A 115343-nucleotide genomic window follows, 5' to 3' on the forward strand; every position below is an offset into this window, starting at 1 on the left:
TGGACCGTGTCTCAGTTCCAGTGTGGCTGGTCATCCTCTCAGACCAGCTAGAGATCGTCGGCTTGGTAGGCCTTTACCCCACCAACTACCTAATCCCACTTGGGCTCATCTTATGGCATATGGTCTTGCGATCCCATACTTTAATCCGAAGATATTACGCGGTATTAGCTACAGTTTCCCGTAGTTATCCCCCTCCATAAGCCAGATTCCCAAGCATTACTCACCCGTCCGCCACTCTCACGAAAAGTACAAGTACTCTCCGCTACCGTTCGACTTGCATGTGTTAAGCCTGCCGCCAGCGTTCAATCTGAGCCATGATCAAACTCTTCAATTCAAGTTTTTTTTAAACTTAATCAAGTTCAATCGCTCAATAAATACTGACTTTTGCAAGGGCGTATGCAATACGCCCCCAATGAATTTCTAAGTTAAGCACCTATCAAGACTTCAAGTTTTAAAATTTTTAAACCGAAATCAATCAACAAGTGCCCACACAGATTGTCTGATAAATTGTTAAAGAACGATTGCATTTGTGCAAGATTTAGAATGATATTAATTTCTCCCATTTCTGTCAAGTGATCTTCTAAATTTTTTTCAGAATTTTAACTTAATCTATTCATTTCGTTACATTCACTTGACAACCTTGCGGTGCGGTGGTGCATTATAGGGATATTTCTCTTGTTCGCAAGATCTTTCTGATAAAAAAAATTTAACTGCACTTTTATTAAACAATAATAAAAGAAATGCTGTAAAAAAATGCAATATTTGAATATTAATCCAACATATCAAACTCCAAAGCAAATTCAGCTACTTTATCCCAGTTTGTATATTCAATTTCTTTGCTGGTATCCGTTTCACCGCCAGTGATCTGCATAATAAATTTAATCATAGTACGATCAAACCAAGTATATCTTGGATATAACAATGCACCAGCAAATACTGCTGAACATCTGGGTTGCCAATAAATACGCTGTAAAAATTTACGAACATAAACATTCGTTTCTGGCGTGTTTTTATCTTCTTTTCTTGCGGTCAAATTTACCCCAAAGAAAGCACTCGGCTTATCATTTAAAAGTGCGGTATTTTTTTTGATAAATTTATATAATTGTTTATTAAAATATCCATAACGTATTGATGCACCAATAATAATCTTATCCACATTATCGCAAGAAAAAGTTTCAGAAATAGACCGCACTTCTACATTGCCAGATAATTTAGATGCGATAAATTCGGCAATTTTCTTGGTTTGACCATCATGGCTTGAATATACAATAAGTGTTTTCATTAAGTTTTCCAAAAAGAAGGACTAAACAAAATTAACAAAGAAAAAATCTCAAGTCGCCCAGCAATCATTGCAAAAGATAAAACATATTTTGCACCGTTAGACGCTTCTGCAAATCCAACATTAGCCGATCCAAGTCCCGGTCCGACATTGGTTAAGGTCGAAAATATAGCGACTAATGCATCAAGAGGAGCCATGCCACATAAAATTACCCCAAATACGCACAGCCAATAGGTTAAAAAGAAAGCAATTAAAAACGCCCATATACCTTCAATGACCCGAGAGGATAATAACGTACCACCTAATTTTATCGGCACTACTAAATTCGGATGTACTAAAAATTTAATTTCTCGCTTAAGTTGTAACCAAATCACTAAAACACGAATCATCTTCAATCCGCCTGAAGTAGAGCCAGCACAACCGCCTAAAATAGCCGCGAAGACTAATAGCATAGCTAAAAATGTCGGTAGTTCATTAAAATTAAATAAAGTAAATCCAGCCGTCATAGACATGGATGACATCTGTGCGGAACCCTGTGAAAATGCATCGAAAAGTGACATATTCTGGAATGAAATATATAACCCAATAGACATAATGGCGATCAACACAATTTGCACTACACAAAAAAAACGGAATTCGGGATCTCTAGCGTAGGTTTTCCAAACCGATTGATATTTTCGATTCATTAATGCTCGAACATGCAAACCGAAGTTACAACCGGTAAATAGCATAAAAAAACTAGATAATAAATAAATAGTAGAATTCTGAAAATAACCTAAGTTTGCATCATGGGTTGATAATCCGCCATTTGATACAGTTGAGAAACTGTGACAAATGGCATCAAAAAAGGTCATGCCAGCTAACCAGTAAGTTAATGTACATAATATGGTTAAGCCGCCATAAATCATCCAAAGTAATTTTGCCATTTCACCAATACGTGGTAAGGTTTTCTGATCTTTCAACGGGCTAGCCGACTCAGCACGATACAACTGCCCGCCTCCAATACCTAATAAAGGGGTAACAGCAACCACTAAAACGATTAATCCGATCCCGCCAATCCACTGCAAAAATTGTCGATAAAATAAAATGGATTTGGGTAAATTATCCAATCCTGAAATTGCAGTTGCACCAGTGGTTGTTACGGCAGAAATTGCTTCAAAAATTGCCTGTGCAAAATCAATATTCAGTTCATCAAAAAATAAAAATGGAATCACTGACAGTCCACATAATAGAAACCAAAACATGACAACTATCAAGAAACCCTCACGCGAACGTAATTCTTCTTTATGATAATAGCATGAACGCCATAACAATGCCCCTAACAATAAGCTAAACACAAAGGTTTCAATAAAGGCTTTACCACCTCCATCACCATAAATTAACGCCACAAAAGCCGGTACAAACATAGATAATGAAAAACACATTATCAAAATGCCGACAATTCTAATAATTGATAAAATATGCACGATATACCTGCTCTTGTTATGCCAAAAGATTGATTACATAATGACGATCTGATTTTATCATATACACCCTAACTTTTGACCAAATACTTGCTTCACGCTATTATACGTTAATAATAGAATAAATTGAAAATTATGATAATGAATGATATTGCTATAAACTATACCCTAGACGCTCAAGGATTACGCTGTCCCGAACCCGTCATGTTAGTGCGTAAACAAATCCGATATATGTCAAATGGCGATGTATTACTGGTCATTGCCGATGATCCTGCAACAACACGAGATATTCCAAGTTTTTGTCAATTTATGGATCATCAATTATTACATTCACAAACCAGTAATAACCCTTATAAATATTGGATAAAAAAAGGAATTGAGAAAAAAAGCTAAATAACAACATGTTATTTAGCTCTTAAATGACTTAGTACAACTTCAACGATGGACGAATAAACCGATTCAGGCGTCCAATCAGAATAATTAATCCTACTTTAAAACAGCCATGTAAGCGTTGCTGATGTACTCGATATAACGAAATATAAGCTAAACGTGCCAAGTTTCCTTCAATGGTTAATGAGCTTTTTTTGCCAGTAGTTATATTACCAAGTGTGGTGAATTTTGATAGCGAAACTAAGGAGCCTTTATCACGAAAAACAAAAGGTTTAAGTTCCACTTTACCTTCAAATAACGCCACAATATTTTGCCCGCAGACTGTTGCCATTTGCGTGGCAGCTTGCCCGCGTGGTGGGACTGGCGTGCCATCTTTTTGTAATAAAAAGGCACAATCGCCAATCGCAAATACACTATCGTCTAGGGTTGTTTGTAAAGTATCTTTAACACACAACTGATTGATTCGATTAACTGCTAAACCATCAAATTGTTGGGTAACCGTGGAAATACGCACACCCGCCGCCCATACCATTAAGTCGGCTTTAATTTCTCCACCGTCTTTAGTTAACAAACTATTTGTACTCGCTTCTGTAATCATAGTGCTAGTTTTGACTCGCACACCTAATTCTTCTAATTCCATTCGCACTGCATTAGAAATACGCTCTGGTAATGCTGGCAACAAACGATCACCGGCTTCAATGAGAGTAACTTGCAAACAATCACTTCGAATTTTACCGTAACCATAAGAAGACAAATGCTTGGCTGCATTAAATAATTCTGCGGAAAGTTCAACACCCGTTGCGCCACCACCGACAATAGCAATATTGACTTTATCTTCTTGCACTAAGGTTTGTTTACTTTCATCTTCACCAATCTCAGCTAATGCATTATTTTCAGAGAATTTTAAAAATAGCTCTAACATTTTATGCTGAAAACGTAAGGCTTGCTCGGGCGAATCTAGGAAAATACAGTTTTCTGCCACACCTTTGGTATTAAAATCATTTGATTTACTGCCAATAGAAAGCACCAAGTAATCATAAGGAATACGGCGAGCGACTACAATAACATCCCCTTCCGAACCATATACCGGTTCAAGTTCAACATATTTGTTGGCGCGATCAATACGAACAATGGATCCTTGTTCAAAATTAAAACCGTGGTTATAAGCATGCGCTCGAAAACTGACGGCATCCGTTTCCGAATCTAATACCCCCGTGGCGACTTCATGTAATAACGGTTTCCAAAGATGAGTTTGATTACGATCGATTAAAACAACATTCGCTTTTTGCTTTTTACCCAGTTTATGTCCTAAGAAAGTAGCGAGTTCTAAACCGCCCGCACCACCACCGACAATCACAATGTTTTTCATAGCTTCACATTCCTAAAAATAAAAAATTTTACAAATTATCAACAATTTTAATCTGTACGCTATAGAAAGTCTATTTATAAAGCAAAAATGGTGTAAAAAGGGTATAATATTTCACTGATATAGACTCAAGGAAAATCCCATCACGTGAAAAAAACCTTATTCATTTTAACCGCACTATTGTTGCTCAATGGTCTAACTGGCTGCGGGACAATCGTACAATTAATTGATCCGACAGAAAAATACCAAGCCTACGATGGTACCAAGTTTGACTGGCAACAAGCGCAAAAATGGGGCTTGCCAATTTTGGATTTACCCCTGTCTTTTCTGTTAGATACGGCGTTATTGCCCTATGTTTGGTCACAAGAAGAATAATGAAACTTAACACACAACAACAACAAGCTGTCGAATTTAGCACCGGTCCTTGCCTTGTGTTGGCGGGGGCTGGTTCAGGTAAAACGCGCGTCATTATTAATAAGATCGCCTATTTAATCGGTCAATGCGGTTATTTACCAAAGCATATTGCTGCCGTCACTTTCACCAATAAAGCGGCACGAGAAATGAAAGAACGCGTTGCTCATTCTATTGGTAAAGATAAAACCAAGGGATTAACCGTTTCAACCTTTCATACTCTAGGCTTTGATATTATTAAACGAGAATATAAACAACTTGGCTTTAAAGCCAATATGACGTTGTTTGATGAGCACGACCAACTCGCATTATTAAAAGACTTAACTGCCGACGAATTACAACAAGATAAGGATTTATTACGAGAGTTAATCTCCGCTATTTCCAACTGGAAAAACGATTTGATTATGCCTGATACGGCGTTAGCGCTCGCTCGTGATCAAAAATATCAAACCTTTGCGCAATGTTATGAACGTTATGCTAAACAAATTCGAGCCTACAATGCGTTGGATTTTGATGATTTGATTATGTTGCCAACGTTGCTATTCCGACAGAACGAAGAAGTGCGGTCAAAATGGCAACAAAAAATTCGTTATTTACTGGTGGACGAATATCAAGACACCAACACTAGCCAATATGAATTCATAAAGCTCTTGGTGGGTAGTCGAGCCAATTTTACCGTGGTAGGGGATGATGATCAGTCTATTTATTCATGGCGTGGTGCAAAACCACAAAATATGATGCGGTTACGTCATGATTTTCCGACACTTAATGTGATTAAATTAGAACAGAATTATCGTTCTACCCAACGAATTCTACATTGTGCCAATATTTTAATTGATAACAATGATCATGTATTTGACAAAAAATTGTTTTCTAATTTAGGTCAAGGGGAAACATTACAAGTTATTGAAGCCAAAAATGAAGAACATGAAGCAGAACGTGTCGTAGCTGAATTGATCGCTCACCGATTTACCTATAAAACCAAATATAAAGATTATGCTGTGTTATATCGAGGCAATCACCAATCTCGTTTGCTCGAAAAAGTATTAATGCAAAACCGAATTCCCTATAAAATCTCCGGTGGGACATCCTTTTTTAGCCGTGCGGAAATTAAAGATATGATGGCATATTTACGCGTGTTGGTTAATCAAGATGATGATGCCGCATTTTTACGTATTGTGAACACCCCCAAACGTGAAATCGGTACCGCTACCCTCGAAAAATTGGGATTATTAGCTCACGAAAAGCATATTAGCTTATTCGCCGCAATCTTTGAATTTGAGTTAATTCATCGAATTACAGCAAAGGCTTATCATGCGTTACAACACTTCGGGCAGTGGATGATGGAACTCAATGATGCGCTATTACGTTCTGATCCTGAACGAGTCGTAAAACGGATGCTAGCACAAATTCAATATGAAGAATATTTATATGAAACTGCAAATAGCCCAAAAGTGGCAGAGATGCAAAGTAAAAATGTCGCCACGCTATTTGACTGGGTAGCAAACATGTTACAAGGAGATGACGTAAATGAGCCGATGACCTTAAATCAGGTCATCACCAGCTTAACCTTGCGAGATATGCTAGAACGTAGTGAAGATGATGATAGCAGTGATCAAGTACAATTAATGACCCTACATGCATCCAAAGGGTTGGAATTTCCCCATGTTTTTTTAATCGGCATGGAAGAAGGATTGTTACCGCATCAAACTAGTATAGATGAAGATAATGTAGATGAAGAACGCCGTTTGGCTTATGTAGGCATCACCAGAGCGCAACAGACATTACGCTTTACCTTGTGTAAAGAACGTCGTCAATATGGTGAGTTAATTACGCCAGAACCCAGCCGTTTTTTATTGGAGTTACCGCAAGACGATGTACAATGGGAACGAGATAAGCCACCTTTAACGGAGCAACAACAAGCACAGAAAACGACGGCACATCTTGCTAATTTACGAGAAATCTTAGCCACTGCACAGCGTAAACCCTAAATAAATTGTAGATGATTTAGACAAATAAACGGTTTTTAACAAAAAGCGTTTGACTTGTTTATATAAAACCGTATCATATCGTCCACAAACCAGTTGCGGTGAGATGGCCGAGCAGGCTGAAGGCGCTCCCCTGCTAAGGGAGTATGGGGTTAAAAGCTCCATCGAGGGTTCGAATCCCTCTTTCACCGCCATTTTATGGTTTTGACAAATTGTTTTATTATAATCTGCACCCGTAGCTCAGCTGGATAGAGTACTCGGCTACGAACCGAGCGGTCAAAGGTTCGAATCCTTTCGGGTGCGCCATTTCATTTTTACTCTAGGTGGATTGGTATAGATTAAATAAAACTCCCTACGCACCCGTAGCTCAGCTGGATAGAGTACTCGGCTACGAACCGAGCGGTCAAAGGTTCGAATCCTTTCGGGTGCGCCATTCTACTTTTTATTTTATTAAAAATACCTAGCACTTACGTACTAGGTTAAGCATAGTGACGCTACTCCGTAGCTTAAAAAATATCTATTTTTCAACCGCACTTTTATTTACGCTCGATCAAAACTTGGGGCCCCGTCTGAACCGCCTGAGCGTTTTGGTATTTTTAGCTAAATTTTGCATGTCTGAGCGAAGCGAGTTCAAAATTTAGCGTGAAGAAAATGCCAAATAAGCGAAGAAAAGTGGTGAAATCGGGGTGTGCTTTTCTTTGCCTACTTTCTTTTGCACAAGCAAAAGAAAGTACGGCCGCCCATCGGGCGAAACCCGCTCCTAAAAAACTAAAATTTGCAATAAAAACAAAAAAACTAATTACATCTCCCCCATTTTATAGCAAAATACCCCACATGCTCCCAAACAGGAAACAAACATGATTGAGCACGAAACATTACAAAATTACACCGCACTTATCTTCGACATGGACGGCACCATCATCGACACCATGCCAAGCCATGCTCTTGCTTGGCAAAAAGTAGGCGAAATCTTAGGCTACCCCATTACCGGCGATATTATGTACGAACTTGGAGGCGCAACCGTTTCTATTATTGCGCGTGAAACCATGAAGCGTCATAATATCCCTGAACAGCATTTTGATGAAATGGTTCGTTTAAAACGTCAACTCGGATTTGAAATGGTAGAGAAAAATGCCAAATTACTCCCCGCCTTTGACATTATCAAAGCAAATTTCGGTAAGTTTCCCATGGCATTAGGCACTGGCTCGCATGGTTTTATGGTAGATTTATTACTGGATAAATTCAATTTACGCCAATATTTTAATGCGGTCGTCAATGCCGATCAAGTGACCTATCATAAACCGAATCCTGAAACGTTCTTGCGTTGTGCGACATTATTAAATACTGATCCACAACATTGCCTTGTGTTTGAAGATGCCGATCTCGGTGTACAAGCTGGATTAGCTGGGGGAATGGATGTGTTTGATGTACGAATTAATCAAGTTATCAAAGCCAAATAACAAGAAAAATGTTTGATTTTTACCGTACTGTTAGGCAATTTTATTGTTATTCAGTTGGCTACCCATTTTAGGTGATTTGATGTGTGCTGTTGCAGATTGGCTACGCCTGAATTTCTGGTAAACCTTAATTTATATGCGGATCGGTAAAAACTTACGCTATTTATTTTTATTGAGTATGGTGATCGGTTATACTTTTTGGGCGTAAATGTGTAGAATATTCAGCAACCAATTTTTTATTTCTAATACGTAAAAAAAGCCCATCACGAAGATGGGCAAATATAACCTAAGGAACCAATTTTTTATTATACAACTGCAAGTTGCTTATAATATAAGACTTGCACAATTCCATAAAGTTCAAACTTTTTTTAAAAAAAGGAAAAAATATGCCATTACTTGATAGTTTCAAAGTCGATCATACTATTATGCACGCTCCCGCAGTACGAATTGCGAAAACCATGACCACGCCCAAAGGTGATATTATCAGTGTTTTTGACCTACGTTTTTGTCAACCGAACAAAGAAATTATTTCGCCGCGTGGAATTCATACCCTTGAACATTTATTCGCTGGCTTTATGCGTGATCATTTAAATAGCGATGATGTGGAAATTATTGATATTTCACCAATGGGGTGTCGCACGGGATTTTATATGTCGTTAATTGGAACACCTGATGAGAAGCTGGTAGCGGATGCGTGGTTAAAAGCAATGCACGATGCATTAGCAGTCAAAGATCAAAATACCATTCCTGAAATTAATGAATACCAATGCGGTTCATTCAAGGAACATTCACTTGAAGACGCTCACAAAGCGGTACAACACGTGATTGATAAAGGCATTGGCATTAATAAAAATGAAGATTTAATGTTAGACGAGAAACTGCTTTATCCACAAGCATAAAGGAAAAAACAAGATGACAACTATCGGTACTCCCTTAACGGCAAAAGCCACCAAAGTGATGATGCTGGGTTCAGGCGAGCTTGGCAAAGAAGTGGTGATTGAATTAATGCGACTTGGCGTAGAAGTGATTGCCGTAGATCGCTATGCAAACGCCCCTGCTCAACAAGTCGCTCACCGAGCTTATACCATTTCTATGTTAGACGGTAACGCCTTGTGTGAACTCGTGGAAAAAGAACAGCCTGATTATATCGTTCCCGAAGTCGAAGCCATCGCCACCGATACGCTGGTAGAATTGGAACAGCAAGGTTTTAATGTGATCCCAACCGCCAAGGCCACCAAACTCACTATGAACCGTGAAGGTATTCGCCGTTTAGCTTCGGAACAATTAGGCTTGCCAACTTCACCCTACCAATTTGTGGATAACCTTGCCGACTTTGAAAGTGCGGTGCAAAAAATCGGCGTGCCTTGCGTGGTGAAACCGATTATGTCTTCATCTGGTCATGGTCAATCGGTGGTGAAATCCTTTGATGACGTGCAAAAAGCATGGGATTATGCTCAACAAGGAGGGCGTGCCGGAGCCGGACGTGTAATCGTAGAGGGGTTTGTTAAATTTGATTATGAAATCACCTTGCTGACTGTTCGTCATATCGGCGGTACCTCTTTCTTAGCCCCGATCGGACACCGCCAAGAAGATGGCGACTACCGTGAAAGTTGGCAACCACAAGCCATGTCAGACATTGCCTTGCAAAAAGCCCAAGACATTGCAGAAAAAATTACCGGAGCTTTAGGAGGCCGTGGCATTTTCGGGGTGGAAATGTTTGTGTGTGGTGATGAAGTGATTTTCAACGAAGTATCGCCACGTCCACACGATACGGGAATGGTCACCTTAATTTCGCAAGAATTGTCTGAATTTGCCTTACATGCTCGTGCAATTCTCGGTTTGCCTATTCCACAAATCAACCTCATCAGTCCGTCTGCATCAAAAGCCATTGTAGTGGAGGGAAAATCCAATCAAGTACAATTTGGCAATCTGGCGGAAGTATTATGCGAACCGAATACCGATTTACGTATTTTCGGCAAAGCCGAAGTGAACGGACACCGCCGTTTAGGTGTGATTTTAGCTCGTGATGAAAACGTGGAAAAAGCCTTAGCTAAAGCGGTTAGAGCGTATGAGAAGTTAGACGTAACACTTTAGTTTTTCAAATTATGTAAGCCTGTAAATTAACAGGCTTTTTTGCCACATTTTCAATCTCCACCACTTCCACTACCCCATTCTCTCTAATCCAAAACCGCACATTATAGTTCCACAAATTCACGCCATAAATCCGATCGGAAATCTGTCCTTGTTGATACGCCGGTCTAGGATCTTGCTGTAACACTTCGATAATAAATCGCTGAAAGTGCGGTTGAAATTTTTCAATTTTTTGTACCGCAGTTTGCGCGATTGGACTAAATCTAACTTGCAATAATGCAGTTGGTTTTTCCTGAGCAAAGCCTGACATCGCATTGGGTTCACTGTCGGCATAGGCAATATAAGGTTTGATGTCGAAAATCGGCGTGCCATTGACAAGATCGACAGAACCTAAATGGAGCAACACTTTGCCATGACCACATTCAATTTTACGTAATTCTACTTTAGATAAACCTAAAGGATTAGGACGGTGCGTAGAACGTGATGCAAATACGCCCACTCGTTGATTCCCACCTAAACGGGGTGGACGAACGGTCGGTTGCCATTTGCCTTGAGGAATTTTATCAAATTGGAAAATCAGCCATAAATGGCTAAATTGCTCCAACCCCCGAACCGTTTCAGGGACGTTGTAAGGAAAAATCAATTCCACCATCCCTGTACCATCTTGCACTAAATTCGGCTGGCGTGGCACGGAGAATTTTTCTTGATAGGGCGTATGAATCCTCCCTATAGGTTGTAAAGTTAAGCTCAAATCAGACATCTTTTTTAATCTATGTTAAAATATTCGCCTTTATCTTACCTTATCCGACATAAAGTGCGGTGTATTTTTTTAGAAATTTATTATGGCAACAATGAAAGCATGGTTCGATACGATTCGACCAAAAACTTTACCCCTCGCGGTGGCAATTATTTTAACCGGTTCTGCATTAGCGCAGTGGCATGGAACATTGAATTGGTCAGTAACATTACTCTGTTTACTGACCGCCACCTTATTACAAATCGTCTCTAACTTTGCCAATGATTATGGGGATTACCAAAAAGGTTCGGATACCGCTGAACGTATCGGACCATTACGCGGTATTCAGCAAGGACAAATGACGGCAACCCAATTGCGAAATGGCTTAATGGCAGTTTGTGTGGCGAGTTTTATTTCCGGTGCCAGTTTAATTGCACTTGCCTATGAAACCACACAAGATCTAATTGCCTTTGCTATTTTAGGTGTCTTAGCGATTTTAGCCGCTATTACTTACACGGTGGGTAAAAAACCCTATGGTTACTTGGGATTGGGCGATATTTCCGTCTTCCTGTTTTTTGGTTTGTTAGCAGTCTGTGGTACTTATTATTTACAAGCGCACAGTCTAGACTGGTCAATTTTCTTACCCGCGGCAGCTTGTGGTTTTCTTTCTACTGCGGTATTAAATATCAATAATTTACGTGATATTGAACAAGATCGAAAAGCCGGTAAAAACACCTTAATTGTGCGAATCGGTGCGGAAAATGGACGCATTTATCATTGCATTTTATTATCCAGTGCGGTGCTTTGTTATGCGATTTTTGCTATTGTACATAAACCGTTACTGCTGATTATTATTGCCATTATTGCGGTATTATTAGCTAAACATGCTCGTTTTGTTTATCAACAAAAAGATCCGATGGCACTCCGTCCGATGTTGGGAAAAATGTCAATGTTGGCTTTAGTTAGCACGGTTTTATTCAGTTTAGGCTTGCTAATTTTATAAGATCGAGCATATACTACAGTAAAATTTTGATATAAGGAAAATGCTATGCAAATTGATACTTCTGAACTCTGCGATATTTATCTGGATCAAGTGGATGTAGTGGATCCGATTTTTTCTAGCTTTGGCGGTATAACGAATTTTTATGGTAAAGTCACCACGGTAAAATGTTTTGAAAAAAACGGTTTAATTGCAGAATTATTAGAAGAAGACGGTGCGGGTCGTGTATTAGTGATTGATGGTGGAGGTGCTGTTCGTCGTGCATTAATTGATGCCGAATTAGCTCAGCTCGCCGCAGATAATCGTTGGGAAGGCATTATTGTATATGGTGCAGTTCGCCAATTAGCCGAATTAGAAAATATTGATATTGGTATTCACGCCCTTGCACCGATTCCGGTGGGCGCGGATGTGGAAACCCAAGGTGAAAGTGATGTACCCGTAAATTTTGCCGGTGTAACGTTCTTTCCTGAAGATCATGTGTATGCCGATTTAACCGGGATTATCCTTTCTCAAGAACCTTTAGAGCTAGATGATCTCAATAATGAATAAAGACAAATTTCAGCAAAGTGCGGTTAAATTTTAAAAAATTTTAACCGCACTTTTTTATTTTATGATCGCCATCACAAATCCATAAAAAAAGTGTTGCTTTTTCTTAACAAGTTGCTAATTTGACATTATTGAGTTATTCAATACAAGGAGATTAATGATGGAGTTCACCCCTGAGAAAAAAAGTAGTTTAAATCCGAAAGGCATTATTCTACTGTTAGATATTGTTTTATTTTTTGTTTTACTAAATGTGCTACCCTTTGATCCTAAAGCGAACAAAGGGTTAGCGTTGCTCGCTTTTGTGGCTATTTTATGGTTAACCGAAGCATTACACGTAACGATTACCGCTATCATCGTGCCGATACTAGCTATCGGGTTAGGGCTAGTCACCACTAAAAATGCCTTAGTTGCCTTTGCGGATCCCACCATCTTCTTATTCTTTGGTGGATTTGCGTTATCAACCGCTCTTCATATTCAAAAATTAGATCGCTTGATTGCAAACCGCATCATGGCGCTAGCTGGTGGTAATTTATTTGTCGCTACGCTATATTTATTTAGTGTGACAGCGTTTCTTTCCATGTGGATTAGTAATACCGCTACGGCAGCGATGATGTTGCCACTTGCCATGGGGGTATTAAGTCAGTTAGATCGCGAAAGAGAACATGGCACCTATATTTTTGTGTTATTAGGTATTGCATACAGTGCCAGTATCGGTGGGATGGGAACGTTAGTAGGGAGTCCTCCAAATGCTATCGTAGCATCGCAATTGCATTTAACCTTTGCGGATTGGTTATGGTATGGTTTACCGATCATGATTATTTTAATGCCATTGATGATTGGTACGCTTTATATCGTATTTAAACCCAATCTAAACATAAAATTTGAGCAACATTTTGAACAGATTAAAATGAATAACGATCGCATTATTACCTTGATCATCTTCATTTTTGTTGCCCTTTGCTGGATTTTCAGTGGTTATATTAATCCGATATTATCATCATTATTCGGTTTAGAGAAAAACATTGCCAGTTTTGATAGTGTCATTGCGCTATTAGCCGCAGTTTTAATCGTGGTATTTAATGTGGCATCTTGGAAGCAAATTCAGAATAACACCGAATGGGGTGTCCTCATGTTATTCGGGGGGGGGTTAACCTTGAGTGCGGTGTTAAAAGATTCGGGTGCAAGTAAAATTATGGCGGATGGTATTGTATTTATGATTGAAGGTGGTCATTATTACATTATTGGCTTAGTAGTTGCGGCATTTATTATTTTCTTAACCGAATTTACGTCTAATACCGCCAGTGCTGCCTTACTCGTTCCAATCTTTATTTCTATTGCTGAAGCGTTAGGCATGGCACCTATTGGTTTAGCCTTAATTATTGGTCTCGGTGCGTCTTGTGCCTTTATGTTGCCAGTGGCAACACCACCAAATGCCATCGTATTTGGTACAGGAGAAGTGAAACAAAGTGAAATGGTAAAAGTAGGATTTATTTTAAATCTGACTTCTGTCTTTGCTATCGCTACTATCGGTTATTTACTTTGGTTGAACTAATTTTGAGCTAAACCCAAAGAATTGGACGCTTATTTTAAGGACTGACCACGATATTATATCGGACTCAGTCCTTTTAATGTTAATGAAGTACGTTTTTTTATTTAATGGCAAACCTATTGATTCATTAGTGCACCTGATATAATATTGATATTTATTCGCATTAAGTCTAGAATAACTAAAAATGCTTGATTAGCCTGTTCGTTGCTAATGTCATACTTATATCATAAAGGATTGGTTATGTTTCTCTCCGTACTTAAAGATCAGCACTTGCCCTTTTGTTTGAGTGTTTTGCTTGCGGCGAGTGCCAGCTTGCTGTTATTGTGCGGTTTTTGGCTGATTGCACAATTTGTGGCAGATGCCGAGTTTAGCCATTTAGGGTGGACAGCGCTGGTGTGGAGCGTGGCGGCGTTGTGTAGCGGTTTATCCGCTTATCTTGCACACCGTGTAGAAGGGCGTTTAGCCGAGCATTTACGCACCCAAACCGCACAACATTTAAGCTATCTGCCCCATAGCACCCTTTCTCGTTATAGCAACAGTGATTTACAAGCCTTGCTGACCAGCGATATTGCACGTATCCATCATCTTTTTGCTCACTTACCCAGTGAAATTGCGGTATTTATTGTTGTGCCGCTGACGGCGTTTAGCCTGTTATGGCTGTTATTGGGGGCAAAAACCCTGCTCATTCTCACCCCGGCACTACTTGCATCGCTGTATTATGTGTGGATTTTACCCAAAACCAGTGCCAAAGATAGCGAAGCGAGAATGCAAGTAGTCAAACGCATTATTGAGCTGGTAGGAGATTATTTTAAGGGGATAAAAATTCAGCGTGTGTTTGGCGGTGAGCAAGATTTCTTGGCTCAATATCAACAACAAACCGCCAAATTTACCAGCGAAATGTTGCAATGGGTGAAAAAAGTTGCCACGCTGTCCGCCTTTGCGGTGGCGTTGTTACAAGCGGTGAGTACGTTTGCGATTACTTATGCCCTGACCTATCAACAACCGCTTGACATCATTGCGGCAGCGCTGTTTTTTAGCCTATCTTTTGTTACCCCTGTGTTGCGACTTGGACACGGCATTGATTATTTACGCATCGGCAAAGGAGCATTGACCCGCATTAAGCAATTTTTGAGCGAAGAAAAAATTCAATGGGGAACGCTTACCGCAACAGCAACGCCAGATTTAACCCTTGAAGTGGATAATGCCTGTGTGCAATTTGATAAAACGGTATCAGCACATCAGCCCTTTAATCTACGTATTGAACCGCATAAACTGACCGTGATTACAGGGCGAAGTGGCTGTGGTAAAAGCACACTTTTACGCGCCATTGCAGGTTTAGAACGGCTTAGTTCAGGGGAAATTCGTCTCAATAACACGCCTATTTTTGCCTTTGATGAACATTATTTTCATCAACTATTGCGTTATATTCCGCAACAAATTCAACTGCCACCCTGTACCATTGAGCAAATTATAAGCATTGAACAGCCTGATATTGACTCCTTGCGAATGCAACAAACCTTAAGCCAACTTGGTTTGGATTATCCTTTCAACCAAGCGGCAGATTTGTTATCAGGTGGCGAACGCCAACGGCTACAACTTGCGGCGGCATTTATCAGCAAGGCACAAATTTTCCTGCTTGATGAACCGACTAGCCATTTAGATGAACACAGCAGTCAGTTAGTGATTCAAGCCTTACGTACCTTGCAACAACAAGGCAAAACCCTTGTGCTCGTCAGCCATAGCCAAACGCTGATTCAACAAGCCGATTGTGTCATTCATTTATCTTCAATTTAACAGGTTTTTTATGCAACATTCCACACTCAAAAAAATCATCTATCAACGCTTTAGTTTGCCTGTTTTGTTATGGGCGGGAGTGGCATTATTAGAAACCCTGTTTTATTTTGCCTTGATAAATGCCCTTGCCCAGCAGTCAGGTTTCGCCACGGTGTTATGTTTGGCGGTGATTTGCGTACTGTTTACCACCCTTGCAGGACGCTTCGGCTATTTATCAGGGGTAAAACTCGCAGGCGATTTATATCAAGGACTTGAACAAGTGTTACGCAATGCCAAATTATCGTGGTTTAGTCTTGCCAATCAAGCCAAAGCCAGCAGTATGGCAGCCGAAAAAATCCTATTTTTAATGAGTTTACCTGCTCACCAAATGCAAACTTTTGTCTATGCTTCGCTTTTCCCAATATTGATTAGCGGCGGCGTGATTTATGCTTTTGGTTGGCAAATCGGCTTGTTAGTTATTGTCAGTTTAATTATCGCTTTTGCCTTGCAATTAGTCGGACAACGCACCTTGCAAGGACTTGAACAACAACGCCAACAACTGCAACAACAGCTTGATGAACAGAGTTTGCAATTTGTGGATAATTTAGCCTTTTGGCGGAGTGTGCGTGGTATGCAACACGCCGGCGCAGGCTTAAACGCCTTATGGTACAACAACGCCACATTGTTAGCCAAACTCAACCGTTTAGCGAGTGTAATGATAAGTCTTGCTACCCTAAGTAGCTTATTGCCAATGCTGATCGTCGCCATCGGTTTGGCAACCAATGGGGCAACGCCGCTACAAATTTTACTGCTTGTGCTGTTAGTCGCGCGGGCTGCTGCTCCCTTTGAAACCCTTGCTATTGCCCTGCTTTCGCTTCCCAGCATAAAAACCGCATTCGCCCAATATCAAGAATTGCTGAATGCTCCCCATCTTAAGCAAAAGGATGTTGACGGAAACAATATTTCCCAACACAATGTTACCCCAAACAACGATAAAACTGCGGTGAAAAATAACGCTGTTTTAAGCATTTGCAAGCTACATTATGGCGTATTGAAAAATATCAATTTTCAGATAAATCAAGGCGAACGCGTCCAAATTGCAGGGGCAAGCGGTTGTGGCAAAAGCACTTTATTAGAATTACTACTGCGTTTTGATGACCCCGAACAAGGGCAAATTTTACTCAACAATACCGACATCAAAACCCTGCCTTACCGCAACTTTATGCAACAATTTGCCTATGTGCCACAAGAACCTGTGTTATTTGCCGGCACACTTGCCGAAAACTTACGCTTAGGCAACCAAGCCAGCGATGAGCAATTAACCGAGATATTACAGAGCCTTAATTTAGGTTATTTATTAAACCGTGAGCAAGGGCTAAATCAACAAATCGGCAGAAACGGCGAAAAACTCTCCGGTGGCGAACGCCAACGCCTATGTTTAGCCCGCGCCTTGCTGAAAAACGCTCCAATTTTGCTATTAGACGAAGTAACCGCCCCCTTAGACGACAGCAGCGAAACCGCCGTATTAGATTACATCAAAGCCCAACACCGCACGGTGATTTTCACTACGCATAAAAATGACAGTAAATGGGAGAGTGATAAGGTGGTGGGGTTGTAGCTAAACATAATTAAACTATTATGCTAAAAAATATCGGTATAGATAAAGTAGATGTCTTTTAGTAGATAAAAAGAGTGAAGCATAAGGGACATGTTTTCGTCATTTACAAAGTAAAAACCTACCACTTATGGTTTAAAGTTTGGTGGTATTTAGTCATAAAAATCTGCACCTTAATGGGTTGGTTATTCGTCCAACTTTTGGGGTACAGATCATTTAACAAAAGTGCGGTTAAAAACGTTTAAGTTTTTACTAGAACGAATACTTCACATTGGCAAAATAAACTCGTCCTTCTTCTACATAACCCTCAGTCAAATAATAATTTTTATCAAAAATATTGGATACCCCCACATCAATACTTAACCCTTGTTTAAAGGCGTAAGTGATTTTGGCATCGGTGGTACCAAAGCCTGATAGGGTTTCGTATTTTTTATTCACCAACGCATAACGCCCAGATTCTGCGGTTTGGCTTAAATAAACAGATAATTCTGGAGTAATTTTCCAATCTGTATAAGCAAAGAATTTATGACGGGGTAAATTGGTGACTTTAATGCTTGAATCACCATTCTTTGCATGAATATAAGTATAATTGGCACCCAAAGTGATGTCTTTAGTGATAAACGTCGTTACGCCTAACTCAACACCTTTGTATATGGCTTTATCCACATTTTGGTTTTGCACATCAGCACTGGCATCATTGATCGCCACTTCATTGATCGCATCTTTGACATGACTATAGAATAATGCCCCCTCTACCTTAAACATATCACTGAAAGTACGGAAATAACCAATTTCAAAATGATCCGCAATTTCTGGTTTTAAGAATGGGTTTGGTAAACGATTTCGATCAATCCTACGCGAATAACGCTCTTTCATAGTTGGTAAATGACTTTTATGCGCATAACTTAGGCTTAATTCGTCATTTTGACTAAAATTATGCGCTAATTTTGCCTGATAATTGAATGCGTGTTGTGAACCAGTTTCAAAATTATAAAGTCCATACTCTCCACTTGCCGTTGAAAGAAGTTGATAACTTTGTGCTTTGATAGCATCTTTATAATCATAGCTTATCCCCATGATCACTTTGGTTGTATCGGTAACACGATAAGTATCTTCTAAACCAACACTATAGGTACGATCTTCATCTCGAGCCACTGGATTATCATCATCGTGATCGCGATGCACATCAAATTTGTAAAGTGCGGATAATTTTAAAATATTCTTTTCACTGGTATTTGCCCCGAACTCTAAACCCGCTCCATAGGAATAATCACGGTAATAACTGGTACTTTTACCCTGTGAGCTAAAGGTTTCATTGTTATAAATTTCTAAATCATTTTTGAACGTATCGTGGAATAATTTAGTATTTAAATAATATTGACCGTCTGCAAATTCGGTATGTGATAAGAAATAAATGCTTTCTTTATCCCACGCTGGCCAACGCCAAAATCTTGGTTTACCATTGCCCGTATAAAATGGTTGTTGTTTTCTGCCATCTTGATTGGAATAGGAAATCGCATATTCATCGGTGGCATTTGGGGTGTAACCCACACGCAAACTTAATTTGCGATCGCGGCTGGATGAATTTTCCGCCCGTCCACCATTTTCATAACTGGTCGGTTGAAAATCACGCGAAAGCTGTAAGCCTTGGCGTTCAGCAAAACTACCACTCACTTGTGCATAGAATTTTTCTTGTTTGGTACCTAAATTAAAATAAGTTTGATTCACCGCAGTGTGGCTATTACGTCCTGTTTGATAACCATAGCCGATCGTACCTTCAAGCGCTTTAGTTGGTTTGCGAGTTACCAAATTGACGGCACCCCCCATGGTATTTGCCCCATATAAGACTGAGCTTGCCCCTTTAGAAATATTAATTTCCGCTAAATCAAAGGTAGTAAAACGCCCTAAATCCATTGTACCATCATAAGGCACATAAACCGGAATACCATCAATAAATACAGGTACTCTGAGTGCATCAAAACCTCGCACACGGATATTTTGTTCACCACGAGCACCACCACGTTCAAAAGACACGCCGGGGGACATTTTAGCCACTTGAGCCACATTGGAAATTTGATTTTGACGAAGTTGATCTTGATTGACAGAAACTGTACTAATATCAGTATCATTTTCCACTACATCAATTTGACCAAGAGTAAAGACTTCAGCGTAGCTGGTTGCGGAGCAACAAGCTACGGCTATAGCCGTGCAAATTAACGATTTTTTCATTAATAATTTCCTTATTGGTTAGGGTTGAAACGTAATTTTAAAGCAATGGTGATCGCCGAAAATAAGCGTTCATCATTATCTTTCAAATTTTCTCTAAAGGTTTTATTGGGGTCCGTAATGTTAACTCGACCTTGATGTAATTCAGTGAGTAAAAACGTTAAAGGAAGACACAATTTTTCTGCTAATTCTTTGACGGTAACATGCTCAAAAGTCATTAATAATCTATCCAAATTACAATAGGACGGATATTTTTGTTTAAAACAAACATCGGTTAATTGAGCAATCTGTTTCAACGCTTTGCGACGGCGGTGAATAAAATGAATAATCAATAAAACCATAAAACATGTACCGACTATTTGATGAAGTCGAGCAAAAAATAGCACATTTCCTATGCCAAAAGATAAACAAATTGCAGAAATCACCATGGATATTAGGCTAAATAACAATAAAAGAATTAACATGCTTTTGGCTATAATCTGTAATTTTTGCATTAATTTTCTCACAAACAAGCAAAGTATAAATGATTATATAATGATAAATAAAAAAATTGAATATTTTTTACGCTATTTTTACAAAAATGTTACTAAAAATATCTATTGCTAACTAATTAGCATAGCAATTACCCACCGGATCATCATTTATAAGGAAAACTTATTGTTCATCACGGATTTTTAAATAAAAAAGGTTGCTAAAGAAATAAAAAATAATCATTAGCAACACTTTTGTTTACTATGTCTTTTTTAAGCCATCAACACCCTAACAATCCTGCCCGCCATATTTCTCATCACGCAACATGGCACGCACGGCGTGATCAAAATCATTTAACACCTGATCGGCATTTTCTGCATTTACGCCTTTGGCATCTAAATAGAATTTGATTTTTGGTTCGGTACCAGATGGACGAACAATTAAGCGGCTGCCGTTATCTTGCATAAAGACCAAAATATCATTTTGGCGTTCGGTTTTTAAATGATCGATAAATTGGACAACCGCATGTCCGCCAATTTCACTCGGTGGATTATGGCGAAGTGCGGTCATTAATTCACCGATTTTGCTTAAATCGCTGACACGAATAGAAATTTGACCACTGACATAGGCACCAAATTCTTGGGTGAATTCTGCGATATAATCGGCAAGGGTTTTGCCTTGTTGTTTTAAATAGCAAATGAGATCAAGGAACACAATAGCAGCAGAAATACCGTCTTTATCACGCACTTTATCGGGGTCAACTAAATAGCCTATAGCTTCTTCAAAACCGAATAATAAGCCTTGTACTTTGCCAATATATTTGAACCCTGTTAAGGTTTCTTCCGATTGGAAACCGTATTTTTTCGCAATTTCTGCTAACGCTGGCGATGATACTAAAGAACAAGCTAGAACGCCTTGTTTTCCTTGATTTTGCTGGGCTAAATACCAACCCAACAAACAACCGATCACATTACCATGCAAGGCTTTCCAGTTGCCTTGCGCATCAGGCATTGCCACGGCTAAACGGTCTGCGTCTGGGTCGTTAGCTAAAATAAATTCAGCATTTTTCGCTTTGGCTAATTTAAAAGCTAAATCTAATGCCCCTTTTTCTTCGGGATTAGGGAAATTCACCGTTGGGAAGGTGCCATCGGGTTGAATTTGTTCAGTGACTAAATGGGGTTGTGGTAAGCCTGCTTTGGTCAAGGTTTTGCTTAACACTTCATAGCCCACACCGTGCATCGCCGTATAAACATAGTTAATCTCGGCTTTTGGCTGTTTGGCTAGGCTTGCGGTTTTTTCAATATAAGCGTTGACGACGTCATCATCTAACACAATGTAATCTTGGCTGCGTGGTAAATCCTGAATATTGCCAAGGGCGACTTCATCAATTAACGCCGCAATTTGTTTATCAGCGGGCGAAACGATTTGACCGCCACCATTGGCTTTGCCTAAATACACTTTATAACCATTATCTTCCGGTGGGTTATGACTGGCAGTCACCATCACGCCTGCGGTGGTGTCAAAATGTTGGATAGCGTAGGCTAACACTGGGGTTGGCAATTTACGGGGTAATAAATAAGTTTTAATCCCGGCTCCCGCCATGATTTCAGCGGTATCTTTAGCAAAGACATCAGAATTTTTTCGACCATCATAACCTAAAACAATGGAGGGTTTTTCATCATAACCTTGAATAAATTTGGCTAAACCGCCAGCAGCTTGAGCCACGAGAACACGGTTCATCCCCATTGAGCCAGCTTGTAAACGTCCACGTAAGCCAGCGGTACCAAATTGCAAACGTCCGTCAAAACGGGCTTTTAGTTCATCTGTGGCAGTATGATCACCTGCTTGAGCTTGTTCAATTAATTGACGTAATTCTGCTTTGGTTTCTGCATCGGGATCTTGTGCTAACCAGTTTTGTGCAATATTAAAAATTGTTGTCATAGTATCTCCTTATTTTTATTAAAATAATCATTAACAGGATTGTTAATGATTTAGCCTATCTTTTTCAAGGCTAAAATACAACCTAAAATCACGATTATTCCGCCTAATCCTTGATATAGGTTAATTTTTTCACCGAGTGTGAAATAGCCAATAACGGCGGTGGAAAGAGGAATGATTAATTGAATAATATTAAACACCACCACCCCTTGTTTTTGTACGATATAAAATGCCATTAACATGCCTGTGAGTAATCCATAAATACCGGCTAATCCGAGTCCAATTAACATTACCTGACTGACATTTTGCAATTGTTCAATGGTATGAGTGTGAATGGCGAGTATTAAATAAAGTATGCCTGATAATGTGGCGGTGGAGGCACTAATCACAATCGCGTGTAGTCTTTTTGATACCTGTTTTACCACCAAATTCATGATAGACTGAATAAATATGGCGGTAGCTAAAAATACGGAACCGAGTATAAAATCACTGTTTTCACTACTTTTATCACTAAAAAGCACAAACAATAATGACCCAATGACAGCCACGACACTTCCCAAATAAAACCGTTTTTGTTTTGCTCGTTGTCGTTCATCTTTAAAGAAAATGGCAGCCATAATAATGGCCAATGGCATAGCGAGAATGCCAAAAATACTGCCTGCTACGGCAGAAGTATATTTTAATCCATTAATAAAAAAATACATGTTGCTTGTCATTAACACAGCGAGCAGTAACAGGCTAAAAATAATGGTCGGTTCAGCGAATATTTTTTTCAGCTCTTGGCAGAATTTAACTAGGCAGATTAATATAAAAAATAATCCTCCCGCTAAACAGCGCACCGCATTATTATTTAGCGTGTCAAAATGTAGGCTGGTAAATCGCATAATGGGAAAACCGAAGCCCATTAAAATAATATAAGAAATGCGCGTGAGTTGTTCGTTGTTCATTGATCATCAAAAAGTAACATTACTTACCTAAATGGTGGCGTAAAATCCGTAAAAAATAAAGCAAGAAATATTCAAAATGAGAGATACTTCACAAAATTTCGAGCTAGATAATGCAGCTTGAAGAATAGAACAACTATTTATGTATTTATGGTAATATAATGAAATCTAAACAATAGTTTATTTATCGCTAATATATGAATATCCGTTACTTTTTACACAAAAAATTACGCCAAACGCACCGCATTTCTCGAAAAACCATTGAATTTTCTTGCTTATTGATTGGAGCGAGTTTAGTTGCTTTATTTTCTCTTGGTTTTGCGAAATTAGCAGAATTAGGGCTGGAATGGAACGCACTTTGGACGGCTAAATATCCCCTTGCAGTTTGGCTAGTATTACCTTTGGGTATGGCGTTGTTAGCTTGGTTTACACCGAGATATACGCCTTATGTGGGCGGTAGTGGCATTCCGCAAGTGATTGCTGCATTGAGCTTGCCACATGGTGCGAGAAAGTCCTATTTAGTACAATTTGTGCAAACTTTGTGGAAAATCCCATTAACCTTTTTAGCCATGTTATTTGGTGCATCGGTGGGGCGTGAAGGTCCTTCGGTGCAAGTGGGGGCAGCGGTGATGTTGGCTTGGGGAAATTGGTGTCATCATCATAATATTGCGTTTCGTGGTTTGAATGCCAATGAATTAATGGCAGCTGGTGCAGGTGGTGGTTTAGCGGCTGCCTTTAATGCACCCTTAGCTGGGGTTATTTTTGCCCTTGAAGAATTGGGGCGTGGGGTAATTTTGCGTTGGGAACGTCGTGTGTTATTAGGCGTTCTTGCAGCGGGTTTTATTTTAGTGGCGATTGACGGTAACAACCCTTATTTTCCATTATACAAAGGTGCTACAAATACAAAAGATATTTTGCTTTGGGTGCTAATGTGTGGTGTTATTTGTGGAATTTTAGGGGGGATTTTTGCTCGTTTATTGGCAAAAGGTGTAGTTGGCGTGGTGCCTGCTCTGATTCGTGGTTGGGTTCGCCATCACCCCGTTACTATGGCATTAATTTTAGGGCTAATTCTTGCGGGATTAGGCACTTATACTAACGGACAAACCTATGGCACGGGTTATGAAGTGGTCACGCAAGCCTTAGATGGGCAACTGATTCAACCAGAAACGACTGGCATTGCCAAATTATTTGCCACGGTGGCGACCTATTGGACGGGGATTGCTGGCGGTATTTTTACCCCTGCATTGACAGTGGGAGCTGGAATCGGCTCACAGATTTCTGGTTTCACTGGTGAACTCGTAGATGGTCGTTTATTGGTGTTATTATGTATGGCAGCCTTTTTAGCAGGTGCCACGCAATCACCCGTGACAGCTGCTGTCGTAGTGATGGAAATGACGGGTAGTCAACCCGTGTTAATCTGGTTATTAATTGGTGGGATTGTATCGACTATTGTGTCACGTCAAATTATGCCAAAACCGTTTTACCATTTTGCCGCAGGACGTTTTCGTCAACGTATTCAAGAACAAGGATAATTCAAAAACTTATGCAAAATCAACCGCACTTTCCTACGCCTTATTACCGTGGACGTTTTTCCGTGGCACCAATGTTAGATTGGACGACACGTCATTGCCGTTATTTTCATCGTCAATTTAGCAAGCAGGCTTTGCTTTATACGGAAATGGTAACGGCTCAAGCGATTATTCACGCCAAATATGATCATTTAGCGTTTGATTTAGCGGAAAATCCAGTTGCCTTACAATTAGGTGGTAGCGACCCTGAACAGCTCAAACAATGTGCGATTTTAGCCGAACAACGGGGCTATCAGGAAATCAACTTAAATGTGGGTTGTCCGTCTGATCGTGTACAGAACGGCATGTTTGGCGCGTGTTTAATGGCAAAAGCCGATTTAGTGGCAGACTGTGTGCAAGCTATGCAGAGTGCGGTGCAAATTCCTGTCACAGTGAAAACCAGAATTGGCATTGATGAGTTAGATAGCTATGATTTTCTGTGTGATTTTGTGCAAAAAGTGCAAGCTGTGGGCTGTCAGGATTTTATCGTCCATGCTCGCAAAGCATGGCTTTCTGGCTTAAGCCCAAAACAAAATCGTGAAATTCCACCTTTAGATTACGAGCGAGTGTATCAGCTCAAACGAGATTTCCCGCACCTTTGGATTAGCATTAACGGTGGCATTAAAACCATTGCAGAAATACAAACCCATTTGCAATACGTTGATGGGGTAATGGTGGGCCGTGAAGCCTATCAAAATCCATCTTTATTAGGCGAAATTGATCAAGCCTTATTTGACCCTAATGCACCGATCATCACCGCTCATCAAGCGGTACGCAATATGTTCCCTTATATTGAAAGCCAACTCAGTCAGGGTGTGTATTTAAATCATATTGTTCGCCATATATTGGGTGCATTCCAAAATTGCAAAGGGGCAAGACAATGGCGACGACATTTAAGTGAAAATGCGTGCAAGCCGAATGCGGGGGTGGACGTGGTGGAAACGGCGTTAGGGTTTGTGGAGCAAGACTAAATGATTAAAGCATGTTAGACTGAAAAGTGAATAGATACCTGATAATTTAAAAGGAGGCAGTATGAAACAACATCAATATCAAGTCAATGTCAAATACCTCAGTGATCATGAGGGGAACGAAGTGAATCAAGAAATCACCTTTTCCGCTCCCAATCATGATAATATTTTTGCAATTATTGAAAGAACACAACAGCGTGACGGTTTTACTTTAGAAATGGCACAACGTTTTGCGGTGGGATTGAAGTTAATGACCGAGGTGGTCATGGAACATCGTAATAATCCATTGTTCAAGGAACTGAAGCCCCAAATTGCAGAAATGATGAAGATTATTAAGGGAAAATCAAGAAAGGTTGAAGATTAAGACGTGTAAATGAATGGTGAAGTGCGGTGAAAAAATAAACTTTTTTCACCGCACTTTTGGGTTTGCTGTTATGAAGTTTTTATGATTATGACCATAAAAATACTATCTTTAAATAAAACTAAAAGCGTTTTTCTACTTGAACATAGTAATTACGTCCCGGTCCCCCGGTTGCTGTGGTATCCAATGTTCCTGCAGGTTTGTATTTTTTATTCAATAGGTTGTTAACCCCAAACATTACCTTGAGATCTTGGTCGATAAAGCCAAATCCAGTACTTTTGGGTTGCCATATGCCGTTAAAATCCACTTGGGTAAAGGTACCATTTACATAGGAATAATGCTTGTCTCTTGAATAATAATCAAAGGTATCGGCTTTTGGTTTAAACCAATGTTTTACTTTAAACCCTGCGGTTAAATCCCAAGGATGATAGCTATAAGCGATACCTGCGGTGATACGATCGGCAAAAGTGGATACGCGTTTGCCAGTGGCGGTATTTTTTAATTTCAAATGACCATAACTACTACTTAATAGTAAATCGCCGATGGCATATTTAAGTTCCGCTTCCACCCCAGTACGTTTCACATTGGATACGTTGAGATATTGCGCATATTGTGCTGGGTAGTTTGGATACATTCTTTCAGGCGGCTCCCCCAATTCTGGTCTGGCTTGGAGCGAAATCATATCTTTAATTTTGCCATTAAAGTATGTGGCTTTAAAATAAATAGCATGCCCTAGATTAAACAAATTATTTTTAGACACAGAAAAACCGGTTTCATATTCTTTGGCGGTTTCAGGTTTTAAGTCTGGATTTGGAAGATAGTAATAATGTGGATTTAATAATCCTTGTGATGAGGTTTCATCTGGTGTCGGTGCGCGAAATGTTTCTGAATAGCCAGCGAGTAAATTAATGCCGTCTAACACTTCATAGCTCAATGCCACACGAGGAGAAAAGCGTTTTTCTTTATAAGATTGTCCGCCTGCTTTTTCTACCTTACGTTTAAAAATATCATAACGTCCGCCAAGGGTGAGAATGAGACGATTAAATTGAATATTATCTTGGAAATACAAGCCAATATCGTGGCTGGTATTCGGGAATGCGCCGGTATCGTTTTTTCCTGCTAAGGTTATAAAAGTGGCATCCATTTTTTTGTTTTTATAATCTGCACCAAGCACTAATTCATGATCTAAATGACCTGTCTGAAACTTGGCAATGTTTTTAGCAGAAAAACCGTAACGTTTATCTGAGTTGGTGTAATCGCTTAGAGATGTTGTACTTTTCGCAATACGATGATATTCCGCTTCGGAATAAAATGCTCGCAAAGTAAGATTAATCCAAGGATTGCTAGGGTTATATTGATGGGTTAATACATAGTCTTTTTGACTAAGTTTACCGCGTACAGGATTATCTTCATCATAATCATGATAAAGGGTCTGCCAACCAGTGTTGAGTTTATCGGTATAATTAAAAGCAGAAAGAGTTAAGCGATGATTGGTATTCATATCCCAACCAAATTTAGCAAAATAGCTATTAATATGTTCATCATTTTTATTATGGGTTATACCATCTTGCCCGCCATCTGCAATTTTCACATTGCCATGTAACGCTCGCTTAGCGTGGAATAAAATATCTACTGGGGCAGCATTGGGGCGAGCATAAAGCTGTACCATGCCACTTTTCATATTATTAGATTCTAAACGTCCTCCAATACTTGCACCATATTGTTGTCCTGGGCGAAGATAATCAGAGGCATCTTTTGTCGTCATGCTGATAATCCCTCCAATGGCACCCGAACCATGTAATATTGAGGACGCTCCTTTTACAGTTTCGATATTTTTAAGAATGTCGCTATCGCTTCTAAAACTAGAAATATGATTGGAATAAAGCGTTGGATCTCGTGGTACATCATCTTGTTGAATAATCACGCGATCAATATCGCCATAACCAAAGCCACGAACTTTGAAATTTTGTCCAATTTGGCGGCTCATATCTCGACCAAAGTCCACATTTGGACTTTCACCCAAAACATCAATTAAGCGACTTTGACTTAATAATGAGTCCGATTCAAATTTAGAGGCTTGTCCTACAAATTTGGCACTGTCAGTTGCACTTCGATTTGCACTGACAATAATCGTATCAAGGGTGTTTTTACATTGTTTTAGGCTGCGATCTTGCTGGCATTCTTCATTTTGGGCGTAAGCCAAACTACAAGGAAGTACAGCAAAGGAAAGGCTCATTGAGAGTGTGGAAAGGGTAAATTTTTTTTTCATATTTAAGCTCCATTTAAGATGTGATTAAAAAAATAAACAGCTAAAACGCGAGCTAATATTAATCGTAATGATAATTATAATCAATAACATTTGTTGTTTTTTTGTTAAAAATGCGGTGAAACAATAAATTTTTTCACCGCACTTCGAACCGTTTAAATAAAGAAACCCTTATTCCGCCAAAAATCCCCCACTCTGGTGTTGCCATAATTTGGCATATAAGCCATTTAGTGCCAATAATTCAGCGTGGGTACCTTGTTCTACAATTTGTCCTTGATCTAACACAATTAAACGATCCATCGCGGCAATGGTGGATAAACGATGGGCGATGGCGATCACGGTTTTGTTTTCCATCATTTTATCAAGACTTTGCTGAATGGCTGCTTCCACTTCACTGTCTAACGCACTCGTCGCTTCGTCAAGTAACAAAATTGGGGCATTTTTTAACATCACTCGGGCAATGGCAATACGTTGGCGTTGTCCGCCGGAGAGTTTTACGCCACGTTCTCCAACGTGAGCATCATAGCCTCGGCGACCATTTGCATCAGTTAATAGCGGAATGAAATCAGCGGCTTCTGCTCGTTGAGCTGCATTGAGCATATCTTGTTCAGTGGCATTAGGACAACCATAAATGATATTTTCACGTACAGAACGGTGTAACAATGAAGTATCTTGTGTGACTAATCCAATTTGGCTACGTAGGCTTTCTTGTTGTACATCTAATATGTTTTGCCCGTCAATCGTAATGGCGCCTTGTTGGGTTTCATAGAAACGTAATAATAAATTGACAATGGTGGATTTACCCGCACCAGAACGACCAATTAACCCTACTTTTTCACCTGCCTTAATGGTTAAGTTAAACTGTTGTAACAGTGGTTTTTCGGGCGTATAAGCAAAACTGACATTATCAAAACGAATTTCCCCTTGGGTAATTCGTAATGTCGTGGCATTTGGTTTATCTACAATGGTATGTGGTTTTGATAAGGTCTGCATACCGTCATTTACCGTACCAATATTTTCAAATAAGCGAGCGGATTCCCACATAATCCAATGTGCCAAACCGTTCACTCGTAGTGCCATGGCAGTAGATGTCGCGATGGCTCCCACGCCAACTGCTCCCCGTTGCCAAAGTATCACGCCTAAAATGGCAGAGCTTAAAGTTAAGAAGATATTGCTCGCATAAGTTAATACATCTAAGCTTGTGCCTAAGCGCATTTGTGCATGCACAGTCCGCATAAATTCTTCCATCGATCTTTTCGCATAGGAAGCTTCACGCTCGCCATGTGAGAACAATTTGACGGTAGCAATATTTGAATAGGCATCCGTTACTCGCCCTGTCATAAGCGAACGAGCATCAGCTTGATGTTCAGCAGTTTTGGCTAATTTAGGAATAAGATAGTATAAAATACAGCCAAACATAATGGCCCATAGAATAAAGGGCACCAGAAACCAACTATCAAAGGCGACTAATACTGCTCCTGACGTGATAAAATAAACCCCAACATAAATCACCATGTTGGCTACAGTGAGAACGGTGTCTCGTACCGCAAGAGCGGTTTGCATCACTTTAGCAGAGACACGACCGGCAAATTCATCTTGGTAAAAACTTAAACTTTGTCCCAGCATTAAACGGTGGAAATTCCAACGTAACCGCATCGGAAAAACCCCTTGTAGGGTTTGCAAACGGACCATAGATGTGAGAAATGTCCAACCGATACTTAACACCAAAATAGCGAACATTCCGATTAAATAATGTCCTTTTTCAGCCCATAAGGTTTCTGGTGTATAAGCACTGAGCCAATCGACCAACTTCCCCATAAATTGAAACATGAGGGCTTCCATAACCCCTACACCAATGGTTAAAAAAGCGAAAAACGCAATCCAGGCTTTCGTGCCTTCTAGATTTGACCATAAAAACCGCCATAACCCTTTTTCTGGGGTTTTAGGGGGCGTATCTGGGTAGGCATTAATTCGATTCTCAAACCAAGAAAATATTTTATTTAGCATGTTGTTATACCTATAAGAAAACAAAAGGCAACGGGAACGTTGCCTTAAACTGATGGTATTATAACGCAAAATCTCGCAAAAAAGCACCGCACTTTTATATTTTGAATTAAAGTGAGGTGAAAATAAGGGTTATTCTAATGCTTTGCCTTTGAGTTCTGGTATTAAGAAAAATGTCGCTAGCATATCAAGCACATAGATCGTGGCAAGAAATGCGATAGCAATTGGGAACGAATAAGCTGAAACCACCGCCCCAACCACAATGGGTCCAAAGCCACCCACCGCACGTCCGATATTAAATAAGACATTTTGCGCAGTAGCACGTGCTTCGGTTGGATAAGCTTCTGACATTAACGCCCCATAACCTCCCATCATACCGTTCACAAAGGCACCTAATAACGCACCGGCAAACAACATAGCCGTTGGGTCAGTTAATTGGGAATAGGTCACAATACTGAGCACGGCACCCAATTGGAAGATGAGGAAACTTGGTTTACGTCCGATAGCATCTGCTAACCGACCAAAAATCCAAATGCCAGCCATCATGCCACAAATTGTCACTGCCGTCCAAAGCCCAGATTTAGTTAAACTAAAGCCGAGTTGTTTAGATAAAAAGTTAGGTAACCAAATCATAATACCGTAATAGCCAAAGTTTTGTACTGATGTCAGGACAACAATTCCAAGGCTGACTTTTGTGGTGTTCTTATCTTTGATTAATAATTTGAAAGGTGATTTTTTCGGTTTATTGCTACTCGCTTGTTTTCTAACAAACACCTCAGGTTCATGTAACTTAGCGCGCAAATACCAAGCCACAAAAGCAGGGAAAATTCCCACTAAGAACATACCTCGCCAACCGATAATCGGTAATAATAATGGGGTCAATAATGCTGCAGCGAGGACCCCAATTTGCCAACCTAATGCGACATAAGATGACGCTTTAGCTCGATGACGAGCCGGCCATGCTTCCGCTGCCAATGCCATACCGATACCAAATTCGCCACCTAAACCTATACCCGCAATGGTGCGATAAATCAGTAAATCCCAATAACCTTGAGCGAAAGCACAAAGTCCCGTGAACACCGCAAATAATACAATTGTCCAAGTCAGTACTCGCACTCGACCATATTTGTCGCTTAATGCACCAAAAATTAGCCCACCGGCTACCGCACCAATCAGAGTCCAAGTGACTAATGAACCGCCTTGCGCTGGGGTTAACGCTAAATCCGCTGAAATCGCGCTGAGCATAAAGCCGAGAATCAATAAGTCAAAACCGTCCATGGCATAGCCAACGGCGGATCCTAATAAGGCTTTCCAGCTATATTTATCAACATGATGAGTTGTCATGATTTGATCCTTTTGTTGCTCACAGGCAACGTTTAAAGTTAAAAGAAAGGTATTTTTTCATTTCCTGAAGGGAAATCGGCGGTATTTTAGAGAGTCTTGCCTAATTTGGCAACTGAATTTTTTACCTTGCCTATGTTCTATTTTTCTTTAATCGCCATAAATTGAGCGCCTTTAGCAATCATCCGCAGTTGTAAAATTACCCGTTCTTTTAATGCCGTCCGATCTTTTTCATCCATATCTAAGGCTTTCGACATGGCACTAAAAGTTAATGTGACACTGGCTTCTGCTTGCATATAGCCAACATATCTGGAGTAATTAAAACGATAAGTAATAAATTCGCCTAATTCTTCGATAAAATGCTTAATTTCTCGCGAAACTGCGGTGCGAAACAGTAAAGAAATACCGGTACTTTCACGTAATAGCAAACGAAATACATTCGGGTTGTTTTCAATAAACTCAAAGAACGTATCAATGGATACCTCGATCACACTACCGCCATTACGCAAGCGTTTCTGGGCTTGTCGCATTAATTGACGTAAGGTTAGCCCCGCTTCATCCACCATGGTTAACCCTAATTCTTCCATATCTTTAAAATGACGATAAAAGGAAGTGGGAGCAATACCCGCTTCTCGTGAAACTTCACGTAAACTCAAGTTAGCAAAACTTTTTTCCGCGGTTAATTGATTAAACGCCGCATTAATTAATGCTTGGCGTGTTTTTTCTTTTTGTAAAGCACGAATTCCAGCCATATTATTTATCTTCTAAAATCGGTTTAACCGCACCGGCAATAGCCTGTGCAATACGTTCATAACGTTGGCGTAATGGCGAGCCGGGGCGATAAATTAACATAATAGAACGTTTCGGTTCGAGATCTACACAAGGAATATATTTCACCCCTTGACGATTACCTTCATTATATACTGCTAATTCGGGCATTAACGTTATACCAGCATTGGCGGCGACCATATTACGTAAGGTTTCTAAGCTCGTGGCTTGAAAATGGGAATTTTCTTTTGCCCCAGCAGAAAAACAATATCCAAGCGCTTGTTCTCTCAAACAATGTCCATCATCTAACATTAAAATTTCTTTATTTTTCAATGCGGAAAGGGGAATTTGTGGTTCATTAGCCCAAGGATGTTTTTCCGATACCGCAATCAGCATTTTTTCATAAAAAAGTGGCACTTCAATAAAAGATTGGGTTTCTTCTACTGATGCCACAATGGCACAGTCTAAATGTCCGGTTTCTAATTGATCAATTAAATGTGCTGTTTGTTGTTCATATAAAAATAACTCTAATTCAGGGAATTTTTGCGTTAACAGGGGCATAATATGCGGGAGTAAGTATGGACCGACGGTCGGAATTACCCCAATATGCAACGGTCCCGTCATATCTTTCCCCTGATTGCTTGCCATTTCTTTGAGTAATTTAACTTCACGTAACACCGTTTTCGCTTGATCTACTAACAACAAACCAGATTGTGTAAACAACACTTTGCGACTGGTACGTTCTAATAAAATAATACCGAGTTCGTCTTCTAATTTGCGAATTTGTCCGCTTAATGTCGGTTGACTTACATGGCAAGCATCCGCTGCACGGCGAAAATGTTTATATTCGGCAAGTGCGACCAAATATTCTAAATCACGAATATTCATAAAAAAGTTCCTTATAGGTATAAACAATTAAAAGGATAGAATTAATTGATTGTAACTATACCACAAAATTACCTATAATCCACTCAGTAAAAACAACTAACCACTTAAATTGGAGAAAATTATGTCAAATATGGAAGGAAAAAAAGTTCCTCAAGTTACATTCCATACTCGCCAAGGTGATGCATGGGTTGATGTAACATCAGCTGAATTATTCGACAACAAAACTGTTGTATTATTTTCATTACCGGGTGCATTTACCCCAACTTGTTCATCAACACACTTACCACGTTACAACGAATTAGCCTGTGAATTTCAAGCATTGGGTGTTGACGACATTATCTGTATGTCTGTCAATGATACATTCGTGATGAACGCCTGGAAAGCAGACCAAGAATCAGAAAATATTACCGTTATTCCAGATGGTAACGGTGAATTTACCGAAGGTATGGGTATGCTTGTTGGTAAGGAAGATTTAGGTTTTGGCAAACGTTCATGGCGTTATTCTGCATTAGTACGCAATGGCGTAGTAGAAAAAATGTTCATTGAACCACAAGAGCCGGGCGACCCGTTCAAAGTTTCTGATGCCGATACCATGATCAAATATTTAAATCCAAAATGGGAAGCTAAACCATCAGTTTCTATCATCACTAAACCAGGTTGTCCATTCTGTGCGAAAGCCAAAGGGTTATTAAAAGTGAAAGGCTATACCTTTGAAGAAATCGTATTAGGTCGTGATGCTTCAACTATCTCTGTACGTGCTATTACAGGCAAAACATCTGTTCCACAAGTCTTTATTGGTGGTCAGTACATCGGTGGTAGCGAAGATTTAGAAAAATATTTAGCTTAATTTAAGCTGAAAGCTTAGGAAGTTTGAACCGCACTTTTGGTAAAGTGCGGTTTTTTATACTAGCTTTTTTCTAATATTGCCTTATGTTCTTGAATAATCGCCATAAACGGTTGAGCGAATCGTTCCCATTTAATTGCCCCTACGCCATTAATTTGTAGCATTTCCACTTTGTTGGTTGGTAGGTAGAGGGACATTTCTTGTAAGGTCGCATCACTAAATACAATATATGGCGGAATATTTTCTCGGTCGGCAATTTGTTTGCGTAGAAAACGTAAGCGAGCAAATAAATCTTTATCGTAATTGGTCACTGCACTACGTTGTGGGGCAGAAACCGTTGCAATAGCGGATAAGCGTGGCGTTGCCAGCTCTAAAGGGATTTCACCACGTAAAATGGGTCTGGCACTTTCGGTGAGTTGTAATTGTACGCCAACCTCATTCATGACTTGATGAATAAAACCGAGATGAATTAATTGGCGAATCACGGATTGCCAATATTCTTTGCTTTTGTCTTTGCCAATGCCATAGACGCTTAGTTTATCATGTTGGTAATCACGAATACGTTGATTATTCATGCCACGCATAACGCCTATCACGTATTGCATACCAAAGCGTTGACCCGTGCGATAAATAGTAGAAAGGATTTTTTGTGCATCCATTAAGCCATCATACTTTTTCGGTGGATCTAAGCAAATATCACAGTTATTACAAGGCGTTTGGCGATTTTCGCCGAAATAATTGAGTAATACTAAACGGCGACAAGTTTGGCTTTCGGCAAATTCACCGATGGCTTCTAGTTTGTGTTGTTTAATCTCTCGTTGTGGCGATTCAGGTTCTTCCAGTAGCATTTTGTGTAACCAGCCGTAATCGGCGGGTTCATAAAATAATACCGCTTCGGCAGGTAAATCATCACGCCCTGCTCGCCCCGTTTCTTGATAATAGGCTTCGATACTGCGAGATAAATCAAAGTGAGCAACAAATCGCACGTTAGATTTATTAATTCCCATACCAAAAGCAATGGTGGCAACCACCACTTGAATATTATCTCGCTGAAAGGCTCGTTGCACACGTTCACGTTCGGCAAAATCCATGCCTGCATGATAGAAATCTGCGGATACCCCACGTTTTTTTAAGGCTTCAGCGACTTTTTCCGATTTATTGCGACTGTTGCAATATACAATACCACTTTTGCCTTTTTGTGCCGCCACGAAATTACAGAGCTGTTCCATTGGCTTGAATTTTTCCACTAAGGTGTAACGAATATTCGGGCGATCAAAGCTGCCTACATATAAGTGCGGTTGATTTAAACGAAGATTTTGCCAAATATCCTGTCTGGTGGTGTTATCTGCTGTGGCGGTTAATGCCATAATTGGCACATTTGGAAAAGTAGCCTTTAATCCGCCGAGTTGAGCATATTCAGGACGGAAATCATGCCCCCATTGGGAGATGCAATGGGCTTCATCAATAGCAATAAAGCTGACTAAACAATGGGAAATAAAAGAGAAAAAGTGATTCGTCATCACCTTCTCAGGGGAAAGATAAAGTAATTTGAGTTGACCAGAAATGGCTTTATTTTGCACCTGTTGCTGCTGTTCAAAGGTTTGTGTGGAATTGAGATAATCCGCAGCGATGCCGTTTGCCAGCAGTTGATCGACTTGATCTTTCATCAAGGAAATTAATGGCGAAATAACTAAGGTTAGACCTGAAAAACACAAGGCTGGAATTTGATAACACAGGGATTTCCCGTTCCCTGTCGCCATCACGACAAGGCTATCTTGTCCATGTAATGCAGATTGAATGACTTCTTGTTGCCCTTTGCGGAAAGATTGATAGCCGAATACATCCTTTAATACTTGTAAAGGATCAGCAAGTGCGGTGGAAAAATCGTGTTTTTTTGGCACCGTACTATTGTCGTTCAAATCAAAGGAAGACAGCGATTCCATTAGCCAAATGTCACTTCTTCACCGTGAGCCGCACAGGCTTCAGCTAAACAATCGTAAAAGCGTTTACCATCGTGGTTAATCCAGTCGTTATCTTTCCAAGCAAAATGTAAACCACCTAAACGGCTAGCCAGCCAAAGTTCTAACATGGATTCTTGTTTATTAATGACAATTTGTGTACGGTTGCCAAAAGTCATGGTGAAGACGGATCCTTGCCGTTCAAAATCGACGTCCACATCTTGCTCATCACATTGTTCTTCAATGTGATCCCACACTTGTTCAATATTTTGATGAAATTCAGCTAGGTTCATTTTTGTTCTCTTAATAGATCTATTATTTTAAAGATGAATTATAGATATTTTCTGTGATTAAGGATAGGGGGAATTTCTACCAAAGTCACGATTAAATAAGAATAATCATCAAATTTTGGAATGCAGATCACAAATTTAGTTTTGAATGAGGGGTTATTTTAAGGCATACTTATCTCTTGAAATAGGAAAAATGGTGAGTCATTTTTTACTTTTACGAACATCAGATAGGAGGGGGTATGAAATTAACCAAAACTCAAGAACAATATCTTACTGAGCTATGGCAAAATGGGATGGATAATGATTTATTTGAAGAAATTAGCCTAGATAAAATTAAAGCAAAACGAGCAGAGAGATTAGAATATCTAGAGAATAAAAAACTCTCTCGATCCAATTACTAAAAGAGAAATATTTTTCTAGTAATCAGTTTATTCACCTTCCTGTCAAGCAAAAAAGACGATTAAATAAATTGCTTAAAAAATAATAGATACTACCATTTATTCAAACAAAATAGTGTAAAATAACTAAAATACTTAACACGGAAAATCATGATGAAAAAACTCACTTTTTTAACCGCACTTTTAGTGCTAGTAACCTTTATAACAGGCTGTGGCGTGAAAGGACCTTTATATTACCCACAACAGAATACCCAACAAACCCAACAAAAATAGGATTTCTAAATGGATTTCTTTCAATATCAGAACAATAAACTTTTTGCTGAAGCATTGCCAGTAAGTCAGTTAGCACAGCAATTTGGTACGCCGCTTTATGTCTATTCTAAAGCCACTTTGGAGCGTCATTGGTATGCTTTTGATAAGGCTTTTGGAGATCATCCGCATCTGATTTGCTTTGCGGTAAAAGCAAATTCAAACATTGCTGTATTGCAAACCATGGCAAGATTGGGGTCGGGGTTTGATATTGTGTCGCAAGGGGAATTGGAGCGTGTGCTGAAAGCGGGCGGTGATCCTGCGAAAGTGGTATTTTCTGGTGTTGCGAAAACAGAAAGAGAAATTGCTCGTGCGTTGGAAGTCGGGATTCGTTGTTTTAATGTAGAAAGCCTGCCTGAACTCTATCGGATTAATGACGTTGCAGGTAAAATGGCGAAAATTGCACCGATTTCGTTACGTGTTAATCCTGATGTAGATGCACATACGCACCCTTATATTTCTACTGGATTGAAAGAAAATAAATTTGGTGTGAGCGTGGAACAGGCTCGAGATGTCTATTGCCAAGCGAGTCAATTAGCCCATATTCAAATTGTTGGAATGGATTGTCATATCGGTTCACAACTCACTGAATTACAACCATTTTTAGATGCTGCCGATCGTTTAATTCATTTAATGAAACAATTAAATGCAGACGGTATTCAGCTTAAACACTTAGATTTAGGTGGTGGTCTAGGTGTGCCTTATACTAACGAAACACCGCCACATCCGACTGAATATGCCAAAGCATTACTTGAAAAATTGCAACAATTTGATTTAGAAATTATCCTTGAACCAGGGCGTGCAATCACAGCGAATGCGGGGATTTTAGTGACTAAAGTAGAATATATTAAAACCAACGAAAGCCGAAACTTTGCGATTGTTGATGCAGGTATGAACGATATGATTCGCCCTGCTTTGTATCAGGCTTATATGAATATTATTGAAGCGGATCGCAGTTTGGCACGTGAAAAAGCCGTTTATGATGTTGTTGGTCCCGTGTGTGAAACCTCAGATTTTCTTGGAAAACAACGTGAATTGGCGATAGCACAAGGCGACTATTTGGTGCAACGTTCCGCTGGTGCTTATGGGGCGACCATGAGTTCAAATTATAATTCTCGACCACGTACCGCAGAAATCATAGTAGATGGTGATCAGGCTCATTTGATTCGGCAGCGTGAGAGCTATGAGAATTTATGGCAATTAGAACGTTTATTGCCGTAAATAATGATAAAAAAGTAGAGATAAAAAGGAGAAATTGATATGAAATTATATTATTTAAAAGGCTCTTGTTCTACCGTGCCACATATTGCGTTAGAGTGGATTGGACAGCCTTACGAAGCGGTCGAAATGAGTCGGGAAGCTATTAAACAGGCGGATTATTTAGCGTTAAATCCACAGGGTTCAGTGCCGTTATTAGTGGATGGCGATTTTGCCTTATCACAAAATGTTGCCATTCTAACTTATTTAGATAATTTATATCCAGATGCTAAAATATTTGGCAGTAAAACGGTGCAAGATAAAGCGAAAGCAACTAAATGGCTGGCTTTTTGTAATGCGGATATTCACCCGATCTTTGGACGTATTTTTAATGTACCTACCTATTTGCAAGGCAATGAAGAATTAATTAAACAATATCGCCAAGAATTGGCAGAGAGATTATTGCGTCTATATGCGATTGCCGATGAGTATTTAAGTCAACACCAATTTTTCGGCGAGCAAATTTCTGTTGCTGATGTGTATCTTTATATCACATTGCGTTGGAGCCAAGCCATTGGTTTGGATTATAGTCATTTACACCATTTAACAGCTCATTATCAACGAGTAGGACAAAATGCTGGTGTGCAATCGGTGCTAAAACAACAAGGATTACCTGCCTAATGCAAAGTTTACGTCATTATCATACCTTTGCCATTGATGTTCAGGCAAAAAATATTGTAGAAATCACCGCGGTTGAGCAATTTACGCAAGTTTGGTCAACGGCAAAAGCGGATAATCAGCTTGTATTGTTGTTAGGTGAGGGGAGTAACGTCTTATTTGTGCAAGATTTTAACGGTACCGTATTAATCAATCGGTTAAACGGCATTGAACATAGACAGGATAATGACTTTCACTATTTGCACGTTGCAGGGGGCGAAAATTGGCATCATTTAGTGCAATGGTCGCTATCACAAGGCATTCAGGGCTTAGAGAATTTAGCCTTAATTCCAGGCTGTGCGGGTTCTGCACCGATACAAAATATCGGAGCCTATGGTGTTGAATTTAAAGATATTTGCGATTATGTTGAGGTGTTAGATTTAAACCAAGGCGAAGTATTTCGTTTAAGTCATGAAGACTGTGGTTTTGCTTATCGCCATTCAGTATTTAAACATCAATATGCAGAGGGTTTTGTGATCGTCGCTGTCGGGCTAAAATTAGCCAAAAACTGGCAACCTGTGTTGAAATATGGATCACTCGCCAATCTTGATGCGAATACGGTGACAGCTCAACAAGTTTTTGCTGAAGTCTGTACGATTCGCCAAGCGAAGTTACCTGATCCAAAGCAAATCGGGAATGCGGGGAGTTTCTTTAAAAATCCTGTGGTGACTGCTCGTCAATTCCACGATTTACAAGCAGAATATCCCACTATTCCAAATTATCCACAAGCAGATGGCTTTGTTAAGCTGGCAGCAGGCTGGTTAATTGATCAATGCGGTTTAAAAGGCTATCAAATTGGTGGTGCGATGGTGCATCAACAACAGGCATTAGTGTTAGTGAATACGGGCAATGCGACCAGTTCTGATGTCATAGAATTAGCTCATCATGTGCGTCAAGCGGTAGCAGCGAAGTTTGATGTTTATCTTTCACCTGAAGTGCGTTTTATCGGTGAACATGGCGAGATAAATGCGGAAAATGTGATTAGTTGATAGACTCCAAAACCCTGCCGTATAGCAGGGTTTTGGAGAAAGCATGCAATATCAATTATGCGTTTACTTCGTCTTTTAACGCTTTACCTGCAACGAATGCAGGTACTTTTGATGCTTTAATTTGGATTTCTTCACCTGTTTGTGGGTTGCGACCTGTACGTGCTTTACGTTCGTTTACTTTAAATGTACCAAAACCAATTAATTGTACTGGATCGCCCGCTTTTAAACTGCCAGAAATTGCATTTAAAGTGGCTTCTAACGCTGCTTTTGCATCTTTTTTAGTTAAATTCGCTTCTGCTGCAATTGCATCGATTAAATCTGTTTTGTTCATAATTGAATACCTTATAATGTTTTATTAAATGTTGCGGTAAAGTTTCTGTTTACCAGATTTCAATAACTGTAAGCACAGTGCCGTATAGACTAAACAAAATTCGTTTGAAAGCAAGCACTATTTTGTAAATTTGCGGTAAAGATCACATTATTGGGTAATTTCTATACCAATATTTGAGATTCCCGCACTACGAATCTCATTTTTTAGGTCTAAAATTAGATCCACATTGCGTTTCTCACATTCATTTAAGATACGGTAAATTTGCCATTGCACATCTAATTCCTGCTCAATTTCCACCGCACTTTTCAGATCATTTTCCAATAATTCACGTTCTTGTTCGGTTTCTAACAAGGTTGCGACCGTTTGTAAGGAAAGCTGACTTATTTTAATGGCCTGCTCTAAGGTTGAGCCAGCAATGATAGAATGCAATAATTCCCCCAAACTTTCCGCTGCATCCAACGCGGGTACCACACCGAAAAAGTCGTAATCATTGACATCGGGAATAATGTCTTCTAATTTTTGCAACTGATGATCAAAATTAATTTTAGCATCTTTCACGGTTAAATATTCCCACACCAGATTTAAGATATTTTGGTAGGTTTTGGCTTGTTCTGGTTGTTCCGTCATTTGGCAGAACAACTTAAAGTTCGGATACATCCGTTCACATAAGCAAGCCATAAAGGTTAAATGTTGCCAACTTGCAAAATGTTCAAGGCGTTTATGAATAGGGTTTCGCATAGCCGTTCCTTTTATTGATGATAAGGTTTGGAATAGTGGTGAATGGCATCCACCAACACTTTTGGGCTTTCCACTGGCACATCTTGATGAATGCCATGCCCGAGATTAAATACATGTCCAGAGCCTGTGCCAAAGTCCGCCAAAATTGACCGCACTTCTTGTATGATGCGTTCAGGTGAAGCATATAACACTGATGGATCAATATTGCCTTGTAAGGCAACTTTATGCCCCACTAGAGCTTTCGCTTTAGCAATATCTACGGTCCAATCTGAACCAATAGCATCACAGCCTGTGTTCGCAATCTGTTCCAACCATAAGCCACCACCTTTAGTGAATAAGGTCACCGGCACTTTACGTCCATCGTTTTCACGAATTAAACCATCAACAATTTTGTGCATATATTGCAAGGAAAAATCGACATAATCACGATGTGCCAACACGCCTCCCCAAGTATCAAATATCATCACAGATTGAGCCCCTGCTTTGATTTGAGCATTGAGATATAAAATCACCGCATCAGCCACTTTATCCAACAGTTGATGTAATAATTGCGGTTCGGAATACAGCATTTTTTTGATTTTAGTGAATGTTTTGCTTGAGCCACCTTCTACCATATAGGTCGCCAACGTCCACGGACTGCCTGAAAAACCAATTAATGGCACCTCGCCGTTGAGTTCCCGGCGAATGGTACGCACCGCATTCATCACATATTGTAATTCGACTTCAGGATCAGGAATCGGCAAATTTTGCACCGCACTTTTGCTTTCTACTGGACGAGCAAATTTTGGTCCTTCACCCACACCAAAACTTAGCCCTAAGCCCATCGCATCAGGAATGGTTAAAATATCAGAAAATAAAATAGCGGCATCTAACGCATAACGGCGCAGCGGTTGTAACGTGACTTCACAAGCTAAATCCGCATGACGACAAAGCGACATAAAATCGCCCGCTTTCGCTCGAGTCGCTTTATATTCTGGCAAATATCGCCCAGCTTGTCGCATTAGCCAAACAGGGGTGTAATCGACAGGTTCACGCAATAAGGCTTTTAAATAGCGATCGTTTTTTAATGGTGGCATAAAATTTTGTTGATAAATAAAAATAAAGTGTAGGAAGTGTATATGAGATAGATAGTGATTGCAAGATTCCAGTGAGTATATATCCATTGGCTTTTTTTGTGAGTTGAGTTCCAAAAATGAAATTTTATCATTTACCTTTTCTCCTGATGGTTTAAGATAACTTTTAATATCATCACTGAGGAAAAAATATGTCAATTTTATCTAACTTAAATTTGTTTAAAGTGCCGATTGAGCAAGACACGCTAGATGCTTGGGCTAAGATGGCTGAAGATATTGCGAAAGTTGCCATATTGGCTTTACCTGTGGTAGTATTGGGGCAAGGCGAAGCATCATTGAAAGTTTGGAGTAGTGTGGCTTTGCTTGTTGTTATTTATAGTTTTTTGTTGGGCGGAAGGCTCTTTCGGCAAAACAAATCTCGTTCATCAACAATACAGGAGAATTAATCTATGTGGTTAAGTATCGGTCTGACAATTCTTGCTTTTATGGGGATTGGTGTGTGTATTTTTGCTTATAGTTTGCTCAATAATGCTGAGCAACATAATAATACTCACCAACCCAAATAAAAACCATTTTGTGGGTAACAACCTATTCTGTTTTAGTTCTCACCCATAAATCTGCATACTTCACAAAAGTGGAATGAGCGGATAACACCGCCAATAAAAATCCCTGTTTACCATCTAAAAATCCCGCTTTCAGTAAATACATTTTCACAAAGCAACCTACAGCATGCGTAACACCGTCCAAAAGACTGGCTGTTTTGCCCTGTGCCTGCCGTTGTTCCGCCCAGGCTTTGGCATAAGCAGCGGATTTTACTAAATAATGATGAATATTTTTATAGGTAAAATGAGCCAAATCGCCTGTTAATTTTTCGACCTTAGCACTACTTGGATAATGCACTCGTTCATGCACTAATTCATCACCATATTTTGCATAATCGGTTTTATACAAACGTACTACATAATCAGGATACCAACCCGAATGACGGATTTCACGCCCGAAAACCGTGCTTAAACGGTTGAGTTGATACACTGTATTTTCGGTATTTTTTTGCACCGCAGTTTGAATAGATTGTGCTAATTCGGTAGTAACACGTTCATCGGCATCCAGCCATAATACATAATCACTGGTAACATATTGTTGAGCGAGCTGACGTTGTTTGCCAAAGCCTTGCCAATCCGTATGTTGATAAAATTTTGCCCCATAAGATTGAGCAATTTGTGCAGTATTATCAGTGCTACCGCTGTCTAAAATCACGATTTCATTTACCCAATCTTTGACGGTGTCTAAGCATTCCGCCAAATCTTGGCTTTCATTTTTCACAATCATTGCAACGGTGATGGTTGGCATAGTGTTTCTCATTTTGTAGGATAAAATTTTTCATTATTCTAACCGCACTTTGTAGCAAAACCAACTAAATATCGCTATAATCAAATTGTTTATTCACATTAATTGACAAAAGGAAGATTAACATGGGCTTAGAAAGTGTACCAGCAGGCAAAGAATTACCAGATGATATTTATGTCGTGATTGAAATCCCTGCTAATTCAGATCCAATTAAATACGAAGTTGATAAAGAAACCGGCACATTATTTGTTGACCGTTTTATGGCAACCGCAATGTTCTATCCAGCTAACTATGGTTATGTTAATAATACATTATCTTCTGACGGCGACCCTGTTGATGTATTAGTGCCAACCCCATATCCATTACAACCGGGTTCGGTGATTCGTTGCCGTCCAGTAGGTGTATTAAAAATGACTGATGAAGCGGGTGGTGATGCGAAAGTGGTCGCAGTTCCGCATACTAAATTAAGCAAAGAATACGATCACATTAAAGATGTAGGCGATTTACCAGCCTTATTAAAAGCGCAAATTCAGCATTTCTTTGAAAGCTATAAAGCACTAGAAGCGGGTAAATGGGTAAAAGTGGAAGGCTGGGGCGATGTAAACGAAGCTCGTCAAGAAATTTTAGACTCATTTGAGCGTGCGAAAAAATAATTAGCTTATTATGCCGTCTTATCTTGTTAAGGCGGTATTTTTTTGCCAAATTAGGGAAAATCACATGTTGAAACGCCAAAAGAAAATCGTTGCGACCTGTTGTGCGGTTGCGGTTTTAGTGAGCTGTGCAACCAGTACGGAAATAAACCAACAATCTGAAAGTCAGTATGCTCAAGTTTTAGCACAAGCTAGACAGAAAGGCATATTAGATACCAGTTCTACTACATCAAAACGGGTACACAAAATCTTTCACGTAATGCAGCCTTATGCTGAACAAGAAAATAATACGGGTACAAAATTTAACTGGCAAATTGCGGTGGTTAGAAGTAATGATCTGAATGCTTGGGCTATGCCCGGTGGTAAAATGATGTTCTATACTGGGTTGGTGGATAAATTATCCTTAAGCGACGATGAAATTGCCACGGTAATGGGGCATGAAATGGCTCATGCATTAAAAGAACACGGCAAATCTTCACGTAATTTGGGTGTGTTCACCTCAGTACTCGGTGCCGCAGTAGAAATTGGCGCAGGGGCTGCTCTAGGAGTAGATTTACAGGGGCTAGGTAGCGAAACAGTAGATTTGATTACGAATAAACCCTATTCTCGCAGCAATGAAACGGAAGCAGATGAAATCGGCTTAATGTTAATGGCAAAATCGGGTTATAACCCACAAGCCGCCCCAAAACTTTGGCAAAAAATGCAGGCACAAGGTGGCTCAAGTAAAGTCGCCAGTTTATTCTCAACTCACCCGAGTGATGCGGCTCGTCAAGCAAATTTACAACGTTTATTGCCTGAAGCAATGAAAGTTTATAATGCGAGAAAATAACCAAATGCCACTAAGTGCGGTAGAAATTACCGCACTTTTTGCTTAAAATAATAAATATTTTTATCTGGAAAAATCCAATCAATGAATTTCTTGAATTTAGCGTTAGTATTGCGTTGTTTCTTACCTAAAGGTAATGCATTCCAGTCTTTTTCTGCTAATAATGCAATACAATCTTGTAGCGATAAGTTTTTTAATTGCGCATTCACAAAAAAATCTGCAATCATATTATTCCATTCGGTTTTATTGCCCCAATAATGTCCGATAATGGTATTACAAGGCTGTAAAGGTTGATGCTGATTTAACGCTATAGAAAAAGAAAATTGTTCCACTAATTTACGTTCACAATTTGTAGCACACATTTCATCACAGAGTTGAATAGCAAGTGCGAGGATGGCTTGAGCCTTTTCTGCGGGTAAAGCAATCACGCCAGCATTCCACATCGCACTATCAGGTTTAATGTCAATATTGGCAAAGGTTTTTCCTACTAAAGTGCGGTACATTTTTTGCCAAGTTCGATTGGATTGTTCGCTTAATGCCCCTTCTTTTAAGTGCATAAAGGTTTGCCCTTGATTAAGCTGGTGTTGCATTTCCGTTAATGGCATGGCTAAAAAAGTATCGCTATCCACATAGAGCAAATGTTGAGCGGGATACCGGTCTTGGACGGTTTGCAACGCCTTAATTTTTACTCGCCAAAAGAACTGATATTTTCCTTGCCATTGCTGTAAGATGGTTTGGTCAATTGTAACAAATTCAATACGATCGCCAAAAACACGGTAAAAATCCGGGCGATCGGTGATGACAATCACTTTTTCAATTTGCGGATCTCGCAAAAAAGTTAAAATGGCAAAACAGGCTTGATAATGGTTTTCAAGCTGTTCGCCGAAAGTGAGTAAGGTTAAATTCATGTTTATATTATCCATTCTGGACTAATCTGTTCTGGTGAAATTTCATTGATATTATGTTGGTAGCGTACAATTTCAGTTCGATTTTGATTATTAGGGTGCCAATTTAGCCAATTTTGTTGACCTTGACTGTAAAAACCAATAATCGGTTTTTTTAGACCTGCTGCAATATGAATGGTGGCAGTATCAGGTGAAATTAACAAATCAGAATAGCGAATAAGTTCAATGGTATGAAATATACTTTTCGTGTTTTCATTAATAAAAATTTTTGCAAAAAAGGTATTATTCTCCATTGACCATTGACCATTGACCATTGCTATCAATTTTTTTAATTTTTCTGTTACTGTGGGATAGGTGAGTACGACTATTGGCAAGCTACTTTTTTTGGCTAAATATTCAAGTATTGCAACGATATGTTTGTCATCAAATTGGCGAGCCGACCCATTACCAAAAAAATTCAAGGTAATAAATCTTTCTAATTTATTTTTCTGGATAAAATCAATGGTTTCAGTATTAGCTAACGGATTAAAGGGAATATCATATTGCGTATTAATATCAGTAAATCCTATTTTTTCTAACACTGTTTTATAAACGTCAGCAAAATGTAATTTAGGATCATCAATATTGATATTAAAAAGTTGATAATTTTGTTTTAAATAACCGACATTGATTGAGGCTTTAATTAGGCGAATAAACAGTAAATCTCGGTTACGTAATAGTACCGTAGGATCAATTAACACATCATAGTGAAATTTCCGCAAATTTAGACCGCACTTTATTCGATCCCAGATACTGCGTTTTTGCACAAAATGGAGTTGATCAATATAAGGATTATTCTCAAATAAATAGGCGTTATTTTTCGTACAGGTTACGCCAATATATAGCTCAGGATCCTGTTTTTTCAGTTCACGAAATACAAAAGAACTGACAATATAATCACCAATTTTTCCGTCTTGGCGGAGAAAGAGGATTTTTTTAATGGGTAAATTGGTTTGTGTATAATTTTTCTTATCTAACAGTAATTTACCGAGCGAAAGGCGAACTCTTTGTAACAATTTTTTTAGTTTCATTGGGCATATCAAACGTCTATTGGCTTGCTAGTCTGCCATATTATCATTAATATAGGCATTTGAGAATTTATTCAGTAGATAAATGATTTTTTGGGGTGCTATGTTAATAAAAAAACTCATGGTGATCTTTTGGGGTTCTCGTAAACCGACGAAATGCCGTGATTTATCTCAGGTTAAGTCAGTGTTACTCAATCCTATCGGTGATGCCATTGGCGATGCAATCGTGCATGGGTTACATTTAAGACAATTGAAATCTCGTTATCCTAATTTGAAAATTGGTGTATTGGTTACGGATCGTAATAAAGTAGTTTTTGAAGCAAGTGGTCTGGTGGATGAATTTATTCAGATGACATTCATCAATTACTGCCGGCAAAGAAAGAAATGGGATCTCTATCTTGATTTTACGCCACAATTTACCTCTCGAGCATTAATGTTAGATAAAATATTAGCGCCGCAGCGAGTGATGATTTTTAGTAAGGCGGCTAAAAAATATTATTCCTTAGACAATATTCATAATTATGATTTTTATCAACCAATTTCACCGAATACGCATCTGAAAGATTATTTAATGCACAGTGATTTTGCTCCTGAGTTGTCGGGGCAGGCGCCAGAAGTTTATCAGTTAAATTTGGCGGAGGAGGTCAAGCAAAAAGCAGAAAAATTATGGGAAAGCGATAAAGTTCGAATCTTGATTTGTCCACAAGGGAGTTCGGTAAAACGTTTATCACCTGAAGAATGTGGGCGTATTTTACAACACATTCACGTACAATCTTGGGGGCAAATTGATATTCAATTAGGTTATAGTGCGATGAATGAGGAATATTTGGTTGGGTTAAAGCAATTTTCTTCTCTCCCGAACGTTCGTGCCTCTGAACGTACTACGGTCGAGCAATATTTAGCACTAGTTAATTCAAGTGATATTGTACTTGCGGTGGATAGTGGCGGTGTACATGTGGCTTGTGCATTGCGCAAACCATTGTTGGCATTTTATGCGAATTTCCCGAGTAATATTGGGAAATGGGGGCCTTATAGTCAGAATATGAACCAGGTAGAAATGTTAGTGGGGCAATCTGTGGCATCAAGCGCTGATGATACCTATGGATTTGATATAGAAAAAGCAGGCAAATGGTTAAATCAACAGATTGAACAGAAATTAGCTTTGATGTAGAAAAAACTAACCCCTGCCTAGCAGGGGTTCATTCCATACAAAGGGACTCAAATATTAGCAATAATTTTTGCGTAATATTGCTTAAACCAAATGCCCTAACTGGCGATAAACTTCCGCATCATTGCGTTTACCAATACGCAAAACAAGGATTTCTAATATATCGTTATTAATTTGATAAATAATACGATATTCTCCTGATTTAATCCGTCTAAGCGTTGGATAGCCTGTAAGTTGTTTAGATTGAAGTATCAGTGGGTTTTCTACTAATAGATCAATCTTAGCCATATTAGCCAATAGCGTCAAATTTTTGTTCATTTTGGAATCAAGATCACGAAAATAGCCTGAAATTTACATTTTACTGATGTTAAGATCTTATTGAAATTACTGGCTACAAGCTAAGGAAAAACAATGAAAACGCCTTCTCGCTATATTGATTTAACCACCGATTATGGATTCAAAAGAGTTTTTGGCACAGATGTAAATAAAGATTTACTTATAGACTTTCTTAATGAACTTTTTCAAGGTAAAAAAGTGATCAAAGATCTCACTTACAATAAGAATGAACAACAGGGCGACATTGCCGAACAAGGGTTGGTGATTTTTGACCTAACTTGTACAAGTGAGGACGACTCGCAATTTATTATTGAAGTACAACGTAGTAAGCAAAATCATTTTAAAGAACGCACCATTTATTACGGCAGTAAACTCATCAGCGATCAAGCCCCTAAAGGCGGTGTAAATGGTTGGAATTATGCTATTACTGAAGTTTATGTCATCGCCATTATGGACGGTTTTTACTTTTCTGACAGTAAAGAATATCTACACGATATTTGCCTTTTCAATCAAAAGACAGGGCAAAAGTTTTATCTGATCGTGCCGTAAAACACTGCCCTTTAGGGCGGTGTTTTACGGCACAAATAAAAATAGAAAATTACTCAAAATTTGAGTACAATCAATTCGTGTTAACAGAGATATGCTTAGGCTTTCTCAATGACGACATATTCAGGGTAGGACATACCCGTAGAGCTTGTGAAGTGAATATCGTTAGATGTCAGCAACAAGAACCCACCGAGAGTAGCCCCCGAAAGGGGGAGCTAGTAGGAATCCCCGTCCTTTAGGGTGGGGAGGATGTCAAGATAGACTAGCTCTTATCTATATTGAATTACTAAATTTCAATAAGCCGGAGACAGTACTGGAAAGTGATTTGGACAAATGGTTATTTGTATTGAAAAATATGGCAAGACTGGATAAATTGCCTACGTTTTTGAAAAAGCCTGTTTTCCAGAAACTATTTCAAATTGCCGAGTACAGCAACTTAAACAAAGGGGAAAAACAGATGTACGATGTCAGTTTAAAACGCAAATGGGATGAGTATGCCGTACGTGAATATTGGGAAACCGAAGGTATGCAAAAAGGTATAGAGAAAGGCATAGAGAAAGGTATGCAAAAAGGTATAGAGAAAGGCATAGAGAAAGGTATGCAAAAAGGAATACAAGAAACGCAAAGAAAAAATGCGTTAAATATGCTTAGTCTTGGATTGAGTTTAGAGATTATTTCAAAATCAGTTGATTTACCCATTGATGAAATTAAAAAACTTTGTAGCCTATAAAACAAAACCCCAGTTCTCACTGGGGTTAGTTTTATCAAATAGAATCCAAAAACAGATTATTTTGAACTTGGAATACTAAAACGTTTGTTGAAACGTTCTACACGACCACCCGTGTCAACCACACGTTGTTTACCTGTGTAAAATGGATGACAGTTGCCACAAACGTCTAAGTTTAAATCTTTGCCTACGGTTGAGCGAGTTTTGATGACATTACCGCAAGAACAAGTTGCCGTAATTTCTTTATATTCTGGATGAATACCTTGTTTCATAGAAAACCTCAAATTGAAGCCATGCCGCTATAAGATCGATTCTAAAAGAACATCAAACACCGCATGTGATTAATAATACACTATCGAAAATCCCAACAAATTTAAATAGGGTTTTCTGATAGCACGCTAAAAAGAGCCGAAATTATACAATAATTTGAAAATTATGCAAGATTCTGGGCTTGAATAAATTGTTTAAGCCATGCAATGGCTTTTGCGGTATCAAAATTATAGGTTTCATCAACGCCAGTGTGAATCCTTAATGGATTTCGTGCCACTAAATAACATTGTGGTATATTTGCTGGCAATAATGGTTTCCAAGCGCTGAGTGTGGGTTCACTATTGGCATGAAAACTTAACAAAGGTTTATCAAAAGCACAAGCTAAATGTAACGAACCACCATTAACGGCAAACACTAAATCAGCTTTTTTCATTAATGAGAAATATTCAGCAGCACTCGTTTTGGGCGATAAGTGAATGGTTAAATCAGGGCAGAGTGCTTGCAATTCTTGTTGATAGCGTTCTGCTGCACTTGTAAAACTGACAACAATTTGGAAAAATTGTGGTTGAGTAATACTTTTATTTAAAATTTCAGCTATCTCAACCGCTGGCACTTCTCTTGAGCTACCTTGCAAACAAAGCAAAATATTGATTGATTTAGCAACAATATTGTTGGCTACACAAGATTGCCAATATTTTTGCATTTTTTCATCATTACTAGGTGACGTGTGTACGACTGAATGAGCGGGATTAAGTGTCGCCATTTTAGCTAGTATAGATTGATTGACATATTTACTAAATAGTACTTTTTCACCTAAATTAGCATTAAAATCAAAATGTTTTACATTGTTAAAATGGTAATGTTTTTTCTCGTATTTACGGAAAATCATCAGATATTTAGGTGCCGAAATAAGATCCATAATCAGGCTACTCGTATTGAAATTATTTTCAAAGTCTAATAATAAATCCCATTTTTTACGTTGCTTAAAGCAATTTCCAATCTTTATCTCAATCAATTCGTCAACTACTCCACAAGCCTCAAAAATAGCTCGATTGGAGGGGCCAACCCAGACTGCAATTTTTGCCTTAGGATAAATTTGGCGGATTTGTTGCAAATGAGCAGTATGCACACAAGCATCACCAAAAGCGCGACCTAATGGGCGAAATAAAATAGATTTTACTTCATGCAAAACGGATTCATGTATTGGATTTTTTCGTCTATTAGGTAAACAAGCCAATAACAAATTTTTAAATAGGCTCATAAAATCATTCTCAAAAAATCGTTCTAAAAATAAAAATTGGGCTGATTATATCTTAAATTTTTCCGCTATAATACTGCTCAATTTTATTCCACAGAGAAAAATAAATGCAAATTGTTCGTGCCGCTTTAAATGTTCCGCTCATGCGTTGTTTCGATTACCTCTTACCGCAAAGGGTAAAGGCTCAAATCGGCGTACGTGTGCTGGTGCCTTTTGGAACAAGAAAATTGGTGGGAGTGGTGACAGAATTGCCCGAACAATCGGATTTTCCACTAGAACAGCTTAAGCAAGTGATTGAGGTGCTTGATAAACAATCTATTTTTAGCGAACCGTCTTGGAAATTATTGAATTGGGCATCAAACTATTATCATGCTTCTTTAGGTGAAGTGTTAATTTCTGCTTTGCCCGTTAAATTGCGAAATGGCGAAAGTGCGGTGCAAAAATCGAAAATTTTGTGGAAAATCACCGCACTTGGTGAGCAAGCACTTTTATCTGGTGCATTGAAACAAGCAAAGAAACAGATTGCAGCCTTGCAAGCATTAAGTCAATCTTCGTTAGAAAAAAGCAATAATGAATTTAATTCCGCCATTTGGTCTGCCTTAAAAGAAAAACAATTTGTCGAAGAAATTGAGCAAGTTGTTGAGATAAAAAGTTGGCAACATAGCTTGGGTGATTTGCCGGTGGCGAAAGCGGAAAATCGCTTAACGTTAAATAAACAACAGGCGTTAGCGTTTACTCAGGTGCTGTTTCAACAAGGGTTTGCGGCATTTTTGTTAGATGGCGTAACAGGTTCGGGCAAGACTGAAATTTATTTACAACTGATCGAAGAAACCCTGAAAAAAGATAAGCAAGTTTTAGTGTTAGTGCCTGAAATTGGCTTAACGCCACAAACGGTGCAACGGTTTCAATCTCGTTTTAATGCGCAAATAGATGTATTGCATTCAAATTTAAACGATACGCAACGTTTAAATGTGTGGCAACGAGCGAAAACGGGACAAAGTGCGGTGGTCATTGGTACAAGATCGGCGTTGTTCACGCAATTTGCTGATTTAGGGCTGATTATTTTAGATGAAGAACATGATAGTTCTTTCAAACAGCAAGACGGCTGGCGTTACCATGCTCGAGATTTGGCGGTGGTGTATGCGAAACAGTTGGATATTCCCGTGTTAATGGGATCCGCAACGCCAAGTTTAGAAAGTTTAAATAATGTTAATTTAGGTAAATATCAGCATATTTTATTATCTAAACGAGCGGGTAATGCGCTCATGGTTGAATGTCAATTAATTGATTTAAAAAAGCAAAATGTCATCAATGGATTGTCGGTGGCATTATTAAAGAAAATAGAAGATCATTTGCAAAAAGGCAATCAGGTACTGTTATTTTTAAATCGGCGGGGTTTTGCACCCGTATTATTATGCCATGAATGTGGTTGGATAGCGGATTGTCAGCATTGTGATAAACCATTAACTTATCATCAACATCAACGTGTTATGCGATGCCATCATTGTGCTTCACAACGTCCGATTCCACGTCAATGTGCGAAATGTGGTTCAACTAATTTAGTCACTACGGGGCAAGGAACGGAACAGCTAGAACAGACGCTACAACAGCGTTTCCCCCAATATGGCATTACTCGAATTGACCGAGATAGCACCGCTCGCAAAGGTAAATTAGAAAGTCATTTAAATGATATTCAGCAAGGTAAAAGCCAGATTCTAATTGGTACACAAATGTTAGCCAAGGGGCATCATTTTCCGAATGTAACATTGGTCGCATTGATTAATGTGGATAGCGGTTTGTTTTCCTTAGATTTTCGTGCAGAAGAACGGTTAGCTCAGCTTTATGTGCAAGTAGCAGGGCGTGCAGGACGGGCGGAAAAACAAGGTGAAGTGGTGTTACAAACCCATTATCCAGAACATCCTTTATTGCAACGTTTATTGCAAGAGGGGTATAACGCCTTTGCGGTAGATGCTTTACACATGCGGCAGGTTATGGGCTTGCCACCGTTTAGTTCACAAGCCTTATTTAAGGCACAAAGTCGTAACAGTATCGAAGCAGAGCAATGTTTACAGCAAATTGCCGATTATTTCCAACAATGGAAACTGGCTCAAAATCAACCGCACTTGCAGATTTTAGGGGCGATGCCCGCTCCATTTGCCAAAAAAGCCGATCAATTTCGTTGGCAATTATTGTTACAACATGAAAACCGAGCGATATTACAACAAGCATTACGAGATTTTGACCAGCAAGAAATAGAAAAATCGTGGCAAGTGAGGTTAAATTTGGATGTGGATCCGCAAGATCTGTCTTAATTTCCTCGCCAAATGAACAATAATTGAGTAGAATTAGCGACTATTTAGTCATTTCACTTATCTATCAACATATTATTTATCGGAATATTATATAGTGGCACAGCGTGATTACGCCGCACGTAGCGGTTCAAAAAAGAAGAAATCAGCCAACAAATCTCGGTTATTAGCTATTGCAATTGGTGTTGTTGTTGCTTTTGTTCTTGCTCTTTATTTATTAAAAGAAAAAGCACCTGAGCCGGTCAAGCAAAATACGCCGTCCGTAGTATCTGAAGCAAAAGACAAGCATAAGAGTCAATTGCCAAGTAAACTTGAAGAAACCTTTTCTTATATTAAGGAATTAGAAAGCCGTTCTATTACGAATAGCCAACCAGCGCAATTAAGTGAAGCCCAGAAAGCGGAGTTGAAACGTTTGCAAGAAGAAGAACAGGCGAGACAAGCGGCTTTAGAAAAACTAAAACAGACAGAATCGACAAATATGACCATGACCCCAAACGCTGGTGTTCAAGTGGTCGATGCTAAGTTAACGGACAGCGCGACTGAGTCAGCAGTGAGTGATGAAGCCAAATTAACGGCAGAACAAGAACGAAAAGTCGCAGAACAGAAAAAACTGGCAGATCAACGTAAAAAAGAAGAAGAACGTAAACTTGCTGAACAGAAAAAAGCAGAAAGCAAAAAAGTGGATTCAGCAAAATCGGCGGGAAAATTTGGCTTACAATGTGGCGCTTTTAATGATCGTGCGAAAGCAGAAAGTTTACAAGCTCGTTTGGCAATGGCGGGATTAAATGCACGTATTACCGAAAGCGGTAAATGGAACCGGGTTTTAATTGGACCGATTGGTGATCGCCCCGCAGCAGCATCTGCTCAACAACAAGCAAGTGCTATTGCTGGCTGTGTGATAATTGGAATGTAGGTCAGAAGACTGAGGTCAGGGGACAGAATAAAAAGACAGAAAAAATTTCTGTCTTTTTTATTGCTTAATTTTTGAAAATCATTAAAATGAACGAACGTTCATTCACTGGAGAGGAGAGTGGATTTGGCAAATCAGTAGAAGTTACTGATTTATTTGTTTTTTAGCTAAACAAAGTGATTTTTATGCAAAATTCTGAACTAGATATGGTAGAGCAAATTTTTATCGCAACAGAAAAGTTAATGGCGGAATATGGTTTGCCTTACTTATCTATGCATAAAATTGCTAAAGAAGCCAAAATATCTGCTGGCACAATTTATATTTATTTTAAAAGTAAAGAAGAATTGTTAGAGCAATTTGCGAGGCGAGTGTTTTCCAATTTTCAACGGGAAATCGCACGAAATTTTGATGAAACCAAGCCTTTTTTTGAGCAGTATCGACAAATGTGGAAAAATATTTGGTCCCATTTGTTAAAAAATCAAATGATGGTGGCGAATATACATCAATATAGAGCCTTACCTAAATTTAATGAAATTTGTCAGGAATTGGATAAACAAAATCTATGGACGAATTTTTGTACTAAAGCAAAACAGGCTGGTGAAGTATGTGATTTACCCACCGATGTATTGTTTTCTATCAGTTTAGAAAGTGCGATGAAATTGTCATTTAGAGCGTTAGACTCTGCTGTCAAAGAGCCCCTTTCTGATGATACCTTAGAAATGATTATTGAAAGAACTTGGCGTTCTATTCAAAAATAAATTTAGTTAATTATTTTACGGAGTTTTTTTATGACCCAAATTGAAAAGAAAAAACCAAAACGTTCCCATGTTTTCTTATTGAAAGTGGGGCTTACTGTGGCGGTGATTGTTTTTGCTGGCGTAATTGGTATGAATATGCTGAAACAGCATAATATTGCGAGAGCTATGGCAAATGCACCAGAAAATTCAAGTCCAGTAAAAGCGATGGATATTACCGGCACAGAATGGACACCCGTGATTAAATCCACCGGCCTTGTTCGTCCTAATCAAGGGGCAATGTTAAGTGCGGAAGCTTCTGGCACGGTAAAACGTATTCTGGTGAAATCTGGTCAAACTGTTAATAAAGGTGATGTCCTTGTTGAATTAGATAACGATGTAGAAATGGCGACCTTACGTGCTACAGAAGCACAATTGCCCGCTCTTCGTTTGACCTATCAACGTTATGCTAACTTGTTGAAATCTCAATCTGTTTCGCAAACTGAATTTGACAATGCGAAAGCCAATTATGATCAAGTGGTGGCAACTATTAATTCATTAAAAGCGGCGGTAGAACGTCGTAAAATTGTTGCTCCTTTTGCCGGTAAATTAGGTATCGTTAAAGTAAATGAAGGACAATATATTACCGTCGGTACTGAAATTGTACGTGTTGAAGATAACTCGTCGATGAAAGTTGACTTTGCTATTACACAAAAACGCCTAGAGCAACTTGAAATCGGTCAAAAAGTGACGGCAACTGCGGATGCCCGTGAAGGTCAAACCTTTGCAGCCCGTATTACTGCCATTGATCCTGCGGTTGATACCTCTACTGGTTTAATTGATTTACAAGCAACTTTTGAGCCGTCAGATGGTAAAAAATTATTAAGCGGTATGTTTACCCGTTTAAATATTGCCTTACCAACGCAATACGGTCAGATTGTCGTGCCCCAAGTCGCTATTAGTTACAATATGTACGGTGAATTTATCTATGTACTAGAAGATTTAAACGATGAAGATAAAGAGAAATTAGCGGGTAGTCCAACCTTAGACAAAACCTATCGTGCTAAACAAATCACCGTTATGACGGAAGATCGCCAAGGTATTTATGCTAAGTTAAAAGCAGGTGATTTAAAACCGGGTGATAAAATTATTACTGCGGGTACACAACGTATCAGTAACGGTAGTTTAGTGGTCGTTTCTGATGAAAAAGCGGTAGGTACAGAACAACCAGCCGAAAAAACTAATATGTAATTAAGGATTTAGGTTAATGAAATTCACCGATATTTTTATTAAACGTCCTGTGTTGGCAATTTCGATTAGTTTGCTGATCGTGATTCTCGGTCTGCAGGCTATTTCAAAATTAGCAGTGCGTGAATATCCGAAGATGACTACTACGGTTTTGACGGTGCAAACCAATTATCCGGGGGCGGATGCGAGCTTGGTGCAAGCATTGATTACATCTAAACTGGAAGAAGCCATAGCTCAGGCCGATAACATCGACTATTTATCATCTCAAAGTGCACAAAGTTCATCAACGATTACGGTTAAAATGAAACTCAACACTGACCCAAGTGCGGCGCTTGCGGATGTGCTGGGGAAAATAAATTCTGTACGTTCCGAATTACCAACGGATATTGAAGACCCGACTTTAACATCTTCAACGGGTGGTACGGCGTTAATGTATTTGAGTTTCTCATCTGAACGTTTAGATGCGAGCCAAGTTACCGACTATTTACAACGTATTGTTAAACCACAACTTTTCACTGTTCAGGGGATTGCCAAACTTGAAATTTACGGTGCGGGCGAATACGCAATGCGTATTTGGTTAGACCCAGAAAAAATGGCCGCCCAAAAACTATCAGCAGGTCAGGTTGCTAATGCTTTAGCCAACAACAATATTCAAACCGCAGCAGGTAGTTCAAAAGGGTATTTCAATATTTATAAAAACAAAGTGGAAACCACCACGACGACAGTAGAAGAGCTCAGTAATCTCATTGTTTCGTCAGATGGTGATAACCTTGTACGTTTACGTGATATTGCAACCGTTGAATTAAACTCGGAAGCCGATGACAGCCGTACCAGTGCGAATGGTAAAGATGCGGTAGTATTAGCGGTAGAAACCACTTCTGATGCCAACCCATTAGATGTAGCCAATGCCATTTATCCAGTATATGACCAGATTAAAGCGGAGATCCCTGATAGTATTCAAACCAATATTCTTTATGATACCACCACAGCGATTAATAGCTCAATCCACGATGTAATCCATACTATCGTGGAAGCCATGGTGATTGTATTAGTGGTCATTCTTCTGTTTTTGGGGTCATTCCGAGCGATTATTATTCCAATTATTACTATTCCAATTTCAATCATTGGGGTATTATTCATCCTACAAGGCTTAGGATACTCTATTAACCTGATGACTTTGTTAGCTATGATTTTAGCTATCGGTTTAGTGGTAGATGATGCTATCGTGGTATTGGAAAACGTGGATCGTCATATTAAAGAAGGGGAAACCCCATTCCGTGCGGCGATTATTGGTACCCGTGAAATTGCTACCCCGGTAATTTCAATGACCATTGCCTTGGTGGCGGTATATTCTCCAATGGCATTAATGGACGGTATTACAGGTTCATTATTTAAAGAGTTCGCCCTGACCCTTGCAGGTTCGGTATTTATTTCTGGTATCGTAGCATTAACGCTTTCACCAATGATGTCAGGGGCGTTATTGCGTCATTCTCACAGTAAGTTTGAAGAGAGAGTGAATAATACCCTAAATAAAGTGACTGAAAGTTATGGACGTTGGTTAAATGTAATAATGGCTTCGCGTAGATCAGTGCTATTATTCGCTGTCATTATTTTTGCTACAATCCCTGTATTGTTAAATTCACTTTCAAGCGAATTAACGCCAGCGGAAGATAAAGGCGGTTTCTTAGGGGTGGCATCTGCTCCGTCTCACGTAAACTTAGATTATATGCAAGGGGCAGTGGCTGAGTATGACGCAATTTTACAGGCGTTACCAGAATCAAAATTTTCATTGATTATCTCTGGTGTACCGACCACGAACCAAGCGATTATTATTTCTACCTTGAAAGATTGGAAAGAACGTAGCCGTAAACAGCCTGCTATTATGAATGAATTAAACCAAAAGGCAGCAGCTATTCCTGAAATTTCTATTTCAAACTTTGCTTTCCCGGAAATTAATACCGGTGAGCAAGGGGCAAGTGTTGGCTTCGTATTAATGTCACCCGCTGACAATAAGCAGCTTGCTGAAGAGGCTGAGCGTTTCCTTGCGAAAATTCGTGCTTCAGGTAAATTTGTATATGCGGATACGGACTTAAAATATGAAACCGCTCAGGCGACATTCGCGGTAGATAAAGAGAAAGCCGGTACTTATGGTATCACTATGGCGGATATTTCTGCTACCCTAGGTTACTATTTAGCAGAAGCAACTATCACCCGTGTGGATATTGAAGGTCGTGGTTATAAAATGATTTCCCAAGTTAAACGTGATAATCGTTTATCACCCGAATCAATGGATAAATACTATGTCAGTGCATCGAATGGGGAAAGTGTACCGTTAAGTAGCTTGGTAACTATGACGCTTGAACCGCAGCCAATGTCATTGAACCATTTCAGCCAGTTAAATGCGGCAACCTTTCAATTAGTTCCGTCGCCAACGTCAACAACAGGGGATGCGGTTGCTTGGTTAAAAGAAGCGGCTAAAGATTTACCGGCAGGTTATCGTTATGACTTCAAAAGTGAAGCCCGTCAGTTAGAACAAGAAGGTAATTCATTAGTTATTACGTTCGCTCTTGCGGTGGCAATTATTTTCTTAGTATTAGCTATCCAATTTGAGAGCTGGCGTGATCCTACGGTGATTCTTGTATCGGTACCTTTAGCATTAAGTGGTGCGTTATTAACCTTAAATGTTCTTTCATTATTTGGTGTCGAAGGAGTAACCTTAAATATTTACTCAGAAGTTGGTCTGATTACTTTAGTTGGTCTGATTACCAAACACGGTATCTTAATGTGTGAAGTGGCAATGGAAGAACAATTACATCGTGGCGCTAGCAGAATTGATGCGATTAAACTTGCGGCTCGCCAACGTTTACGCCCAATCTTAATGACAACCGCAGCGATGATCGCAGGTCTGGTTCCGCTACTCTACGCAAGCGGTGCAGGTGCAGTAATGCGTTTCAGTATGGGGGTGGTAATCGTAGCAGGTCTTGCTATCGGTACATTATTTACTTTGTTCGTGTTACCTGTAATCTATTCATACCTTGCAAGTGAACACAAACCATTACCAGAATTTGATGAAAATGCACCACGTGTGAGCGGAGCAAGTCATCATTAAAACTCGCTAAAAAAATACCGCACTTTTGTGAAATGCAAAAGTGCGGTTATTTTTTCTAAAATATTGTTTATTGTTCAGTTTGAAATAAGTTAGCCAGAGTTTCTGCAGTATGGTTATCCACATCACCACTCGCCCCACTCACGCCAACTGCTCCAATAATTTTATTTTCTATTAACAAAGGTATTCCGCCCTGTAATGGTAAAATATTAGGTGTCGCCAGCATGGCAGGTGCACCATTATTCACAAAATCTTCAAATAATTTTGACGGGGCTTTTAAATAAGCGGCGGTACGCGCTTTGCCGATAGCCACATCAATGGTCACTAAGGATGCGTTATCCATACGCGCAAAAGCAAGCAAATGCCCAGATCGATCCACCACAGCAATCGATAAATTTAAGCCTTGTTGAGTAGCAATCTGGATACCTTGTGCAATTAAATGATTAGCTTGTGTAAGGCTAATATCAGATTGAATTGATAAAGTCGTCATAATCATTCCTTTTTGAAATAAAACATAAATTTGCTCAATTGTACACAATGAAAAAAAATAATGTCAGCAAAATATTGCAAGAAAAAAGGAATAACTTCAATAGGTAAGATAAATTGTATAATTCAATTCTGCTTACTTATAATATTTTATATTGAATTATTAGGAGATTAAACCATGAATATTTTACTTTTAGACGGCGGAAAAGCCTTTGCACATAGTCAAGGTGAATTAAATCATACCTTGCATCACATTGCAGTTGAAACCTTGCAACAGCTCGGACATAAAATTGATGAAACTATCATTGATAACGGCTATGATACAGAAAAAGAAGTCGCTAAATTTTTATGGGCGGATGTGGTGATTTGGCAGATGCCCGGTTGGTGGATGGGTGAGCCGTGGACCGTGAAAAAATATATTGATGAAGTGTTCACCGCGGGTTATGGCAAACTTAATGCCAGCGACGGCAGACACCGCGTGAATCCGACCGAAGGTTATGGTACGGGAGGCTTGTTACATGGTAAAAAATATATGCTTTCTTTAACATGGAATGCACCAATTGAAGCCTTTACTCGTCCAAATGATTTTTTTGAAGGTAAAGGGGTAGATACTGTCTATTTTCATTTTCATAAAGCCAATCAATTTTTGGCCATGCTACCCTTACCTACTTTTATTTGTAATGATGTGATGAAAAATCCGAATGTAGAGAAGTTTATTGCAGATTATAAAAGACATTTAACTAACATTTTTGGTTAAATAGACATAACCGCACTTTGAGAAAGAGTATAAAGTGCGGTTAATTTTTATTGATAATTTGCAATTTAATATATTTGCTAAAATTTCACCGCACTTTTGTGTAAAATAACCTAAAATCTACAATAGGACTATTTATGCGGTACCCATTTTCCAATATCAAACAGTCTTTACCGTTATTACCTTTTTTACTGCTCCCCCCACTCTTTTGGGCGGGCAATTTTGCCGTGGGTCGAGCGGTGCGAGCAGATATTCCGCCTTATACGCTCTCTTTTGGGCGTTGGATTATCGCGTTGCTTGTATTGTTACCTTTTGTGTTAGCAACAATGAAACGTGATTGGCAGCAATATCGCCAACATTGGGGCAGGATTATCACGGTGTCTATTTTTGGGGTGGCGGCATTTAATACACTTGTCTATAAAGGTTTACATAGTACCACCACAACCAATGCGATTTTATTAAATTCTTGTATTCCAGTGTTAATCATGCTGATTGGTGTCTTGTTTTATCATCAAAAAATTAAGCTTATACAAGCTATCGGATTGTCTATTTCACTTTTCGGCGTGTTGGTTATTGTGTTACAAGGGCAATGGGCGAATTTTGTGGCGTTATCTTTTAATCCCGGTGATATTATCGTGTTTATGGCGATGATCTGTTGGGCGATTTATACCCTGTTAATGAAAGATATTCCCGCTAATATTGATCGCAAGGGATTAATGGGTGTACAAATTATTATCGCGTTAATTTCCCTTTTTCCATTATTTTTATGGGAACAATTACAAGGCTCCCAAACTATTATATGGAATAGTTCAACTTTGTTGGGGTTGGCTTATGTGGGTGTATTTCCGTCGGTGATTGCTTATATTTTGTATAACGTGGCGATTCAAAAAGTCGGTCCTGTGATTTCAGGGTTATCCATTCATTTAATGCCCGTGTTCGGCGTATTATTGTCGGTATCATTATTGGGCGAGTCTTTTCATTTGTATCATTTGTGTGGAATTGGGTTGATTGGGTTAGGGTTAGTTTTATCACAAAAATGACTTATATTTATCATCTAATGACGTATAGTGCATTTTCCAAGTAGGGAAAATGCGCGTTTTTATGAGAATTTACCTTGAAATTAACTATCCAGCCCCCATTTACTGTTTAAATTTTGATAAAAAGGATTAAAAATGACAACGATAGTATGTGTACGTAAAGACGGTAAAGTCGCTATTGGTGGTGATGGTCAAGCAACACTTGGAAATTGTGTCGAAAAAGGCACGGTGCGTAAGGTTCGCCGTTTGTATAAAGATAAGGTGGTTACTGGTTTTGCCGGTTCAACGGCAGATGCGTTTATTTTACGGGATTTATTTGAGAAGAAATTAGAATTACATCAAGGGCATTTGGTAAAAAGTGCGGTGGAATTGGCTAAAGAATGGCGAACAGAACGTGCTTTACGCCGTTTGGAAGCGATGATGATTGTAGCCAATGAAAGTGATTTTTTATTGGTGTCAGGTAGTGGCGATGTGATTGAGCCTGAATTTGATGTGTTGGCGATTGGATCGGGTGGTAATTATGCAAAATCCGCAGCATTAGCATTACTTCGTACGAATAGTAATTTGACCGCAGCGGAGATTGTTAAACAGGCCTTAATCATTGCTGGTGATATTGATATTTATACTAATCATAATCACATTATTGAAGAATTATAAGGAATAAAATTTATGTCTATGACACCCAGAGAAATTGTTTCAGAATTAGATGCACATATTATTGGACAAAGTGATGCTAAACGCGCTGTGGCGATTGCCTTACGTAACCGCTGGAGACGGATGCAGTTATCCGAAGAACTACGTCAAGAAGTGACGCCTAAAAATATTTTGATGATTGGACCGACTGGTGTGGGGAAAACTGAAATTGCTCGTCGCTTAGCAAAACTTGCCAACGCCCCATTTATTAAAGTAGAAGCCACTAAATTTACTGAAGTAGGTTATGTGGGAAAGGAAGTGGATTCGATTATCCGTGATTTAACTGATGTTTCCATGAAATTGGTACGTCAACAAGCGGTGGAAAAAAATCGAATGAAAGCCAAAGATGCGGCTGAAGAGCGAATTTTAGATGTGTTATTACCGCCAGCTAAAGATCAGTGGGGCAATGCAGAAGAAAGCAATAATGAAGCTACTCGCCAAGTATTCCGCAAAAAATTGCGTGAAGGGCAATTAGATCAGCGCGAGATTGAAATTGATGTATCTCATCCGGTTAGCGTAGAAATCATGACGCCACCGGGTATGGAAGAAATGACATCGCAACTGCAATCCATATTTGAAGGCATGTCACCAAGTAAAACCAAAAAACGCAAAATGAAAATCAAAGATGCGTTAAAAGTAATGATTGATGAAGAAGCAGCCAAGTTGGTGAATCCAGAAGATTTAAAACAGCAAGCTGTAGAATCTGTCGAGCAACATGGTATCGTATTTATTGATGAAATTGATAAAATCTGTAAAAAGGGGGAATACAGTGGCGGTGATGTCTCCCGTGAAGGGGTACAGCGTGACTTGTTACCGATTATTGAGGGTTCAACAGTTAATACTAAACATGGTATGGTAAAAACTGACCATATTTTATTTATTTGTTCCGGTGCCTTCCAAGTGGCTCGTCCATCGGATTTACTTCCTGAATTACAAGGTCGTTTGCCGATTCGTGTAGAATTAAGATCACTTACTAAAGAAGATTTTGAACGTATTCTCACTGAACCCAATGCATCATTAACACTTCAATATCGTGAATTAATGAAAACCGAAGGGGTAGAAATTGAATTTACTCAAGATGGTATCAGCAAAATCGCTGAATCCGCTTTTCGTGTGAATGAAAAAACTGAAAATATTGGCGCAAGACGTTTACATACTGTATTAGAGCGTTTAATGGATGGTATTTCGTTTGATGCAAGTGAGCGTTCAGGAGAAAAAATTACGATTGATGAAAATTATGTTTCTACCGCATTAAATGATGTGGTAGATAACGAAGATTTGAGTCGATTTATTTTATAATTTATTTTTATATTGAGGGCGTTGTTTACAACGCCCTTTTGTTATGTTAAAAATCGCATAACAAAATATAAAAAGGATAAATACCATGAATAGAACATTAGGAAGTACTTTACTGGTTTCTGGCACAATGATTGGTGCAGGAATGTTAGCCATGCCACTGACGGCAGCCGGTATAGGTTTTACCTTTACCTTTGTATTATTAGGTATTTTATGGCTTTTGCTCACTTATAGTGCGTTATTATTTGTCGAAATTTATCAAACTGCTGAGCATGATGCGGGTATAGGTACGCTTGCTGCACAATATTTTGGCAAGATTGGTAGAATCATTTCAACGACCATTTTAATGATCTTTCTGTATGCTTTATTAGCCGCTTATGTGACGGGTGGGGGAAATATTCTTGCATCAACCATTCCACAAATAAGCGATGCAGAAACCACATCTAAAATTTCTATTGTTATTTTCACCGCACTTTTTGGGGCTTTTATTATTATAGGTACCAAAAGTGTTGATGTGATCAACCGCTTACTCTTTTATATTATGGTGGCGGCGTTAGTTTTTGTATTGATTTTGATGTTTCCAAAAATTAGTATGGATAATCTCATGGCAATGCCAATTGATAATGCTTTATTAATTTCTGCCAGTCCGGTATTTTTTACTGCTTTTGGCTTTCATGGATCTATTCCAAGTCTAAATGCTTATTTAGGTGGTAACGTTAAAGCGTTACGAATGTCGATTCTTAGCGGATCTTTTATAACGCTGGTTATTTATATTTTATGGCAACTTTCAACTCATGGCGTATTAAGTCAATCTTTGTTCTTGGATATTTTACAACAAGATCCAACCTTAAATGGTTTGGTAACCGCAACTCGTGAAATTACCGGAAGTCATGCCATTAGCAGCACTGTAAAAATATTCTCCGCATTGGCATTAATCACCTCTTTCCTTGGGGTCTCTTTAGGTTTGTTTGATTGTATAAACGATTTATTAAAACGAACATTTAATCGCTTAGCAGGACGGATGACACTCGGTGTATTGACATTCTTACCACCGATGTTATTTGCATTATTTTACCCTAAAGGCTTTATTTTAGCACTGAGTTATGCCGGTCAAATGTTTGCTTTTTATGCGGTGGTATTACCTGCTGCATTAGCTTGGCAAGCGCGCCAAAAACATCCCAACTTGCCTTATCGAGTAAGTGGTGGAAATGCGTTATTAGTGGTTGTTTCTGTTTTAGGGATTGTGATAGTTTCTATTCCATTTTTAATTCAGGCTGGATTATTGCCTAAAGTTGTTGGATAAAAAGAATTAGCGATTAATCTTTAAAGATAACGATGTCAATTTTCAAGTAAATATTTAATCAACGCTTTATTTGGTTGTTCTTGCAATGATGAGTAAGTGTTATAGAAGCATCTTGCACCAAGATAACCGATTAAGGTGTTAACCTTGATGGGAATAAAAGCAGAGCCGTGTTTATCGTCTAAATCGGGTTTATTATTTATTTTTATACTATTGAAAATATCAATAATATTATGGCGAATAAATTCGGCTAGATCAGATTTCTTAACGATCAGAACATGGTCTGGCATATTGAATTGAAGAATATCTAATTTACTATTGAAAAATAATATAATTAGGGCATCTAAATAGTTATTAATATAGATTTTACTTTTTTCTTTACTTCACAATGGTATTTTTGTTCAAAATTTTGGTGTAAATGTAATGTGGGATCATATTGATACTTAATATATGTATTTTTTTCAATTCTTGGAAAAAATGCAGAGATAATATCTAATCTAAAATCCCCATATTTAGCAAAATTTTGTGAATACTGAACATCAATTTTGATACCTTGTTGGGTTTGAATATCTACAGCAGTTTTATCGATTAGATTATTTATATAGCAAGATATACCACAATCTAGCAAAATGCGATAAGCAAGCTTTTCAGTAAATTCAACTTTTTTATCTGCATACATAATGCTACTCCTTCAAACAATGAATAAACTAAAAAAGAGGATAGATATTGTTAATTAAACAGCTCGCTATCTCGTAAAATATGCACATTTCCCTTACGTCTCAATAATCCACAACGGTCAAAATATTCGATCAGTTGGACAGTAAGTTTTCGTCCGAATTGTAATTCATCTCGTAACTGATTGACTGAAATGTCCCCTTGTTTTTCAATCATTTTTTTTATGATATTGGCATAGGTGAACAAGGTTTCTGTTAGGAAAAAACGGTCTTTTACAATGGGGATTAAATAGCCTAACTTGCCAGCTTTGTATAAGAAATTTCGCATTTGGTTTTCATCAATGGATAAGGTATTTGCCATATCTCTCACCCACAACGGTTGACCATTTTGTTGCATAAATTCGCCTAGCACCAATTTCCACAAGGCTTGCTCTTCTGCATTAAACTCAATTTTATGTTCAGGCAGATGCAACCAGCCACGGGTTTGTTGTAATTTTCCCTGAGCCAATAATTCATCTATAAAATGGTAGATCAATTTTTCGGGCTGATTAAGCGTGGCAATACGGTACAGACGAGCTTTGCCTAAGCCGACTTGATCGGGATGTTGTTGATGATAATTGGAAAGTGCGGTCAAAATTTGCTGATTTTTTTCTGCTTGATAATCTTGATTAAAACACCATTGCTGAAAACGTACAGCGTGATTTTGTTGCAAAATGGTGGCTAAGTCCGCTTCATTTAACTGTTCAATCCATAACAAATAAGACACTTCAACGGCGGTTTGTTGTAAATATAGTGCAATACGGTCATTGATATTTTCTGCTTGTTGCAAATTCTGTAAGAATTTTAACCGCACTTCACTGCGTTTATGGCGTTTGGGCGAGTTAATTTCGATGACTTTTGCTCCAGCAATTAATTGCTTATTATCGCCACTGCGTAAAATTAATTTATCCGCAAAGCTCAAAAATAGCGGTTTATCTAAGATAATTTCTGCTAAGGCTTGTGTTTGTGGTGGTAACGTTTTTGTTGTGAGCAAAGATAATTTACCAACAGTATGATTAGTCGCATGATAAAGATGTATCGCTTGGTTTTCTGCTAAAGGTATTTCTGGATTAAGCTGAACGGTAATGCGATCTGTGGCAAATTGTGCTGGTTGATTAAATAACCAGTCCCCCCGTTGAATTGAGCTACGCTCAATATCAGTATGAATATTTAATGCTAACCGTTGTCCTGCCAACCCTTGTTTACTCGGTTGATTTTGGGCATGAATATTTTTCACGCGGACTCTTTCGCCGTTAGATAAAAACAGCTCATCATCAATGTTTACCTTACCACTAAATGCTGTACCAGTGACCACTGTACCAGCCCCTTTTACACTAAAAATACGGTCGATAGCGTAGCGGAAAGGTTTATTGGAGTCAGCTAAATTTGGCAGTGTAGTTAAAAAATCACGTAATTCGGCGATGCCTTGTTGGGTAGTCGCAGATGTGACGAAAATTGGGCTATCGGCTAAAGAGGGGTAATTAGCTTTGATTGTGTGTTTAAGTGCATCGATCTGGCTTGAACTCGCTTTATCAGCTTTGGTTAAGACGATCAGAATTTTATTGAGTTGCAACTGACGTAAAATGGCTAAATGTTCCACTGTTTGAGCTTGAATCCCGTCATCAATGGCAATAATCAGCATGGCATAATGAATTCCCCCCAAGCCAGCCAACATATTCGGCAAAAATTTTTCGTGACCGGGAACATCAATAAATCCAAGTGTTTTATCACCTAGGGGCAAATAAGCATAACCCAAATCAATGGTCATTCCACGTTTTTTTTCTTCGGGTAAATGAGTGGTATTTGTGCCAGTTAATGCCTGCAACAAGGCGGTTTTGCCATGGTCAACGTGACCAGAAGTAACAATAATCATAAGGCTTGTAAACTCTCTAACAGGTGATCGACATTTGCTAATGAACGTATATCCAACCAAATTTTATCTTGTTCCATTCTGGCAATTATTGGCGTTGGTAGTTGTTTTAGCCGTTGTAAAAGTGCGGTTAATTTTCCGTTAGTTTGGTTTGCTATGGTGACTGCAACCGATGGAATTTTGGCTAACGGTTGTGAACCACTACCAATTTGTGCATAACTTGCTTCGATTTGCAGGGAAAATTCGGGTAAATGTTGCGATAATTGTTCTTTCACTCGTTCCGCTTTTTCATTTAATTGTGCTATGGATTGAGTGAGTAAGCGTAAGGTTGGCAAGGTTTCGATTAATTTTTCAGGTTGTAGATACAGGCGTAAGGTGGCTTCTAAGCCAGCTAGAATCACTTTATCACAACGTAAAACGCGTTTAAGTGGGTGTGCTTGTAATTGATCAATAAGAGATTTCTTACCCACAATAATACCAGCTTGCACACCGCCGAGCAGTTTGTCCCCAGAAAAAGAAATTAAGTCCACGCCTTGTGCCAATTTTTCCTGTACTGTTGGTTCTTTTGGTAAGCCGTACTGGGTTAAATCAATTAATGCTCCAGAGCCAAGATCGCTAATCACAGGAATATTAAATTGCTTACCTAATTCGGTAAGTTTATGTTCTTCAACTGAATGGGTAAAACCACAAATTTGATAATTACTGTTATGTACTTTCATCAGAAAAGCAGTATTCTCGTTGATTGCGTTTTGATAATCTTTTAAATGCGTACGATTAGTGGTGCCGACTTCTACCAGTGTACATCCTGCTTGAGCCATAATATCAGGAATCCGAAATGCACCGCCAATCTCAATCAGTTCTCCACGAGAAATAATCACTTCTTTGCCTTGTGCAAAGGTGGCAAGCATTAACAATACTGCAGCTGCATTATTATTCACGACACAAGCCGCTTCCGCTCCCGTCAGTTGAGTAAGTAATTCGCTAATATAATGATCTCGATGGCTACGTTTTCCTATCTCTAAGTCATATTCCAATGCCACATTACCTGCCATAGCATTTAGAGCAGCCTGTTGGGCGGTTGCAGACCATAATGCACGCCCTAAATTCGTGTGTAGCACGGTGCCTGTTAGGTTATGCACTGATTTAATTTGTACTTGGTTTTGTTGAATTAATTGATAACGAATTTCGGCAATTGTATGGTCAACATCGTTGAAATAATTGGGAAGTTGCTGTGTTTCTTTGATCTGCTCTCGAGCCAGTTGCAAAAGCTGACGAATCATATTGACAACCGCCGTATGTCCAAATTGATCCACTAGCAATTCACCTTGTGGTGTTTTGAGTAATTTATCTACGGATGGTAATTGTTGAAAAAGTGCGGTCATTTTCTGTCCTGTTTTTGCAAAGAATTAGCTTATTATACAATAAATCCAGTTTAGACTTGAATAACTAGTGCTTGAATAAAAATAAGAATTACGTTAAAGTTTGCCACAAATCTGATAATTTGTTGGAAAGTAGGCGTATCCGGTGATGCGGCAGGACTTCAAATCCTGTTAGGGCTGCCAGCAGTCCTGGGTGGGTTCAACTCCCATTACTTTCCGCCAATCTTGCTATTTGCTAATAGTCGCTACTAGAACCGATATAGTCTGCAAATTCTTCCGCATAAAAACCATGTGAAAGCATATAACGCCAGATTTTTTGTTTGGTTTTCAAATTCAGTTTATTTTGATATTGGGGAAATTTTCGGCTTAAAACGCTTAATGCAATATCTGACCAGTTTATTTCGCTTTGCTCAATTACGTTTTGAATAATCTGCGAACTCACCCCTTTTACTTGACGTAATTCTTGTTTAATTCGATTTGCACCATAACCCCGATTGGCTCGAAAATTTAGGTAATTTTCGGCAAAACGTTGATCACTTTGCCAATTACGTTGTTGACAATGTGCGAGTGCCTGATCGATATCTTCTTCACTAAAGGCTTTTTGTTGCATTTTGCAACGAATTTCATATTCGCTGTAATCACGGCGAGCCAGTAGGTTAATCAGATAATTTAGGGCGAGAGATGACATGGAGTATTCCCTACATTGTTGAAAAAAGTGCAGTTAAAAATACCGCACTTTGAGATATATTGTGTGTAATACCTAGAAATCTATATCATTGACTTCGTCATTGATTTCATCACTTTGATCTTTATCACTATCATCCGCTGGCAACAAGGCTTGTTCAGGATTTTCTAATAATGCCTTTTTGATTTTATCTTCTAATTCTGCGGTTGCTTCTGGATTGGCTTCTAACCATTTAATCGCATTCGCTTTACCTTGCCCGATTTTTTCACCATTGTAAGCATACCAAGCCCCAGATTTGTTGACTAATTTTTGTTTAACACCAAGTTCAATTAATTCACCATTTTTTGAGATACCCGCACCATAAAGAATTTGGAATTCGGCTTGACGGAACGGCGCAGCAAGTTTATTTTTCACTACCTTAACTCGCGTATCATTCCCAATAATCTTATCACCCTCTTTCACTGCACCGATACGGCGAATATCTAAACGCACAGATGAATAGAATTTTAGGGCGTTACCGCCAGTGGTGGTTTCTGGGTTACCAAACATCACACCGATTTTCATCCGAATTTGGTTGATAAACACCACTAAACAGTTAGAGTTTTTAATTTGACCGGTTAATTTACGTAACGCTTGTGACATTAAACGAGCTTGCAAACCAACGTGAGAATCGCCCATATCTCCTTCGATTTCAGCTTTTGGGGTTAATGCAGCGACAGAGTCCACAATAATCACATCAATCGCCCCTGAACGCACTAAAGCGTCACAGATTTCTAGCGCTTGTTCACCATTATCTGGTTGAGAAATAAACAGTTCTTTGACATCAACCCCTAATTTTGCTGCATAAATTGGGTCTAAGGCGTGTTCTGCATCAATAAAGGCACAGACTTTGCCTGCTTTTTGTGCTTGTGCGATCACGGAAAGGGTTAATGTAGTTTTACCTGATGATTCTGGACCAAAGATTTCAACAATACGTCCCATTGGTAAACCACCAATACCTAATGCTACATCTAAACCGATTGAACCTGTTGAAATAGATTCTACATCAAGGGTTTGTGAATCGCCTAACTTCATAATCGCCCCTTTGCCGAATTGTTTTTCAATTTGACCGAGAGCGGCTGCTAGTGCTTTTGCTTTGTCTTCTTGTGAGTTATTTTCTTTTGCGGTTGGTTTTGCTTTCGCTTTGTTATCTTTAGCCATTGTGTGACCCTTTTGGATGTTTGTTAAACTGTAAATTTGAGCATATATTATCTGTTATTAAAAACAGTATCAAGTGTTTTTTTGATCTTTTTCTGAAAAGTATGATCTGGATTCCAAATTTAAGAAATTTTTGAGTATCCACAGACCATATTCCGACATATAGGATTCTGGGTGAAACTGTACACCAAAAATCGGCAAAGTACGATGTTGGCATGCCATAATAATCTCATCATCGCAAGTGGCGGTAATCTCTAATTCCGAGGGGAAATTTTCTGTTGAAACTGCCCAAGAATGATATAAACCAATCTCAAAATGGTTGGGTAAACCTTGAAATAAAACCGAATTTGATTGCACTTTTAAATGGCTTTTTTGACCATGTCGAACATTGGGTAAATTAAACAATGTCGCCCCAAAAAATTCACAAATTGTCTGATGACCTAAACACACCCCTAAAATCGTTTTTTGTTGGTAAAAACGTGTTAGCATAGCAACAAGTTGTGGGTAGCTTTTTGGTACGTCAGGACCGGGTGAAATCAGAATATGACTGTAATCTTCAAGCCTATCAAGGCTTAAATTTTCCACATTTATCACATCGAATTGCACATGCAAACGGCGGATTAAATCCACTAAATTATAGGTGAAAGAATCGTGATTATTAATAATAGCAAGTTTGGTCATGGTCTTTTGAGTAGAAAAATAAACGCTTGCCATTATAAATGATTAGGCTAAACTTGAGCATATTTTGTTTGATTTATTTACTCTTTTATGCCGTTTAACGCTTTTATTGCACAAGCCAATCAGTTTGGCAAACAACGTCAACCATTTTTCTTTCTGGTTGATTTCGAACAGAAAAAACCGCTGATTTTGTCCCTTGAGAAAATGGAAAAACAAGGGCTGTTTTTTGATTTACAAGGCAAAACGAATTATCCAACGGAAAAAGTGCGGTCAAAAAAAGCCTTAAATTTAACCGCACTTGCCATGTCAAAAAGTGAATATCAATGGGGTTTTGAAATCGTTCAACAAGCCTTGCAAAAGGGGAATTCCTATTTGTTAAATCTTACTTATCCCACTGAAATAAAAACTAATTTTTCTTTATTAGAGGTTTTCGAGCAAGCTCAAGCAAAGTACAAACTTTATTATCAAAATCATTTTGTTTGTTTTTCGCCAGAATGTTTTGTCAGAACACAACAAAATCAAATTGTTACTTATCCCATGAAAGGCACTATTGACGCTACGTTACCTAATGCAGAACAACAATTAATGGCATCTCAGAAAGAGCAATCAGAGCATTACACCATTGTTGATTTAATGCGAAATGATTTAGCCACAGTGGCGGAAAATATTGAAGTTCGCCGTTTTCGTTATGTGGATCACATTGAAACCGAAAAAGGGGCGATTTTACAGACAAGCTCGGAAATTGTCGGCGAACTCTCGGAAAATTGGCAAGAAAATGTCGGGACTATTTTAGCCAAACTTTTGCCCGCTGGCTCAATTAGTGGAGCGCCTAAAGAAAAAACGGTGGAAATTATCCAACAAGCAGAAAAGCAAGAACGGGGTTATTATACAGGCATCTTTGGCATTTTTGACGGTGAAAACATAGACAGTGCAGTGGCTATTCGATTTATTGAACAGTGTGGTGAGAAAATGCTTTTCCGCAGCGGTGGTGGCATCACAAGACAAAGCCAATTAGAGCAAGAATATGCTGAATTATTGCAAAAAGTTTATATTCCATTAAGGAAAGCATCATGATATTTCCGTTATTTGAAACCATTTGTCTTGAACAGGGTATGGTTAGAAATATCGCTTTACATCAACAGCGTTATGAGAAATCATTATCGCTATTTTATAGGGAAACTACGGTTAAAATTCACGATCTTTGGCAAATTATTGCAGAAAATAGTCAATTTTACACCGCACTTGATAGCCCTTTAATTCGTTGTCGTATTGCTTATAATCATCAACATTATGCTGTGCAATTTTTCCCTTATCAACGCAAAATCTATCGTTATTTTCAACCTGTGATTTGTGACGATATAGATTATTCATTGAAATATCAGGATCGTTCCCTGCTCAATCAATTAGTTAAGCAAAAAGGTCAGGCTGATGAAATTATGATTATTAAAAAAGGTCATGTTACCGATTGTAGTATCGGCAATTTAGTGTTTCGTCAGGGAAAAGATTGGTTTACACCTAATACGCCATTATTAAAGGGTACGCAACGAGAGTTTTTGTTACAACAAGGCAGACTGCAAGAAATACCTATTTTAGCTGAAGATGTACATCAGTTTGACGAAATTAGGTTGATTAATGCAATGAATAGTTTAGATTAAATTAAATTAGGAATAAAGAGATGGATTTACACAATATTCGAGAAGATTACAGTAAACAGGCGTTATCTCGTAAACAATGCCTTGCCGATCCATTAAAACAATTTGAACATTGGTTAAATGAAGCGATAACCGCTAAAGTATGTGAGCCAACCGCGATGAATGTGGCAACGGTGAATGAACAAGGTAAGCCAACTAGCCGAGTGGTGTTGTTAAAAGAAGTGAATGAGCAAGGGTTTGTTTTCTTTACTAATTATCACAGTCAAAAGGGTCGAGCGTTGCAACATACACCGTTTACGGCTTTAAATTTCTTTTGGGGTGAATTAGAGCGACAAGTCAGAATTGAAGGTCGAGTGGAAAAATTACCCGCTGTACAATCCGATGAATATTTTGCATCACGTCCTTATACCAGTCGAGTAGGGGCATGGGCGAGTGAGCAAAGTGCGGTGATTTCTAGCAAAAATGTGTTATTAGCCAAGGCGGCACAGATAGCAGCTAAACACCCATTAAATGTGCCACGTCCACCGCATTGGGGTGGTTATATCGTGATTCCTGAGATGATCGAATTTTGGCAAGGTCGCCCGAGCCGCCTACATGATCGTATTCGTTATCGGTTGGAAAAAGAGCATTGGGTGATAGAAAGATTATCGCCATAAGTCGAAAATAAGATGTTGCATTTAGCGTAAAAATTGATTAGTATTTAGGAACTGCCTAGCGGTAGCTGCTACTACCACTAGGACTTTAGTTAAATTATTAGTAGGCGGGTAGAGCCATAGCTAATAAGATAACAAGGATTAACAACTTAATTATCATAATCCAGTTCCTTTTTGTAAGCCCCACTCTAGACAGCGTGGGGTTTGCTGTTTCTAGCCCTACGCTAGATGGTTCTTATAATCGTCGTTTATATAGCCCCCTTTCACATTCAATGAGTTCTTCTAATTCTAGCGTCAATAATTGCCCTAACAGGACATCAACTGAAATTTTGGACTGTTCCGCCAGTTCATCAATACTAATGGGGTTATAGCCGATTAAAGCATATAAATCAGGATATGTTGGCTCAATAACATTAAAAGGTAACTCTGTATTTTGACTAGTCGTGTTGGGAGCAAAGCCATTCATGGGTAACGAATAAGGAGCGAGATTTTCAATAATATCCTGCACCGATTCCACTAAATTTGCCCCTTGTTTAATCAGATGATGGCAGCCTTGGCTATATTGATTATGCAAATTACCAGGTAAGGCAAATACATCTCGATTTTGCTCTAGGGCATAACGGGCGGTAATCAATGATCCGCTTTTTTGATTCGCTTCAACCACCAACACGCCTTGCGACATGCCACTAATAATGCGGTTTCGTCTTGGGAAATTAGTGGCAACAGGCGGTTGGTTGGGTAAAAATTCTGATACCAACGTGCCATTATTCACTAGAATTTGTTCCGCTAATCCTTTATGCCGACTGGGATAAATTTGTTGTAATCCACTGCCTAATACAGCAATCGTTTTGCTTTGCATTTCAACTACTGCTTTGTGTGCGAAACCGTCAATTCCAATCGCTAATCCACTGGTAACAATAAATCCTGATCGAATCAATTCTGTGGCAAAATATTTAGCCCAATATTCACCGTAATTAGAGCAATCCCGACTACCTACAATCGCCAGTTGAGCCAGATTTAGATTTTCCACATTGCCTTTTACAAACAACAAGGGCGGAACGGAATTAATTTGCTTTAATAATTGCGGATATTCTGCTTGATAGTAAGCCACAATATGATGATTTGTATCAGTTTGTTGCCATTCTAGTGCTGGTTCAATATATTTTTGCTCTGGTTGAAACCAACGTTGAATTTGTTTTGCTTGCCAACCAATGTGATGAAAAGCGGTTTCATCGTAATCTAACAGGGTTTGTGGTGTGATTTGAGTTAAAATTTCTTGAATTGCATTTGCACCAAGATTAGGTACTTGCATTAGACGTAATAAGAGTTCGATATTTTGCATGAGAATGATAAAAGTGCGGTTGGTTTTTCGGAAATTTTAGGTTATAAGTCGAAAGGAAAAGAGTCGAGATTTTTTGCTGGATTTTGGAATCAAGATCACAAAATTTCATTTTTTGACTAACAGTCATTTTTCTCTTATTATGCTCAAAATTTACAACATAAAGGATATGTCATGAATATATTTGCAATCGCACGCAATAGTGAGGGACACAGTTTCGGGATCAATGCCAAAATGGCAAACCGTCATGGCTTAATCGCTGGGGCAACGGGGACAGGGAAAACCGTCACTTTGCGTAAATTAGCGGAAGAATTTAGTGATAACGGCGTACCTGTATTTTTGGTCGATGTAAAAGGCGATCTTTCAGGTATGACGGTGAAAGGTATCATGCAAGGCAAAATTGCGGAACGTATTGAACAATTTAGCTTAGGTGGTGAAAACTATTTAAACAGTTATCCAGTTTCTTTTTGGGATGTATTCGGTGAAACAGGGATTCCATTACGTACCACAATCTCGGAAATGGGTCCATTATTGCTTTCTCGTTTATTAAATCTCAATCCAACTCAAGAAGGCTTATTAAATATTCTATTCCGTGTGGCAGACGATAAAGGGTTGTTGCTTATTGATTTGAAAGATCTGCGTGCGATGTTGAAATATCTCGCCGATAACGCTAAGGAATTTCAATTACAATATGGCAATATTTCCGCTGCCAGTGTGGGGGCAATTCAGCGTTCCTTATTGACCCTTGAAAATGAGGGGGCGGAAAAATTATTTGGTGAGCCTGCATTAAATTTGGAAGACTGGTTACAAACTCGTGATGGACGTGGCGTAATTAATATTTTGAATTCAGAAAAATTAATTAATTCATCTCGTATGTACAGTGCCTTTTTGTTGTGGTTAATGGCTGAATTATTTGAGCAATTACCTGAAGTGGGTGATCCAGATAAACCAAAATTTGTGATGTTCTTTGATGAAGCTCATTTGTTATTTGATGGTGCCCCAAGTGTCTTAATTGAAAAAGTGGAGCAAGTAGTCCGTTTAATTCGTTCTAAAGGCGTCGGCATTTATTTTGTCACGCAAAATCCATTAGATTTGCCAGACACCGTGTTAGGTCAACTGGGTAATCGTGTCCAACATGCGTTGCGAGCCTTTACGCCAAGAGATCAAAAAGCGGTGAAAACTGCAGCCGAAACGTTCAGAACGAATAAAAAGGTAAATGTGGTGGAAGCTATTACTACCTTAGGCGTAGGCGAGGCGTTAGTTTCATTCCTAGATGAAAAAGGGATGCCAACACCAGTGGAAATTGCGACCATTTATCCACCAAAAAGCCAGCTTACACCATTAACGCAAGAGCAACGTCAAGCGTGGGTTAAAGATGATGATTTGTTTGCTTATTATAACAATTATGTAGATAACCATTCTGCCTTTGAGATGTTAGCAGAACAAGCTAATTTAAATCAAGTGGCACAACAACAAGCCCAACAAGCGGAACAACAAGAAAGCGAGGGTGTATTGGGTTCGTTGAGTCGAATGATTTTTGGTACTAAAAAACGCGGCGAAAAATTAACCGTGACAGAAGAAATTGTCAGTGGTTTAAGTAAATCGGTTGGGCGAAGTATTCGTTCTCAAATTACCAAGCAGATTACTCGTGGGATTTTGGGGGCGTTGCAGAAGTAACAAAAATGGCGGTCAAAAAATCATTTTATTTTTGATCGCCATTTCTATTTATTGTTCTAGCTAATTCCTAACATATGTTTTGCTATAGATAAGAATTGTGTAATAATCACTGCATTGGTGATATTACTAATAAATCCTCCGATCACTGGCACCACAAAAAAGGCGAGAGACGAATAACGGTATTTTTTACATACACTTTGCATCGTTGTCATTGCCACTGGAACCGCCCCTAAACTAAAACCCGTATGCCCAACAGCCATTACTGCGGCATCATAATTTTTGCCTAATAATTTAAACGTCAAGAAATAACAGAAGATCAATACTAATACGACTTGAGCTGAAAGTAAGCATAATAAGGCTAAACCTAAATTGGATAAATGCCATAGTTTCATAGTGATAATTGACATTGACACAAATAAACCTAAAGCAAATTCACCTACGGTATCCATTGCTTCATATAAAGTTTGATGATCTTTAGTGCTGATATCGCATAATAAGCGGACAATAATACCACCGAACATACAGCTGACGTGGATAGGAAAATTCACGTCATAATGTTTTAAAATAGAATTAATCACCTGCCCTAAACCTAAAGCAATACAAAGCAGAAATACGGCATTGATCACTTCCGATTTATTTAGATAAAGTCGTTTGGCTTGGGTAGGTAGATTTTCATTTAGGGTTTGTTTTATACTGGAAGTATCTAATTTATGACGTTTAATAATAAAGTTACCAAAAGGTCCGCCCAATACGCAACCTACAATTAAACCAAATGTGGCGGACGCAATAGCCACTTCCATTGCTCCTATTGCTCCGGCTTCCTCTGCCAATGGTGCAAATGAGGCTGCATTACCGTGACCTCCAGTCATTGGGATACTACCAGTCATTAAAGAAATGAGTGGATTAACATTCATCATATCACCAATACCAAGAGAAATGATGTTTTGCATAATAGCTAATAAGGCGGCTAATACAGCAAATATAATAATTAACTTACCTCCTTTTTTCAGTAAAGACACATTGGCAGCACTACCACAAGCCGCAAAGAAAAGACAATAGAAAAATTGGTTAATGGTTTGGTAATCAAATTTTAATTCAACGATATGAGTTGAATAAAGCAGTAAGGAAATAATAGAAAATATCGTTCCTCCTACAACAGAAGCTGGTAAACAATATTTTCTTAATATGGGGAATATATGACGCAACCAATCACCGAAATAAATGGCGATAACAGCTAGCCCTAAGGTTTCAAACATACTTATTGTTACAGATGTTGTTTCCATTTTATCCTCCAAAAATATCAATGAATTATATTTTAACAAAAATGTAACAATAATACTGTTTTGTCAAATGATATTTTGTATTTTTGATAAATAACGTTATATGCAATCTGTATAAATAGGTTGATTTTTTTGGGGGGCTTTCATTGTATCTATCTTTGGTATAAAGAATACTGGTTTTAAAAACAAAAGTGCGGTGAAAAATAAAAATTCACCGCACTTTTGAGTGACTATAGCGAATATTTACGCTTTTGGACCTGCGGCCACTAACGCTTTACCTTCCGCAGTTACCGTATATTTTTCAAAGTTTTTCACAAAACGGTTAGCTAAATCTTCTGCTTTTGCTTGCCATTGTGCTTTGTCTGCATAAGTATCACGTGGATCTAAAATTGCAGGATCAACGTTTGGTAAGGCAGTTGGCACTGCTACATTGAAGATTGGCAATGTTTTGGTTTCTGCTTTGTCGATTGAACCGTCTAAGATTGCATCGATAATACCACGCGTATCTTTGATTGAAATACGTTTACCCGTACCGTTCCAGCCAGTGTTCACAAGATAGGCTTCAGCCCCTGCTGCTTCCATACGTTTTACTAATACTTCAGCATATTGGGTTGGGTGTAAACTTAAGAATGCCGCACCGAAACAGGCTGAGAATGTAGGGGTAGGTTCTGTGATACCACGTTCTGTACCGGCTAATTTAGCTGTGAAACCAGATAAGAAGTAGTATTTAGTTTGTTCTGGGGTTAATTTAGATACTGGCGGTAATACACCGAACGCATCTGCGGTTAAGAAGATCACTTTTTTCGCATGACCTGCTTTAGATACTGGTTCAACAATGTTTTCAATATGATAAATTGGATAAGAAACACGCGTGTTTTCAGTTTTTGAACCGTCAGCAAAGTCAACAGAACCATCTGCACGAACCACCACGTTTTCTAATAATGCATCACGTTTGATCGCACCATAGATGTCTGGTTCGTTTTCTTTAGATAGGTTGATGGTTTTCGCATAGCAACCGCCCTCGTAGTTGAATACACCGTCATCGTCCCAACCATGCTCATCATCACCGATAAGTTTACGTTTAGGGTCGGTTGAAAGGGTGGTTTTACCTGTGCCAGATAAGCCGAAGAATACGGCTACGTCGCCTTTTTCGCCCACGTTGGCAGAACAGTGCATGGATGCGACGCCACGTAATGGTAAGAAGTAGTTCATCATTGAGAACATACCTTTTTTCATTTCACCGCCGTACCAAGTACCACCGATTAATTGCACGCCTTCAGTAAGGTTAAAGGCAATGAAGTTTTCGCTGTTTAAGCCTTGTTCTTTCCAATTTGGATTGGTGACTTTAGAACCATTCATGACCACGAAATCAGGTTTGAAGTTAGCTAATTCAGCGTCGCTTGGGCGAATGAACATATTTTTCACAAAATGAGCTTGCCATGCCACTTCAGTGACGATACGCACCGCTAAACGTGTATCTTCGTTTGCACCACAAAACGCATCAACTACAAATAAACGTTTACCAGAAAGCTGGTTAGTGACTAATGATTTTAAACTTTTCCAAGTTTCTTGATTCATTGGTTTGTTGTCGTTTTTGGCTGCATCACTTGTCCACCATACGGTGTCTTTTGATTTGTCATCTAACACAATATATTTATCTTTTGGTGAACGACCTGTGAAAATACCGGTATCAACGGCTACTGCGCCCGTTGTGGTGACGATACCTTTTTCATAGCCTTGTAAATCTTCTTTGGTTTCTTCTGCAAATAGAAATTCATAACTTGGGTTATGAACAATTTCTGTTACACCATTGATACCAAGATCACTAAGTTCTTTAATTACTTTATTTAAGTCAGTCATACATTACCTCATTAGAGTTAGAAAATTAAAAGATAAGCTATTCTATTACTTTTTGAGAAGAAAAAACGTTAACTAGATCAAATTTTTGAAAAAATTTTGGAGTTTTATATGTTTTTTTGATATGGATCAAGTTGAAATCCATATCATCTATCAGTTCATCAATATTCTCCGTTAACTAAAGAACAAACTGATAAATTTCTCTTTAAATAAAATATTATTTCTTTTTCACCGGTCGTTGCCAGCCTTGAATATGGTGTTGTGGCACACGGCTAATGACAAGTTCATTTTCACTTACATCTCTGGTGATCGTTGTACCCGCACCGATTGTTGCACCATCTGCAATCTTCACTGGGGCAACCAGTTGACAGTCAGAACCGACAAATACATTATCCCCAATTACGGTTTTAAATTTATTGGCACCATCATAATTACAAGTAATGACACCCGCACCGACATTTACATTGGTGCCGATTTCTGCGTCTCCCACATAAGTTAAGTGATTAACTTTTGAACCTTTACCAATACTGGCTTTTTTGATTTCCACAAAGTTACCAATATGGGTTTCTGCAGCGAGTTCTGCCCCCGGGCGTAAACGGCTGAAAGGTCCGATAGACGATTTTTCGCCGATGACGCAGTCTTCCAACACAGAATAAGGTTTAATTTCAACATTATCCCCTACGATCACATTTTTTAGTACGCAACCGGAACTAATTTTTACCCCATTACCTAATTGTACTTTGCCTTCAATAATCACATTAATATCAATTTCGCAATCTTTGCCATGGCTTAATTCACCACGTAAATCAAAGCGTTCAGGATCCGCTAAGCTCACACCTGCTAATAATAAACGGCTAGCTTGTTTACGTTGGTAATAACGTTCTAACGCATTAAGTTGCAAACGATTATTTGCCCCCTCTACTTCCATAATGTCATCTGCTATCACCGCCGCAACTTGACAACCGTCTTGATTTGCCAGCCCGATCACGTCCGTCATATAGTATTCACCTTGAGCATTGTTATTATTTAAACGGCTTAACCATTTTTTGAAACTTGCTCCGTCTGATACCATCACCCCCGTGTTTACTTCGTTAATTTTTAATTGTTCAGGATTGGCATCTTTTTGTTCAACAATCGCCACTACGGAACCATTTTGACGAATAATTCGTCCGTAGCCTGTAGGGTTATCTAGTTGCACAGTTAATAACGCAATGCCATTTTGCGGTTTAGCTGCAATTAATTTTTGTAAGGTTTCTGGTGTAATTAAAGGGGCGTCACCATACAGCATGACAATATTTTCATCATCGTTAAAAAACGGTGCAGCTTGTTGCATGGCGTGTCCCGTACCTAATTGTTCTGCTTGGAAAACCCAATTTACAGGCTCATCCGCTAAACATTGTTTTAATAAATCTGCACCGTGTCCATAAATTAAATGAATTTGTTCAGCATTGAGTTGCTTTGCAGTATCAATCACGTGCTTCACCATTGGCTTGCCAGCTACCTTGTGCAACACTTTAGGTAAATCAGAATACATTCTGGTGCCTTTGCCTGCGGCGAGAATCACTACGCTTAATTTATTGTTAGATTGGGTCATCTTGATATTCTCAACATTGGATTAAACTGCGGTCTATTTTACACGGATTTTGTGAAATGATCTAATATGACTATAATATAATATATCGCCGTAGGGGCGTATTGCATACGCCCAAAAAAGATCGAGCAATAGGGCGTATGCAATACGCCCCTACAAAATGAGAATAAATAATGCAACCTCAATACTATATCGGCATAATGTCTGGCACCAGCCTTGATGGTGTAGATCTCGTTTTAATGAATTTTAGCAAGAATCCACCAGCCATCGTCGCTTGTAATTTCATACCGATGCCCGAAAAAATTCGACAAAAAATCACCGCACTTGTGCAATCGGGACAAACCAGTTTGCAAGATTTGGGCGAGCTAGATCATCAACTGGGGGGACTTTATGCCGATTGTGTCAATCAATTTCTTGCTAAACTGCGGTTAAAATCGGAACAGATTTTAGCCATTGGCTGTCACGGTCAAACCGTTTGGCATTCGCCTAATTCAACTGATCCTTTTACTATGCAAATTGGCGATATGAATATTGTTGTCGCTCAAACGGGTATCACCACTGTTGGTGATTTTCGCCGTAAAGATATGGCAGTGGGCGGGCAAGGTGCGCCACTGGTACCCGCCTTTCATCAGGCAATGTTAAGTACACCTGATAAGCTAAGAGTGATTTTAAATATCGGTGGAATGAGTAATATTTCCGTGCTCAATCCAACTTGTCCAACTATCGGCTATGATGTCGGCGTGGGTAATACGCTGTTAGACGGTTGGATTGAAAAACATCAAGGCAAACGTTACGATAAAAATGGTGCTTGGGCTGCCAGTGGACAAGTCGATCAGGGCTTATTGACAGATTTATTAGACGAGCCTTTTTTTAGCCAAGCACCGCCGAAAAGTACAGGGCGAGAGCTATTTAATTTAGCTTGGCTAGAAAAAAAATTGCAAAAACACACCGCACTTTCACCGCAAGATGTGCAACGCACATTACTTGAATTTACCGTACAAGGTATAGCGAATGAGCTACTCACACTAGAAAAAACAGGTTTGCCTTGTGAATTATTGGTTTGTGGCGGTGGAGCGAAAAATCCATTAATTATGCAACGTTTAACCAATTTATTGCCAATTTGGTTTGTTACTACAACTCATGATGTAGGCTTTGATGTGGACTATATGGAAGCTGCCGCCTTTGCGTGGTTGGCTTATCAACGCATAAACAATTTACCGAGCAACTTGCCTGCGGTCACGGGGGCAAAAAGTGCGGTGAGTTTAGGGGTAATTTTTCCAAAATAGGAAACAAAGATGACAGAACAAAACTTACTTAATGCTCTTGAGCAAATGATCACCGAGCAACGCAATCCAGAATCTACCAACATAGATCAAATGACCGCGTTGGAAATTGTTAGCTTAATCAATCAGCAAGATAAAACTGTGCCACTAGCCATTGAAAAATGCTTGCCACAAATTGCTGTTGCAGTAGAAAAAATTGTACAAGCCTTTCAAGCTGGCGGTCGGTTAGTTTATATTGGGGCTGGCACCAGTGGACGATTAGGCGTGTTAGATGCTTCCGAATGTCCCCCAACCTTTGGTGTTGATCCGGCTATGGTGGTGGGTTTAATTGCGGGCGGTGAACGGGCGTTGCGGCATCCGATTGAAGGAGCGGAAGATAATCAAGAACAGGGCAAATTGGATTTACAACAGATTGATTTTTCGGGAAAAGATGTGTTAGTTGGGATAGCTGCCAGTGGTCGAACACCCTATGTAATAGGAGCGTTACAATATGCCAATGAACTGGGAGCGACTACGGTAGCGATTGCCAGTAACCCCCATTCAGAGATGGCAGGAATTGCACAAATTGCCATTGAAACCGTGGTCGGAGCAGAAGTACTAACAGGCTCAAGCCGAATGAAATCAGGCACCGCACAAAAATTAGTACTTAATATGCTCACCACAGCGAGTATGATTTTGTTGGGAAAATGCTACCAAAATTTAATGGTGGACGTGCAAGCCAGTAATGAAAAACTCAAAGCTCGAGCAATTCGCATTGTTATGCAAGCGACAGATTGTTCAGAGTACAAAGCGATTAAAGCGTTAAAACTGGCAGAAAATAACAGTAAACTGGCGATTATGATGATTTTAGCGAATGTCGATATTCAACAAGCAAAAGCTCTCTTAAACGAATATCAAGGACGATTAATAGATGCTTTGCCTTAGAAATACATTATAAGTATATTGAGAATTATTTTTATTTGATCTAATATAGCCACGATGTTTCATCTTAATCTTCATCTCAATCAAGGAGAACTTATATGCGTTTAAAATTTATTGCAGCACTGATTTCAAGTTTACTTCTATCTACCCCAGCTATGGCAGCAGATTTATCAAAAGAAACAAAAGATTATAAAGATTTTGTAGTCGCTCAGATTGATGAACTTGTGACACATACTGAATCTTTTGTTGATGCATTAAAAGCCGGTGATGTGGAAAAAGCTAAAGCTATTTATCCGCAAGCTCGTATGTATTATGAACGTTCCGAGCCGATTGCGGAAAGTTTTGGTGATTTAGACCCACGTATTGATGCCCGTCTTGCGGACTTAGAAGAAGAAGGCAAAGGGGAAAAAGATTGGTCTGGTTTCCACAAAATTGAAAAAGTATTATGGGAACAAAATACTACCAAAGGCACGGAAGAAACTGCCGATCAGTTACTCAAAGACGTAAAAGAGTTGCGTGCTAAAATTCCAACAGCCGAAGTCACACCAGAGTTAATGATTACTGGTGCAGTAGATTTATTAAATGAAGTTTCCACCAGTAAAGTGACGGGTGAAGAAGATATTTTCTCTAAAACGGATTTATATGATTTTAAAGCCAATATTGAAGGGGCAGAAAAAATCTATGAATTATTCAAACCTGAATTATTGAAAAAAGATGCTAAATTAAGTGCAAAAATCGAGCAACATTTCAAAGAAGTAAATGATTTATTGCAAACCTATAATAGATCAACCAGCGGTTATGACTATGTGCCATACAATACCTTAACCGAAAAAGACACCAAAGCCCTTGCAGAAGCGGTCAACAAATTGGGTGAACCATTGGCTCAATTAGGTGTTCTCTTAGAGAAATAACAGACGAGGTCACAATGAGTCATACCAATAATGCTCGTCGTGATTTTTTAAAGAGTAGTGTTATCATCGGTGCTGGCCTCACGATGGGGTTAGCGGCTGGCACCGCTTATTCTTTGGAACCACGTACAAAAATTACCATAGAAAATATTTATCCTTTTTTTAACCCTCATCAACAAGGCATCACTTCCCCAGCACAACATCATATTTATTTTATTGTGCTTGATTTACATAGCCAAGATGTCGACGAAATTCACCAAATGTTTAAAACATGGACGGAATACAGTCGCCAATTAACACAAGGTAAAAACGTACAAACCTATAGTCAAAATGGCTATGTTCCTGCAGTTGACACGGGCGAAGCAGATAGCCTAAATCCGTATAATTTAACGCTTACTTTTGGTGTCAGCCCAAGTTTCTTTACTAAATTAGGCATTGAGAAAGCTAAACCAGCCGAATTAGTTGATTTACCGCATTTTCCACGTGATCAACTGAAAGCGGAATTTACAGGCGGTGATATTTGTATTCAAGCTTGTGCAGATGATCCGCAAGTGGCATTTCATGCGGTGCGAAATTTAGTCCGTGTTGCCCGTTCAGAAATTACCATGCGTTGGAGCCAATCAGGGTTTAATTCTTTTGAAGGTACGGATACGCCACGCAATCTGTTCGGTTTCCGTGACGGTACGGGGAATCCGCAGGGAGAAGAACTGGATAAAACCGTATGGTATGAGGGTAATAACTGGCTGAAAGGAGGTTCATTCCTAGTGGTGCGTAAGATTCAGATGTTCTTGGAAACTTGGGATCGTACCAACTTAAACGAACAACAGCATACTTTTGGTCGTCATCGTGATTCGGGGGCGGCTTACGGTCAGAAAAAAGAATTTGATCCCGTTGATTTAGACAAAAAAGATGCCAATGGTCAGCCGGTTGTACCGGAAGATTCTCATATGCACCTTGCTCATAAAACTGGGTTAAAAATGTTACGTCGATCGTTTTCTTATTCTAGCGGTATCGATTCGCGTACCGGGCAATTTGATGCAGGATTATTGTTTATCTCTTATCAAAAAGACCCACAACAATTTATTACCATTCAAAATAAGTTAGGTAATATTGATAAAATGAACGAGTACATTACCCATATTGGCAGTGGACTGTTCGCTTGTTTCGCAGGAGTAAAAGATGAAAATGACTATTTGGGTAAAGCCCTTTTTGAAGCCCTTTAAATTGAGTTTATTATTAGGCTTATGTTTCTCTACTTCGGCTTATGCCAAAGTGGAATTGGGAGCGTTATTTGTGCATTTATCGGATGCCTTGTCCGCAGTTAAAAAAGAAAATAGCGAACAAGCCAAAAACGATTTACGAACTTTGCAACAAGAATTTAATGCCATTCCAACCCATAATTCAGAAGCGGGTAAAGAAACCAGTAAAGCACTTGAAACCGCTATTGCTAACCCAACTTTAGCTAATGTAGAACAAATTTCTAAAGATCTTTATGCGTTTGAGCAAGAGCAAAACCCAGTGGATCATGATAAAAATCGTCAGAAATTTGCTGAGCAAGTGCTCCCTACTTTGCAAGACTTAGAACAAGTTTTTGCCAGTAAAAATATTGAACAAATTCGAACCAAGTTCCATCGTTTTGGTGCCACTTGGGGGGCGAATGAATTATCCATGCGTGGAGCCAGTTTAAGCCATTATGGCAAAATGGAAACCGCGATGTCCTTATTCCGTAGTGCCATGCAAGCGAATCCAGCCAATTATGAACAAATGGAACAGCAGCTAGCAATATTGAAGAATACGGTGGATGATTTTATAGGGAATAGTAAAGCTGCTCAGTAAGAACTTGAATTAATGAAAAAGTGCGATTAAAAATTATTTATCGCACTTTTTTGTTTTAAATGATTTTTGTAATTGTTCTAATACATCTTCTACACAAATTTCTACCATAGAACCTTTATGCAAATAATATTGATTTTTACCATAACAACCAATTAATTTCGGATTTGTCGCACCGTATAAAGTAATATTGGGGACATCTAATGCAGCAGTTAAATGAGCTAAACCAGTGTCAACTGACACCACGGCTTTGGCATTGGCAAGTTGCTGAGCCAATTCCGTTAAGCTAGATTTTGGCAATACCAGCATATTTGGTAAGCCTTGTGCAATCCATTCTGCCCGTTGTTTTTCTTTTTCATTGCCCCAAGGTAGGCGAACTTCCAGATCAAGTGAGGTGATTTTTTCGGCTAATTTTTTCCACTCGCTATCCAGCCAATGTTTATCTGCTCTGGTGGTAGCGTGAACAAAAATGATATAAGGCTTGCTTGAATAGGATTGTTGAAAATGTTGAACAATACCATAATCCCCTTTGCTTTCGGGCAAGGCGTAACCTAAAGATTGTGCAAACAATTGGCGAATTCGCTCTACCGCATGTTGTTGATAGTCAATAGCAAAGGTTTTATCGTAAAAGCAACTGGCTAAGGGTTCACGAATAGATTTTCGATCGTAACCGAATTTTTCGCCCCGAGCTAAACGGGTGGCGAACAACGCACTTTTGATTAACCCCTGTGCATCAATCACCGCATCATATCGATGAGCTTGTAATTGTTGTTTGTAGGCGTGCCATTGTTGGTAGGTTTGTTTAGTGAATAACTGCTTCCGCCAGCGGCGAATCGCAATCGGGATGACCTGATTGACTGCCGAATGCCAAGCAGGAATTTCCGCAAAATTTTCTTCCACCACCCAATCAAATTGCACATTACCTAACGCCTTTTGAGCATCGGTTAAGGCTGGCAAACAATGCAATACATCGCCAAGCGAAGAAGTTTTGATGATACAGATTTTAGCCATTGCGTTGCTCTAATTGGTGCAATAACGCCTGACTACTTGCCAAAAAATCACTCACCGAACCGCACACTTGATGGGCTTTCTCTTCGTCATAGGTGTGCGAAGTAATATTTCGCATTTTGCGATACTCAAACCAATTTTCTACGCTATCAATCAGCCCTTTCTCGCCCGCTAATCGCAACAGATCACGGAAATTACTTTGGTCAATTTCATCAGGACTGAGTGCATCTTGTTCTAACTGCCGTTTCAGCATTTTAATACTCAGCTCATACACAAACTCAAAATTCTGAATCAACCCTGCGATAAGCGTATTCTGCACTTCGGTTTCTTGTTGCTCAAACCACAGCTTATTTGACACAATCTCATTAGCAGATTGCAAAGCAATAATGGCTTTTTGTAAGCTAGAAATATCCAATTTATTGGTCATATTCCCCCCCTTAATTAGCCAACAACGGCATTAATTTTTCCAATACCATCTCAGGCGTAATATCAATCAAACTCTGATGATACCCCTCCGCACTGTCTGCCCCTTTGCGGATTTTAATTAAGCCACCTTTAATCAAGCGAATAATCACCGCTTTATCGGATAACGGTGGCGTATATTCTGGACTAGTCGGTCCATAAACCGCCACTAACGGACGACCAACCGCTGCCGCAATGTGCATTAATCCACTGTCATTCGTCACCATTGCCGTACAATCCGCAATCAAATCCACCGCTTGATTGAGTTCCGTTTGCCCTGCGAGATTGACACAATAGTGTTGCAACGATTCAGGTAAACTTAAACGAATTTGCTCACCCACTTCCACATCTTTATTAGACCCAAACAGACGAATACTATAACCCTGCTCAATCAGCCTTTCCGCTAATTTAGCATAATGATAATGCGGCCAACGTTTGGCAGGACCAAATTCCGCTCCAGGGCAAAAACCAATGGCAGGGCGATTTTCCGCCAGAGCAAATTGTGCGGTGCTAAATTCCGTAGGAATTTCAACGTTGCTTGCAACGGGGGCGAAGCCCCGAACAATTCCATTAGGAATTGTGAGTAATATTTCTTTGGTTTTTTGCACCGCACTTTCGTCAACGGTTAAATACGGTGTTGGAATATTTAAATTTTGAGCTGTTGGAATTTTCCCTTTTTCATACCCTAACGCCACATAACGCTGCACCATCATTGGGTAATCGTGTTTATTGGATCGTAAATCATTTAACAAGCAATAACGGCTTTCCCCTTTCCAACCACGACGAACAGGGATTTTAGCGAATAACGGAATAAATGCTGATTTCAACGAGTTAGGCAATACAATCGCCAGATCATATTGATTTCGTAAGGATTTACCAATTTTATAACGTTCCCCCAGTGAAAACGCCCCGTGACCAATGGGCATAGTCAATGCTTGACGCACTTCAGGCATCCGAGCCAACAACGGCTTACACCAATTCGGCGCAAGTACATCAATTTGGCAATCGGGATATTGCTGTTTTAAGGTTTGATACAGGCTATGCGACATCATCATATCGCCAACCCATGATGGGGCAATGATTAGGATATTCATAGTTTTTTGCTTTGTAACGAAATTTATTTCATTTTAAACAAAAAATTTATTTATGCGATAAAATCTTCAATTTTCTTTTAAATTTTTAGCTTGCTTGTTAGAATGGAAATACTTGACAAATCAAAAACAGTACAAATAATGAACAGCACAGCACAGCACAGCACAGCACAGCACAGCACAGCACAGCACAGCACAGCACAGCACAGCACAGCACAGCACAGCACAGCACAGCTTACCAATCTAATTTCTAAACTCAAGGAAATTTTTCAAATAAATCAACCCGATTTAGATTTCGGTATTTACCGCATTTTAAATTCTCGCTCAAAAGAAATCGCCGATTATTTAGACCGCACTTTACCTGCTCAAATTAAAAACGCCTTGCGTTCGGACGTAACACAAGAAACCGCCGTCTATAATCACCTATACGAGTTTTTCTCACGCTATTACGACAGTGGCGATTTTGTGAGCCTACGCCGTTATAAGGGCAACACCTACGCCATTCCCTACGCGGGCGAAGAAGTGATGTTGCACTGGGCGAATAAAGACCAGTATTACACCAAATCAGGCGAGAATTTCAGCAATTACGCCTTTTATCTGGCAGACGACAAACGCGTGCAATTTCGCCTTGTGGAAGCCGACACCAACAAAGACAACCGCAAAGATAACGAGCAAAAACGCCTGTTTGTGTTGTCCGAACAGCCGATTGTTGAGACGGCAGAAAATCTCGTTATCCCCTTTGAATACAAAGCCTTAGGCAAAAACGACAAGCAAGCCGATTATATTGACCAAGCGGTGGAACAGCTCAAATCGCACCCCTTTGCCAACGCCGTGTGGCAAGAACTTTTCCGCCTTGCCCCCACCGAAAAAGACGCAAAACGCACCTTATTAAAAAAATATTTGCAGGATTACACCACAAAAAACACTGCCGATTATTTTATCCATAAAAATCTCGGTGCGTTTTTAACGGGCGAGCTGGATTTTTATATTAAAAATGAAGTGATGAATCTTGATGATATTCAAACCGAAACCGCCTTTGCCGAGATTGAGCAGAATTTGCAGCTGATTAAAATCTTTAAACAAGTCGCCCAAGAGATTATCGCCTTTTTGGCACAATTAGAAGATTTTCAAAAGAAACTGTGGCTGAAAAAGAAATTTGTAACCGCCGTGCATTATTTGGTTACGCTGGATAAATTGCCCGATACACTTGCCGAAACTGCCCTAAAAAATGAACAGCAAATAAAACAGTGGCAAACTTTGTTTAATGTGGACGCAAGCGGTGAAAATTTGCAAAATCTTCGCCAAAAAGCACCGCACTTAGTGGTGGATACCAGTTTGTTTGCTGCCGATTTTCAGGCTGCCGTACTCAAACAAATAGACGATTTAGACCACCAAACAGACGGCGTGTTAATTCATTCGGATAATTTCCAAGCCTTAAATTTATTACAAGCCCGATATAAAGAACAGGTGAAATGTATTTATATTGATCCGCCGTATAATACAGGGGAAGATGATTTCCTTTACAAAGATAATTACCAAAGTTCAAGCTGGCTTTCTATGTTTGAGTGTCGTTTGGCATTATCAAAAACATATTTAAATTCAGAAGGATTTTTAGTTTGCCATATGGACGAACACGAACATTTATCGTTGGAATGGTTAATAAAACAAATTTTTAATAACGGAGATATGGGTAAGCTAATTTGGGATAAACGCAATCCAAAAGGCGATGCCAAAGGTATTGCAACACAGCACGAATATGTTCATTTTGCCACAAAAAACATTTCAAATTTAGATGATGAATGTGCGTTTGTTCGTAATAAATTCAATGCTGAAAATATGTTAAGAAAAGCAGAATTGTTAATTAAAAAATATGGTGTTTCTGAACAATCAAAAAGTGAGTTTAAAAAATGGATTAGAGAAAATAATGAATTGAGTGGGGGCGAAAGAGCTTATAATCAAATTGATGAAAATGGTGATGTATATCGTGCTGTGTCAATGGCTTGGCCCAATAAGAAAAAAGCACCTGATGAATATTTTATTCCCTTAATTCACCCAAAAACTAAAAAACCTTGTCCTGTTCCTGCTCGTGGTTGGAGAAATCCGCCTAAAACAATGAATGAACTTTTAGAAAAAAATCTTATTTTATTTGGAGATGATGAAACAACTATTCCAAATCGTAAATATCTATTAAAAGAAAATCTAACGGAAAATGTACCTTCACTTTACTATATGGCAGGAAGTGATGACGAATTATTCAATAATTTAGGTATTCAATTTGAAAATCCTAAACCTATAAAAGCAGCACAATATTTTATTTCTACAACAGCAAGAAATTATAACTCAACAATCCTAGACTACTTCGCAGGTTCAGGCACAACCGCTCACGCCGTCATCAACCTAAACCGTGAAGACGGCGGCAAACGCCACTATATTTTGGTAGAACAAGGCGAATATTTTGATACGGTGCTCAAACCACGCATACAAAAAGTGATTTTCGCCGAAAACTACAAAGACGGCAAACCGCAAGCGGATAATTCAGGCAGCTTTAACGGCGTTTCGCAACTGGTAAAAGTCTTAAAATTAGAAAGCTATGAAGACACGCTCAATAACCTTGAACTCAAAAAAGTGGCAACCGATTTATTTAGCCCAAAAGTGCAACAAGATTATTTATTGCATTATATGCTCGATGTAGAAAGCCGTGATTCCTTATTAAACAGCGATCATTTTGCCAAACCGTTTGATTATCAGCTTAATATCACCACCACTTCCGCAGGGGCGTACGCACCGCAAGGCATTGATTTAGTGGAAACTTTTAATTATCTCATCGGCTTAAAAGTGGCACACATTGACGACAACCGAGCGCGTAGCATAGTCGCCGTTACAGGCACAATGCCCAACGGCGAACAGGCGTTTATTCTCTGGCGAGATTGCGAAAAAGTGGGCTATGCCGAACTTAACCGCTATTTAGAAAGCCGCTCCATCAACCCTGCCGACAGCGAATATCAAGTGGTGTATATCAACGGCGACCATAATGTGCCAACGGTATTTGCCGATAGCGATGATGTGGTGCGAACCTTAAAAGTGCGTCAAATTGAAACGGAATTTTTGGCGAGAATGTTTGAGATGTAGGAACAAATATAGCAAATGGCTATTTTCTCTATCTATCGCATAAACCTGTATAGAAAAGTGCATTTCCCTATACAGGTTTGCTAAAATAAGCTCAATATTTGCCAAGAGAACAAACAAAATGACTTATCCACCCCAACATTTTTTAAAACAATGGCAAGATTATGATGATTTATTGCAATTGTTAAAACAACGCCATATGCAAATTAGTGATGACAATAAAGCCAAGCAGTATTTAGAACGGATTGGCTATTATCGTTTGAGCGGTTATTGGTATCCTTTTCGTGAAATTAACTTTGACGAGAGCAACAAACAACACAAACTGGTATTAAAAGACAGTTTTAAAGCCAATACGGTTTTTGCTCAAATTATCCAGCTTTATGTATTTGATAAGAAATTGCGTTTATTAGCCCTTGATGCCCTTGAACGCATAGAAATGGCAGTGCGTAATGATGTGGTGTATTTATTAGGCAAACAAAATCCCTTGGCATATCAACAAGCGGAGTGTTTACATGGCAATTTTAGTAAACGCTTAGCCAAAAATAAGGACAAAACTGCTCATCAAATTTGGCTAGAAAAATTGCAAGCTCATATTGGGCGTTCGCATAAACACCCTGCGATTTGCCATTATCGTGAAAAATATCAAGGGCAATTGCCGATTTGGGTGGTGGCAGAAGTGTGGGATTTTGGCTTGCTTTCGCATTTGTTTGCGGGCATGAAAAAACAAGATCAAGACATCATTGCGGGCAAATACGGCACAACCGCCAAAACCTTGGAAAAATGGCTGAAAAGTTTAAATTTTATTCGCAATATCGCCGCTCATCATGCACGTTTATGGAATGTAAATATATTGGAATTATCACCAACACCGCCACAATGGCAGAATATCCCCAACGAAAAGCCTTTTTTGTATTTTTGTATTATGCAATTGTTGCTGAATAAAATTTGCCCTAATTCCACATGGAGCGAAAGATTTACAGCGTTAATGGCGGATTTTCCAACATTAAGCAATCAGGCGATTTCACTCCATGCCTTTGGTTTGCTGGAAAATTGGCAAGATTTGGCGATATGGAAAAAAGAAAACCAACACGTACAACAAAATTGTTGAAGCGGTGCTGGTCGTATTGAGTGTCATTGTAAGACAAAATTTTGCTTTATACAAGCGGATTTTTGTAACACGGTCAAAACCCTTATATGTGTAAAAGACACAGGAAAACCACCAAAAAATTTAACATTTAACAGGCAAAACCTATGGCAAAACGAACTTTTCATCAAGATTTAATTTTAAATCAGTGGGCATTGTCGCTATTTAATCAGGCAAATTTAGAACAGTTTAAACAGCGTTTAGGTGATGATCGTTTTGAAGGATTAAGCGAAGACGGGCAAACCAAATTTTTCTATGAATTGCAAAGTGGTTTATTTTATACCGACAATATTTCTGCAAACGATTTACGCCGTTATGATTTAAATATTGTAAAACATTGGCAAAAAATCACCGCACATCGTAATAAGGTTGAAGGGCATATTTTACAGTTAAAATATTTTCAGTATCTATCGTTGTTATTTACCGAAATTTATTTGGACTTTTATTTTAATCGTGCAGATGAATTGTTACTGAGTTTAAACGAGCAATTACATCATCATTTAGATGATGATAAAACGGCTCCTGATTTTCAAGATTATGAATTGAGTGATTTAAATAAATTGGCGTTTTGGAACGCCACAGGCAGCGGAAAAACGTTATTAATGCACGTGAATATTTTGCAATATCAACACTATCAAACGCATAAAGACAAATTGCATATTTTTGTGATTACCCCCAATGAAAGTTTATCAGGGCAGCATTTGCAGGAATTTGCCTTATCCGAAATACAAGCCAAATTATTTGAGAAAAATAGTCAAATAGATGATATGCATGCTGAAGTGCAAATCTTGGATATAAACAAACTGGCGGAAAAAGCAGGCGATGTAACTGTTGCAGTGGATAGCTTTTCGGCAATGAATAAACTAGTGTTGGTGGACGAAGGGCATCGGGGATCATCTGGCGATCAGTGGCTTTCTCGCCGTCAAAAAATGATCGGCGACGGCTTTGCCTTTGAATATTCGGCAACTTTCGGGCAAGCGGTGAAAGACGGCAAAACGGTCAATGATGTGTTGTTTGATATGCAGAAAAAACAGGCTAAAAATACTGAAAGCAAATTAAAACCTGCGGAAATTAAAAAGCTACCGTTAAGCTATCAAGACCGTTTAGACGCAAAACAAAAATCGGTATTTGAAACATACTCAAAATGCGTTTTATTTGATTATTCCTATAAATTCTTTTATGGCGATGGCTATGGCAAAGAATTTCAAATTCTCAATATGCAAGCGGAAGATTATGGCGTAAACGATAACGATCGCAAATATTTTCTTGCCTGTTTATTGGCGTTTTATCAGCAATTATATTTATTCCAAGAGCATAAACAACGCCTTGCGGTTTATAATTTAGAAAAACCGTTGTGGGTGTTTGTGGGGAATACGGTAAATAATGAAGAAAGCGATATTTTGCAGGTGGTGGAACAGCTCGCTTTCTTTTTAGAAAATAAAAACCGTACGCAAATTTTAGCGTGGCTTGATGATTTATTAAATGACGAACCGTTGTTATTAGATAAACAAGGCAATGCCTTATTTAAACGCCGTTTTTCATCACTTTATCATTTTAAAGGCAATACAACCGCACTGTATCAGGATATTTTGGTAAAACTCTTTAATGCCAATAGTTCCCAGCGTTTATATTTGCATAGCTTAAAAAAATCCGATGGCGAAATTGCATTAAAAGTCGGTAATAACGATTATTTTGCTTTAATCAACGTGGGGAAATCGTCTGATTTTATTAAAAATGCGCAAAATTTAGCTTGCGTGTCATTTAGTCAGGATGAATTTAGCAATAGTTTATTTGGCGGAATTAACAAGGCAGACAGCAGCCTGAATTTGCTCATCGGTTCTCGCAAATTTAGCGAAGGCTGGTCAAGCTGGCGGGTTTCTACAATGGGCTTGCTCAATATGGGGCGTGGCGAAGGTTCGCAAATTATTCAGCTGTTTGGGCGTGGCGTGCGTTTAAAAGGGCGAGATTTTTCATTAAGACGCACGCCGTTTAATCAAATGCCAAAAGGGATAGGCTTAGATAAATTAGAAACCTTAAATATTTTTGGCATTAAAGCCGATTATATGGCGAAATTCCGTGAATATTTGGTTGATGAAGGCATTCCAACGCCTGATGAATTTCAGCCGATTGAAATTGCGGTGCAAAAAACTTTACCTGCTGGGGTGAAACTCAAAACTGTTAAACTTAAAGACGGCTATAAAGACAATCAAAAACTGGGGTTTAAACGCACGCAATTTGTGCCGTTGTATGATATTCCTGAAGCGTTTAAAGGAAAAATCAAACGTATTCGAGCGGAATTAGATCTTTATCCAAGATTAGAAGCGTTAAACCATAAAGATATGAAAGGAGATAAACAAACGAAAAAACCAGAAATAGATGAACGCCAAGAAAATAAACTCAATGCGAACGCCTTTGCTTATTTTGACTGGGATAAACTTTATTTAGATTTGCAACAATATAAATTAGAACGCACTTGGTCTAATTTGCAAGTGAGCAAACAGCGGTTACGAGAATTTGTAGAAAGCAATCAAGATTGGTATAAACTTTATATTCCAAATTCAGCATTGGAAATTCAATCCTTTGCGGATATTGAAAAACAGCAAGCTATTTTATTGCAGCTGCTTTGTCTTTATACCGAACAATTTTATCGCCGTTTAAAATCGGCTTATGAAGGGCAGTTTATGGAAATTGCCGAGTTTAGCGAAGATGATGGTTCGTTTTTTAAAGCCTATCAATTTAAAATTAGCCAAAATGACGACGTTTATTTTGATAGTAAAGATGTGGTTGAGAAAATCAATGAGTTAAAAGTATTGGTTGAAAGCAAAAAAATTGCACAAATCGTAAACTGGCGTTCGCCACTCAACGAATTAAAAGTAATCTGCTTTGATCCGCATTTATATTATCCGCTTATCAGTTTAGAAAAATCGGATTTGCCGATTACTATTTCGCCGTTGCCGATTAACGCCGAAAGTGAGCAAAAATTTATTCACGATTTAATTCAGGCGGAACAATCAGGGAAATTAAGCCAATTATTACAAGGACGATCGCTCTATTTAATGCGAAATGCGGAACGTAAAGAGAAAGGCGTGGGCTTTGCTTTGGCAGGTAATTTCTATCCTGATTTTCTGCTGTGGGTGGTGGATAATAAAACAGGCAAGCAGTATTTAAATTTTGTCGATCCAAAAGGCGTACGAAATATGGATGTTAGCGATCCGAAATTTGGTTTATTTGAAGAAATTAAAGCATTAGAAGCGAAAATTGGCGATCCGAATTTAATTTTAAATAGCTTTATTTTATCCATTACCAAACAAAAAGATTGGGTCAATGTGCATTTAGATAAAGATGAACTCAATGCTCGCCATATTTTATTTATGGAAGATGATTATTTAACGCAGCTATTTGGGGCAATGCTATGAATGAAATCACCGCTTATCACGCACGCTACTTCGCCAACGAATTAACCGCACGGCGAACCGATGACAACCGTTTGTCGCAATCGCTATTTGATGCGAATGTGGATTTAAATCCGCACCAAATTGATGCGGCGTTGTTTGCCTTAAAAAATCCGTTGCAAGATGGTGTGTTATTGGCAGACGAAGTGGGTTTAGGCAAAACCATTGAAGCAGGGCTTGTGCTGTGCCAAATGTGGGCGGAACGCAAACGCCAGCTGCTGATTGTTTGCCCTGCGATGTTACGCAAGCAATGGGCGAATGAATTAAGCGAAAAATTTGCTTTGCCGACGTTGGTGGTGGATAAAGCGGTGGTCAATACCGCAATGAAAGGTACAAAAGGGGCGAAGCTGTTCAATTTCTGCAAAGAGCAAGTTGGCAGCCAAATTTTGATTGTGTCGCACCAATTCGCCACAAAGGAAATGGCGACTTTTCAGCGATTTAGCTGGGATTATGTGGTGATTGATGAAGCCCATAAAATGCGAAATGCCTATAAAGCCAACAATAAAATGGGGCAGGCAATGCGAAACGGCTTTGCCAGTATGCGAAAACTGTTGCTTACAGCCACACCGCTACAAAATTCTTTAATGGAATTGTACGGACTTTCTACCTTGCTTGACGAGCATTTATTCGGCGATAAAAAATTCTTTCAACGGGAATTTGTCCGCCGTGGCAATTTAGCAGAACTCAAAAGCCGTATGGCAGGGTTTGTGAAACGCACCTTGCGGAAAAATGTGCTGGAATATATCCGCTACACTGAACGCAAGGCGGTTACGCAAGAATTTATGCCAACGGACGGCGAACATTTGCTTTACGAACAGATTAGCGAATTTTTACGTCAAGACAGTGTTTACGCCTTGCCGAAAAAACATAAGCATTTAACGGCGGTGATTTTACGCAAATTATTAGCGTCCAGTCCGCAAGCGGTGCTTGGCACGTTGCAGGCGATTTTATTACGCTTGCAAAAGCTACAAGAAACAGGGCAATCACACGATGAGTTACTGCTAGATGAACAAAATGCCGATGAGCTGGAAAATATCGTTCAGTTAGAAAGCGATGAAGAAGAGAATGAAGAAATTGATGAAATCAGCGATGAAACGCAGCCTGAAAACGGTGTTAATGCCAGCGTTTTAACTGCCGAAATCGCTCAAATTAAACACTTTATTGCCTTTGCTCAAAACCTGCAACAAGACAGCAAAATCACCGCACTTTTGACCGCACTGCAAACAGGCTTTGCCAAAATGGCAGAACTGGGCGCGGAGCAAAAAGCGTTGATTTTTACCGAATCCACTCGCACGCAAAAATATCTGTTTGAGTATTTGCAAGAAAATTGCTATGCCGATGAAGTCGTGATGTTTAGCGGTACAAACAATGATCCGCATAGTACGCAGATTTATCAGGCGTGGCTCGAGAAAAATCAAGGTACGGACAAAATCACAGGCTCGCCTGATGTGGATAAACGCTCGGCGTTAATTGAGCATTTTCGCGATAAAGCCCAAATTTTGATTGCCACAGAAGCAGGGGCGGAAGGCGTGAACTTGCAGTTTTGTTCCTTGCTGATTAACTATGATTTGCCGTGGAATCCGCAACGGGTGGAACAGCGGATTGGGCGTTGTCATCGTTACGGTCAAAAATTTGATGTGGTGGTGATTAACTTTTTAAACAAACGCAACACGGTGGATCAGCGAGTGTTGCAGCTGCTTACTGAAAAATTCAAGCTGTTTCAAGGCGTACTCGGTGCGTCTGATGAAGTGTTGGGGCAGATTGAATCAGGCGTGGATATTGAAAATCAAATCGCTAATATTTATGCCACTTGTCGCAGCGAAGCCGAAATTCAACAAGCCTTTGACCATTTACAAGCACAATTTGCCGACAAAATTGATGATCGCATTCAACAAACCAAAGATGCGTTGGTAGATAGTTTTGATCAATCGGTATTAGAGCGGCTAAAAGTAATGACCAAAGATCGCTTAAACAATATGCAATGGTGGTTTTGGGGCGTTACGCAATTTGCATTGACAGGTAAAGCTCAATTTAATCCGCAAGATTGGTGTTTTTTGCTACAACAAAGTCCGCAAGGGGCAATACCGCTCGGGCGTTATTTGTTGCCACGCAAAGAGCAGAAATCCGTATTGCAAGGCTATGAATATCGTTTAAACAGTCCGCTCGGGCAATGGTGTTTGGAGCAAGGTTTAACGGCTGAAACGCCAACGGCTTGCTTGCAGTTTGATTATAAAAATTATCCTGAGAAGATTAGTTTGCTGGAACAATATCAAGGGCAAAGCGGTTGGCTAAGTTTGGATAAAATCGTGGTGCAAAGTGCGGTGGAAAATCAGGAAAATTTGGTGTTCACCGTGTGTGATAAGCAGGGCAATTTGTTAGAACAGGAATTTGCCGAAAAGCTGTTTTTGTTGCCTGCTGAAGTGCAATCTTTATCTTCGCTTAAACCAAATCATTTTGTGAATTTGACCTTAGAGAACGTGGCTCAAGTCAAAATCAAAATTAACGAAGAAAATGATCGGCTGTTAAAGCAAGAAATGTTGCGTATTCAAGCCTGGGCGAAAGATCAACTTCAAGCGGCGGAAGATTTAATCAAAGAGATTAAAGAGACGAAGCGTGAAAAAGATCGAGAATTGACTTTAACCGATGATTTGGAAAAGAAAATTGAGCTGCAAGAGCAAGTGATGAAACTCGGCAAGCAGTTACGCAAAGCCCGCAATGAGCTAGACGATGTGCAAGATGAGATTGAAGAGCAAGAGCTGGAGCTGTTGAAGCAGTTAAAAACTCGCTTGCAGCAGGAAATGATGGTAGAAAATGTGTTTGTAATTGAATGGCAAATTAATTAGCGATATGCTGTTGCTATCGAGTGTTATCAAGGAGACACAATGAAATTTTTGCTTTTTTTAGTGGTAGTGTTGGGGGCGTCGGTTCTGTTAATGTTGGCTATTGGTGATTGGATTCCACGTTATTGGCGTGCGGTTTTTGGTGAAACCAATGCCAAAGTGGATATGGCTCCGGTTCAAGCAGAAGTTTCTCAAATCGCTACACCACAAAATTTAGTACCGCAAGATTCCCTTCAACAATCTTTAGAAAAGCAAATTCATTTTACCCAATTAAGTGTTGAACTTCGGCAGAAATTGGTGAAGTTGTTGCAAGAAAAGGGTAATACCCCTTATTTCCAACAGCTTGTGGCGTTGCATCAGCAAATTTTACCCAAAGAAATTCGGTTAGTGAGTTTGTTGAAAAAGCAGATAAAACTGGATAAACAGTTGGCTCGGTTAATGAAAATGGCAGAACGCTATTCGTTATCTGATAATGAGCGAATGGATGATATTTCAGACAGAATGGACGATGTCCAAGATAAAGCTGACGAAGTTTATTTTGAGCAGGATTCATTAATGGATGAGATTGAGCAATTACAAGATCAGATCGATGCCCTTGAAATGAATCATATTGATAACTTACGTGAACAAGAAATCAGAGAAGCATTTAATGCTGATTTGGAAACCTTTGTCATGTTGCAAGGTGGCTCTTACTGGGATCGGGATAATCCGATATGGTGGGCGAATTATTGGGCGAATTTTGGGAGAAAATAAAGGCGAACCCATTGGCTCGCCCTTAATATGAACATAATCGGCTGGTTATTCCCGATTCAACTTTTTCTATTCAGCTTTTTCTATTTAACCAAGCCATATACTCCGCCACACCCTCTGCCACGGATTTAAATTGATAATCACAACCTGCGGCACGCAGTTTGGTTAAGTCCGCTTGGGTATATTCTTGGTAGCGAGATTTTAAATGGTCTGGGAATGGGATGGTTTCGATTTCGCCTTTGCCGTGGTGTTTTAACACAGCTTGTGCCACTGCAAGGAAACTTTCCGCTTTGCCTGTGCCGAGATTAAAAATGCCTGATATGCCATGTTGCCACGCCCAAAGATTCACTTGAGCCACATCACCTACATAAATAAAATCACGCAAGAAATGCTCAGAACCTGCGAATAATTTTGGATTTTCGCCATTTAAAATTTGGTTATTTAAATGGAATGCGACACTTGCCATAGAACCTTTGTGTTGTTCTTTCGGACCATACACATTGAAATATTTAAAGCCACAAACAGGCGAACTAGCTTCCGGCAAAATGGTACGTACATATTGATCAAATAAGAATTTCGAATAACCGTAGGCATTGAGTGGACCTTCAAATTTTCGTTCCTCTACGAATTCGGTTTTGTCGCCGTAGGTCGCTGCGCTAGATGCGTAGAAGAAAGGAATTTCACGCTCGAGGCAATAATGTAATAATTCTTTGGAATATTCGTAATTATTGTGCATGAGGTATTTGCCATCCCATTCAGTGGTGGCAGAACAAGCACCTTGGTGGAAAATAACATCGATCTCACCGATGTCATCGCCTGCCATAATAGATGCGATAAAATCATCTTTATCGCAATAATCCGCAATATCTAAATCAACTAAATTAATAAATTTAGTGCCATCTTTTAGGTTATCCACTACTAAAATATCTGTGTGACCTATCTCGTTTAAGGCTTTCACGATATTGCTACCGATCATGCCTGCTCCGCCAGTTACGATGATCATATATATTCCCCTTTGTCAGTTTAATTTGTTTATTATACAAAAATGCGGTGAAAAAAACACCGCACTTTTTTAGTCTTTATGCTAATTAATCGTTCGCATTAAACTCATCAAGATTATCACTCACTACACCTGAAAGGGTATAAACACGTTTAATAGTGTTTACGCGTGAGCGGTATTTATTCCAAGTTTTCTCGAAAAAAGTTTCCGCTGGGCGTTCACCACGACAGAATGCCACGAAGTTTTTTTCATCTGCGGTTTTCGCTTTGCGAGAACCTTCATCTAAGGCTTTGAATGCCTGACCATATTGTTCTAAGGCTTGCGATTCTTTAATGGTATAATCACCGTGGCGAGCGAAACCACGTGGGTAATTTTTGTCATCAAAGAAACGACGTTCTACACTAAAACTTTCAGCCATAATCTACTCCATTTTCCTAAGGTTATTTTTTCAATAATTGTTTTACTGTTTCTACATAATCTGCCACGAAATCATCACGAGATAAGCCTTCCGGGTTTACTCGGTATTTGCCGTTGACATAAAAATCTGGCACACCACGCACATCTAATTGTTCCGCTAGATTAGTTTGGGTTTTCACTAAGGCGGTTACCGCAAAGCTGTTAATTCCACCATCAAATTGTTCTGCCGTAACGCCGTTGTCAATGAAGATTTGACGAATATCGTTCATTGATTTTAAGCTATTTTTTTGAGCGGCGTCGAATAATGGTTTTTTGACTTTATCTTCTGCCCCTAATGCCATAGCTAACGCCCAAGCTCGAGTAAGGTTTTCTGATTGAGCGCCTAAAAAATTCACATGATATTGTTTAAATGTCGCATCTGCTGGAATATTTTCTTTCACTTTTTTGGGGATCTCATATTGCATTTCAAACGCATAGCAATGTGGACAATAGAACGAGAAAAATTCGATTACTTCAGTTTTTTCCGAATGTGGACGACTAAGGGTAATGTATTGTTCACCGTCTTTTAATTCTGCGGCTTGCAGATTAAAACTGGCAGCCGCCATGGTGACTGCGGCGATTAAGCTAACGAGAAATTTTTTCATGATCGGGTTTCCTTGCAATATTATTTTAAAATGCCACGAGCTTTAAGCAGAGCGGTTTTAAAATCTTCTTCATAATCTTTTTTGATCCCCGGAATGGGCTCATGTTTATCTTTACCATGCATCTTGAGCTGATAAATAATCACTTCATCAGACAACTCGGTGAGCGGTTTTTCAAAGCCAGCTTCATCCGCAATCGCTTGTAAAATTTGCATTAAACTCATTTCAGGGTCTTTATTAGACCAATAAGGCTGTAAAAGTTCCAACACTTCATTTAAACGATGACATTTCATAATCTTTCCCTTTTATATTAAGATAGCTGACGCAGAATGATACTTGAATTAAAGGCGAATGACAAACAATGATAACGATAAGTGCGGTAATTTTAGCAGGTGGCAAGGCAAGGCGGATGCAAGGCGCCGATAAAGGGCTGCAAATTCTGGCTGGAAAGCCATTGGTTGAGCATATTCTCCGTCGCTTACAAGCACAATTAGAGGATATTGCGATTAATGCTAATCGGCATATTGAACAGTACCAGCAATTTGGTTTACCTATTTTTAGCGATGAATTAGTGGATTTTCAGGGACCATTAAGCGGAATATTGACGGGACTAAAACGGGCTGAAACCGATTATGTGTTATTTGTGCCTTGCGATTGCCCTTTTTTGCCGTTAAATTTATTAGAAAAATTAAAAAGTGCGGTGTTAATTTCGCAAAGTTTAGTGGCTTATGCTAGCGATGGTGAACGTGAGCATCCGACATTTTGTTTAATTTCTCGTCAATTATTCTCCGCACTTTCTGCTTATTTAAATCAAGGTGAACGGCGAATGTTGCAATTTATGCGTGAACAAGGGGCGATTGCTGTAGATTTTTCTGAGCAGAAAGATGCTTTTCACAATTTTAATACCTTACAGGAGTTAGCTGATGCAAATCATCAAACGTTGTGATTGGGCGGGGAACTTGCCAATTTATCAAGATTATCACGATAAGGAATGGGGCAAGCCTGAATTTAATAGTCAGAAATTATTTGAGAAACTTTGCTTGGAGGGACAACAAGCAGGCTTATCTTGGATAACTGTTCTCAAAAAACGCGAGGCTTATCGTGAAGCCTTTTATCAATTTGATCCTGTAAAGATTGCACAAATGACGGAAAAGGATATTGATCGTTTAATGCAAAATGTGGGCTTAATTCGTCATCGAGCCAAGTTACAAGCTATTGTTAAAAATGCCAAAGCCTATTTAGCCATGCAAAAGTGCGGTGAAAATTTTGCCGATTTTATTTGGGCGTTTGTTGATCATCAACCGCAAATTAATGATGTACCCAGTTTGGATGTTGTACCAGCAAAAACCGCCACATCAAAAGCGATGTCAAAGGCATTAAAGCAAAAAGGCTTTGTGTTTGTCGGTGAGACTACATGTTATGCGTTTATGCAATCTATGGGATTGGTGAACGATCATTTGAATGATTGTTTTTGTAAATAAAATGCTTTTTGATATGGTTTTCTTGTATAATCACTTTAATTTTAATCACGTAGAATGGTTAACCAAATGCAGAAAAATTATTATACGTTACTTTCTTTATCAATTTTGAGCGCACTTTATAGTTCGAGCAGTTTAGCAAATATTGATGATTTACGTCAGCGTTGTTTAGCTGGTGTACCACAAATTTCGGGCGAAGTGGTGCAAGGTGATCCGAATGATCAGCCCGTTTATATTGAAGCAGATAAGGCGAATGTTGTTAATCCAAGCCGAGCGGTTTATAACGGTGAAGTGGATTTCAAACAAGGTAATCGTCATTTACAAGCAGATGAAGTGGAAGTGACCCAATCGGGCGATGGGGATAATACACAGCGTTATGCCTATGTGCGAGGTGGCTTTGATTATAAAGATGATTTAATCAAAATTAACGGTGATAATGCCAAAGTGCATTTAAACAGCAAAGATACCGATATTACGAATGGTAATTATCAATTAGTTGGTCGTCAAGGGCGCGGTACGGCGGAAACATCTGAAATACGTGAGGGTTATCGTTTATTTAAAAACGCGACGTTCACATCTTGTTTGCCTGATGACAATGCGTGGCAAATTGATGCGAGTGAAATGAAGCAATATGTTCAAGAAGAATATGCTGAAATGTGGCATGCTCGCTTTAAAGTGGCTGGTGTGCCTGTTTTCTATACGCCATATTTGCAATTACCATTGGGTGATCGTCGCCGTTCAGGCTTGTTAATTCCAAGTGCGGGAAGTTCAAGCCGTGACGGTTATTGGTATGCTCAACCGATTTACTGGAATATTGCACCCAACTATGATGCGACCTTTACGCCTAAATACATGTCAGACCGTGGCTGGCAAATGAATGGCGAATTCCGTTATTTAAATGCGTTGGGAGAAGGGAAACTTGCAGCCGAATATTTAGGTAAAGATCGTTACAATGAATACACAGGTTCGGATGAGGATAGAAAACGACATTTATTTTACTGGGCGCATAATGCAAAGTTATGGGATAACTGGCGGTTAAATGTGGATTATACCAAAGTGAGTGATAAACGTTATTTCAGTGATTTTGATTCCGATTATGGGAGCAGTACCGACGGCTACGCCACTCAATATGCGCGCCTGTCTTATTATCAACCGAACTGGAATTTTGCCGTTTCTATTAAAAAATTCCAAGTGTTTGATGATGTGGACATCGGACCATATCGTGCCTTACCACAAATTGATTTTAACTATTATAAGAATGGCTTAGCCAACGGTTGGGCAGATTTCAAATTATTTGCTCAAGCGGTACATTTTGATAATGACAGTTCAAGTATGCCAACCGCATGGCGTTATCATGTGGAACCTAGTATTAATGTGCCATTCTCCAATCGTTATGGTAGTCTAAATATTGAAACTAAACTTTATGCCACCCATTATCAGCAAAAAGCAGGAACGGGAGAGGATGCGAATACGCAGGGTTCAGTAAATCGTGTGTTACCGCAAGTCAAAGTAGATTTACAAACGGTATTAGCGAGCAAAGAAACCTTATTTAAAGGCTATATGCAAACTATTGAACCGCATGTGCAATATTTGTATCGTCCGTATAAAGATCAAAGTAATATCGGTTCAAAACAGCATTCTAGTTATTTAGGGTTAGGTTATGATTCTGCTTTGTTACAACAAGATTATTATTCTTTATTCCGCGACCGTCGTTATAGTGGGTTAGATAGAATTGCGTCAGCTAATCAATTTACTTTGGGGGGAACAACCCGTTTTTATGATAAAAACTCAGAAGAACGGTTTAATTTGTCTTTAGGGCAAATTATTTATCTGAATAATTCTCGTATTGACGATACGACAGAAAATAGTACTACAGGGCGTTCGTCTTCTTGGGCCTTAGAAAGTAATTGGAAACTTAATGATAAATGGAATTGGAAAGGCAGTTATCAATATGATACGCGTTTAGATGCAACATCATTGATGAATTCTACCTTAGAATATAATCCAGAGCGTAATAATTTAGTGCAGTTGAATTATCGTTATGCGAGTAAGGAATATATTAACCAGAACTTGACTTCAAGTGTGAACCGTTACAACCAAGATATTCAACAAGTTGGGGCTGTGGTGGCTTGGGAAGTAGCAGATAATTGGGCTGTGGTCGGTCGTTATTATCATGATGTTGCCTTAAACAAACCCGTAGAACAATATGCCGGCGTGCAATACAACAGCTGTTGTTGGGCTGTGGGCGTGGGTGTTCGTCGTTACTTGGTGAATGAAAACGCAAAACGTCAATACAGTGGTGAAAAAGATACCTTGTACGATCACGGCATCGGCGTGACCTTTGAATTACGCGGCTTAGGTGGCAACGATCACCGTAGCGGTATTGTGCGGATGTTAGATAAAGGCATGTTGCCTTATATTAAATCACCAGAGTTGTAATGGGTGGCTACTCCGTTTTTTGAGCCATAACAGGGTCACTAAAGCGTAAGCTATTTTACGCTTATTTTTAGTTATTGTGCAATTTTGGCTTTTGCTATAAGATTTTTGTCATATCAACCGAATTATTTATCATCATGACAGAAACGCTTTTTCAACATCGTAAACAACCCGAAATCTGCCCGCAATGTGGTTCGCCATTACATATTCGGCAAGGTAAAAAAGGCTTGTTTTTAGGCTGTTCGGCTTATCCGCAGTGTGACTATTTAAAACCTTTGCAGGTACAATCTGAACATAAGATCTTAAAACAATTAACGGAAGTTTGTCCCCACTGTGGGCGTCCTTTACAAGTGAAACAAGGTAGTTTTGGCATTTTTATTGGGTGTAGTGGTTATCCTGATTGTCATTTTATTGTGCAAGAAAAACAAGATGAGCCTGAACAATCCTTTGCTTGTCCTGAATGTGGCAAAGGTCAGTTAGTCGCTCGGCGTGGGCGACAAGGTAAGACTTTTTATGCTTGTAATCAATTTCCCCGTTGTAAATTCACTTTAGCTGGTCAGCCTTATCAGGTTAGCTGTCCAAACTGCGGTGCAAATATCTCCAGTTTAAAAAAATCCAGCGAAACACACCGCACTTTTGTGTGTGCCAATCGGTTGTGTAAACACATCTTTGATGTGGAAATAGCGGATTAACTGGCTTACAAGGCAAATTGTGGCGAATATTGTTCCGTTAAGGTGACAAATTGTGTCATGTTAATGGGTTGAATATGATCCTTTAATAAGGTCAAATTCGGATGTTGTTGTAAATGGCGGGCGATCAAATCTTCTTGCATAACGTAACCCTTTTTGACGTGTTGCAATAATGCAACTTGTTTCACCATTAATAATACCCCGTCGCCCCACAACACTACCGCATCTTGCTCGGTGAGTTGAGCAAAATAGCGTTGTAATTCAGTTGCACTATATTGTGCATTGGAAAAGGTATAAAGCATGGAGAATTCCTTAAAATGTTAATATTTTTTCCGCACTTTTTAATTTTTCGATCAGCGAAGTGCGGTCTATTTTTTGGCAATTTATAATGAATTCAGCTTGATCTAAGCCGTATTGTTGCAAGGATTGTTGGCAGACAAAACGTTGTTCAATTTCGTATAAATCGAGTAATTTAAAGGCGTGAATAAAATCTTTCTGCAGAATTAATTCGGGTTGTTGATCGGTTAGCAGATTGAATACACCATCATCTAAAAAAAATACCCCAATTTGGTCTTCTTCGCAAAAAGCAGACGCTGCCAGTACAGCATCTAAACCTTCTCGGCTAATGGCATTGCCGTGGGGCGCAGTTTTAAAGACAAAAGCCAGTTTAATCATAGGGTGATCACTCGGTCGGCTTGCAACATGGCTGCACTAAACTCCCCCAGACCGGCTAACACAAAATGTGGCGCCAAGTTCTGTTCAATAATACCACGCCGTTGGCTAGCACTAATGCATAAATGCAGCGGGATTTGATATTGTTGGCTGAGTTGTTGCCATGCTTTTTGTAGGTTAAATTCATCATTGGCGGGGGATACGCAAGCATTGCCATTGCTGACACCTTGTTGGAAAAAGAAAATCTGGCTAATTTGATGACCTTTTTGCAATAAGGAGGTAGCAAATTGATAGGCGAAAAATGCCCCTTGTGAACCATAAACAGGGCTTTTGATGGCAAGTACATAGCGCATTTTAATCTTCGTTATCCTGTTTAATTTGGCGAATATAGAGATAGACCGTATGGCGCGAAATATCTAAGCGTTCCGCTACTAAATTAATCGCATCTTTAATATCAAAAATGCCTTTTTCATACAAAGAAACAACAATTTGACGATTTTTATTATTGTTTGCCACGAGGCGATCCGCACTGATTTCTTCGATGGTTTTTTCCACGGTTTGTACCACCAAATCTTCCACCGAACTGGCGAAATTGACAGATGAGGTTTCATCGTGTTCAGGCGTTGGCATTAAGGTTTGTAGAAATTGTGAAACCGGTACATCTAAATTAATATTAATACACAATAAACCGATAATACGTTGATTTTTGTTACGAATAGCAATGGTCACTGATTTCATTAATCCACTGCTTTTGGCTTTGGTAAAATAAGGTTTAGACACACTTTCATTCTTCATACTATGCAGAGATTGTAGAGCACGATCGGTCATGGGTGAACCCACTTGACGGTTAGTATTGTGTCCATTGGCAATATAAATGGCAGAATGCTCAAAATCTTCTAGAGAGTGCAGCACAATTTCACAATGGTTTCCGATTAATGCACTCACACCATCTACTACGGCTTTGTAGGAAGTCAAAATCGTCCGATCTTCATCGGTGAAAGGGTGTTTCTCATTTAACATGGTGATTTCTCAAATAAATCACCGCACTTTTGTCTTTACTAACAAAAGTGCGGTGAGAATTTTTGTTATTTCGCTGAGTTAGCCGGTGTTACATCTAACACTTCAAGTTCAAAATAAAGGGTCGAATTAGCCGGGATTTGTCCCATATCTTGTTCACCATAAGCCAACGCTGGTGGCACCACTAATTCAATTTTTCCGCCTTTTTTGATTAGTTGTAAACCTTCAACCCAACCGGGGATTAATTGATTTAATACAAATTCAGCCGGTTCTCCACGTTCTAGCGAACTATCAAATACCGTACCATTGGTTAATTTTCCAGTGTAATGAACTTTGATCGTATCTTCTGGTTTGATAGGTTCACCATCACCAGCTTGTTCAATGTGATAAAGTAACCCAGATTGGGTTTCTTGAACGCCTTCTTTTTTCTTGAAATCAGCAATAAATTTTGCACCGTCTTCTTGTGCTTTTTTCGCTTGTTCAGCCGCTTTCTTTTGCGATTCTGCTTTTAATGTTTCATCTAGCGCTTTTAAAGTATTGACGAGTTCCGGATTATTTAAATCCACTTTACCATCTAAGGTATCTTTTAAACCAGATAATAATTTGTCTTGATCGTAAGTTATGAATTCTTTTTGAGCATCCATCACGCCTTTCAGATCAGTACCAAATAATACACCTACGGCATAGGAATTATCTTTCACATCACCACTCTCAGCTTGAGTTTGGGCTGGTTTTGCGGCATCTGTGGATGCAGCGGTTTGCTTTTCATTACAAGCGGTGGTGACTATTGCTGCACTAATTAATAGTGCAAGCATAGAAATTTTTTTGATTTTTAGCATGTGCTATCCTTTTATAGGTTAAAATAACGAGATTAGATTATAGTGCTTATGGCGTTTTGTCAAATAAAGAGAATGAATATGCAAATAGAAAAACGAATTGAAGAATTAGAAATGAAATTGACTTTTCAAGATAATTTATTAGATGAGTTAAATCAGGCTTTGGTTGAACAACAATTTATGATCGATAAAATGCAAATACAATTACGCTATTTAGCAAATAAACTAAAAGATATGCAACCTTCAAATCTGGCAACCAGCGCAGAAGAAACGCCACCCCCACATTATTGATTATGTGATCTTGCTCACGGTTTTTAATTTTCTTTTCAATTACAATAGAGTTAATCACTACAAACTATCAAGGAGAAAATTATGTTTCCGGAATTTCGTGATTTAATTACCAAACTAAAAACTGAAGATGCTCACTTTGCGCGTTTGTTTGATGAACATAATGCGTTGGATCAGAGGATAAAAAATATTGAGAACAACATTGAACTGGCAACACCGACCGAAGTGGAAGATTTAAAAAAAGCCAAATTACGTTTAAAAGATGAAATGTACGCAATTTTAAAAAAGACAAGTGAATAATGTTAAGCAAAATAGTGCGGTGTTTTTCACCGCACTATTTTATATTAAGGTTTAATATCTCTTAAAATCGGATTTTGCATTGAAATTAAGGTTTCGGTGGATTGAATTTCATCAATTAATTGAATCTTAGTGGCGAGTACTTGATGTAATTCGGCAATAGTATGGGTCATGACTTTGATGAAAATTGAATAGTTACCGGTGGTGTAATAGGCTTCGACTACTTCATCAAAACCTTTTAGTTTATGGATGACTTTATCGTAATCTTTGGCAGATTTTAGGATAATTCCGATAAAACAACACACGTCGTAACCTAATTTACGCTCATCAATGCGGACTTTCGTTCCCTCAATAATGCCAGATTGACGCATCTTTTCTACTCGAACATGAATGGTACCGGGGCTCACCCCAAATTTTTTTGCCATTTCAGCATAAGGCGTACGTGCATCTTGAGTTAAAACACGCAAAATTTGTTGATCTAGTTGGTCGATGGTTTGCATAATTTGTTCCTTATTAGATTTTTTCTAAAAAAACACATGTAAAATTGAATGTTTTAAGCATTATACATAAAAATAGCAGAAATGTATTGAAATTTATGCTTGCTATATTAAATAATATGCAACAAGTGTTACGCACTGAGCGAAACCTTAATTAACAACAATAAAGAGATATTTAAACAAATGGAAAAATCATTTATTTTACAGCAACAAGAAATTAGCTTTGCTAAAAACACATTTACCGAAAAATTAGCTGAACATTTAGGTTTGGTAGAAGTTCAAGGTCCGATATTAAGTCAAGTCGGTAATGGTATTCAAGATAATTTATCTGGTAAAGAAAAAGCCGTTCAAGTAAATGTAAAAATGATTGATGGGGCCTCTTTTGAAGTGGTGCATTCTCTTGCCAAGTGGAAACGTCATACCTTAGCTCGCTTCGGGTTTGCAGAAGGCGAGGGGTTGTTTGTGCATATGAAAGCATTACGTCCAGATGAAGATAGTTTAGATCAAACTCACTCAGTTTATGTCGATCAATGGGACTGGGAAAAAGTGATTCCGGCCGGTCGTCGTAATTTAGATTTCTTGAAAGAAACGGTGCGTTCAATTTATGCGGCTATTTTAGAAACTGAGAAAGCAGTAGATGAAAAATATGGCTTAAAATCGTTTTTACCAAAAGAAATTACATTTGTTCATTCTGAGGACTTAGTTAAACAATATCCGGGGATGACAGATAAACAACGTGAAAATGAAATTTGTAAAAAATATGGTGCCGTGTTTTTAATCGGTATCGGAGGGGAATTATCTGACGGTAAACCACATGATGTACGTGCTCCGGACTATGATGACTGGACAACGGTTTCAGAAGGTGAATACAAAGGGTTAAACGGCGATATTTTAGTCTGGAATCCAGTATTGGAACGCGCATTTGAACTTTCTTCCATGGGGATTCGGGTTGATGAAACGGCATTGCGTAAACAATTAGCCATTACAGATGATGAGGGACGTTTAAAATTTGATTGGCATCAAGATTTAATTAATGGTCGCATGCCGTTATCTATCGGTGGGGGTATCGGTCAATCTCGTTTAGTGATGTTATTGTTACAAAAACACCATATTGGTGAAGTACAGTCTAGTGTATGGCCAAAAGATGTATTAGCTGAATTTAAAAATATTCTTTAATACTAGAGCTTATCAATGAATAGCGATAATTTTAATTTGAATTAAGACTTCCGCTAAGGTCTGTTCTTTAGCGGTGGTCACCGTAAGGGAACAGATTTATCTCCAAAGATCTTTTCTTTTCCGATATCTGTTTTCTTTCATCACCCTAGTTATGCTTGTTAACTAACAACCTACTAGGGCTAGGTATCTTTTACCTAAAATTTACCTTTAGTTTTATCCACAGGAGGAATCAAATGAAACAAATTACAGCAATTATTCAACCTTTTCGTTTAGATGATGTACGAGATGCGTTAAGTGATATTGGTATTCAAGGTATGACCGTGCTTGAAGTGAAAGGTGTCGGCCGTCAAAAGGGGCATACGGAACTTTACCGTGGGGCAGAATACATGATCGACTTTTTGCCTAAGATTCAAATAGATATTGTGATTACGGATGATATGGTAGAGCAAGTTATTGACGCCATTTGTTCGGCAGCGCAATCAGGTAAAATTGGTGATGGCAAGATTTTTGTTAAGCCAGTAGAACGGGTTATTCGTATTCGTACGGGTGAAATTGACGAAAGCGCGGTGTAAATTTTTTATTTTTCGGAGAACAAATTATGATGAAATGGTTATTAATTGTTGGGGTTTTTATGTCCCCACTGATGGCAATGGCGAGCACAGAAGAATGGCTAAGACCACTTTCTGAGCTAGATTCTGGCGATACGACTTGGGTAATGGTATCGGCAATTTTGGTACTCTTTATGACCTTACCGGGGCTTGCTTTATTTTATGCCGGCATGGTTCGTAAGAAAAATGTTCTGGCAACCATGATGCAGAGTTTAGCGGTGGCTTGTCTGATCGGGGTGATTTGGTTTAGCTTTGGTTATAGCCTTGCTTTTACTGAAAATACTGGCTTTTTAGGAGGGACGGATCGTTTCTTTTTACAAGGTTTAGCGTTGTTCAGTGAGAAAGAGTTAGGCACAATTTATCCCGGTGCCGGTACGATTCCAGAAGCGGTATTTATGATTTTCCAAATGGCATTTGCGATTATTGCCGGAGCAATTATTACCGGAGCATTTGCAGAACGAATGAAATTTTCTGCCTTGCTATTGTTCGTTGGATTCTGGTCGTTATTTATTTATGTACCCATCGCACATTGGGTATGGGGACCTGACGGTTGGTTGGCATCTGATGGCGTATTAGATTATGCCGGTGGTACAGTGATTCATATCAACGCGGGTGTAGCAGGTTTAGTGGCATCTATTATGATTGGTAAACGTGTTGGCTATGGGCGTGAAGTCATGGCACCGCACAACCTTGTTTTAACCTTGATTGGGATGGCAATGTTGTGGGTGGGTTGGTTTGGTTTTAACGCTGGATCTGCTTTGGCAGCGGATGCGAGAGCGGGGATGGCATTAGCCACCACACAAGTGGCGACGATTGGTGCTGCATTAACATGGATTCTCGTTGAAGTCGCTTTGAAACATAAACCGTCGGCATTAGGTTTAGCTTCCGGTGCGATTGCCGGATTAGTTGGCATTACCCCAGCAGCTGGTTTTGTTTCAATCCAAAGTGCCTTGTTTATCGGCGTTATTACCAGTGCAATTTGTTATTTTGCGGCGACCAAATTAAAATATTGGTTAGGTTATGATGATACCTTAGATGCTTTTGGTATCCATGGTGTTGGGGGGATTGTCGGTGCAATCTTAACCGGAGTGTTTGTCTCTACCGATATTTCAGCTACAGATACTACCTTATGGTTACAAATTGAAAGTGTGCTGATTACAATTGCTTATAGTGCGATTGGTAGCTTTATTATTCTAAAATTGATTGATAAAACAATTGGCTTGCGTGTGGGCTATGATGATGAACGTAAAGGTTTAGACTTAGTATTACATGGAGAGCGTGTTGAGTAATAGGAAAGTGCGGTGGAAATCACCGCCTTTTTTTCATCAAATAATTCTGGAAAATTGCTGTCTTCTTGCCTGTTGACGTGAATAAATATCAAAGCATAAACAAATATTACGAATGAGCAATCGACCGGTTGACGACACTTGAATACTGCTATCATTAATCTGGACTAACCCATCTTCTGCCAATGGCGCAAGTAACGCTAAGTCTTCTGAAAAATGGGCTTTGAAATCAATCTGATATTGTTGTTCAATGGTGGCAAAATCTAATTTAAAATTACAAATTAACGCCTTAATGACATCACGGCGTAAACAATCTTCTTGGCTTAACACTAAGCCTTTATGTAGGGCAATACCTGTGCTATCCACGTCGGTATAGTAGCGTTTGATTTCTTTTTGGTTTTGTGCGTAAGTATCGCCTAACAAACTAATTGCCGATACGCCTAAACCAAGTAAATCACATTCTTCTTGAGTGGTATAGCCTTGAAAATTGCGGTGTAAAATACCTTTGTTTTGGGCAATCGCCAGCTCATCATCCGGTTTAGCGAAGTGGTCCATACCGATAAATTTATAACCGGCATCACCTAAGGTTTCGATAGTTTTTTGCAAAATCGTTAGCTTAGTTTCAGGAGTTGGCAACTGGTGATCTTTAATTTTTGCCTGACCAGCAAAACGAGTGGGTAAGTGAGCGTAATTAAATACACTTAAACGATCAGGAGCGAGCTCTATGACTTTTTGTAAAGTAAACATAAAACTTTCTACACTTTGCAATGGCAAACCATAGATTAAATCTAAATTAGTCGATTGAAAACCGAGTTCTTTGGCATGCATAAGCAAGGCTTGAATGAAAGCTTCATCTTGCTCACGGTTCACCGCTTTTTGAACATCTTTATTAAAATCTTGCACGCCCATACTGATGCGGTTAAAGCCGATTTTGCGTAAATGAGCCAACATGGAAAGCTCAATCTCACGAGGATCCATTTCAATGGAAATTTCAGCATTGTCTGCGATCTTAAAGTGATCAGTCAGCATTTTCATTAAACGTGCTGATTGTTCTTCACTTAGATAGGTTGGTGTACCGCCCCCCCAGTGAATTTGGGTCACCACACGATTTTGGAATAATTCCGCTCGGGTTTTGATTTCTTGTTCCACATAATCCAAATAAATATCGGCTTTATGTTGATGACGCGTAATCACTTTATTACAACCGCAGAAATAACAAAGCTTATGGCAAAAAGGAATATGTACATACAAGGACAAGGGACGCTCAGGATAACGTTCTGCTGCGGCTTGAAAATCTTCATCCGTATAGCTTTCGCTAAATTCCAATGCGGTTGGATAAGAGGTGTAACGTGGTCCAGAGTAGTTATATTTCTGGATAAGGTTGTGATCCCA

At 39.1% G+C, this 115343-nt stretch carries 108 protein-coding genes, 4 tRNA genes, 1 rRNA gene and 1 pseudogene (1 of these 114 running past the window's edge); 63 read left to right on the forward strand and 51 right to left on the reverse strand.

Annotated features, from left to right (window positions below; all coding sequences use genetic code 11):
• The 3 genes from E0709_RS00005 to E0709_RS00015 form a co-directional block, all read right to left on the reverse strand.
• Window positions 1-334 (reverse strand): 16S ribosomal RNA (locus E0709_RS00005); the annotation flags it as partial.
• Between the two features lie 435 nt (window positions 335-769).
• Window positions 770-1282, reverse strand: coding sequence for a menaquinone-dependent protoporphyrinogen IX dehydrogenase (hemG, locus tag E0709_RS00010; RefSeq protein ID WP_132299309.1), 513 nt, complete (start codon window positions 1280-1282; stop codon window positions 770-772).
• Window positions 1282-2745: a TrkH family potassium uptake protein gene (locus E0709_RS00015; RefSeq protein ID WP_165867185.1), complete on the reverse strand. Its 1464-nt coding sequence runs from the start codon at window positions 2743-2745 to the stop codon at window positions 1282-1284. The genes hemG and E0709_RS00015 overlap by 1 nt, the downstream gene beginning before the upstream one ends.
• A 138-nt stretch (window positions 2746-2883) precedes the next feature.
• Here E0709_RS00015 and tusA point away from each other — a divergent pair, with 138 nt between their 5' ends.
• On the forward strand, window positions 2884-3135 hold the full coding sequence (gene tusA, locus E0709_RS00020; RefSeq protein ID WP_132299313.1) for a sulfurtransferase TusA: 252 nt from the start codon (window positions 2884-2886) through the stop codon (window positions 3133-3135).
• Between the two features lie 31 nt (window positions 3136-3166).
• Here the strand turns inward: tusA and E0709_RS00025 are convergent, their stop codons facing one another.
• Window positions 3167-4501, reverse strand: coding sequence for an NAD(P)/FAD-dependent oxidoreductase (locus tag E0709_RS00025; protein WP_132299315.1), 1335 nt, complete (start codon window positions 4499-4501; stop codon window positions 3167-3169).
• A gap of 144 nt (window positions 4502-4645) precedes the next feature.
• Between E0709_RS00025 and E0709_RS00030 the strand changes: the two genes are divergently transcribed.
• The 8 genes from E0709_RS00030 (at window position 4646) to purT (ending at window position 10448) form a co-directional block, all read left to right on the forward strand.
• Window positions 4646-4873 (forward strand): YceK/YidQ family lipoprotein, encoded by a 228-nt coding sequence (locus tag E0709_RS00030; protein WP_132299317.1) that lies wholly within the window; start codon window positions 4646-4648, stop codon window positions 4871-4873.
• Entirely contained in the window at window positions 4873-6900 is a 2028-nt protein-coding gene (gene rep / locus E0709_RS00035) for a DNA helicase Rep (protein WP_132299319.1), read from the forward strand. The genes E0709_RS00030 and rep overlap by 1 nt, the downstream gene beginning before the upstream one ends.
• Before the next feature lie 97 nt (window positions 6901-6997).
• Window positions 6998-7091: transfer RNA gene (locus E0709_RS00040), tRNA-Ser, on the forward strand.
• A gap of 35 nt (window positions 7092-7126) precedes the next feature.
• Window positions 7127-7203, forward strand: a tRNA-Arg gene (locus E0709_RS00045).
• Window positions 7204-7253: 50 nt separating this feature from the next.
• Window positions 7254-7330 (forward strand) — tRNA-Arg (locus tag E0709_RS00050).
• Between the two features lie 424 nt (window positions 7331-7754).
• On the forward strand, window positions 7755-8357 hold the full coding sequence (locus tag E0709_RS00060) for a beta-phosphoglucomutase family hydrolase (RefSeq protein WP_132299321.1): 603 nt from the start codon (window positions 7755-7757) through the stop codon (window positions 8355-8357).
• A 383-nt stretch (window positions 8358-8740) separates the two neighbouring features.
• Window positions 8741-9253: an S-ribosylhomocysteine lyase gene (luxS, locus tag E0709_RS00065; protein ID WP_132299323.1), complete on the forward strand. Its 513-nt coding sequence runs from the start codon at window positions 8741-8743 to the stop codon at window positions 9251-9253.
• A gap of 13 nt (window positions 9254-9266) precedes the next feature.
• The gene (gene purT / locus E0709_RS00070; protein ID WP_132299325.1) at window positions 9267-10448 is read left to right on the forward strand and encodes a formate-dependent phosphoribosylglycinamide formyltransferase; all 1182 of its coding nucleotides are present in this window, start codon (window positions 9267-9269) and stop codon (window positions 10446-10448) included.
• Between the two features lie 4 nt (window positions 10449-10452).
• Here purT and tsaA read toward each other — a convergent pair whose 3' ends face one another.
• Window positions 10453-11205, reverse strand: a complete 753-nt coding sequence (gene tsaA / locus E0709_RS00075) for a tRNA (N6-threonylcarbamoyladenosine(37)-N6)-methyltransferase TrmO (protein WP_132299327.1) — start codon at window positions 11203-11205, stop codon at window positions 10453-10455.
• Window positions 11206-11287: 82 nt separating this feature from the next.
• Between tsaA and E0709_RS00080 the strand changes: the two genes are divergently transcribed.
• From E0709_RS00080 to E0709_RS00100, 5 genes are all read left to right on the forward strand, one after another.
• Entirely contained in the window at window positions 11288-12184 is an 897-nt protein-coding gene (locus tag E0709_RS00080) for a 1,4-dihydroxy-2-naphthoate polyprenyltransferase (RefSeq protein WP_132299329.1), read from the forward strand.
• A 45-nt stretch (window positions 12185-12229) separates the two neighbouring features.
• Window positions 12230-12730, forward strand: a complete 501-nt coding sequence (rraA, locus tag E0709_RS00085) for a ribonuclease E activity regulator RraA (protein WP_132299331.1) — start codon at window positions 12230-12232, stop codon at window positions 12728-12730.
• Between the two features lie 157 nt (window positions 12731-12887).
• Window positions 12888-14279, forward strand: coding sequence for a DASS family sodium-coupled anion symporter (locus E0709_RS00090; RefSeq protein ID WP_132300258.1), 1392 nt, complete (start codon window positions 12888-12890; stop codon window positions 14277-14279).
• A 237-nt stretch (window positions 14280-14516) separates the two neighbouring features.
• The gene (locus E0709_RS00095) at window positions 14517-16070 is read left to right on the forward strand and encodes an ATP-binding cassette domain-containing protein (RefSeq protein WP_165867186.1); all 1554 of its coding nucleotides are present in this window, start codon (window positions 14517-14519) and stop codon (window positions 16068-16070) included.
• A gap of 10 nt (window positions 16071-16080) precedes the next feature.
• Window positions 16081-17667, forward strand: coding sequence for an ATP-binding cassette domain-containing protein (locus E0709_RS00100; RefSeq protein WP_132299335.1), 1587 nt, complete (start codon window positions 16081-16083; stop codon window positions 17665-17667).
• Between the two features lie 249 nt (window positions 17668-17916).
• On the opposite strand, the gene E0709_RS00105 is transcribed toward E0709_RS00100, so the two are convergent.
• From E0709_RS00105 to E0709_RS00120, 4 genes are all read right to left on the reverse strand, one after another.
• Window positions 17917-19893, reverse strand: a complete 1977-nt coding sequence (locus E0709_RS00105) for a TonB-dependent receptor plug domain-containing protein (protein ID WP_132299337.1) — start codon at window positions 19891-19893, stop codon at window positions 17917-17919.
• Window positions 19894-19904: 11 nt separating this feature from the next.
• Complete coding sequence (locus E0709_RS00110) at window positions 19905-20384, reverse strand: hypothetical protein (RefSeq protein ID WP_132299339.1); 480 nt, start codon at window positions 20382-20384, stop codon at window positions 19905-19907.
• Between the two features lie 265 nt (window positions 20385-20649).
• On the reverse strand, window positions 20650-22302 hold the full coding sequence (locus tag E0709_RS00115) for a phospho-sugar mutase (protein ID WP_132299341.1): 1653 nt from the start codon (window positions 22300-22302) through the stop codon (window positions 20650-20652).
• A gap of 50 nt (window positions 22303-22352) precedes the next feature.
• Complete coding sequence (locus E0709_RS00120; protein WP_132299343.1) at window positions 22353-23246, reverse strand: DMT family transporter; 894 nt, start codon at window positions 23244-23246, stop codon at window positions 22353-22355.
• 194 nt (window positions 23247-23440) lie between these two features.
• Here E0709_RS00120 and E0709_RS00125 point away from each other — a divergent pair, with 194 nt between their 5' ends.
• The 3 genes from E0709_RS00125 to E0709_RS00135 all read left to right on the forward strand — a co-directional run bounded on the left by E0709_RS00125 (window position 23441) and on the right by E0709_RS00135 (window position 26143).
• A complete protein-coding gene (locus tag E0709_RS00125) occupies window positions 23441-24775 on the forward strand; it encodes a chloride channel protein (RefSeq protein ID WP_132299345.1) in 1335 nt (444 codons plus the stop codon).
• An 11-nt stretch (window positions 24776-24786) separates the two neighbouring features.
• Window positions 24787-25782: a tRNA dihydrouridine(20/20a) synthase DusA gene (gene dusA, locus E0709_RS00130; RefSeq protein ID WP_132299347.1), complete on the forward strand. Its 996-nt coding sequence runs from the start codon at window positions 24787-24789 to the stop codon at window positions 25780-25782.
• A gap of 61 nt (window positions 25783-25843) precedes the next feature.
• Window positions 25844-26143 carry a DUF3861 domain-containing protein gene (locus E0709_RS00135; protein ID WP_132299349.1) on the forward strand — a complete coding sequence of 100 codons (300 nt, stop codon included), beginning with the start codon at window positions 25844-25846 and terminating at the stop codon, window positions 26141-26143.
• Window positions 26144-26261: 118 nt separating this feature from the next.
• Here E0709_RS00135 and E0709_RS00140 read toward each other — a convergent pair whose 3' ends face one another.
• The 5 genes from E0709_RS00140 to oxyR form a co-directional block, all read right to left on the reverse strand.
• Window positions 26262-28409, reverse strand: coding sequence for a TonB-dependent receptor domain-containing protein (locus E0709_RS00140; protein ID WP_132299351.1), 2148 nt, complete (start codon window positions 28407-28409; stop codon window positions 26262-26264).
• 168 nt (window positions 28410-28577) lie between these two features.
• Window positions 28578-30413: an ABC transporter ATP-binding protein gene (locus tag E0709_RS00145; RefSeq protein WP_132299353.1), complete on the reverse strand. Its 1836-nt coding sequence runs from the start codon at window positions 30411-30413 to the stop codon at window positions 28578-28580.
• A 129-nt stretch (window positions 30414-30542) separates the two neighbouring features.
• Window positions 30543-31754, reverse strand: a complete 1212-nt coding sequence (locus E0709_RS00150; protein WP_132299355.1) for an MFS transporter — start codon at window positions 31752-31754, stop codon at window positions 30543-30545.
• 137 nt (window positions 31755-31891) lie between these two features.
• The gene (gene fabR, locus E0709_RS00155) at window positions 31892-32503 is read right to left on the reverse strand and encodes an HTH-type transcriptional repressor FabR (RefSeq protein WP_132299362.1); all 612 of its coding nucleotides are present in this window, start codon (window positions 32501-32503) and stop codon (window positions 31892-31894) included.
• Window position 32504: 1 nt separating this feature from the next.
• A complete protein-coding gene (oxyR, locus tag E0709_RS00160) occupies window positions 32505-33407 on the reverse strand; it encodes a DNA-binding transcriptional regulator OxyR (protein ID WP_132299364.1) in 903 nt (300 codons plus the stop codon).
• A 121-nt stretch (window positions 33408-33528) separates the two neighbouring features.
• Between oxyR and E0709_RS00165 the strand changes: the two genes are divergently transcribed.
• The gene (locus tag E0709_RS00165; protein ID WP_132299366.1) at window positions 33529-34254 is read left to right on the forward strand and encodes a glutathione peroxidase; all 726 of its coding nucleotides are present in this window, start codon (window positions 33529-33531) and stop codon (window positions 34252-34254) included.
• Between the two features lie 59 nt (window positions 34255-34313).
• On the opposite strand, the gene recQ is transcribed toward E0709_RS00165, so the two are convergent.
• The gene (gene recQ, locus E0709_RS00170; RefSeq protein WP_132299368.1) at window positions 34314-36194 is read right to left on the reverse strand and encodes a DNA helicase RecQ; all 1881 of its coding nucleotides are present in this window, start codon (window positions 36192-36194) and stop codon (window positions 34314-34316) included.
• A complete protein-coding gene (gene cyaY / locus E0709_RS00175; RefSeq protein WP_132299370.1) occupies window positions 36194-36502 on the reverse strand; it encodes an iron donor protein CyaY in 309 nt (102 codons plus the stop codon). Before cyaY ends, recQ begins: the two co-directional genes overlap by 1 nt.
• A gap of 236 nt (window positions 36503-36738) precedes the next feature.
• On the opposite strand from cyaY, the gene E0709_RS12210 reads away from it, so the two are divergent.
• The 5 genes from E0709_RS12210 to murB all read left to right on the forward strand — a co-directional run bounded on the left by E0709_RS12210 (window position 36739) and on the right by murB (window position 40109).
• Window positions 36739-36900, forward strand: coding sequence for a hypothetical protein (locus E0709_RS12210; RefSeq protein ID WP_153985170.1), 162 nt, complete (start codon window positions 36739-36741; stop codon window positions 36898-36900).
• Between the two features lie 150 nt (window positions 36901-37050).
• Window positions 37051-37170 (forward strand): LPS translocon maturation chaperone LptM, encoded by a 120-nt coding sequence (gene lptM, locus E0709_RS00180; RefSeq protein WP_132299372.1) that lies wholly within the window; start codon window positions 37051-37053, stop codon window positions 37168-37170.
• Between the two features lie 9 nt (window positions 37171-37179).
• Complete coding sequence (lysA, locus tag E0709_RS00185) at window positions 37180-38427, forward strand: diaminopimelate decarboxylase (protein ID WP_132299374.1); 1248 nt, start codon at window positions 37180-37182, stop codon at window positions 38425-38427.
• Between the two features lie 39 nt (window positions 38428-38466).
• Window positions 38467-39084 carry a glutathione S-transferase family protein gene (locus E0709_RS00190; protein WP_132299376.1) on the forward strand — a complete coding sequence of 206 codons (618 nt, stop codon included), beginning with the start codon at window positions 38467-38469 and terminating at the stop codon, window positions 39082-39084.
• Window positions 39084-40109 carry a UDP-N-acetylmuramate dehydrogenase gene (gene murB / locus E0709_RS00195; protein WP_132299378.1) on the forward strand — a complete coding sequence of 342 codons (1026 nt, stop codon included), beginning with the start codon at window positions 39084-39086 and terminating at the stop codon, window positions 40107-40109. The genes E0709_RS00190 and murB overlap by 1 nt, the downstream gene beginning before the upstream one ends.
• A 55-nt stretch (window positions 40110-40164) precedes the next feature.
• On the opposite strand, the gene E0709_RS00200 is transcribed toward murB, so the two are convergent.
• The 3 genes from E0709_RS00200 to hemE all read right to left on the reverse strand — a co-directional run bounded on the left by E0709_RS00200 (window position 40165) and on the right by hemE (window position 42254).
• Window positions 40165-40440: an HU family DNA-binding protein gene (locus E0709_RS00200; RefSeq protein WP_132299380.1), complete on the reverse strand. Its 276-nt coding sequence runs from the start codon at window positions 40438-40440 to the stop codon at window positions 40165-40167.
• Between the two features lie 147 nt (window positions 40441-40587).
• Complete coding sequence (locus E0709_RS00205) at window positions 40588-41178, reverse strand: YjaG family protein (RefSeq protein WP_132299382.1); 591 nt, start codon at window positions 41176-41178, stop codon at window positions 40588-40590.
• An 11-nt stretch (window positions 41179-41189) separates the two neighbouring features.
• Window positions 41190-42254: a uroporphyrinogen decarboxylase gene (gene hemE / locus E0709_RS00210; RefSeq protein WP_132299384.1), complete on the reverse strand. Its 1065-nt coding sequence runs from the start codon at window positions 42252-42254 to the stop codon at window positions 41190-41192.
• 188 nt (window positions 42255-42442) lie between these two features.
• Between hemE and E0709_RS00215 the strand changes: the two genes are divergently transcribed.
• A complete protein-coding gene (locus tag E0709_RS00215; protein WP_132299386.1) occupies window positions 42443-42697 on the forward strand; it encodes a hypothetical protein in 255 nt (84 codons plus the stop codon).
• Between the two features lie 142 nt (window positions 42698-42839).
• Here E0709_RS00215 and E0709_RS00220 read toward each other — a convergent pair whose 3' ends face one another.
• Window positions 42840-43601, reverse strand: coding sequence for a glycosyltransferase family 2 protein (locus tag E0709_RS00220; protein WP_132299388.1), 762 nt, complete (start codon window positions 43599-43601; stop codon window positions 42840-42842).
• A gap of 122 nt (window positions 43602-43723) precedes the next feature.
• Between E0709_RS00220 and ppa the strand changes: the two genes are divergently transcribed.
• Window positions 43724-44251 carry an inorganic diphosphatase gene (gene ppa / locus E0709_RS00225; RefSeq protein ID WP_132299390.1) on the forward strand — a complete coding sequence of 176 codons (528 nt, stop codon included), beginning with the start codon at window positions 43724-43726 and terminating at the stop codon, window positions 44249-44251.
• Window positions 44252-44315: 64 nt separating this feature from the next.
• Complete coding sequence (locus E0709_RS00230) at window positions 44316-45077, forward strand: M48 family metallopeptidase (RefSeq protein ID WP_132299392.1); 762 nt, start codon at window positions 44316-44318, stop codon at window positions 45075-45077.
• 26 nt (window positions 45078-45103) lie between these two features.
• On the opposite strand, the gene E0709_RS00235 is transcribed toward E0709_RS00230, so the two are convergent.
• Together E0709_RS00235 and E0709_RS00240 are read right to left on the reverse strand one after the other, a co-directional pair.
• Complete coding sequence (locus tag E0709_RS00235; protein WP_132299394.1) at window positions 45104-45982, reverse strand: hypothetical protein; 879 nt, start codon at window positions 45980-45982, stop codon at window positions 45104-45106.
• Window positions 45983-45984: 2 nt separating this feature from the next.
• Window positions 45985-47049, reverse strand: a complete 1065-nt coding sequence (locus E0709_RS00240) for a glycosyltransferase family 9 protein (protein ID WP_132299396.1) — start codon at window positions 47047-47049, stop codon at window positions 45985-45987.
• Window positions 47050-47149: 100 nt separating this feature from the next.
• Between E0709_RS00240 and E0709_RS00245 the strand changes: the two genes are divergently transcribed.
• Window positions 47150-48217, forward strand: coding sequence for a glycosyltransferase family 9 protein (locus tag E0709_RS00245; protein WP_165867187.1), 1068 nt, complete (start codon window positions 47150-47152; stop codon window positions 48215-48217).
• Window positions 48218-48298: 81 nt separating this feature from the next.
• Here E0709_RS00245 and E0709_RS00250 read toward each other — a convergent pair whose 3' ends face one another.
• Window positions 48299-48565: a type II toxin-antitoxin system RelE family toxin gene (locus E0709_RS00250; RefSeq protein WP_279387410.1), complete on the reverse strand. Its 267-nt coding sequence runs from the start codon at window positions 48563-48565 to the stop codon at window positions 48299-48301.
• A 60-nt stretch (window positions 48566-48625) separates the two neighbouring features.
• On the opposite strand from E0709_RS00250, the gene E0709_RS00255 reads away from it, so the two are divergent.
• Both E0709_RS00255 and E0709_RS00260 read left to right on the forward strand, forming a co-directional pair.
• Window positions 48626-49099: an Rpn family recombination-promoting nuclease/putative transposase gene (locus tag E0709_RS00255; RefSeq protein ID WP_132299402.1), complete on the forward strand. Its 474-nt coding sequence runs from the start codon at window positions 48626-48628 to the stop codon at window positions 49097-49099.
• A 265-nt stretch (window positions 49100-49364) separates the two neighbouring features.
• A pseudogene (locus tag E0709_RS00260) lies at window positions 49365-49826 on the forward strand (PD-(D/E)XK nuclease family transposase); the annotation flags it as partial.
• Between the two features lie 56 nt (window positions 49827-49882).
• On the opposite strand, the gene rpmE reads toward E0709_RS00260, so the two are convergent.
• Both rpmE and E0709_RS00270 read right to left on the reverse strand, forming a co-directional pair.
• Complete coding sequence (gene rpmE / locus E0709_RS00265; RefSeq protein WP_132299406.1) at window positions 49883-50095, reverse strand: 50S ribosomal protein L31; 213 nt, start codon at window positions 50093-50095, stop codon at window positions 49883-49885.
• Window positions 50096-50256: 161 nt separating this feature from the next.
• Window positions 50257-51354, reverse strand: a complete 1098-nt coding sequence (locus tag E0709_RS00270; RefSeq protein WP_132299408.1) for a glycosyltransferase family 9 protein — start codon at window positions 51352-51354, stop codon at window positions 50257-50259.
• Window positions 51355-51458: 104 nt separating this feature from the next.
• Here E0709_RS00270 and priA point away from each other — a divergent pair, with 104 nt between their 5' ends.
• The 5 genes from priA (at window position 51459) to E0709_RS00295 (ending at window position 59661) form a co-directional block, all read left to right on the forward strand.
• On the forward strand, window positions 51459-53663 hold the full coding sequence (gene priA / locus E0709_RS00275; RefSeq protein WP_132299410.1) for a primosomal protein N': 2205 nt from the start codon (window positions 51459-51461) through the stop codon (window positions 53661-53663).
• 94 nt (window positions 53664-53757) lie between these two features.
• Complete coding sequence (ftsN, locus tag E0709_RS00280) at window positions 53758-54573, forward strand: cell division protein FtsN (RefSeq protein WP_132299412.1); 816 nt, start codon at window positions 53758-53760, stop codon at window positions 54571-54573.
• 182 nt (window positions 54574-54755) lie between these two features.
• Window positions 54756-55328, forward strand: coding sequence for a TetR/AcrR family transcriptional regulator (locus E0709_RS00285; protein ID WP_132299414.1), 573 nt, complete (start codon window positions 54756-54758; stop codon window positions 55326-55328).
• Between the two features lie 30 nt (window positions 55329-55358).
• Window positions 55359-56555, forward strand: a complete 1197-nt coding sequence (locus tag E0709_RS00290) for an efflux RND transporter periplasmic adaptor subunit (protein ID WP_132299416.1) — start codon at window positions 55359-55361, stop codon at window positions 56553-56555.
• A gap of 16 nt (window positions 56556-56571) precedes the next feature.
• A complete protein-coding gene (locus E0709_RS00295) occupies window positions 56572-59661 on the forward strand; it encodes an efflux RND transporter permease subunit (protein WP_132299418.1) in 3090 nt (1029 codons plus the stop codon).
• A gap of 67 nt (window positions 59662-59728) precedes the next feature.
• Here the strand turns inward: E0709_RS00295 and E0709_RS00300 are convergent, their stop codons facing one another.
• On the reverse strand, window positions 59729-60148 hold the full coding sequence (locus E0709_RS00300) for a GlcG/HbpS family heme-binding protein (RefSeq protein WP_207905199.1): 420 nt from the start codon (window positions 60146-60148) through the stop codon (window positions 59729-59731).
• Between the two features lie 174 nt (window positions 60149-60322).
• Here E0709_RS00300 and E0709_RS00305 point away from each other — a divergent pair, with 174 nt between their 5' ends.
• From E0709_RS00305 to E0709_RS00325, 5 genes are all read left to right on the forward strand, one after another.
• Complete coding sequence (locus tag E0709_RS00305) at window positions 60323-60901, forward strand: NAD(P)H-dependent oxidoreductase (protein WP_132299422.1); 579 nt, start codon at window positions 60323-60325, stop codon at window positions 60899-60901.
• A 134-nt stretch (window positions 60902-61035) separates the two neighbouring features.
• Entirely contained in the window at window positions 61036-61938 is a 903-nt protein-coding gene (locus tag E0709_RS00310) for a DMT family transporter (RefSeq protein ID WP_132299424.1), read from the forward strand.
• 132 nt (window positions 61939-62070) lie between these two features.
• Window positions 62071-62592 carry an ATP-dependent protease subunit HslV gene (gene hslV, locus E0709_RS00315; protein ID WP_132299426.1) on the forward strand — a complete coding sequence of 174 codons (522 nt, stop codon included), beginning with the start codon at window positions 62071-62073 and terminating at the stop codon, window positions 62590-62592.
• A gap of 12 nt (window positions 62593-62604) precedes the next feature.
• The gene (hslU, locus tag E0709_RS00320; protein WP_132299428.1) at window positions 62605-63927 is read left to right on the forward strand and encodes an ATP-dependent protease ATPase subunit HslU; all 1323 of its coding nucleotides are present in this window, start codon (window positions 62605-62607) and stop codon (window positions 63925-63927) included.
• A gap of 85 nt (window positions 63928-64012) precedes the next feature.
• Window positions 64013-65227, forward strand: a complete 1215-nt coding sequence (locus E0709_RS00325) for an aromatic amino acid transporter (RefSeq protein ID WP_132299430.1) — start codon at window positions 64013-64015, stop codon at window positions 65225-65227.
• Between the two features lie 35 nt (window positions 65228-65262).
• On the opposite strand, the gene E0709_RS00330 is transcribed toward E0709_RS00325, so the two are convergent.
• The 4 genes from E0709_RS00330 to selA are packed head-to-tail and all read right to left on the reverse strand — an operon-like array spanning window position 65263 to window position 69189.
• Window positions 65263-65514: a hypothetical protein gene (locus E0709_RS00330; RefSeq protein ID WP_132299432.1), complete on the reverse strand. Its 252-nt coding sequence runs from the start codon at window positions 65512-65514 to the stop codon at window positions 65263-65265.
• Window positions 65515-65567: 53 nt separating this feature from the next.
• Window positions 65568-65903: a hypothetical protein gene (locus tag E0709_RS00335; protein ID WP_132299433.1), complete on the reverse strand. Its 336-nt coding sequence runs from the start codon at window positions 65901-65903 to the stop codon at window positions 65568-65570.
• Window positions 65904-65953: 50 nt separating this feature from the next.
• Window positions 65954-67810 carry a selenocysteine-specific translation elongation factor gene (selB, locus tag E0709_RS00340; RefSeq protein ID WP_132299434.1) on the reverse strand — a complete coding sequence of 619 codons (1857 nt, stop codon included), beginning with the start codon at window positions 67808-67810 and terminating at the stop codon, window positions 65954-65956.
• Entirely contained in the window at window positions 67807-69189 is a 1383-nt protein-coding gene (gene selA / locus E0709_RS00345; protein ID WP_132299435.1) for an L-seryl-tRNA(Sec) selenium transferase, read from the reverse strand. The genes selB and selA overlap by 4 nt, the downstream gene beginning before the upstream one ends.
• A gap of 124 nt (window positions 69190-69313) precedes the next feature.
• On the opposite strand from selA, the gene E0709_RS00350 reads away from it, so the two are divergent.
• Window positions 69314-69408 (forward strand) — tRNA-Sec (locus E0709_RS00350).
• A gap of 13 nt (window positions 69409-69421) precedes the next feature.
• Here the strand turns inward: E0709_RS00350 and recX are convergent.
• The 3 genes from recX to E0709_RS00365 all read right to left on the reverse strand — a co-directional run bounded on the left by recX (window position 69422) and on the right by E0709_RS00365 (window position 71782).
• Complete coding sequence (gene recX, locus E0709_RS00355) at window positions 69422-69874, reverse strand: recombination regulator RecX (protein ID WP_132299436.1); 453 nt, start codon at window positions 69872-69874, stop codon at window positions 69422-69424.
• A gap of 72 nt (window positions 69875-69946) precedes the next feature.
• A complete protein-coding gene (gene recA, locus E0709_RS00360; RefSeq protein ID WP_132299437.1) occupies window positions 69947-71071 on the reverse strand; it encodes a recombinase RecA in 1125 nt (374 codons plus the stop codon).
• Between the two features lie 69 nt (window positions 71072-71140).
• The gene (locus E0709_RS00365; RefSeq protein ID WP_228777414.1) at window positions 71141-71782 is read right to left on the reverse strand and encodes an anthranilate synthase component II; all 642 of its coding nucleotides are present in this window, start codon (window positions 71780-71782) and stop codon (window positions 71141-71143) included.
• Between the two features lie 54 nt (window positions 71783-71836).
• Between E0709_RS00365 and E0709_RS00370 the strand changes: the two genes are divergently transcribed.
• From E0709_RS00370 to pdxH, 3 genes are read left to right on the forward strand one after another with little or no spacing between them, the layout of a single operon-like run.
• A complete protein-coding gene (locus E0709_RS00370; protein ID WP_132299438.1) occupies window positions 71837-72820 on the forward strand; it encodes an aminodeoxychorismate synthase component I in 984 nt (327 codons plus the stop codon).
• Window positions 72817-73401, forward strand: a complete 585-nt coding sequence (locus tag E0709_RS00375) for an aminotransferase class IV family protein (RefSeq protein ID WP_165867188.1) — start codon at window positions 72817-72819, stop codon at window positions 73399-73401. Before E0709_RS00370 ends, E0709_RS00375 begins: the two co-directional genes overlap by 4 nt.
• Before the next feature lie 20 nt (window positions 73402-73421).
• Window positions 73422-74054: a pyridoxamine 5'-phosphate oxidase gene (gene pdxH, locus E0709_RS00380; RefSeq protein ID WP_132299439.1), complete on the forward strand. Its 633-nt coding sequence runs from the start codon at window positions 73422-73424 to the stop codon at window positions 74052-74054.
• A gap of 232 nt (window positions 74055-74286) precedes the next feature.
• Here the strand turns inward: pdxH and dprA are convergent, their stop codons facing one another.
• The gene (dprA, locus tag E0709_RS00385; RefSeq protein ID WP_132299440.1) at window positions 74287-75393 is read right to left on the reverse strand and encodes a DNA-processing protein DprA; all 1107 of its coding nucleotides are present in this window, start codon (window positions 75391-75393) and stop codon (window positions 74287-74289) included.
• A gap of 171 nt (window positions 75394-75564) precedes the next feature.
• Between dprA and E0709_RS00390 the strand changes: the two genes are divergently transcribed.
• Window positions 75565-77067: a helicase HerA-like C-terminal domain-containing protein gene (locus tag E0709_RS00390; RefSeq protein ID WP_132299441.1), complete on the forward strand. Its 1503-nt coding sequence runs from the start codon at window positions 75565-75567 to the stop codon at window positions 77065-77067.
• A 56-nt stretch (window positions 77068-77123) separates the two neighbouring features.
• Here E0709_RS00390 and E0709_RS00395 read toward each other — a convergent pair whose 3' ends face one another.
• The 3 genes from E0709_RS00395 to glmU form a co-directional block, all read right to left on the reverse strand.
• Window positions 77124-78350, reverse strand: a complete 1227-nt coding sequence (locus E0709_RS00395) for a sodium/glutamate symporter (RefSeq protein WP_132299443.1) — start codon at window positions 78348-78350, stop codon at window positions 77124-77126.
• Window positions 78351-78590: 240 nt separating this feature from the next.
• Entirely contained in the window at window positions 78591-80207 is a 1617-nt protein-coding gene (pckA, locus tag E0709_RS00400) for a phosphoenolpyruvate carboxykinase (ATP) (protein WP_132299445.1), read from the reverse strand.
• A 214-nt stretch (window positions 80208-80421) separates the two neighbouring features.
• Window positions 80422-81798: a bifunctional UDP-N-acetylglucosamine diphosphorylase/glucosamine-1-phosphate N-acetyltransferase GlmU gene (gene glmU, locus E0709_RS00405; protein ID WP_132299447.1), complete on the reverse strand. Its 1377-nt coding sequence runs from the start codon at window positions 81796-81798 to the stop codon at window positions 80422-80424.
• Window positions 81799-81968: 170 nt separating this feature from the next.
• Here glmU and E0709_RS00410 point away from each other — a divergent pair, with 170 nt between their 5' ends.
• From E0709_RS00410 to E0709_RS00430, 5 genes are all read left to right on the forward strand, one after another.
• Complete coding sequence (locus tag E0709_RS00410; protein ID WP_132299449.1) at window positions 81969-83081, forward strand: anhydro-N-acetylmuramic acid kinase; 1113 nt, start codon at window positions 81969-81971, stop codon at window positions 83079-83081.
• A gap of 9 nt (window positions 83082-83090) precedes the next feature.
• Complete coding sequence (gene murQ / locus E0709_RS00415; protein WP_132299451.1) at window positions 83091-84002, forward strand: N-acetylmuramic acid 6-phosphate etherase; 912 nt, start codon at window positions 83091-83093, stop codon at window positions 84000-84002.
• Window positions 84003-84097: 95 nt separating this feature from the next.
• Window positions 84098-84910 (forward strand): iron uptake system protein EfeO, encoded by an 813-nt coding sequence (gene efeO, locus E0709_RS00420; protein WP_132299453.1) that lies wholly within the window; start codon window positions 84098-84100, stop codon window positions 84908-84910.
• Window positions 84911-84924: 14 nt separating this feature from the next.
• Window positions 84925-86130: an iron uptake transporter deferrochelatase/peroxidase subunit gene (gene efeB / locus E0709_RS00425; RefSeq protein WP_132299455.1), complete on the forward strand. Its 1206-nt coding sequence runs from the start codon at window positions 84925-84927 to the stop codon at window positions 86128-86130.
• A complete protein-coding gene (locus E0709_RS00430; protein ID WP_132299457.1) occupies window positions 86087-86743 on the forward strand; it encodes a Fe2+/Pb2+ permease in 657 nt (218 codons plus the stop codon). The genes efeB and E0709_RS00430 overlap by 44 nt, the downstream gene beginning before the upstream one ends.
• A 33-nt stretch (window positions 86744-86776) precedes the next feature.
• On the opposite strand, the gene rfaC is transcribed toward E0709_RS00430, so the two are convergent.
• The 3 genes from rfaC to waaF are packed head-to-tail and all read right to left on the reverse strand — an operon-like array spanning window position 86777 to window position 89304.
• Entirely contained in the window at window positions 86777-87751 is a 975-nt protein-coding gene (gene rfaC / locus E0709_RS00435; RefSeq protein WP_132299459.1) for a lipopolysaccharide heptosyltransferase RfaC, read from the reverse strand.
• Window positions 87744-88175, reverse strand: coding sequence for a nucleotidyltransferase substrate binding protein (locus tag E0709_RS00440; protein WP_132299461.1), 432 nt, complete (start codon window positions 88173-88175; stop codon window positions 87744-87746). The genes rfaC and E0709_RS00440 overlap by 8 nt, the downstream gene beginning before the upstream one ends.
• A gap of 10 nt (window positions 88176-88185) precedes the next feature.
• The gene (gene waaF, locus E0709_RS00445; RefSeq protein ID WP_132299463.1) at window positions 88186-89304 is read right to left on the reverse strand and encodes a lipopolysaccharide heptosyltransferase II; all 1119 of its coding nucleotides are present in this window, start codon (window positions 89302-89304) and stop codon (window positions 88186-88188) included.
• A gap of 138 nt (window positions 89305-89442) precedes the next feature.
• Here waaF and E0709_RS00450 point away from each other — a divergent pair, with 138 nt between their 5' ends.
• From E0709_RS00450 to E0709_RS00470, 5 genes are all read left to right on the forward strand, one after another.
• The gene (locus E0709_RS00450; protein WP_243640834.1) at window positions 89443-92430 is read left to right on the forward strand and encodes a site-specific DNA-methyltransferase; all 2988 of its coding nucleotides are present in this window, start codon (window positions 89443-89445) and stop codon (window positions 92428-92430) included.
• Between the two features lie 118 nt (window positions 92431-92548).
• Window positions 92549-93535 (forward strand): Abi family protein, encoded by a 987-nt coding sequence (locus tag E0709_RS00455; protein ID WP_132299465.1) that lies wholly within the window; start codon window positions 92549-92551, stop codon window positions 93533-93535.
• A gap of 143 nt (window positions 93536-93678) precedes the next feature.
• Window positions 93679-96987 (forward strand): DEAD/DEAH box helicase family protein, encoded by a 3309-nt coding sequence (locus tag E0709_RS00460; protein WP_132299467.1) that lies wholly within the window; start codon window positions 93679-93681, stop codon window positions 96985-96987.
• Window positions 96984-99866 carry an SNF2-related protein gene (locus E0709_RS00465; protein ID WP_132299469.1) on the forward strand — a complete coding sequence of 961 codons (2883 nt, stop codon included), beginning with the start codon at window positions 96984-96986 and terminating at the stop codon, window positions 99864-99866. The genes E0709_RS00460 and E0709_RS00465 overlap by 4 nt, the downstream gene beginning before the upstream one ends.
• A gap of 39 nt (window positions 99867-99905) precedes the next feature.
• Entirely contained in the window at window positions 99906-100616 is a 711-nt protein-coding gene (locus E0709_RS00470; protein WP_132299471.1) for an AAA family ATPase, read from the forward strand.
• 70 nt (window positions 100617-100686) lie between these two features.
• Here E0709_RS00470 and rfaD read toward each other — a convergent pair whose 3' ends face one another.
• The 4 genes from rfaD to E0709_RS00490 all read right to left on the reverse strand — a co-directional run bounded on the left by rfaD (window position 100687) and on the right by E0709_RS00490 (window position 102964).
• Entirely contained in the window at window positions 100687-101616 is a 930-nt protein-coding gene (gene rfaD, locus E0709_RS00475) for an ADP-glyceromanno-heptose 6-epimerase (RefSeq protein ID WP_132299473.1), read from the reverse strand.
• Between the two features lie 85 nt (window positions 101617-101701).
• Window positions 101702-102031 (reverse strand): MaoP family protein, encoded by a 330-nt coding sequence (locus E0709_RS00480; protein ID WP_132299475.1) that lies wholly within the window; start codon window positions 102029-102031, stop codon window positions 101702-101704.
• Window positions 102032-102053: 22 nt separating this feature from the next.
• Window positions 102054-102674 carry a thiol:disulfide interchange protein DsbA gene (gene dsbA / locus E0709_RS00485; RefSeq protein WP_132299477.1) on the reverse strand — a complete coding sequence of 207 codons (621 nt, stop codon included), beginning with the start codon at window positions 102672-102674 and terminating at the stop codon, window positions 102054-102056.
• 20 nt (window positions 102675-102694) lie between these two features.
• Complete coding sequence (locus E0709_RS00490; RefSeq protein WP_132299479.1) at window positions 102695-102964, reverse strand: YihD family protein; 270 nt, start codon at window positions 102962-102964, stop codon at window positions 102695-102697.
• A 68-nt stretch (window positions 102965-103032) separates the two neighbouring features.
• Here E0709_RS00490 and mobA point away from each other — a divergent pair, with 68 nt between their 5' ends.
• The 4 genes from mobA (at window position 103033) to E0709_RS00510 (ending at window position 107277) form a co-directional block, all read left to right on the forward strand.
• A complete protein-coding gene (gene mobA / locus E0709_RS00495; protein WP_132299481.1) occupies window positions 103033-103617 on the forward strand; it encodes a molybdenum cofactor guanylyltransferase MobA in 585 nt (194 codons plus the stop codon).
• The gene (locus tag E0709_RS00500; RefSeq protein ID WP_132299483.1) at window positions 103595-104152 is read left to right on the forward strand and encodes a DNA-3-methyladenine glycosylase I; all 558 of its coding nucleotides are present in this window, start codon (window positions 103595-103597) and stop codon (window positions 104150-104152) included. The genes mobA and E0709_RS00500 overlap by 23 nt, the downstream gene beginning before the upstream one ends.
• 66 nt (window positions 104153-104218) lie before the next feature.
• The gene (lptD, locus tag E0709_RS00505; RefSeq protein WP_132299485.1) at window positions 104219-106588 is read left to right on the forward strand and encodes an LPS assembly protein LptD; all 2370 of its coding nucleotides are present in this window, start codon (window positions 104219-104221) and stop codon (window positions 106586-106588) included.
• Between the two features lie 134 nt (window positions 106589-106722).
• Entirely contained in the window at window positions 106723-107277 is a 555-nt protein-coding gene (locus E0709_RS00510; protein WP_132299487.1) for a DNA topoisomerase family protein, read from the forward strand.
• A gap of 5 nt (window positions 107278-107282) precedes the next feature.
• Here the strand turns inward: E0709_RS00510 and E0709_RS00515 are convergent, their stop codons facing one another.
• The 5 genes from E0709_RS00515 to fkpA all read right to left on the reverse strand — a co-directional run bounded on the left by E0709_RS00515 (window position 107283) and on the right by fkpA (window position 109802).
• Entirely contained in the window at window positions 107283-107576 is a 294-nt protein-coding gene (locus E0709_RS00515) for a DsrH/TusB family sulfur relay protein (RefSeq protein ID WP_132299489.1), read from the reverse strand.
• 10 nt (window positions 107577-107586) lie between these two features.
• Window positions 107587-107946, reverse strand: a complete 360-nt coding sequence (tusC, locus tag E0709_RS00520) for a sulfurtransferase complex subunit TusC (protein WP_194965412.1) — start codon at window positions 107944-107946, stop codon at window positions 107587-107589.
• The gene (tusD, locus tag E0709_RS00525) at window positions 107946-108299 is read right to left on the reverse strand and encodes a sulfurtransferase complex subunit TusD (protein WP_132299493.1); all 354 of its coding nucleotides are present in this window, start codon (window positions 108297-108299) and stop codon (window positions 107946-107948) included. The genes tusC and tusD overlap by 1 nt, the downstream gene beginning before the upstream one ends.
• Window position 108300: 1 nt before the next feature.
• The gene (locus tag E0709_RS00530; protein WP_132299495.1) at window positions 108301-108966 is read right to left on the reverse strand and encodes a helix-turn-helix transcriptional regulator; all 666 of its coding nucleotides are present in this window, start codon (window positions 108964-108966) and stop codon (window positions 108301-108303) included.
• A 65-nt stretch (window positions 108967-109031) separates the two neighbouring features.
• A complete protein-coding gene (gene fkpA, locus E0709_RS00535) occupies window positions 109032-109802 on the reverse strand; it encodes an FKBP-type peptidyl-prolyl cis-trans isomerase (protein ID WP_132299497.1) in 771 nt (256 codons plus the stop codon).
• A 72-nt stretch (window positions 109803-109874) separates the two neighbouring features.
• Between fkpA and E0709_RS00540 the strand changes: the two genes are divergently transcribed.
• Complete coding sequence (locus tag E0709_RS00540) at window positions 109875-110090, forward strand: SlyX family protein (protein ID WP_391540682.1); 216 nt, start codon at window positions 109875-109877, stop codon at window positions 110088-110090.
• 81 nt (window positions 110091-110171) lie between these two features.
• Complete coding sequence (locus tag E0709_RS00545) at window positions 110172-110387, forward strand: HP1242/YdcH family protein (RefSeq protein ID WP_132299501.1); 216 nt, start codon at window positions 110172-110174, stop codon at window positions 110385-110387.
• A gap of 44 nt (window positions 110388-110431) precedes the next feature.
• On the opposite strand, the gene asnC is transcribed toward E0709_RS00545, so the two are convergent.
• Complete coding sequence (asnC, locus tag E0709_RS00550; RefSeq protein WP_132299503.1) at window positions 110432-110884, reverse strand: transcriptional regulator AsnC; 453 nt, start codon at window positions 110882-110884, stop codon at window positions 110432-110434.
• 180 nt (window positions 110885-111064) lie between these two features.
• On the opposite strand from asnC, the gene asnA reads away from it, so the two are divergent.
• From asnA to E0709_RS00565, 3 genes are all read left to right on the forward strand, one after another.
• Window positions 111065-112057, forward strand: coding sequence for an aspartate--ammonia ligase (asnA, locus tag E0709_RS00555; protein ID WP_132299505.1), 993 nt, complete (start codon window positions 111065-111067; stop codon window positions 112055-112057).
• Between the two features lie 233 nt (window positions 112058-112290).
• Window positions 112291-112629, forward strand: a complete 339-nt coding sequence (locus E0709_RS00560; RefSeq protein ID WP_132299507.1) for a P-II family nitrogen regulator — start codon at window positions 112291-112293, stop codon at window positions 112627-112629.
• Window positions 112630-112655: 26 nt separating this feature from the next.
• Complete coding sequence (locus tag E0709_RS00565) at window positions 112656-113954, forward strand: ammonium transporter (protein ID WP_243640835.1); 1299 nt, start codon at window positions 112656-112658, stop codon at window positions 113952-113954.
• A gap of 36 nt (window positions 113955-113990) precedes the next feature.
• Here the strand turns inward: E0709_RS00565 and hemN are convergent, their stop codons facing one another.
• Window positions 113991-115343, reverse strand: partial view of an oxygen-independent coproporphyrinogen III oxidase gene (hemN, locus tag E0709_RS00570; protein WP_132299509.1) — the 3' portion only. Its footprint extends 15 nt past the window's final position; the window shows 1353 of its 1368 coding nt (coding positions 16-1368); its start codon lies off the right edge, out of view; its stop codon occupies window positions 113991-113993.

The sequence above is a fragment of the Lonepinella koalarum genome (assembly GCF_004565475.1).
Taxonomy (GTDB): Bacteria; Pseudomonadota; Gammaproteobacteria; order Enterobacterales; family Pasteurellaceae; genus Lonepinella; species Lonepinella koalarum.

Bases quoted from the DNA above. Each gene is read 5' to 3' on its own strand.
- hemG (WP_132299309.1), bottom strand. From the start codon at position 1,282: ATGAAAACACTTATTGTATATTCAAGCCATGATGGTCAAACCAAGAAA.
- tusA (WP_132299313.1), top strand. From the start codon at position 2,884: ATGAATGATATTGCTATAAACTATACCCTAGACGCTCAAGGATTACGC.
- E0709_RS00025 (WP_132299315.1), bottom strand. From the start codon at position 4,501: ATGAAAAACATTGTGATTGTCGGTGGTGGTGCGGGCGGTTTAGAACTC.
- rep (WP_132299319.1), top strand. From the start codon at position 4,873: ATGAAACTTAACACACAACAACAACAAGCTGTCGAATTTAGCACCGGT.
- E0709_RS00060 (WP_132299321.1), top strand. From the start codon at position 7,755: ATGATTGAGCACGAAACATTACAAAATTACACCGCACTTATCTTCGAC.
- luxS (WP_132299323.1), top strand. From the start codon at position 8,741: ATGCCATTACTTGATAGTTTCAAAGTCGATCATACTATTATGCACGCT.
- purT (WP_132299325.1), top strand. From the start codon at position 9,267: ATGACAACTATCGGTACTCCCTTAACGGCAAAAGCCACCAAAGTGATG.
- tsaA (WP_132299327.1), bottom strand. From the start codon at position 11,205: ATGTCTGATTTGAGCTTAACTTTACAACCTATAGGGAGGATTCATACG.
- E0709_RS00080 (WP_132299329.1), top strand. From the start codon at position 11,288: ATGGCAACAATGAAAGCATGGTTCGATACGATTCGACCAAAAACTTTA.
- rraA (WP_132299331.1), top strand. From the start codon at position 12,230: ATGCAAATTGATACTTCTGAACTCTGCGATATTTATCTGGATCAAGTG.
- E0709_RS00090 (WP_132300258.1), top strand. From the start codon at position 12,888: ATGGAGTTCACCCCTGAGAAAAAAAGTAGTTTAAATCCGAAAGGCATT.
- E0709_RS00095 (WP_165867186.1), top strand. From the start codon at position 14,517: ATGTTTCTCTCCGTACTTAAAGATCAGCACTTGCCCTTTTGTTTGAGT.
- E0709_RS00100 (WP_132299335.1), top strand. From the start codon at position 16,081: ATGCAACATTCCACACTCAAAAAAATCATCTATCAACGCTTTAGTTTG.
- E0709_RS00105 (WP_132299337.1), bottom strand. From the start codon at position 19,893: ATGAAAAAATCGTTAATTTGCACGGCTATAGCCGTAGCTTGTTGCTCC.
- E0709_RS00110 (WP_132299339.1), bottom strand. From the start codon at position 20,384: ATGCAAAAATTACAGATTATAGCCAAAAGCATGTTAATTCTTTTATTG.
- E0709_RS00115 (WP_132299341.1), bottom strand. From the start codon at position 22,302: ATGACAACAATTTTTAATATTGCACAAAACTGGTTAGCACAAGATCCC.
- E0709_RS00120 (WP_132299343.1), bottom strand. From the start codon at position 23,246: ATGAACAACGAACAACTCACGCGCATTTCTTATATTATTTTAATGGGC.
- E0709_RS00125 (WP_132299345.1), top strand. From the start codon at position 23,441: ATGAATATCCGTTACTTTTTACACAAAAAATTACGCCAAACGCACCGC.
- dusA (WP_132299347.1), top strand. From the start codon at position 24,787: ATGCAAAATCAACCGCACTTTCCTACGCCTTATTACCGTGGACGTTTT.
- E0709_RS00135 (WP_132299349.1), top strand. From the start codon at position 25,844: ATGAAACAACATCAATATCAAGTCAATGTCAAATACCTCAGTGATCAT.
- E0709_RS00140 (WP_132299351.1), bottom strand. From the start codon at position 28,409: ATGAAAAAAAAATTTACCCTTTCCACACTCTCAATGAGCCTTTCCTTT.
- E0709_RS00145 (WP_132299353.1), bottom strand. From the start codon at position 30,413: ATGCTAAATAAAATATTTTCTTGGTTTGAGAATCGAATTAATGCCTAC.
- E0709_RS00150 (WP_132299355.1), bottom strand. From the start codon at position 31,754: ATGACAACTCATCATGTTGATAAATATAGCTGGAAAGCCTTATTAGGA.
- fabR (WP_132299362.1), bottom strand. From the start codon at position 32,503: ATGGCTGGAATTCGTGCTTTACAAAAAGAAAAAACACGCCAAGCATTA.
- oxyR (WP_132299364.1), bottom strand. From the start codon at position 33,407: ATGAATATTCGTGATTTAGAATATTTGGTCGCACTTGCCGAATATAAA.
- E0709_RS00165 (WP_132299366.1), top strand. From the start codon at position 33,529: ATGTCAAATATGGAAGGAAAAAAAGTTCCTCAAGTTACATTCCATACT.
- recQ (WP_132299368.1), bottom strand. From the start codon at position 36,194: ATGGAATCGCTGTCTTCCTTTGATTTGAACGACAATAGTACGGTGCCA.
- cyaY (WP_132299370.1), bottom strand. From the start codon at position 36,502: ATGAACCTAGCTGAATTTCATCAAAATATTGAACAAGTGTGGGATCAC.
- E0709_RS12210 (WP_153985170.1), top strand. From the start codon at position 36,739: ATGAAATTAACCAAAACTCAAGAACAATATCTTACTGAGCTATGGCAA.
- lptM (WP_132299372.1), top strand. From the start codon at position 37,051: ATGAAAAAACTCACTTTTTTAACCGCACTTTTAGTGCTAGTAACCTTT.
- lysA (WP_132299374.1), top strand. From the start codon at position 37,180: ATGGATTTCTTTCAATATCAGAACAATAAACTTTTTGCTGAAGCATTG.
- E0709_RS00190 (WP_132299376.1), top strand. From the start codon at position 38,467: ATGAAATTATATTATTTAAAAGGCTCTTGTTCTACCGTGCCACATATT.
- murB (WP_132299378.1), top strand. From the start codon at position 39,084: ATGCAAAGTTTACGTCATTATCATACCTTTGCCATTGATGTTCAGGCA.
- E0709_RS00200 (WP_132299380.1), bottom strand. From the start codon at position 40,440: ATGAACAAAACAGATTTAATCGATGCAATTGCAGCAGAAGCGAATTTA.
- E0709_RS00205 (WP_132299382.1), bottom strand. From the start codon at position 41,178: ATGCGAAACCCTATTCATAAACGCCTTGAACATTTTGCAAGTTGGCAA.
- hemE (WP_132299384.1), bottom strand. From the start codon at position 42,254: ATGCCACCATTAAAAAACGATCGCTATTTAAAAGCCTTATTGCGTGAA.
- E0709_RS00215 (WP_132299386.1), top strand. From the start codon at position 42,443: ATGTCAATTTTATCTAACTTAAATTTGTTTAAAGTGCCGATTGAGCAA.
- E0709_RS00220 (WP_132299388.1), bottom strand. From the start codon at position 43,601: ATGCCAACCATCACCGTTGCAATGATTGTGAAAAATGAAAGCCAAGAT.
- ppa (WP_132299390.1), top strand. From the start codon at position 43,724: ATGGGCTTAGAAAGTGTACCAGCAGGCAAAGAATTACCAGATGATATT.
- E0709_RS00230 (WP_132299392.1), top strand. From the start codon at position 44,316: ATGTTGAAACGCCAAAAGAAAATCGTTGCGACCTGTTGTGCGGTTGCG.
- E0709_RS00235 (WP_132299394.1), bottom strand. From the start codon at position 45,982: ATGAATTTAACCTTACTCACTTTCGGCGAACAGCTTGAAAACCATTAT.
- E0709_RS00240 (WP_132299396.1), bottom strand. From the start codon at position 47,049: ATGAAACTAAAAAAATTGTTACAAAGAGTTCGCCTTTCGCTCGGTAAA.
- E0709_RS00245 (WP_165867187.1), top strand. From the start codon at position 47,150: ATGTTAATAAAAAAACTCATGGTGATCTTTTGGGGTTCTCGTAAACCG.
- E0709_RS00255 (WP_132299402.1), top strand. From the start codon at position 48,626: ATGAAAACGCCTTCTCGCTATATTGATTTAACCACCGATTATGGATTC.
- rpmE (WP_132299406.1), bottom strand. From the start codon at position 50,095: ATGAAACAAGGTATTCATCCAGAATATAAAGAAATTACGGCAACTTGT.
- E0709_RS00270 (WP_132299408.1), bottom strand. From the start codon at position 51,354: ATGAGCCTATTTAAAAATTTGTTATTGGCTTGTTTACCTAATAGACGA.
- priA (WP_132299410.1), top strand. From the start codon at position 51,459: ATGCAAATTGTTCGTGCCGCTTTAAATGTTCCGCTCATGCGTTGTTTC.
- E0709_RS00285 (WP_132299414.1), top strand. From the start codon at position 54,756: ATGCAAAATTCTGAACTAGATATGGTAGAGCAAATTTTTATCGCAACA.
- E0709_RS00290 (WP_132299416.1), top strand. From the start codon at position 55,359: ATGACCCAAATTGAAAAGAAAAAACCAAAACGTTCCCATGTTTTCTTA.
- E0709_RS00295 (WP_132299418.1), top strand. From the start codon at position 56,572: ATGAAATTCACCGATATTTTTATTAAACGTCCTGTGTTGGCAATTTCG.
- E0709_RS00300 (WP_207905199.1), bottom strand. From the start codon at position 60,148: ATGACGACTTTATCAATTCAATCTGATATTAGCCTTACACAAGCTAAT.
- E0709_RS00305 (WP_132299422.1), top strand. From the start codon at position 60,323: ATGAATATTTTACTTTTAGACGGCGGAAAAGCCTTTGCACATAGTCAA.
- E0709_RS00310 (WP_132299424.1), top strand. From the start codon at position 61,036: ATGCGGTACCCATTTTCCAATATCAAACAGTCTTTACCGTTATTACCT.
- hslV (WP_132299426.1), top strand. From the start codon at position 62,071: ATGACAACGATAGTATGTGTACGTAAAGACGGTAAAGTCGCTATTGGT.
- hslU (WP_132299428.1), top strand. From the start codon at position 62,605: ATGTCTATGACACCCAGAGAAATTGTTTCAGAATTAGATGCACATATT.
- E0709_RS00325 (WP_132299430.1), top strand. From the start codon at position 64,013: ATGAATAGAACATTAGGAAGTACTTTACTGGTTTCTGGCACAATGATT.
- E0709_RS00330 (WP_132299432.1), bottom strand. From the start codon at position 65,514: ATGCCAGACCATGTTCTGATCGTTAAGAAATCTGATCTAGCCGAATTT.
- E0709_RS00335 (WP_132299433.1), bottom strand. From the start codon at position 65,903: ATGTATGCAGATAAAAAAGTTGAATTTACTGAAAAGCTTGCTTATCGC.
- selB (WP_132299434.1), bottom strand. From the start codon at position 67,810: ATGATTATTGTTACTTCTGGTCACGTTGACCATGGCAAAACCGCCTTG.
- selA (WP_132299435.1), bottom strand. From the start codon at position 69,189: ATGACCGCACTTTTTCAACAATTACCATCCGTAGATAAATTACTCAAA.
- recX (WP_132299436.1), bottom strand. From the start codon at position 69,874: ATGTCATCTCTCGCCCTAAATTATCTGATTAACCTACTGGCTCGCCGT.
- recA (WP_132299437.1), bottom strand. From the start codon at position 71,071: ATGGCTAAAGATAACAAAGCGAAAGCAAAACCAACCGCAAAAGAAAAT.
- E0709_RS00365 (WP_228777414.1), bottom strand. From the start codon at position 71,782: ATGGCAAGCGTTTATTTTTCTACTCAAAAGACCATGACCAAACTTGCT.
- E0709_RS00370 (WP_132299438.1), top strand. From the start codon at position 71,837: ATGCCGTTTAACGCTTTTATTGCACAAGCCAATCAGTTTGGCAAACAA.
- E0709_RS00375 (WP_165867188.1), top strand. From the start codon at position 72,817: ATGATATTTCCGTTATTTGAAACCATTTGTCTTGAACAGGGTATGGTT.
- pdxH (WP_132299439.1), top strand. From the start codon at position 73,422: ATGGATTTACACAATATTCGAGAAGATTACAGTAAACAGGCGTTATCT.
- dprA (WP_132299440.1), bottom strand. From the start codon at position 75,393: ATGCAAAATATCGAACTCTTATTACGTCTAATGCAAGTACCTAATCTT.
- E0709_RS00390 (WP_132299441.1), top strand. From the start codon at position 75,565: ATGAATATATTTGCAATCGCACGCAATAGTGAGGGACACAGTTTCGGG.
- E0709_RS00395 (WP_132299443.1), bottom strand. From the start codon at position 78,350: ATGGAAACAACATCTGTAACAATAAGTATGTTTGAAACCTTAGGGCTA.
- pckA (WP_132299445.1), bottom strand. From the start codon at position 80,207: ATGACTGACTTAAATAAAGTAATTAAAGAACTTAGTGATCTTGGTATC.
- glmU (WP_132299447.1), bottom strand. From the start codon at position 81,798: ATGACCCAATCTAACAATAAATTAAGCGTAGTGATTCTCGCCGCAGGC.
- E0709_RS00410 (WP_132299449.1), top strand. From the start codon at position 81,969: ATGCAACCTCAATACTATATCGGCATAATGTCTGGCACCAGCCTTGAT.
- murQ (WP_132299451.1), top strand. From the start codon at position 83,091: ATGACAGAACAAAACTTACTTAATGCTCTTGAGCAAATGATCACCGAG.
- efeO (WP_132299453.1), top strand. From the start codon at position 84,098: ATGCGTTTAAAATTTATTGCAGCACTGATTTCAAGTTTACTTCTATCT.
- efeB (WP_132299455.1), top strand. From the start codon at position 84,925: ATGAGTCATACCAATAATGCTCGTCGTGATTTTTTAAAGAGTAGTGTT.
- E0709_RS00430 (WP_132299457.1), top strand. From the start codon at position 86,087: ATGAAAATGACTATTTGGGTAAAGCCCTTTTTGAAGCCCTTTAAATTG.
- rfaC (WP_132299459.1), bottom strand. From the start codon at position 87,751: ATGGCTAAAATCTGTATCATCAAAACTTCTTCGCTTGGCGATGTATTG.
- E0709_RS00440 (WP_132299461.1), bottom strand. From the start codon at position 88,175: ATGACCAATAAATTGGATATTTCTAGCTTACAAAAAGCCATTATTGCT.
- waaF (WP_132299463.1), bottom strand. From the start codon at position 89,304: ATGAATATCCTAATCATTGCCCCATCATGGGTTGGCGATATGATGATG.
- E0709_RS00450 (WP_243640834.1), top strand. From the start codon at position 89,443: ATGAACAGCACAGCACAGCACAGCACAGCACAGCACAGCACAGCACAG.
- E0709_RS00455 (WP_132299465.1), top strand. From the start codon at position 92,549: ATGACTTATCCACCCCAACATTTTTTAAAACAATGGCAAGATTATGAT.
- E0709_RS00460 (WP_132299467.1), top strand. From the start codon at position 93,679: ATGGCAAAACGAACTTTTCATCAAGATTTAATTTTAAATCAGTGGGCA.
- E0709_RS00465 (WP_132299469.1), top strand. From the start codon at position 96,984: ATGAATGAAATCACCGCTTATCACGCACGCTACTTCGCCAACGAATTA.
- E0709_RS00470 (WP_132299471.1), top strand. From the start codon at position 99,906: ATGAAATTTTTGCTTTTTTTAGTGGTAGTGTTGGGGGCGTCGGTTCTG.
- rfaD (WP_132299473.1), bottom strand. From the start codon at position 101,616: ATGATCATCGTAACTGGCGGAGCAGGCATGATCGGTAGCAATATCGTG.
- E0709_RS00480 (WP_132299475.1), bottom strand. From the start codon at position 102,031: ATGGCTGAAAGTTTTAGTGTAGAACGTCGTTTCTTTGATGACAAAAAT.
- dsbA (WP_132299477.1), bottom strand. From the start codon at position 102,674: ATGAAAAAATTTCTCGTTAGCTTAATCGCCGCAGTCACCATGGCGGCT.
- E0709_RS00490 (WP_132299479.1), bottom strand. From the start codon at position 102,964: ATGAAATGTCATCGTTTAAATGAAGTGTTGGAACTTTTACAGCCTTAT.
- mobA (WP_132299481.1), top strand. From the start codon at position 103,033: ATGATAACGATAAGTGCGGTAATTTTAGCAGGTGGCAAGGCAAGGCGG.
- E0709_RS00500 (WP_132299483.1), top strand. From the start codon at position 103,595: ATGCAAATCATCAAACGTTGTGATTGGGCGGGGAACTTGCCAATTTAT.
- lptD (WP_132299485.1), top strand. From the start codon at position 104,219: ATGCAGAAAAATTATTATACGTTACTTTCTTTATCAATTTTGAGCGCA.
- E0709_RS00510 (WP_132299487.1), top strand. From the start codon at position 106,723: ATGACAGAAACGCTTTTTCAACATCGTAAACAACCCGAAATCTGCCCG.
- E0709_RS00515 (WP_132299489.1), bottom strand. From the start codon at position 107,576: ATGCTTTATACCTTTTCCAATGCACAATATAGTGCAACTGAATTACAA.
- tusD (WP_132299493.1), bottom strand. From the start codon at position 108,299: ATGCGCTATGTACTTGCCATCAAAAGCCCTGTTTATGGTTCACAAGGG.
- E0709_RS00530 (WP_132299495.1), bottom strand. From the start codon at position 108,966: ATGTTAAATGAGAAACACCCTTTCACCGATGAAGATCGGACGATTTTG.
- fkpA (WP_132299497.1), bottom strand. From the start codon at position 109,802: ATGCTAAAAATCAAAAAAATTTCTATGCTTGCACTATTAATTAGTGCA.
- E0709_RS00540 (WP_391540682.1), top strand. From the start codon at position 109,875: ATGAATATGCAAATAGAAAAACGAATTGAAGAATTAGAAATGAAATTG.
- E0709_RS00545 (WP_132299501.1), top strand. From the start codon at position 110,172: ATGTTTCCGGAATTTCGTGATTTAATTACCAAACTAAAAACTGAAGAT.
- asnC (WP_132299503.1), bottom strand. From the start codon at position 110,884: ATGCAAACCATCGACCAACTAGATCAACAAATTTTGCGTGTTTTAACT.
- asnA (WP_132299505.1), top strand. From the start codon at position 111,065: ATGGAAAAATCATTTATTTTACAGCAACAAGAAATTAGCTTTGCTAAA.
- E0709_RS00560 (WP_132299507.1), top strand. From the start codon at position 112,291: ATGAAACAAATTACAGCAATTATTCAACCTTTTCGTTTAGATGATGTA.
- E0709_RS00565 (WP_243640835.1), top strand. From the start codon at position 112,656: ATGATGAAATGGTTATTAATTGTTGGGGTTTTTATGTCCCCACTGATG.